The organism is Pseudomonas sp. A39 (assembly GCF_058145955.1).
In genome coordinates this window covers 111,498-225,465 of the sequence record NZ_JBYVMD010000002.1, presented here as the reverse complement: position 1 = coordinate 225,465, position 113,968 = coordinate 111,498, and the positions used below count along the sequence as shown (strand labels likewise).

Genomic DNA, 113,968 nt, shown 5'->3' with positions numbered 1-113,968 from the left:
AATCCGGCTCCCGCAACCAAACATCAAAAAAGGCTACTCGAAAGAGTGGCCTTTTTTGTATCCGGTAAAAAAGTTCTTCTGAAACAATGGCATGGCATCTTTCATGAAACCCCACGCGGGTTGTAGAGTCCATGTCATTGCAAGCTATGCTGAATGCTCAAGCACTACCCTCTACGACCAATGGCCGCTGTCGCCGACCCCGGTGATACGCGTTAATATTTGTAATTATTTTGTCCATAGGGATTGGTAACTTGGCTGGATACCTCCATCCTGTCGCGCACAATCCACGAGGTGATTGATGCGCGCCAACTCGTCTGAACCACAAGACACCGTCACAGCAGAACAACCGATCCCGCCAACGCGTTTGCGTTGGCTGGACCTGGTGAGCAAGTACCGGCAACCCATCGGGCTGGCCGTCACGTTGCTGCTGTTCGCCATCGCCTTGATCGCTTGCCGACACCTGCTGTTGGAGCTGGACCTTTACGCCCTCCACGACTCGATCCTGGAAGTGCCCAAGCCCGCCCTGCTCGGCGCATTTGCCGCGGCCGTCGCCGGCTTTGTGATTCTATTGGGCTACGAGTTTTCCGGTGCGCGCTATGCAGGGGTGAAGCTACCCGCCAAGACCCTGGCCCTGGGCGGCTTTACCGCGTTTGCCATTGGCAATGCGATTGGCCTGTCGATGCTCTCGGGCGGCTCGGTGCGTTACCGTTTATATGCACGCCATGGTATCGGGGCGTCGGAAGTTGCCCACATGACGGTGTTCGCCAGCCTGGCCCTGGGCTGCGCACTGCCGCCCCTGGCTGCACTGGCCACCTTGAGCAACCTGCCGGCGGCATCCACCTATCTGCATCTGCCGCAAAGCCTGCTTGGCGGCATCGCCGGCGCAGTGCTGCTGTTGTCGGTGGTGTTGTGCATCGGCATTTATCGCCGTCGCCTGCCGGAACAGCCCTACCCGGACAACCTGCTGGTCAAAGCCGGCCGTCGTACGCTGCGCCTGCCGGGTCGCCGCCTGACCTTCCTGCAACTGATCATCACCGCACTGGACGTCGCCGCTGCCGCCACCGTCCTTTATATGCTGCTGCCGGAAGCGCCGCCCTTCGGGCCCTTCCTGCTCGTGTACCTGCTGGCCCTGGCCGCCGGCGTGCTCAGCCATGTACCGGGCGGCGTGGGGGTATTCGAAGCGATCCTGCTGGCGGCCTTCGCCGATAAACTCGGTGCCGCGCCATTGGCTGCTGCCCTGCTGCTGTACCGCATGATCTATGTGGTGCTGCCGCTGCTGATCGCCTGCGTGTTCCTGCTGGTCAACGAAGCCCAGCGTCTGTTCCAGACCCAGCAAAGCCTGCGGGTCGCCTCGGGGCTGGCGGCGCCAGTACTGGCCGTACTGGTTTTTTTGTCCGGCGTGGTCCTGCTGTTTTCCGGCGCCACGCCCGAAATCGACTCACGCCTGGAAAACATCGGCTTCCTGATTCCCCACCGCCTGATTGACGCCTCGCACTTCGGCGCCAGCCTGATCGGCGTGCTCTGCCTGCTGCTGGCCCAGGGCCTGCGTCGACGCTTGTCAGCCGCCTGGATGCTGACCATGGTGCTGCTGCTGGTGGGCGCCCTGCTCTCGCTGCTCAAAGGCTTCGATTGGGAAGAAGCCAGCCTGATGACCATGACCGCCATCCTGCTGGCAATCTTCCGCCGCTCATTCTACCGCGCCAGCCGCCTCACCGAGCTGCCCTTCTCGCCGCTGTACCTGGTCGCCAGTGTCTGCGTGCTGGGAGCCTCGATCTGGCTGCTGCTGTTCGCTTACCAAGACGTCCCTTACAGCCACCAGCTGTGGTGGCAGTTCACCCTGGACGCCAACGCCCCACGCGGGTTGCGCTCGCTGCTGGGCGCCGCCGTGCTGCTGGTGATCGTGTCGCTCACCTGGCTGCTGCGCACCGCGCGCCCGGTGATCCACCTGCCGACCCCCGACGAACTGGAGCGCGCCAGCAAGATCCTGATGGCCTCGTCCCAGCCCGACGGCGGCCTGGCGCTGACCGGTGACAAGGCGCTGCTGTTCCATCCCAATGATGAAGCTTTCCTCATGTACGCCCGTCGCGGGCGCAGCCTGGTAGCCTTGTACGACCCAATCGGCCCGACCCAGCCACGCGCCGAAATGATCTGGCAGTTCCGCGACCTGTGCGACATCCACCACGCGCGCCCGGTGTTCTACCAGGTCCGCGCGGAGAACCTGCCGTACTACATGGACATCGGCCTCACCGCGATCAAGCTGGGCGAAGAAGCCCGCGTCGACCTGAAACGCTTTGACCTGGAAGCCAAGGGCAAAGAGATGAAGGACCTGCGCTACACCTGGAACCGCGGCACCCGGGACGGTCTGTCCCTGGAGATCTTTGAACCGGGCACGGCGCCGATGGATGAGCTCAAGGTCATCTCCGATGCCTGGCTGACCGGCAAGAACGTGCGGGAAAAAGGCTTTTCCTTGGGGCGTTTCAGCGACGACTACCTCAAGCACTTCCGCATTGCGATCATTCGCTTCGAAGGGCGCCCGGTGGCCTTCGCCAACCTGCTCGAGACCTACAACCATGACCTGGCCAGTCTCGACCTGATGCGCGCCCACCCGGACGCGCCCAAGCTGACCATGGAGTTCATGATGGTCGGCCTGATTCAACACTATAAGAGTCACGGCTACGCGCGCTTCAGCCTCGGCATGGTGCCGTTGTCGGGCCTGCAACCACGCCGCGGCGCCCCGCTGACCCAACGCCTGGGCTCGATGGTGTTCCGACGTGGCGAGCAACTGTATAACTTCCAAGGTTTGCGCCGCTTCAAAGACAAGTTCCAGCCTGACTGGGAACCCCGTTACATGGCCGTGCCCGCAGGACTTGATCCGCTGGTGGCACTGGCCGATACCGCCGCCCTGATCGCGGGCGGCTTGACTGGATTGGTGAAACGCTGATGATTCGACGTTCCTGGCGGTATGTATTGGCCTTTGTAGTGCTGCTCGCCCTGATCCTGGGTGGCGGCTATTGGTACTGGAACCGCCCTGCCCCGCAGCCGACCCTGGAGCAACTGCCCCAGGCCGACGGTTCGGTGATGACCCGCGTGACCCCGTACGGCACGCCCAAGGCCCGTGTGGCCGTGGCCGTGATGGCCGATGAAACCCTGACGGACAGCCAACTGATTGCCTTGAGCCAAGGCGGCAAGGCGCAGATTGTCCAGGTGATCCTGCCCAAGGACGATTGCAAGCTGCAGGAACAAGCCCTGCAAAGCGCCCTGGGCCAGCTCAAGGGCCCGGCGACGCTGGTCAGCGGCATCGGCCCTGGCGCAAGCCTGGCCTGGCGCTGGCTGGCGGCACAGAGCGACGACAAGGCCAACGCCATCTCCGTCGGTTTCGCCATGACCCAGCCAGGCTGCAACGACCCTTTGCCGAAAACCTCAGCCCACGGCAATTGGCTGGTGGCCTGGAACGACAACCCTGAGGATGATGCCGCCAGTTTCGTACGCGATACCCCACGTGCCACGACCAGCATCAGCGACTACGACATTCATTACCCGCAAGTGCTGAACAACGAGCTGCGCAAGCAACTGGTGGGCTCGGACAACGGCGGCCTGGCGATTCCAGTGGTTGAAGTACCGGCGGGCCAAGCCAAGGACACCGTCACCCTGTTCCTCTCCGGCGACGGCGGCTGGCGTGACCTGGACCGCGACGTGGCCGGTGAAATGGCCAAGATCGGCTACCCGGTGGTGGGCATCGACACCCTGCGCTACTACTGGCAGCACAAGAGCCCGGAACAAAGCGCCAAGGACCTCACCGAGCTGATGCAGCACTACCGGCAGAAGTGGGGCACCAAGCGCTTCGTGCTGACCGGTTACTCGTTCGGCGCCGATGTACTGCCGGCCATCTACAACCGCCTGCCGGAAAACGAGCAACAGCGCGTGGACGCGATCATCCTGCTGGCATTTGCGCGCACTGGCAGCTTCGAGATTGAAGTGGAAGGTTGGCTGGGCAACGCCGGCAAAGAAGCCGCCACCGGCCCGGAAATGGCCAAGCTGCCGCCTGAGAAAGTGGTGTGCATCTACGGTGCGGAAGAAGTCGACGAGAGCGGCTGCACGGATAAGACCGCCGTGGGTGAAGCCTTGAAGTTGCCAGGTGGGCATCACTTCGACGAGAACTACCCGGCGCTGGCCAAACGGTTGGTGGATATCATCGTGAAGCACCAGGCTAAGGACAAAGCCGAGTAATTTCTGCCATACGCAAAACCAAATGTGGGAGGGGGCTTGCTCCCGATAGCGGTGGGTCAGCCAAAGATCAGTTGGCTGGTCTACTGCCATCGGGAGCAAGCCCCCTCCCACATTGGCTTTGTGGTGTTGCTTAGATCTAGCGTGGCTCGATGTGCGCGATCATCAGTTGCACGGTTTCATTCCCGCGAAACTCGTTCACATCCAGCTTATAGGCCAGCTCCACCCAACGCACCGTCGGGTTCGGCCAGACCTCACGGTCCACCCCAAACGCAATGCCGTCGAGCTTCACCGACCCGCATTCGCTCTTGAGCACCACTTTCAGGTGCCGCTCGCCCACCACGCGCTGTTCCACCAACTGAAACACCCCGTGAAACAACGGCTCGGGAAAGTGTTGCCCCCAAGGGCCCGCGTGCCGCAATGCGCGGGCCAGTTCCAGGTGAAACTCTTCCACTGCCAGAGTACCGTCGGACAGCAGGCGCCCGGTCAGGTCTTCTTCGCGCAGCTGCCGACGCACTTCGGCATCAAAGGCCTCGGCAAACAGCGGGAAGTTTTCTTCGGGCAGCGTCAAACCGGCCGCCATGGCATGGCCGCCGTATTTGGCGATCAGGTGGGGATGCTGGCTGGCGACCACCGCCAGCGCATCGCGGATATGAAACCCCGGCACAGAGCGCCCTGAGCCCTTGAGCAGGCCATCACCGGCATCGGCGAAGGCGATGGTCGGGCGGAAATAGCGCTCTTTCATGCGCGAGGCGAGAATGCCGATCACGCCTTGGTGCCATTCCGGGTCGAACAGGCACAGCCCGTAGGGCATCGACTCCACCGGCAAGTCCTTGAGCTGGGCCAGGGCCTCGCGCTGCATGCCTTGCTCGATGGATTTACGGTCCTGGTTCATGCCGTCCAGTTGCGCGGCCATTTCACGCGCGGCGGAAACGTCGGTGGTGAGCAGGCATTCGATGCCCAGGCTCATGTCATCCAGGCGCCCGGCGGCATTCAGGCGCGGCCCGAGGATAAAGCCCAGGTCGGTGGAGGTGATATGTGCCGCGTCGCGCTTGGCCACTTCAAGGATCGCCTTGATCCCCGGCCGTGCGCGACCGGCGCGGATGCGCTCCAGGCCCTGATGCACCAGGATGCGGTTGTTGGCGTCCAAGGGCACTACGTCGGCCACACTGCCCAGGGCCACCAGGTCGAGCAGTTCGCCGATGTTGGGTTGAGGCTTATGCTCGTACCAGCCCAAGCTGCGCAGGCGCGCCCGCAGGGCCATCAGCACGTAGAAGATCACGCCCACACCGGCCAGCGCCTTGCTCGGGAACTCACAGCCCGGCTGGTTCGGGTTGACAATGGCATCCGCCGCCGGCAATTCATCGCCGGGCAAATGGTGGTCAGTTACCAACACCTTCAGCCCGGCCGCTTTCGCCGCCGCCACGCCTTCGACGCTGGAGATACCGTTGTCCACGGTGATCAGCAACTGCGGCTCGCGCTGCAGCGCGACTGCGACGATTTCCGGGGTCAGGCCGTAGCCATACTCGAAGCGGTTGGGCACCAGGTAATCGACATGGGCGGCGCCGAGCAAGCGCAGGCCCAAGGTGCCCACGGTGCTGGCAGTGGCGCCGTCGGCGTCGAAGTCGCCGACGATGAGGATACGCTGGCGCTGTTCCAACGCGGTCACCAGCAAGTCCACCGCTGCGTCGATGCCCTTGAGCTGCTGATAGGGAATCAACCGCGCCAGGCTTTTGTCCAGCTCGGCTTCGGACTGCACCCCGCGCGCGGCGTAGAGACGGGTCAACAGCGGTGGCAAGTCACCGAGAAACGGCAGGACGGCAGGCAACGGGCGAGGATCGATACGCATGGGGCGACGGGAGCTTCTCTTTGATAAAACGGTTAAACAACAAGGCTACAAACGACACAGGTCATTGTGGGAGGGGGCTTGCTCCCGATTACGGTGTATCAGTCGATGTGGTGCTGACTGAACCGCCGCGATCGGGAGCAAGCCCCCTCCCACCGTTTCAACCGCGTTCGCCGACCAGCCATTGCAGTTGGACTTCATGCTGGCCACGGTCGTCGGTGACGAAAATCGTGCCTTCACTGATCATCACGTCCCACTTGATAACGCGGGGCATGTCCTTGGCCAGCGTCTCGAGGACTTCCTGAGGCACGGCGGCGATGTGCACGTTTTTCAGGTTATTCGCCACAGGCACCACCTTGCCTTCCCACACCCGCAGGCTGCCGTAGGCCAGCAGGCTGGTGCGTTCGGTGCGGCGTGAGCACCAGGTGAGGCGGTCGGCATCCGGCTGGCCGACTTCAATCCAGTGCAAAACCCGGTCATCCAGGCTTTTTTCCCACAGGGCTGGCTCGTCTACATCTGACAGGCCACGACCGAATGCCAACTGCTCGTTGTACCAGAGGGCGTAGGCCAGCAGACGTACGGTCATGCGCTCTTCGGTTTCCGAAGGGTGGCGGGCGATGGTCTGTTTAACGCTCTCGTACACCGAGCGGTCAAGGTCGGTGAGGTTGAGTTCGAATTTGTAGGTCGTGGACGGCTGGGCCATGAACGGACTTCTAGAGACAGGGAAAGGCGGCCAGTCTAACCGATGGCGAGGCCATTCAACGAATCCTGCGCTGCATCATCCTTATCCCTGGGCCGCTCGCCTATGTTAAAAGGCATCACACCACCGCCCCGCGCAGACAAGGATCCTCATGTCGTTTAATGCCAAACCGCTTGCCGGCCTGAAAGTCATCGAACTCGGCACCCTGATCGCCGGCCCGTTCGCCTCACGTATCTGCGCGGAATTCGGCGCCGAGGTGATCAAGGTCGAATCGCCGGACGGCGGCGACCCGCTGCGCAAATGGCGCAAGCTGTACGAAGGCACGTCGCTGTGGTGGTTTGTGCAGGCGCGCAACAAGCAATCGCTGACGCTGAACCTCAAGCATCCGGACGGCCTGGCCATCCTCAAACAGCTGTTGGCCAACGCCGACATCCTGATCGAGAACTTCCGCCCCGGCGTGCTGGAGAAACTCGGCCTGAGTTGGGAAACCCTGCACGCCCTCAACCCCAAGCTGGTGATGGTGCGCCTCTCCGGCTTTGGCCAGACCGGGCCAATGAAAGACCAGCCTGGGTTTGGTGCGGTGGGTGAATCCATGGGTGGCTTGCGCTATATCACCGGGTTCGAAGACCGCCCGCCGGTGCGTACCGGCATTTCCATCGGCGATTCGATTGCCGCGTTGTGGGCGGTGATCGGCGCGCTGATGGCGCTGCGTCACCGCGAAGTCAACGGCGGCCTGGGCCAGGTGGTCGATGTGGCGCTGTATGAAGCCATCTTCGCCATGATGGAAAGCATGATCCCGGAGTTCGACGTGTTCGGCTTTATTCGCGAACGCACCGGCAACATCATGCCCGGTATTACGCCCTCCTCGATCCACACCAGCGCCGACGGCAAGCATGTGCAGATTGGCGCCAACGGGGACGCGATCTTCAAGCGCTTCATGTCAGCCATTGGCCGTGAGGACTTGGCCAACGATCCCTCGCTTGCCAGCAATGACGGACGCGACAGCCGTCGCGATGAGCTGTATGGGGTGATTGATCGCTGGGTGAACTCACTGCCGCTGGATCAGGTGGTGGAGCGGCTGAATAAAGCCGAAGTGCCTGCCAGCCGGATCTACAGTGCCGAGGACATGCTGGGCGACCCGCAATTCCTTGCCAGGGAGATGTTCCTCAAGGCCCAACTTCCCGACGGCAAGGCGTTCAAAATGCCGGGCATCGTGCCCAAGTTGTCGGACACGCCGGGCAGCTGTGAATGGGTGGGGCCACAGTTGGGTGAACATAACAGCACGGTGCTGAGCAGCCTGGGTTATGACGCGGCCGCGATTGTGCGTTTACGCGAGGACGGCGCGATCTGATGGCTCGTCGGCTTATTCAGCTAGGCCTCAGCGTCATGTTCGCCTGCGGCTGGCCCCTGCCGGCCAGCGCTGAAGACACGCTGATCTGGCTAGTGCGTGACTTGCCACCTTTGACCATTTTCGAAGGCCCGCGCAAGGGCCAGGGCGCGCTGGATCAACTATTGCCGATACTGATCGAGCGCCTGCCGGAATACCGGCATCAGGTGCTGCACGTCAACCGCGCTCGGGGCACGCAAATGTTGAGTGAACCCTCATTCACCTGCGATCCATCGCTGCTGTGGACGCCGGAACGGGCCAAGTACGTGGTGTTTTCTCGCCAGGCGTTCGTTACCCCCAGCAATGGCATCGCGATACGGCGCAGCCAACAGGACGCCATGGCGCCGTTCATCGTGGACGGCCAGTTCGACCTACAGGCTTTTCTCGACGCCCGTGGAACGCGGGTGGGTGCCACGGCGGAGCGCAGCTACGGCCCGGTTATCGATGAGCAGCTTAAACACGCCGATGCGCGCACACTGGCGCTTCATTACGGCAACGACGCCCTTGGCAGCTTGTTGCAAATGCAGCGCCGGGGACGGCTGGAAGCGGTGTTGGGGTATTGGCCGGAAATCCGCTATCACGCGCTGCAACAGAGGATTGCTTCGGACGACCTGAGCTTTTATCCGATCAAAGGCTCATTGCCCTACCAACGTACGCATATCGCCTGTTCGGATACCGCCCTGGGCCGTCATGCCATTGAACGAATCGACCAAGTGCTGCGCGACATCCCACAGAAACAGGTGCAGCAGTCCTATGCTGCTTGGCTGGATCCGGTCATGCGCGAACAATACCTGCGCGACAACCCGCGCTTTTTCCAGGACTCACCCGAACCGTGACAAATCGCAGGCAAAAAGAAACCCCGAAGGGTGGGGAGACACCTCGGGGTTAAACGTGGCCTACAAAGACCCGCACAACAAGGCACAAACACCGGAGCACAATGTTTGCTCTTGCTGTTACGAAATCTGACCGGCCACGTTGTAGGAAGTTTCCATAGTTAAACAATTCTTCATGCGACGGCGGGGCTGCGCGTCTGGGCAGCGTTGCGCAAGGCTGCAATGACCGACGGTTCCAGGCGCCCTTCGGCAATCTTGAGGTCGCGCAACAGGCAATCCACCACATCCACCAGCACGCGCTTGTCCATCAGTTGCGCACGATCGACTTCACGCTCGACCACGATAGCGCCAGCAGGATTCTTCACCGTCACCAGGCACTCGCCCTGCACACCAGAGGTGGTCAGCGTAACCTGATAAGGGCTCAGTGCTTCTTCGAGCAATAGGCTGATACTTTCCATCTCGATCACCACTCAATAGTTCGGGAACAATCGTTTCAACGGGAGCTGCATCTATCCTAAGTGACTGTTTGTGACGTAGGAAAGTTCGCTTTATCGTCTTTATGGGGCCGTCAGGGGGTGACGGATTCCAGCATGCGCTTGCAACATGACAACCAAAAAACGGCCGCACACAAGTGCTTACGCAATGGTGGGCCGTTTTGAGGTTTGCCGAAGGCTCGGACCAGAGGTGAATCCTATACTCGGTGAGCGCCGGTGGCTCCGCCACGCAGATAACGCGCAGGTCAGAAGGCCCTTGTTGATTGCGAAGGATAAAGACGATGCTGGAACACGATAAAGAGCAAGCTGCGTTAGAGAAGATTCACGCCGACATATCACGCATTTATGCGGAGCAACGCAAACTCACTGCTGAGACACACAAGATAACCCGTGAGAATTTCTGGTATCCCTTAGGGGTCGTCATGGCCATGTTTACAGCGTTCAGCACCGTATTGGCCATCGTGCAGAAACTGCTCACCTAGTCGCTTGCGCCAAGTGGGGCCTGCCAAAACAAAAAACGCCGCTGACCCAAGGAAGGGAAAGCGGCGTTTTTGTCTACGCGGTGTGCGTTACAGCGGCTTACCCCGGTTGCCGTGCTGGCTCACAAACGCCTGCACAGCCTTCAGGTCATTGGCCAATACGGTGCAACGCTCTTCACGCTCGAACAGGTTTGCCAGGTGCACCGGCAATTCCAGTGCCTTGCCAACCCCGGCCTTCTCCACCGCTTCCGGGAATTTCACCGGGTGCGCGGTGCCGAGTATCACCATCGGGATGTCCAGGCTGCGACGGCATTCGCGCGCGGCCTTCACACCGATGGCGGTGTGCGGGTCGAGCAGCTCGCCGGTCTGGGCGTAGACTTCAGCGATGGTTTCGCAGGTCTGTGCGTCGTCCACGGCCAGCGAGTCGAACAGCTTGCGGGTTTCGGTCCAGCGCTCTTCGTCAACGCTGAAACCGCCACCGCTCTTGAAGGTGTCCATCAAGCCGGCAATCGCCGCGCCGTTGCGACCGTGCATGTCGAACAGCAGGCGCTCAAAGTTCGAAGAAACCATGATGTCCATCGACGGTGACAGGGTCGCGTGCAGGGTTTCCTTGACGTACTGGTTGCCGCTCATGAAGCGGTGCAGGATGTCATTGCGGTTGGTGGCGACGATCAACTGGTTGATCGGCAGGCCCATGTTGCGCGCCAGGTAACCGGCGAAGATGTCGCCGAAGTTGCCGGTTGGCACCGAGAACGACACCGAACGCGCCGGCCCGCCCAACTGCAGGGAGGCGTGGAAGTAGTAGACGATCTGGGCCATGATCCGCGCCCAGTTGATCGAGTTCACCGCCACCAGGCGCGTGCCTTTCAGGAAGCTCTGGTCGGCGAAGCTGTTCTTGACCATTTCCTGGCAGTCATCGAAGTTGCCTTCGATGGCGATGTTGTGGATGTTCTCGCCAAAAATGGTGGTCATCTGGCGACGCTGCACTTCCGACACGCGCTTGTGCGGGTGCAGGATGAAGATGTCGACGTTTTCGCAGTGCTTGCAGCCTTCGATGGCGGCCGAACCGGTGTCACCGGAGGTGGCGCCAATGATCACCACGCGCTCACCGCGCTTCTCCAGCACATAATCCAGCAAACGACCGAGCAGTTGCAGGGCGAAGTCCTTGAACGCCAGGGTCGGACCGTGGAACAGTTCAAGCACCCACTCGTTGCCATTCAGCTGGCGCAGAGGCGCGATGGCGCTGTGGGAAAACACGCCGTAGGTCTCTTCCAGAATCTTTTTAAAGTCCGCATCGGGAATGCTGCCGGTGACGAACGGGCGCATCACCCGGAAGGCCAGCTCGTGGTACGGCAGGCCGGCCCACGAAGCGATTTCTTCCTGGGTGAAGCGTGGCAGGTTTTCCGGCACATACAGGCCGCCGTCAGTGGCAAGGCCTGCCAGCAAGACATCTTCGAAATTCAGGGCCGGTGCCTGGCCGCGGGTGCTGATATAACGCATGACTGGCTCCTCTAGAGCATTCTTGAACAAGGGCCGCCGAACCTGCGGGGCCCTTGCAGCAAAACCATTAGTTCAGGTGTTCGACGCGAATCCGCACCACCGGCCCGACGACGCCCTGCAGGGCTTCCAGCGCGGCGATAGCATCGTTGATGTGCTGTTCGAGCACGCGGTGAGTCAGCAGGATCATCGGCACCTGGCCGTTTTGCTCCTCGACTTCCTTCTGCATGATCGACTCGATGTTGATGCCGCGCTCCGACAGGATGCTGGCGACCTGGGCCAACACGCCCGGATGGTCTTGGGCCTGGATGCGCAGGTAGTAGGCGCTTTCGCAGGCTTCGATCGGCAGGATCGGGTGGGCCGACAGCGAATCCGGCTGGAAGGCCAGGTGCGGCACGCGGTTTTCCGGGTCGCTGGTCATGGCGCGGACCACGTCCACCAGGTCGGCGATCACCGACGAAGCGGTCGGCTCCATGCCGGCACCGGCGCCGTAGAACAGCGTCGAACCCGCGGCATCACCGTTGACCATCACCGCGTTCATCACGCCATTGACGTTGGCGATCAGGCGGTCGGCCGGGATCAGCGTCGGGTGTACACGCAACTCGATACCGGCCGGTGTGCTGCGCGCCACGCCCAGGTGCTTGATGCGATAACCCAAGGCTTCGGCGTAGTTCACGTCGGCGGTGGTCAGCTTGGTGATGCCCTCGGTGTAGGCCTTGTCGAACTGCAGCGGGATACCAAAGGCAATGGACGCCAGGATGGTCAGTTTGTGCGCCGCGTCGATGCCTTCCACGTCAAACGTCGGGTCGGCTTCGGCATAACCCAGGGCCTGGGCTTCGGCCAGCACGTCTTCGAAGGTACGGCCCTTCTCGCGCATTTCGGTGAGGATGAAGTTACCGGTGCCGTTGATGATGCCGGCGACCCAGTTGATACGGTTGGCGGACAGGCCTTCACGGATCGCCTTGATCACCGGGATGCCACCGGCCACGGCGGCTTCGAACGCCACGATCACGCCCTTCTCGCGCGCCTTGGCGAAGATCTCGTTACCGTGCACGGCGATCAGCGCCTTGTTGGCGGTGACCACGTGCTTGCCGTTCTCGATGGCCTTGAGCACCAGCTCGCGGGCCACGGTGTAGCCACCGACCAGCTCGATGACGATATCGATTTCAGGGTTGGTGGCAACGGCGAAGACATCGTTGGTAATCGCAATACCGGTCGTTTGGAACTGAGGCTTTGGCGAACGCGTGGCAATTTGCGCCACTTCAATCCCGCGGCCTGCGCGACGGGAAATTTCTTCAGCATTACGCTGAAGTACGTTGAAGGTGCCGCCACCGACGGTCCCTAACCCACAGATGCCTACTTTGACCGGTTTCACTGAAGAACTCCCCATGAAACGGCCGACGCTAGGTCGGCCGTGGAAAACAGCCGCACAACTGCGGCTTTCAATTAATGGCCCGTCGACTTAGCCACGGGCCATGATCGTCAAAGGTTCGACGATGCTGGTTTATTTGGCACTCAGCGCCAGTTTGGCAACTTGTGGTGCCGGCTGGTAGCCCGGAATCACCTGGCCGTCAGCCAAAACGATGGCCGGTGTACCGTTCACGCCAATGGACTGGCCCAGGGCGAACTGCTTGGAAACCGGGTTGGCGCATTTGGCCGCCTTGATTTCCTTGCCGTCGACCATCTTGTCCATGGCCGCCTTCTTGTCGGCTGAGCACCATACGGCTTGCAACTGCTCGTCACCCGGCGAACCCAGGCCCTGGCGCGGGAACGCTACATAGCGTACTTCCACGCCCAGCTTGTTCAGCGCAGGCACTTCGGCGTGAAGCTTGTGGCAGTACGGGCAGGTGGTGTCGGTGAACACGGTGATGTGCGTCTTGGTCTCGCCGATGGCCGGGTACACCACGGTTTCAGCCACCGGGATGCCGTTGATCAGCTTGGACACGCCCAGGCGCTCGGCCTTCTCGGTCAGGTTGACCGGCTTGCCGTCCTTCAACTGGAACAGGTAGCCCTGCACGATGTACTGGCCGTCGGCACTGGCGTACAGCACGCGGCTGCCCTTGAGCTTGACTTCGTACAGGCCGGCCATCGGGCTGGCGCTGATGCTTTCGATCGGCGTGTCGAGCTCCAAGTTGGCCAGGCTCTTGCGAATGGTCTGCTCGGCCGCGTCATCGGCGACAACAAAGGTGGAAACCAACGCAATGGCTGCGGCGGCAATAATCTGGGTCAAGCGCATGGGAACTCCTGAAGGCAGATGCAAGGACGGGTGCAGGTACGCCGATATGAAACCCGGGTGTGGGCCGTCCCCTTTGCTAACCGGCAAAGCCTACCACAGTTGGGCCGCAGGGCAGCCCGTGGCGGGATAAAATGGCGGTTTTCACCCCCGCGGGTGGTGCTTGGCGTGCATATCCTGCAAGCGCGCGCGCGCCACGTGGGTGTAGATCTGGGTTGTGGATAAGTCGCTGTGCCCGAGGAGCATTTGCACCACCCGCAAATCGGCGCCGTGGTTGAGCAAATGGGTGGCGAATGCATGTCGCAGGGTATGGGGCGACAGGGCCTTGCCGATCCCGGCGACCTTGGCCTGGTGCTTGATGCGATGCCAGAAGGTCTGGCGGGTCATCTGCTCGCCGCGCAAGCTGGGGAACAGCACATCACTGGGGCGCCCGCCCAGCAGTTCGCCACGCGCATCGCGCATATAGCGCTCCACCCACACAATCGCCTCCTCACCCATCGGCACCAGCCGCTCCTTGCTGCCCTTGCCCATTACTCGCAGCACGCCCTGGCGCAGGTTCACTTGCTCCAGGGTCAGGCTGATCAGCTCGGTCACCCGCAGCCCGCAGGCATACAACACTTCGAGCATGGCGCGGTCACGCTGGCCGATGGCTTCGCTCAGGTCAGGGGCGGCGAGCAAGGCATCCACGTCGGCTTCCGACAGGGACTTGGGCAATGGCCTACCGAGTTGCGGCATCTCGACTTGCAGGGTGGGGTCGAGGGCGATCAGTTTTTCTCGCAGCAGATAGCGATAAAACCCACGCACACCCGAGAGGAATCGCGCCGTGGAGCGTGGCTTGTAGTTCTGCTCCAGGCGCCAGGCCAGGTGATCGAGGATCAGCTCGCGGCCGGCGTTGATCAGTTCGAGGTTTTTCTCCTGCAACCAGCCATTGAACAGCGCCAGGTCGCTGCGATAAGCCTGGCGAGTGTTGTCCGACAGGCCTTTTTCCAGCCAGAGGGCGTCGAGGAAGCGGTCGATCAGGGGGTGGTCAATGGCGGGCATGGGGGCTCAGGCAAAATTATGTGGCGTCTGTCAGATCCTATCGCAGGCAAGCCCGCTCCCACAGTGGATCATCGTCGGTCACAACATGGGGGCAGGCAACACAGCCTGCGATAGCCGTAGGTAGATACACAACACTGTAGTGAGCGGGCTTGCCCCGCGCTGGGCTGCGAAGCAGCCCCAATAAAAGCACTGCTGCGCTCCAGATAGAGCCAATTCGCCTGGTTTGGGGCCGCTTCGCAGCCCAGCGCGGGGCAAGCCCGCTCACTACAAAGATGTGTAGCCATCCAGGCTGTGTTAGCGGCGACCCGTTAACAAATTTCAGGCACAAAAAAGCAGCCCGTAGGCTGCTTTTTTCTGCATCGGGAAGCTGGACTTAAGCCAGTTTTTCCTTGATGCGAGCTGCTTTACCGGACAGGTCACGCAGGTAGTACAGCTTGGCTTTACGTACGTCACCGCGACGCTTGACGGCCATGCTGTCGATTTGCGGGCTGTAGGTCTGGAAAGTACGCTCTACGCCAACACCGTTGGAGATTTTACGAACAGTGAAAGCACTGTTCACACCACGGTTACGCTTGGCGATTACCACGCCTTCGAACGCTTGCAGACGCGAACGGTCGCCTTCCTTCACTTTCACCTGAACGACAATAGTGTCGCCCGGGGCAAAGGTAGGGATCTCTTTGGTCATCTGCTCTGCTTCGAGTGCAAGGATGATTTTGTTAGTCATGCTGTGCTCCTAAGGTAAGTCAATGGACCTACCATCGATACGTTGTTAACTATCGTCCCGCGCGAGGATGTATTCCTCGAGCAGCTTCTTCTCTTCTCCAGAAAGCGAGCGGCTTTCCAGAAGATCGGCGCGTCGTTCATAGGTCCGACCAAGGGACTGCTGTAAACGCCAACGCCGGATGTGTGCGTGATTGCCACTTAGCAATACGTCGGGAACACGCTGATCCGCATACACCTCCGGACGGGTGTAGTGCGGGCAATCCAGCAAACCATCCGTGAAGGAATCTTCCTCCGCGGAGTCCGCATGCCCTAAAGCTCCAGGCAGCAGTCGTGTAACCGCATCTATCAGGACCATCGCCGGCAGCTCACCGCCAGACAGGACATAGTCCCCAATCGACCACTCTTCATCGACATGAGCCTCAATAAAGCGCTCGTCAATGCCTTCATAGCGACCGGCAATCAGGATCAGTGCTTCCTCATTCGCCAGTTCGCGCACCCCAGCCTGTTTCAGCTGGCGGCCTTGAGGGGACAGGTAAATTACCTTCGCCTTCTCCCCGGCGGCGGCCTTGGCCTGAGCCAACGCGTCTTCCAGGGGCTTGATCTTCATCACCATGCCCGGGCCACCGCCAAATGGGCGATCGTCCACAGTGTGATGTCGATCCGTCGTGTAGTCTCGCGGGTTCCAACAGGTAAGCTGCAACAGCCCCTGTTTCACCGCCCGACTGGTGATGCCGTACTCGCTGATGGCGGAGAACATCTCGGGAAACAAACTGATCACTTCAATGCGCAAATTAGCCACGCTTAGAAGTCCGCGTCCCATTCCACCTTCATCTCGCCTGCTTCCAGGTCGACAGCCAACACGCATTGCTTCGTATAAGGCAACAGGCGTTCGCGATCATCCAGGCTGCCAGCGCAAGGCTTGACCACCATTACATCATTGGCGCCGGTTTCCAGAAGATGATCGATTTTCCCGAACAATTGCCCGAGTTGATCAATAACCTTCAGACCTTCCAGCTGGTACCAGTAGTACTCGCCGTCGGTCAATTCAGGGAACAGGTTGCGCGGCACGCAGATCTCATAACCGGCCAGAAGACGAGCTTCTTCACGGTCATCAAGACCCTTGAGCTTTGCGACCAGGAACTTATCGCTCCCGCGTCCACTGACCAGCTCGACCTGTTTCACACTACCTTCGCGCTTGAGCGTCCAGGTCTTGTACTGCAACAGGTTTTCAGTCGGATCAGTAAAGGAATACACCTTCACTTCGCCGCGAACGCCATGAACAGAGTAAATCTTGCCGATAACGATCAAATCATCAGCAACAGCTGGCGTCGCGTTCATATTGCTCAGGCTGCGGCCTTAGCCGAGTCCTTCAACAGTTTTGCAACGCGCTCGGATGGCTGTGCACCCACGCTCAGCCAGTAGGCTACGCGCTCTTGGTTCACGGACAGACGAACTTCTTGACCACGAGCAACAGGGTTGAAGAAACCAACCTGTTCCTTGTGCGAACCGTCGCGCGGGTTGCGGCTGTCGGTTACGGTCAAGTGGTAAAACGGGCGCTTTTTGGAGCCGCCAAGGGCAAGACGGATTGTTAGCATGTGAACATCGTTCCTGTAGTCGGTGCTGCAAATCTAAATGCACAGCGGGCATAGGTGCCCGAAAGGCCGCATATTCTAAGGAATATCCGGACTTTTGCAAATGTCTTTTTCTGGCGCCTATCAGCGTGCCATTCAGATCTGCTATAGAGCCGTCGGTTAAAACGGCGAGTCAGCGCCCGCCAACGGCGGGTTTGCTGGAGATCCCACATCCCTGTGGGTCGGAGCAGGAGCTGGGCTCCCGCTCGAATACTTTACATTTTAGGCATGCCACCGCCGGGCAACATACCGCCCATGCCGCGCATCATCTTGGCCATTCCGCCTTTTGCGGAGAACTTCTTCATCATCTTCTGCATCTGCTTGTGCTGCTTGATCAAGCGACCGATGTCCTGCACTTGCGTACCGGAACCCATGGCGATCCGACGTTTGCGCGAACCGCTGATCAGCTCAGGGTCGCGGCGCTCGGCCGGGGTCATGGAGTTGATGATGGCTTCCATCTGCTTGAACTGCTTCTCTGCCGCGCCTTGGGCATTGCCCATTTGCGCCAGGTTCACACCGCCGATGTTCGGCAGTTTGTCCATCAAGCCGCCGAGGCCGCCCATGTTCTTCATTTGTTGCAGCTGGTCGCGGAAGTCTTCGAGGTCGAAGCCCTTGCCCTTCTTCAGCTTCTTGGCCAGCTTATCGGCCTTGTCCTTGTCGAGGGTCGCTTCGGCCTGTTCGATCAGGCTGAGCACGTCGCCCATGCCGAGGATGCGCGAGGCGATACGCTCCGGGTGGAACGGCTCGAGCGCGTCGCTCTTCTCGCCCATACCGATGAACTTGATCGGCTTGCCGGTGATGGCACGCACCGACAGTGCGGCACCGCCACGGGCATCGCCGTCGACCTTGGTCAGGATCACGCCGGTCAGTGGCAGTGCGTCGCCGAAGGCCTTGGCGGTGTTGGCCGCATCCTGGCCGGTCATGGCGTCGACCACGAACAGCGTCTCGACCGGGTTGATCGCGGCATGCAGCGCCTTGATCTCGCCCATCATCTCTTCGTCGATGTGCAGGCGACCGGCGGTATCGACGATGACCACGTCGATGAACTTGAGCTTGGCTTCTTTAATAGCGGCGTTGGCGATGTCGACCGGCTTCTGGCTCAGGTCGGACGGGAAGAAGGTCACGCCCACTTCGCCCGCGAGCATTTCCAACTGCTTGATGGCCGCCGGACGGTAGACGTCGGCCGACACCACCATCACGGACTTTTTCTTGCGCTCTTTAAGGAAGCGCGCCAGCTTGCCGGCGGTGGTGGTCTTACCCGCACCCTGCAGACCCGCCATCAGCACGACGGCCGGTGGCACGGCGCTGAGGTTCAAGTCTTCGTTGGCCGCGCCCATCAGGCTTTCGAGTTCGGCCTGGACGATCTTCACAAACGCCTGGCCCGGGGTCAGGCTGCGGGACACTTCGGTGCCCACTGCGCGCTCTTTGACCGAGTTGACGAAGTCCTTTACCACCGGCAAGGCGACGTCGGCTTCCAGCAACGCCATACGCACTTCGCGCAGGGTGTCTTTAATATTGTCCTCGGTCAGCTTGGCCTTGCCGGTTACGTGGCGCAGCGTCTGCGAGAGACGGTCAGTCAAGTTTTCAAACATGCGCGATCCTTTCAGGCCCTATTCATCGAAATGCATTGGTAGACCGAGGTAATGGCGGCCCAGGCTGCGGTAAATCGCTATTAAAAACAGCGCTCGGCGAGCCTGCGGCGTGGGCAGGTCGCGGATTATAGCGAAGACTGCGCCCATGCACACCCGCTGTCTGGTCCGGGAGTCTTTCGTGTTACGCAGGGGTATGCCAAACTCAGCGCCTTTCGGGCCTGCTTAACAGGATTTATGCTCCCTTTGTCACCCAGTTTGCTACCCAGCCTCGCCGCCGCCATTTTGTATGCCGCTGCGACTTTCTATCAGGGCACTCGTCTGGCCCAAGGCACCAAGGCGGACAAACGCCTGCTGGTGGGCCTTGGCGTCCTCGCCCTGCTGGCTCACGCTGCCAGTTTGTTTACCCACCTGATGACGCCCGTCGGCCTGGGCCTGGATTTTTTCAGCGCCGCCAGCCTGATTGCCGCCGCCGTCATCGCACTGACCCTGATGGCCTGCTATCGGATTCCCGTCGAGAACCTGCTGGTGCTGTTATTCCCGCTGGGCGTGCTGACGGTGCTGCTGGCGCAATTCGCGCCCACCGGCACGGTGCAGGTGATTGATGAAGAACCGGGCATCCTCGCGCACATCCTGCTGTCGATCCTGGCCTACGGCATGTTCACCATCGCGGTGTTCCAGGCCCTGCTCCTGCTGTTGCAGGACCACCAGCTCAAGCACAAGCACCCCTCCGGGCTGATCAAGAACTTCCCGCCGTTGCAAACCATGGAGAGCCTGCTGTTCGGCTTCCTGTGGGCCGGCTGGACGCTGCTGTCGCTGTCGCTGATCTCCGGCTGGCTGTTTGTCGAAAACCTGTTCGCCCAGCACCTTGTGCACAAAACCCTGCTGGCGTGCCTGGCCTGGGTGGTGTTCAGCGTCTTGCTGTGGGGGCGCAACCGCCTCGGCTGGCGCGGGCACAAGGCGATCCGCTGGACGCTGGCCGGTTTCTGCCTGCTGATGCTGGCCTATTTCGGCAGCAAGCTGGTTCGCGAATACATCCTGCATATCTGACGGGCAGCAAAAATGGACAACTTGCCCCTGGGGCCGATGCTCGCGGTAATTGCCTTGCTGCTGTTATGGGCGGCACTGTTTACCGCCATCGAGGCCGCGCAACAACACCTGCTGGCCCTGCGCCCCGGAACGCGCCAGGGTGACAAGGCCGCCGCTCGCCTGAACTTCCCGCGCCATAGCCTGATCCTGTGCAACAGCCTGTGCCGCGCGGCGGTGGTGATCCTCTGCACGCTGCTGGCGATCTACGCCTGGGCGCAGAATGGCCCGTGGCTCGGCTGGCTGATCTCCTGTGCCCTGCTGCTGATCCTCGCCGACTACTTGCCGCGCACTCTGGCCACTCGCCACCCTCAAGCGGTGCTGGGCTTTGGCAATACGCTGCTGGGCGTCCCGCTGAAAATCCTCTACCCCCTGGCCTGGCTGCTCAATGGCATCAGCCTGTTGCTGCTGCGCCCGTTCGCACGCACATCCGGCGTGGTGAAAAAGAGCGACGAACCGCAGCCCGACCACGACGATGAACCGGAACCGGAGGCCGACGAAAACCGTACCCCCGGCATGCCAGGCATCCACGCCCTGGACAACATCACGGTCAACGACATCCTGGTGCCCCGCAGCGAAGTGGACGGCATCAACCTGGATGACTCGGTCGAAGAGATCATCGAGCAACTGCGCACCTCCGAGCGCACCCGCCTGCCGGTGTTCCACAGTGATATCAACCAAGTCCAGGCCGTACTCAACACGCGGCAGATCCAGCACCTGCTGCCTGACGCCAGCCTGACCAAAGAAGCGTTGCTGGCGGCTTGCCACGAACCCTACTTCGTCCCCGAAAGCACGCCCCTGCAACTGCAATTGCTGAATTTCCACAAGCAACAGCGACGCCTGGGCATGGTGGTGGACGAGTACGGCGAAGTGCTGGGCATTGTCACCCTGGAAGATATCCTCGAAGAAATCGTCGGCGAATTCGAAAGCGAGCAGAGTGCAGACAACCCGCATATCGAAGCGCAACCGGATGGCCGCTATATCATCGACGGCGCCGCCTCGATCCGCGAACTGAACAAGAGCCTGAACTGGCACCTGCCCAGTGATGGCCCCAAGACCCTCAACGGCCTGGTCACCGAAGCCCTGGAGACCATCCCGGACTGCGCGGTGTGCCTGAAAATCGGCCGCTACCGCCTGGAAATCCTCGAGACCGAAGACAACCGGGTGAGCAAGGTGCTGATCTGGCACACCAGCAAAATGCCCGTCGCCGCTTAGTTTCCAGACAAAACACAATCAAATGTGGGAGGGGGCTTGCCCCCGATGGCCGAGTGTCAGTCACTGCATCAGGTGACTGATACTCGGCTATCGGGGGCAAGCCGAATCGTCTCACTGCTCCCCACATTTTGACTTGTTGTCTGTTCAAACCCCTTCCTATAATCCCTGCGGCTTATCCAAGCCCCGCCCGACCGCGTGCTACCCGCACCCAACGCGTCCAGGCACCGCTTCATCCTGTCTGACCGGTGTTCGCTCCCATCCCGAGCCACCCCGCGCAACCCCTGATCCATGGGTGTTCGACCAATAATAATCCGCGTCCAAACGCGCAATGACCGTCAGGGATATCGCCATGAGCACCACCTACAACGAGGCCGCGACCGCCGCCCCGACCAACTCGACTGCACGGGTCGCCACGGCGAGCATCGTCGGCACCGCCATCGAGTTCTACGATTTCTATATCTACGCCACGGCAGCTGCGCTGGTGATCGGCCCGGTGTTCTTCCCGCAGACCTCCGGCACCGCGCAGATGCTGGCGTCGTTCCTGACCTTCGGTATCGCCTTCATCGCCCGCCCATTGGGCTCGGCGCTGTTCGGCCACTTCGGTGATCGCATCGGGCGTAAATCGACGCTGGTGGCTTCGCTGCTGCTGATGGGGGTGTGTACCACGCTGATAGGCTTGCTGCCGGGTTATGACAGCATCGGGGCCTGGGCGCCGATCCTGTTATGCATACTGCGGTTTGGCCAGGGCTTGGGGCTCGGTGGGGAATGGGGCGGCGCGGCACTGCTGGCGACCGAGAATGCGCCCAAAGGCAAGCGCGCCTGGTTCGGGATGTTCCCGCAACTGGGCCCTTCGATTGGCTTCCTGGCGGCCAATGGCTTGTTCCTGATCCTGGCGATGAGCCTGAACGACGAGCAGTTCCGCAGCTGGGGCTGGCGCATCCCGTTCATCCTCAGCGCTGCGTTGGTGATGGTGGGCCTGTATGCGCGCTTGAAGCTGCATGAAACGCCAGTCTTCGCCAATGCCGTCGCCAAAGAAGCGCCGGTAAAAGTGCCGTTGGTGGAACTGTTCAGCCAGCATTGGCTGCCCGTATTGCTGGGCGCCGCGTCGATGGTGGTGTGTTATGCGTTGTTCTACATCACCACCGCGTTTTCACTGAGCTACGGCGTTTCGACCTTGGGCTATAGCCGCGAGACCTTCCTTGGCTTGTTGTGCTTTGCCGTGCTGTTCATGGGCCTGGCCACGCCGCTGGCGGCCTTGGCCAGTGACCGTTACGGGCGCAGGCCTGTGCTGATCGTCGGTGCGATCCTGGCGATCCTGTCGGGCTTTACCATGGAGCCATTACTGACCCACGGTTCGACCTGGGCGGTGGCGCTGTTCCTGGCCTTGGAGCTGTTCCTGATGGGCGTGACCTTTGCGCCCATGGGCGCCATGCTGCCGGAATTGTTCCCCACGCGTGTGCGTTATACCGGCGCGTCGGCGGCGTATAACCTGGGTGGGATCGTGGGGGCTTCAGCGGCACCGTTCTTCGCGACCAAGCTGGTGGCGATGGGTGGGCTGAGTTATGTCGGCGGGTATGTGTCGGCGGCGGCGTTGCTCAGCTTGATTGCTGTGCTGTGCCTGAAAGAGACGCGGGATAATGACCTGAACAAGGTTGCCTGATAGACCGCCTTCGCAGCGATGCGGCGACCCGACAAGCCCGCTCCCACATTTGATCGGGTTCACACATTTTGACTTGTGAACTCATTCAAGTGTGGGAGCCGGGCTTGCCCGCGATGGGCGCGACGCGGTTTAAAGCTCTACGACAACAGCCTTGGAAGCACGAGTAGCCTTCGCCCGAGCCGCTTCAATCGACTCATCCCGCGCCAGCGCCACACCCATGCGACGCTGGCCATTCACTTCCGGCTTGCCAAACAGGCGCAACGCCGTGTCCGGCTCGCTCAACGCGGCGCCCAAGTTGGCGAACGCGGTCTGGGTCGACTGCCCTTCCACCAGAATCACCGCCGAAGCCGAAGGCCCGAACTGACGGATCAACGGGATCGGCAGGCCCAGGATGGCGCGAGCGTGCAAGGCGAACTGCGACAGGTCTTGGGAAATCAGGGTCACCAGGCCGGTGTCATGCGGGCGCGGCGACACTTCACTGAACCACACCTGATCACCCTTGATGAACAGCTCCACGCCAAACAGGCCACGACCGCCCAGGGCCTCGGTCACCGCTTTGGCAACGCGCTCGGACTCGGCCAGGGCAATCGGGCTCATGGCCTGCGGCTGCCAGGATTCCTGGTAGTCGCCCTTCTCCTGACGGTGACCGACTGGCGCGCAGAAGGTGGTGCCACCGATGTGACGCACGGTCAGCAGGGTGATTTCGTAGTCGAAGTCGATAAAGCCTTCGATGATCACACGCCCTTTACCGGCACGACCGCCCTCCTGAGCGTAGTCCCAGGCTTTCTGCACATCGTCTGTGCTGCGCAGCAGGCTCTGGCCCTTGCCCGACGAACTCATCACCGGCTTGACCACGCACGGGAAGCCCAGGTCCTGGACGGCCTGGCTGTAGTCTTCGAAGGTATCGGCGAAGTGGTACGGCGAGGTCGGCAGGTCCAGCTCTTCGGCGGCCAGGCGGCGGATGCCTTCGCGGTTCATGGTCAGCGAGGTAGCACGCGCGGTCGGGATCACGGTGAAGCCTTCAGCTTCCAGTTCCACCAGGGTGGCGGTGGCGATGGCTTCGATTTCCGGCACGATGAAGTGCGGTTTTTCCGCCTCGATCACCGCACGCAGGGCGGCGCCGTCGAGCATGTTGATCACGTGGCTACGGTGCGCCACCTGCATGGCCGGCGCGTTGGCGTAGCGATCCACGGCAATCACTTCAACGCCCAGGCGTTGCAGTTCGATTACCACTTCCTTGCCCAGCTCACCGCAGCCACACAGCAAAACGCGGGTCGCGGTTGGCGACAATGGAGTTCCGATTCGGGTCATCTCAGGTCCTCAGGGGAGCGGATCATGGGGAGAAAGGCGGGCATTTTACATGAACTGTAAAAATTGGCCTCAGTTGGCGACGGCCCGCTTGCGGATTCGCCAAGCCATGATCAGCCACACCACCGTGACCCCGGCGAATTTCGATACCAGCGCGGTGCCCGCCACGGCCGGGGTGAGCGCGCCGATCAGGCCGAAGAAGATAAACGTGTCGAGGGGAATGCTCAGTGCTGAACTTATCCACAGGCGATCGTGCAGCGGGCGCTTGGTGATACTGAACACCAGCCAGTCGATGCACTCGGACACTGCGAACGCCGTGGCGCTGGCCAGGGCAATGGCCGGGTCGGACGTGACATACGACAGCACCAGCGCCGCCAGCATGGCAATGATTGCACCGTGGCCGAAGCGGGTTTGCACCATGTCGCGCAAGATAAAGACCAGGCCACCCCAGGCGGACCAGATGACGTCCAGGTGCGGGGCGGTGGAGAAGGCGAAGTTGATCAGCACGACGCTGCTGATGTAGGCGATCAGGAAGAGCATGGAGGACGGACCTGTGGGTGATGCCGCACAGGGTACTTCACAGCAACCCTTGTAGCGAGCGGACCTCTTGTGGTGAACGGGCTTGCTGTGGTGAGCGGGCTTCTTGTGGTGAGCAGGCTTCTTGTGGTGAGCGGGCTTCTTGTGGTGAGCAGGCTTCTTGTGGTGAGCGGGCTTCTTGTGGTGAGCGGGCTTGCCCCGCGCTGGGTGGCGAAGCCGCCCCATTTCAGGCACTGAGTTTTCCCAGTTAGAACTGAGTGCCTGGGTTTGGGGCGGCTTCGCCACCCAGCGCGGGGCAAGCCCGCTCACTACAAATCAGGCACCGGATTCCCCGGAAACCATAAACACCAACCCACTCGCCACCGCCCGCTCATGGCACAACCCTAACACCACCCGGCGCTCGGCATTGTCCATGCGGCTCCAACGCGTGATCTCATCCACCGTACGCTGGCAGCCGGTGCACATGTCGTCATCGTCCAGCGCGCAAATGCTCACGCACGGCGAGGCGACGGGGCGTTCAATGGGGTTCATGCTTCCTGCTCAACCAGGTCACGCGCATAACGCTGCGAGTTTTGCACGTAGTGCGCAGCGCTGGCTTCGAGCATGCGTTTTTGCGCGTCGGTCAGTTCACGCACCACCTTGCCCGGCGAGCCCATCACCAGCGAACCATCCGGGATTTCCTTGCCTTCGCCGATCAGCGAGTTGGCGCCGATGATGCAATGTTTGCCGATCTTCGCGCCGTTGAGGATCACAGCATTAATGCCGATCAGGCTGTAATCGTCGACAGTGCAACCATGCAACATGGCGTTATGACCAATGGTCACGCCAGTGCCCAGGGTCAGCGGGTAGCCCATGTCGGTGTGCATGACGCTACCGTCCTGCACGTTACTGTTCTTGCCGATCAGGATCAGTTCGTTGTCGCCACGCAGCACCGCGTTGAACCAGACGTTGGCGCCCTCCTCCAGCTTGACCTTGCCCACCAGTGTGGCATTCGGTGCCACCCAGCTCTGTGGATGAGTCTCGACACGGGCGTCGCCCAGGCGGTATTTCATGGTTTTCCCTCACGGCATTGCCATTCAAGCGATGGCTTAGGTATTGATGAAGCTCTTGGGCGGCTGATGCAGGCTGATCTGAGCGTCGTCATAGAGCAGATTGATCAGCTCGACGATCATGATTGCCGTCAGCCCCCAAATCTTGTATTCGCCGAACCGATAGCTGGGCACGTACCAACTGCGGCCCTGGTAATCAATCCGATGGGTATGTTCGCGCGGGTCCTGTCGGAAGAAGTCCAACGGCACGCTGAAAACGGCGGCAATCTCGGCATCGTTGGCCAGGTATTCGACGTAATCGGGGATAACGCCCACATACGGCGTGACGCGAATGCCATGCAGGGAGATCAACGGGCTCAGGGGGCCGATCACTTCGACCAGCCCAGGCGGCAGGCCAATTTCTTCTTCGGCCTCGCGCAGCGCGGTGAAGATCAGGTCCGGGTCTTCAGGGTCGCGGCGCCCGCCGGGGAAGGCCACTTCGCCACCATGGGTCGACAGGCCGCTGGCGCGCAGGGTCAGGATCAGCTCAGGTTCGTCACTGCGGGTAATCGGCACCAATACAGCGGCCTCGGGGAAACGTCCGTCCGTTTCCAGCGTATGCGGCGTGTGATTGCTTACCCGGCGAAGTAGCTCGTCCAGCATGAGTCATCTCGGTCTGTTGGCTACCTTGCATCATGCACCAAAGCGTGCGGGTGCCCAACCCCAAAACCCGCGCAGTGTCGCTAAACGACAACTTGCAGCGCCCTGCCCGTCACGCCAAGATAGACGCACTTTCCAGGAACCCCAGCATGAATTTCTGCAGCCAGTGCGGTAAACCGGTTACCCAACGCATCCCCGAAGGCGACGGCCGCCTGCGCTTTGTGTGTGATCACTGCTCGACCATCCACTACCAGAACCCCAATATCGTCGCCGGCACCGTACCGGTGTGGGGCGATAAAGTGCTGCTGTGCCGCCGCGCCATCGAGCCGCGCCTGGGTTACTGGACCCTGCCAGCAGGGTTTATGGAGAACGGCGAGACGGTGCAACAGGCCGCCGCCCGCGAAACCCTGGAAGAAGCCTGCGCCCGTGTGCACAACCTGAGCCTCTACACGCTGATCGACGTGCCGCACATCAACCAAGTGCATATCTTCTACCGCGCCGAGCTGGTGGACCTGGACTATGCCGCCGGCCCCGAAAGCCTTGAAGTGCAGTTGTTCGACGAAGCCGACATCCCTTGGTCCGAGCTGGCTTTCCGCACCGTGGGCCGTACCCTAGAATACTTTTTCGCTGACCGTCGGCAACAGTCGTTCCCCGTGCGCAGCGAGGCCGTGCCGCCAATGGGCAAGCCCACCCAATAACACTCCGGCAGATGGCCTTTAAAGGGATACCGTTTCAATGCGTTGGTTGCTTGCTCTTATCTGCCTGTCGTTCGTTACCCTGTCATCGGCCTCCACCGTGGAAACCCTGGGCGGTAAAACCGTCGAAAAAGTCCTGGTGCTCAAGTCCGCCCACCAGCTGCAGTTGATCAACGACGGCAAGCCCTTCAAGACCTACCGTATTTCCCTGGGCAAAAACCCCAAGGGCCACAAGTTGATCGAGGGCGACCGCCGCACGCCGGAGGGCCTGTACTGGATCGACTGGCGCAAGACCAGCGAGCGCTTCAACCTGGCCATGCACATCTCCTACCCGAATATCAGCGACGCCGCCCGCGCCCGCCGCGAAGGCGTGAAGCCGGGAAGCATGATCATGATCCACGGCACCCCCGACACCGAGGATTACCCGGAGCAGTGGTTCCACACCCTGGACTGGACCGACGGCTGCATCGGCATGCGCAATGTGGATATGCGTGAAGTCTGGACCCTGGTCAAAGACGGCACCCTGATCGAGATTCGGCCGTAATCTCGTACCGTTCGTAAAATAATCTGAAAATAATTCCTGCCCCTGGCAGCGCCTGCCGGTGAATACCAGTTCACCGTGCGGGCTGCGCACTTCTGCGCGCGATAAAGACCTCTCTAATACCACTTGATACCAGGCACCAATAGAGCGCCCTAAAACCGGTGCTTGCACCGTTTTGGCAGCATTGACATGGTATTTAAGTGGTATTAATTTCCGGCCCATACCGGGCGACAACACTCCAATAACCGCATCGGAAACCTCACAGATGAACCCCATCCTGACGCTGCGTCCCGACGACAAACAATCCACGCCGCTGTACCTGCAACTGGCGCGCAACCTCGAAGCGGCGATCCATGCCGGCCAGTGGAAATCCGAACAGGCACTGCCGTCGGAGCGCGCCCTCAGCGAGCAGTTGAGTATTTCGCGAGTGACTGCGCGTAAAGCGCTGGAAGTGCTGTTTGCCCAAGGCCTCATCCGCCGCAGCCAAGGCTCCGGCACGTTTATCACGCCGCGCCTGGAACAACCGCTGTCACGCCTGTCGGGCTTCAGCGAGATGCTGCGGCTGAAGGGTTTTGTCCCCACCTCCCAGTGGCTGGAGCGCGATATCACCCCGCCGACCCACGAAGAGCTGATCCGCCTGGGCCTGTCGCCCACCGACAAAGTGGCGCGCCTCAAACGCCTGCGCAAAGCCGATGACACGGTCATGGCGATTGAAATGACCGCCATGCCCGCCTCCGTGCTGCCCCACCCGCAAGCCATCGGCAATTCGCTGTACGAATACCTGGAAAGCATCGGTAAGCCTGTCGTGCGTGCCCTGCAGCACATCCAGGCCATTAATGCCTCGGATGAGTTCGCCAAGCTGGTAGGCATTGCTCCCGGCACCGCCATGCTGCTGATGACCCGGGTCGGCTACACCGCCGACAACACGCCAATTGAAATCACCGACACCTACTGCCGCAACGACTACTACGACTTCGTCGCAGAACTGCGCCGCCATGACTATTCCGCTGAACTGCGAATTTAGAGAACTGCCCATGTCCGAAGACAACATCCTCACGCCCAGCGGCTGGATTCGCGGCCGCCTGGTGCACGAGCACGGCAAGGTCGTCGCCATCGAAGGCACGCCGTGCGACCCGGCTGACAACGACTTGCCCTACTTGCTGCCCGGTTTTATCGACTTGCATGTGCACGGCGGTGGCGGCAAGGACATCATGGAAGGCGTTGAGGCCTTCGAGACCATCACCCGCACCCATGTGCGTTTCGGCACCACCTCGCTGCTGGCCACCACCATGACGGCACCGGTGGATGAAATCTCCCGCGTGCTCGGCCAGCTCGGCAACTTCTGCGAGCAACGTCCTACAGGCAGCGCCCGTGTGCTCGGCGTGCACTTGGAAGGTCCCTACATCAATCCAGGCAAACTCGGCGCCCAACCTAACTTCGCCCACACCGCGTTGATGGCCGAAGTGGAAGCCTACCTGCGCCTGGCGCCGATCCGGGTGATCACCATCGCGCCGGAAATCGCCGGCCACGATGCGCTGATCCGCGCCCTCAGCGAACGCGGCGTGCGCATGCAGATCGGCCACACCCTGGGCAGCTATGAAGAAGGCGTCGCCGCCCTCGCCGCCGGTGCCACCAGCTTCACGCATTTGTACAACGCCATGAGCCCGCTGCATCACCGCGAGCCCGGCATCGTCGGCGCCGCGCTGGCGCACGCCCAGTACGCCGAATTGATCCCCGACCTGCTGCACGTCCACCCCGGCGCCATGCGCGTGGCACTGCGCGCGATCCCCTGCCTGTACTGCGTCACCGACTCCACCGCCGCCGCCGGCATGCCCGATGGCGAATATAAGCTGGGCAGCCACACCGTGACCAAATGCCTGGGCGGGGTGCGCCTGGCCGACGGCACCCTGGCCGGCAGCACGCTGACCATGGACCAGGCGCTGCGCAACCTGGTGAAGATCGGCCTGCCCATCAGCGAAGCCTCACAACGCCTGTCGCAATTTCCTGCGGACTACCTGGGCCTGGAAGAACGCGGCCGCCTGCAACCCGGCAGTTTTGCCGACTGCGTGCGCCTGGACCGCTCCCTGACACTCACAGACGTAATGGTCGAAGGAGAAACCATTGACTTCAAAAATGCTTGAAGAGGCCCTGGCCTCCTGCGACGCCGTCGCGGCGCAGCTGCAACGCCTGGACCCGTTGCTGGAGGAAGTCGCCGGCCGCCTGCGCCGCCAGCCGCCGCAAGTGGCGATGACCATCGCCCGTGGCAGCTCGGACCATGCCGCCAGCTACTTCGCGTACTTGGCCATGCAACATGTGGGCATTCCGGTCGCGTCATTGCCCATGTCCGTGGTGACCTTGTTGCAAGCGCCGATGAAAGTCAGCGGCCAGGTGGCATTTGGGTTCTCCCAATCGGGCCAGAGCCCGGACCTGGTCAACAGCCTGCGCCTGCTGCGTAAACGTGGCGCCTTGAGCGTTTCGCTGGTCAACGCCGAAGATTCGCCCTTGGAAGCCGCCTGCGAGTTTCATATACCGCTGTGCGCCGGGCCGGAACACAGCGTGGCCGCCACCAAAAGCTTTATCGCCACCCTCAGCGCCAGCGCGTTGTTGATCGGTCACTGGAACCAGGAAGCCGATTTGCTCGAAGCCTGCCGCGCCCTGCCCGACGAGCTGCGTACAGCCGCCAAGCAGGATTGGACCACTGCCATCGACGCCCTGCGCGATTGCCAGCAATTGATGGTCATCGGCCGAGGCGCCGGCTTTGCCATCGCCCAGGAAGCCGCGCTCAAGCTCAAGGAAACCTCGGCGATCCAGGCCGAAGCGTTCAGCAGCGCCGAAGTGCGCCACGGGCCGATGGCGTTGATTGGCGATAACTATCCATTGCTGGTCTTCGCCCCACGCGGCGCCGAGCAAGCCGGCCTGCTGAGCCTGGCCGCCGACATGCGCCAACGCGGCGCCCGCGTGTTGCTGGCCGCGCCGGACGATATCGCCGAACGCGACCTGACTTTGAGCCGCGCCGAACACCCGAGCCTGGACCCGATCCTGGCGATCCAGAGTTTCTACGTGATGGCCGCAGGCCTGGCGGTCGCCCGGGGCATGGACCCGGACCAACCGCGCCACCTGAGCAAAGTCACTCGTACTCACTGAGTCGAGTGCCGTGTTTTCCTGATGAGTACCGTGCCCATGTCCAACAACAATAATGATCTGACCCTCTGCGCGCCCCTCAGCGGGCCGGTACTGACCCTGGGCAATGTTCCCGACGACGTGTTCGCCAGTGGCGCCATGGGCGACGGCATTGCCATCGACCCGCTGAATGATTGCCTGCACGCGCCGTTTGACGGGGAAATCATCCACGTCGCGCGCACCGGGCACGCCCTGACGATCCGCGCCAGGAACGGTGCCGAGGTGTTGATGCATGTGGGCATCGATACGGTGGAACTGAATGGCGAGGGGTTTGCCTTGCTGGTGAAGAACGGCGCGCGGGTGAGCCAGGGCCAAGCCCTGGTTCAGTTTGACCTGGACCGGATTGCGCGCCAGTGCAAGAGCCTGGTCAGCCTGATCATCCTGACCAATGGCGAGCGCTTCGAATTGCGTGCGCTTGCCGGGCGAACGGTCAAGGTCGGCGAGCCGTTGTTGCAGATCGTGGCGCGTTCGGCGGCGTCGGCTGAAACGCCTGTGGATAACTCGGCAGGTGAAGCCAGCGCCAGCGTACGCATTACCCATCGGGGCGGATTGCATGCGCGTCCGGCGGCATTAGTGCGCAAGGCCGCGCAGGGTTTCAGCAGCCAGGCGCAACTGCATTTTGGCGACAAGTCGGCGTCGTGCGACAGCCTGATTGGCTTGATGGGCCTGGGCATTGGTGAAGGTGATGAGGTCCGCGTGAGCTGTCGTGGCAAGGACGCTGAGGCGGCGCTGCAGGCGTTGGTCGCGGCCTTGTCCGCCGTCATTAAAGAAGAACACCACGCCCCCGCCGCAGCCGCCGCGCCGCGCCGGGCGAATACCGAAGTCGGTGTGTTGCAAGGCGTGTGTGCTGCGCCGGGCCTGGTGTGCGGGCCGCTGTTCCGCCTGACCGGCATCGAACTGCCTGCCGACACCGGCAACCACTCTGCCGATGAGCAACTGCAACGTCTGGACGCGGCCCTGGAGCAAGTGCGCAGCGAAATCAGCAGCACCCTCGACCACGCCCGCCAGCGCAAGAACGCCGAGGAAGAGGACATCTTCGCCGCCCACCTCGCGCTGCTGGAAGACCCTAATTTGCTCGAAGCTGCGACCGGCTCGATTGAACAAGGCAGCGCGGCTACCCACGCCTGGCGCGATGCAATCCAGGCGCAATGCGCAGTGCTGCTGGCCCTGGGCAAACCGCTGTTCGCCGAGCGCGCCAATGACCTGCGTGACCTGCAACAACGGGTACTGCGCGCATTACTGGGTGAAGGCTGGCACTTCGAATTGCCGGCCGGGGCGATTGTCAGCGCCCATGAACTGACGCCGTCTGACCTGCTGCAACTGAGTGCGCAACACGCCGTCGGCCTCTGCATGGCCGAAGGCGGCGCCACTTCTCACGTAGCCATTTTGGCTCGGGGTAAAGGCCTGCCTTGCGTAGTGGCGTTGGGCGCCGACGTACTCGACGTGCCCCAGGGCCAACGCGTGGTGCTGGACGCCGCCAACGGTCGCCTGGAACTGGCCCCCAGCGATGCGCGCCACGCTGAAGTGCACCAGATTCGCGACGCGCAAAAGTTGCGGCGCCAGCAGCAACAGGCGCAAGCCCAACAACCCGCTCACACCACCGACGGTGTGAGCATCGAGATCGCCGCGAATGTCGCCTCCAGCGCCGAAGCCCAGGTGGCGTTCGAAAACGGTGCCGATGGCGTCGGCCTGCTGCGCACCGAATTTCTCTTCGTCGACCGCCGCACCGCGCCCGATGAACAGGAACAACGCCACGCCTACCAAGCCGTGCTGGATGCCATGGGTGACAAGTCAGTGATCATCCGCACCATTGACGTGGGTGGCGACAAGCAACTCGACTACCTGCCGTTGCCCGTCGAAGCTAACCCGGTGCTGGGCCTGCGTGGGATTCGCCTGGCCCAGGTGCGCCCTGACGTGCTCGACCAGCAACTGCGTGCCCTGCTGCAAGTCAGTCCGCTGGCGCGCTGCCGGATCCTGCTGCCGATGGTCAGCGAGGTCGATGAACTGCTGCACATCCGCCAACGCCTGGATGAGCTGTGCGTGGAGTTGGAACTGACCCAGCGCCCAGAACTGGGCGTGATGATCGAAGTGCCCGCCGCTGCACTGATGGCCGAGCAGCTTGCGCGGTATGCAGACTTCCTGTCCATCGGCACCAATGACCTGTCCCAGTACACCCTGGCGATGGACCGCGACCACGCCGGCCTCGCCGCCCGCGTCGATGCGTTGCACCCGGCGCTGCTGCGGCTGATCGCCCAAACCTGCGCGGGCGCTGCGAAACACGGGCGTTGGGTCGGCGTGTGTGGCGCCCTGGCATCCGACCCGCTGGCCACACCGGTGCTGGTCGGCCTGGGGGTCAGCGAGCTGTCCGTCAGCCCGCTGCAGATCGGCGAAATCAAGGACCGCGTCCGCCACCTGGATGCGGCGCAATGCCGGCAACTGAGCCAGGGCCTGCTCCACCTGAGCAGCGCCAAGGCCGTTCGCCAAGCCTGTCAACACCACTGGCCGCTGAGCTGACAACAACAAGAAAAAAGGAGACACGCCATGTACCAACATTTTATTGAAGGCCTGCAACGCCTCGGCCGCGCGCTGATGCTGCCGATCGCAATCCTGCCGATCGCCGGCCTGCTGCTGCGCCTGGGCGACACCGACCTGCTGAACATCGCGGTGATGCACGATGCCGGGCAGGCAATCTTCGCCAACCTGGCGCTGATCTTCGCCATCGGCATTGCCGTGGGCTTTGCCCGCGACAACAACGGCACGGCCGGACTGGCCGGGGCCATTGGTTACCTGGTGATGGTCTCCACGCTCAAGGTGATGGACACCACCATCAACATGGGCATGCTCGCCGGGATCGCCAGCGGCTTGATGGCAGGCGGGCTGTATAACCGCTTCAAGGACATCAAACTGCCGGAGTACCTGGCGTTCTTTGGTGGGCGGCGTTTTGTGCCGATTGTCACCGGGTTTTCGGCAGTTGGGCTGGGCGTGATCTTTGGTTTGATCTGGCCGCCGATCCAGCATGGCATCAACAGCTTCGGCGTCTTGCTGATGGAAAGCGGCAGCCTGGGGGCGTTTGTGTTTGGCGTGTTCAACCGCCTGCTGATCGTTACCGGCCTGCACCATATCCTCAACAACATGGCGTGGTTTGTGTTTGGCACATTTACCGACCCGGTGACCGGGGCGGTCGTGACCGGTGACCTGACCCGCTACTTTGCTGGCGACCCCAAAGGCGGCCAGTTCATGACCGGCATGTTCCCAGTGATGCTGTTTGGCCTGCCGGCCGCGTGTTTGGCGATGTACCGCAATGCATTGCCGGAACGACGCAAGGTGATGGGTGGGATTTTCCTGTCGATGGCGCTGACCTCGTTTTTGACTGGGGTGACGGAGCCGATTGAATTTGCGTTTATGTTCCTTGCGCCGTTTTTGTACCTGATTCACGCCGTGCTGACGGGCCTGTCGATGGCTGTCACCAATATGCTGAATATCCACCTGGGCTTTACCTTCTCCGGTGGGTTTATCGACATGGTGCTGGGTTGGGGCAAGTCCACCAATGGCTGGCTGGTGTTCCCGGTGGGGTTGGCCTACGCGCTGGTCTACTACAGCGTGTTCAACTACTGCATTCGTCGGTTCAACCTCAAGACGCCGGGCCGTGAAGATATTCCGGTGATGCAGGCTGAGGTGATGACGGATAACCAGCGGGCCACGGCATACATCCAAGCCCTGGGCGGCGCGGAGAACCTGCTGAGCGTTGGCGCCTGCACCACACGCCTGCGGTTGGACATGGTGGATCGCAACAAGGCGGTGGATGCGGAGCTGAAAGCACTGGGTGCCATGGCTGTGGTTCGACCGGGGAACGGCGGGAGCTTGCAGGTGGTGGTTGGGCCGATGGCGGATAGCATTGCTGATGAGATTCGCTTGGCCATGCCGTCGTTTGTTGCCAGCACACCTATGACGGTTGCGCTTGTGGATAAGCCGCTGGCAGTGAATGTGCAGGAAGCCGAGAAATGGCTGAGCGCCTTGGGTGGCCGTGGGAATGTGCGGCAGCTGGAAGCCGTGGCGATGACCCGGTTGCGGGTGGAGTTGGGGGATGATTCGGGGTTGTCTGAAGCTGATCTCACTGCACTGGGTTGCCAAGGTGTCAGCCAGCTGGAAAGCGGTGCTTGGCACCTGTTGATTGGTGACAAGGCCTCCGGGTTGAGTGAGGCGCTGGAGCGGTTGGTTACCCACCCAATCAACGCCTGATCCCCCTGTGGCGAGGGAGCTTGCTCCCGCTGGGCTGCGTAGCAGCCCCTTGTTCAGAACACCCCTTTTTTCAGACAGAACGCTGTGGCAGGTTTTGGGGGCGCTTCGCACCCCAACGGGAGCAAGCTCCCTCGCCACAGGGTGTGGTGTATTCAGTTGCTGATCGGCACTTCCTGTAGGTCCAACACCCGATCGACCATCAACTGGATACCTTCCACCATTCGATGAATCCCCAGCACCGCATCACGCTGGGGGCCGTCGACGTCAAACGCCAGATTGCCCGCCAGTGCCTGGACTGATGCCAGGTCTTGGGAAGCATTGGCGAGCAGGGTTTCGCTGTTCAAGTTGGGTAGTACAGTGAAGAGTTGGTCGGCGGGCTGAGAATCAGATGGAGGATTTGGACTGTTTTTGATCATGGTAAAACTCCTAACAAAAAGTGGGAGCTACCGACATCACTTGCAGATGATGGGTGGCAGCTGTGTACGGGTCTGCAAGACCGAGTTGTTAGGAACCTCGGCAGACCCGAGGGTCTCCCGCACACAGCCACCATGAATCAATAACCGCTTTATGAAAGCGGCATGATTATAGGTGCGCTGTTCAGCACTAACAAATTATCGGCGGGCTTGCAGTCCCGGTCACTGAATTGGCAGCGACGGGAAAAGGTTAGTGAGGTGAGTTCCGAGGGACAACCTGAAAGGCTTGTAGGAAATCTCTGAGGCGCCAGTACCGACGCCATCGCAGGCAACGAAAACCCGGCCAAAGCCGGGCGCTTTAATCTCGGTTACTCAATCCGAGCAAACCGCTCAATAACAGGCTGTTCTCTATGCTCTGCCTGCCACAGGTCATAACTGCTCTGCATTGAGAGCCACATCTGGGCCTTGCTGATGCCCGCGCGCTCAAGCCGCACAGCTAGATCAGGGCTAACAGGCGCATGCCCATGAAGAATTCTTGAAAAGGTTTCCCTAGCGAAACCCAGACGTCGAGCAACTTCAGTGATCGTCATTCCCAGCCCGGGAATGACATCCTCAAGCAGTATTTCCCCTGGGTGAGGAGGATTGTGCATACCCATAAACAGACCCCTTCTCAGTGGTAATCCAGATAGTCGACCAGCTCGACTTGATCGTCATACATGCGAAAAATGATGCGCCAGTTACCACTGATGCTCACTGACCAGTAGTCGACAAGATCGCCCTTCAGGCGATGGAAGCGCCAACCTGGCAGTTCCAGATCGCTCCAATGAATCGCGCTGTCTAAAATCAGCAAGACACGGCGCAAGCGATTCACGTGGTTGGCATTGATCCCTTTCGTTGAGCCCGTTTCATAAAAGATGCGAAGGCCTTTATGTTTCCAACTAACGATCATGGCGCGATTGTGATGTGATACATCACGCCATGCAATAGCCGCATATCAGTTCTGGTCGTCAGACTCATAACATTCCACCACTGAGAAAATGCAAAGCAGGGAGGCTAGGGAGATGGGTTCCGAGGGACAACCTGAAAGGCCTGTGGGAAAGATCTGACGCGCCTGTCCCAACGCCTTCGCGAGCAAGCCCGCTCCCACATTCGACTGCATTCCTTCAGGATAAACGCGGTCGAATGTGGGAGCTGGCTTGCCTGCGATTGGCCCTTACAGCCAACAAAAAACCCGCTGACCAAACTGGCCCAGCGGGTTTCTTGTTTCTACAGCCAACAGATCAAAAATCCGCCAACTGCCACACCTCATACGCCGGTGTCTCATACGGATGGCTGAGTTTGAGTGCAGCCACGACAGCCACGATCAACTCATCCGCCACCACCAGCTCAACCTTCCATTCCTCAACCACTTCAACCTGGCCCACCTGCCCAATAAACGGCTGGCTGCCGTCCAACGCGCGGAATTGGCCCTGGCCCAGCACTTGCCAGGCGCAGCTGTCGTAGTTGCCGATGCGCCCGCCGCCAGCTGCGAAGACGGCGGTTTTCACCGTCTCCACGTGGCTGTCGGGCACGAAGAAGCTGAGCTTGTACACGGCCTTAGTTCACCCACACGCGGGCGTTGCGGAACATGCGCATCCAGGCGCCGTCCTCGTCCCACTCTTCCGGGCGCCACGAGTTCTGCACGGCGCGGAATACACGCTCCGGGTGCGGCATCATGATGGTCACGCGGCCGTCGCGGCTGGTGAGGCCAGTGATCCCGCGCGGCGAGCCGTTCGGGTTGGCCGGGTAGGTCTCGGTGACCTTGCCGTGGTTGTCGACGAAACGCAGGGCAACGGTACCGGACAGGTCAGCCTCAAGCAGGGCTTCTTCGCTGGCGAACTCGGCATGGCCTTCACCGTGGGCGATGGCGATTGGCATGCGCGAACCGGCCATGCCTTGCAGGAAGATCGAGTTGGACTCCTGCACCTGCACCATGGCGACACGGGCTTCGAACTGCTCGGAACGGTTGCGCACAAAGTGCGGCCAGAACTCGCTGCCTGGGATCAGTTCGCTAAGGTTGGACATCATCTGGCAACCGTTGCACACACCCAGGGTGAAGCTGTCGTTGCGTTCGAAGAAACCCTGGAACGCATCACGGGCACGGCTGTTGAACAGGGCCGATTTGGCCCAGCCTTCACCGGCACCCAGCACGTCGCCGTAGGAGAAACCGCCGCAGGCGACGAGGCCTTTGAACTCATTGAGGTCAACGCGACCGGCGAGGATGTCGCTCATGTGCACGTCGATCGCATTGAAGCCGGCGCGGTCGAACGCGGCCGCCATTTCCACCTGGCCATTGACGCCCTGCTCACGCAGTACGGCAACTTGTGGGCGAATGCCTTTCTTGATGTAAGGCGCGGCGATGTCCTGGTTGACGTCGAAGCTGAGCTTGGTGCTCAGGCCCGGGTTGTCTTCTTCCAGGATCACGTCGAATTCCTGCTCGGCGCAGTCGGCGTTGTCGCGCAGGCGTTGGATCTGGTAGCTGGTCTCGGCCCACTGGCGTTGCAGCAAGCGGCGCTGGCCGGCAAACACGGTGTCGCCGTTGAACGAGATGTTGATCTCGCCGTTGTTGATCGGCTGGCCGATCACCGCGACGCAGTCGTCCAGGCCGGCGGCGCTGAATTGTGCAAGCACGTCCGGGGTGGCGTCCTGGCGAACCTGGATCACTGCGCCCAACTCTTCGTTGAACAGGATGCCGTTGATTTCGGAGGCATCCTCGGCAACGCTGTCGAGCACGATGTTCAGGCCGCAGTGACCGGCGAAGGCCATCTCGACGACGCTGGTCAGCAAGCCGCCATCGGAACGGTCGTGGTAGGCCAGCAAGTGACCGTCGGCGTTGAGGCCTTGGATCACGGCGAAGAAGGCTTTGAGGTCTTCGGCGTCATCGACGTCCGGCGCGTGTTTGCCGAGCTTGCCATGGGTCTGTGCCAGGATCGAGGCGCCCATGCGGTTCTGGCCACGGCCCAGGTCGATCAGGATCAGGTCGGTAGTGCCCTTGTCCATGCGCAATTGCGGGGTCAGGGTCTGGCGGATGTCGGTGACCGGTGCGAAACCGGTGACGATCAGCGACAGCGGCGAAGTGACGCTCTTGTCGGTGCCGTCTTCGTTCCAACGGGTGGCCATGGACATGGAGTCCTTGCCCACCGGAATGGTGATACCCAGCTCAGGGCACAATTCCATGCCGACCGCTTTGACGGTGTCATACAGGCGTGCATCTTCGCCTGGGTGACCGGCTGCCGACATCCAGTTGGCCGACAGTTTGATGTCGGACAATTTACCAATGCGCGACGCGGCGATGTTGGTGAGGGTTTCACCAATGGCCATCCGGCCCGACGCCGGAGCGTCCAGCAGGGCCAGCGGCGTGCGCTCGCCCATGGCCATGGCTTCACCGGTGTAGACGTCGAAGCTAGTGGCGGTGACGGCAACGTCAGCCACGGGAACCTGCCACGGGCCGACCATTTGGTCACGGGCCACCAGGCCGGTGATGGTGCGGTCGCCGATGGTGATCAGGAAGCTTTTGCTCGCCACGGCCGGGTGGTGCAGCACACGTTCGATGCTGTCGGCCAATTCCAGCGTGCTTGGGTCGAAGTCATCGCCCAGTTCGGCTTCACGTACCGCCGAACGGTGCATGCGTGGGGCTTTGCCCAGCAGCACTTCGAGCGGCATGTCCACCGGGCTGTTGCCGAAGTGGCTGTCGGTAACGGTCAACTGCGGCTCGGCAGTGGCTTCGCCGACCACGGCAAACGGGCAGCGCTCGCGTTCGCAGATGGCCTGGAAGCGCGCGAAGTCTTCAGGGCCGACGGCCAGTACGTAGCGTTCCTGGGATTCGTTGCTCCAGATTTCGTGCGGGGCCATGCCCGGCTCGTCGTTTGGAATGTTGCGCAGTTCGAAACGGCCACCACGGTCGCCATCGTTGACCAGTTCCGGGAAGGCGTTGGACAAACCACCGGCGCCGACGTCGTGGATGAAGCTGATCGGGTTCTTGTCACCCAACTGCCAGCAGCGGTCGATGACTTCCTGGCAGCGACGCTCCATCTCAGGGTTTTCGCGCTGTACGGACGCGAAGTCCAGGTCTGCCGAGCTGGTGCCGGTGGCCATGGAGGAAGCTGCGCCGCCGCCCAGGCCGATCAACATCGCCGGGCCGCCGAGTACGATCAGCTTGGAGCCGACCAGGATCTCGCCTTTCTTGACGTGTTCTTCACGGATGTTGCCCATGCCGCCGGCCAACATGATTGGCTTGTGGTAGCCGCGCACTTCATCGCCACGCGGGGTGGTGATGGACTGTTCGAAGGTACGGAAGTAACCGGTCAGCGCCGGACGCCCGAACTCGTTGTTGAACGCGGCGCCGCCCAGTGGGCCTTCGATCATGATGTCCAGCGCGGTCACAATGCGCTCAGGCTTGCCGTACGGCACCTCCCACGGCTGTTCGAAGCCTGGGATCTGCAGGTTGGACACGGTGAAACCGGTGAGGCCCGCCTTGGGCTTGGCGCCACGGCCGGTTGCACCTTCGTCACGGATTTCGCCGCCGGAACCGGTGGCTGCGCCTGGGAATGGGGCAATCGCGGTCGGGTGGTTGTGGGTTTCAACCTTCATCAGGATGTGCACCGGCTCCTGCACCGCGCCGTACTGGCGGGTTTCAGGGTCCGGGAAGAAACGGCCGGCGACGGAGCCGACGATCACCGAAGCGTTGTCCTTATAAGCAGACAGAACGCCTTCGCTGTGCATCACGTAGGTGTTCTTGATCATGCCGAACAGGCTTTTTTCCTGGCTTTCGCCGTCGATGTCCCAACTGGCGTTGAAGATCTTGTGACGGCAGTGCTCGGAGTTGGCCTGGGCAAACATCATCAGTTCGATGTCGTGCGGGTTGCGCTTCAAGCCGTTAAAGGCGTTGACCAGGTAGTCGATCTCGTCTTCGGCCAAGGCCAGGCCCAGCTCGGTGTTGGCCTTCTCGAGGGCGGCGCGGCCACCGCCGAGCACGTCAATCGCGGTCAGCGGCTTGGGCTCGGCGTGGCTGAACAGGCCGGCAGCCTGTTCCAACTGGCTGACGATGATCTGGGTCATGCGGTCGTGCAGGCTGCTGGCGATCAGCTCGGCTTCGGCATCGCTGAACTGGCCGGCGACGTAGAAAGCGATACCACGCTCCAGGCGCTGGATTTTGTCCAGGCCGCAGTTGCGGGCGATATCGCTGGCCTTGCTCGACCAGGGCGAGATGGTGCCGAACCGCGGCAATACCAGGAACAAGCGGCCGTTAGGCTCTTGAACCGGAACGCTTGGGCCGTACTTCAGAAGGCGCGCCAGCACTTGCTGTTCGTCGGCGGTCAACACGCCGGTAACGTCGGCGAAGTGAGCAAATTCAGCATACAGGCCTGTAACCGCTGGAACCTTCTGGCTCAGTTGCTCAAGGAGTTTGCTGTGGCGAAAGGCAGAAAGGGCAGGAGCGCCGCGCAGGATCAACATCTTCGGGACAGCCTCGGGAAGGGGGTGTGCTTTGAGGCCGTGCATTCTAGCGTAAACCGTCGCCAACGGCACCCGAAACGCTACCGGTGGCTGGCGCCGAACGTCAGTTGGCCGGATTACAGCCCTTTCGAGGGGTCATAGTGGGCATTCGGCGCAGTTATTTTAACCGTCACAATCCCCTGCCAAGCCACGTTTCTGCGGGCTACAGCACAGTTTTGCGGGCGCTAGCAGACAAGTCCCGCGCTGTCGAGATATGGCGCCGTGGGCCGTTTGCGTATACTGCGCAGATGTTCTCCCCAACTGCTTTGCGCCCGCGATGCGCCAAATGGCTCATCGCAACCGGACTCTTCCTGATGCTCAGCGCCTGTGTTGATAAGCCCAGCACGCTCGAGCGAATCAAGGAGGATGGCGTATTGCGGGTGGTTACCCGGAACAGCCCGGCGACTTATTTCCAGGACCGCAACGGTGAAACCGGTTTCGAATACGAACTGGTCAAGCGCTTTGCCGACGACCTGGGCGTGAAGCTGGAGATCGAGACCGCCGACAACCTCGACGATCTGTTCGGCCAGTTGGGCAAGCCCAACGGCCCGGTCCTCGCGGCGGCCGGCTTGGTCAGCAGTGAACAGCGCCAGGCGCAGGTACGTTTCTCCCACCCTTACCTTGAAGTCACCCCGCAGATCATCTATCGCAATGGCCAGTCCCGCCCGACCAATGCGGCGGACCTGGTGGGCAAGAAGATCATGGTGCTCAAGGGCAGCACCCACGCCGAGCAACTGGCGGCGCTTAAAAAGCAGAACCCTGCCATTGAATACGAAGAATCAGACGCCGTTGAGGTCGTCGACTTGCTGCGCATGGTGGACGAGGGCCAAATCGACCTGACCCTGGTGGACTCCAACGAAGTGGCGATGAACCAGGTGTACTTCCCCAACGTGCGCGTGGCGTTCGACCTCGGCAATGCCAGCAACCAGAGCTGGGCCGTCGCCGCCGGTGACGACAACAGCCTGCTCAACGAGATCAACAGTTACCTGGATAAAGTCGAGAAAAACGGCACGTTGCAGCGTCTGAAAGACCGCTACTACGGGCATGTCGACGTGCTCGGCTATGTGGGCGCCTACACCTTCGCCCAACATCTGCAGCAGCGTTTGCCCAAGTACGAAAAACACTTCCGCGCCTACGCCAAGGAAGAAAAGGTCGATTGGCGCCTGTTGGCAGCCATTGGCTATCAGGAATCGCTGTGGCAGCCGGCCGTTACGTCCAAGACCGGCGTGCGCGGCCTGATGATGCTGACCCAGAACACTGCCCAGGCGATGGGCGTGTCCAACCGCCTGGACCCCAAGCAAAGCATCATGGGCGGTGCCAAGTACCTGGCCAAGATCAAGGATGAACTGGACGACAGCATCGCCGAGCCGGATCGCACCTGGTTCGCCCTCGCCGCCTACAACGTCGGCACCGGCCACTTGGAAGATGCCCGCACCTTGGCCAAGCGCGAAGGCCTGAACCCGAACAAGTGGCTGGACGTGAAGAAGATGCTGCCGCGCCTGTCGCAGAAGCAGTGGTACAGCAAGACCCGCTACGGGTATGCGCGCGGTGGGGAGCCGGTGCATTTTGTGGCGAACATCCGGCGTTACTACGACATCCTCACCTGGGTGACCCAGCCGCAGTTGGAAGGCAACCAGGTGGTCGAAGGCAACTTGCATGTGCCGGGCGTGGACAAGACCAAGCCGCCGGAAGATAACCCGCAGTTGTAAGAACACAGCAAAACCCATGTGGGAGGAGGCTTGTCCCCTCCCACATTTGGATCTCCACCTGGCTTAGAGGCCGGTGAGCAGATGCACTACGCCGCCCGCCAACACCATCACCCCAGACACACCTGCCGCCCTCAACGCCGCCTCATCCACCCGCCCCGCATCCTGCAACTGCACCCGCACCCGCGTCAGCGCCACACGCTGCTGCGACTTGAGATTATCCGCGCCACCCAATGCCCTCAGCATGTCGGCCGACAACAGACTTTGCTTTGGCGCAGTGACGGTCTCGGCAATCAAATCCGGCGTCAGCGCCTTCCAGAACGCCCGCTGTAATTTCTCGAACATGCTCAGTGCTCCACGACAGGTGAGGTTTCAACGGTAGCCGCGTGATATTGGCGCAGGGCCTCACGCACTTGGGAGGCTTCTTCCAGGCCCAACACCTGGCGGGCGATGATCTGGCAGTCAGCCAGGTCCAGCTCGCGCACGGTGGCCTTGATGGTGGGGATCAACGGCACGCTGACCGACAACTCGTCCACACCCAGCCCGATCAGCACCGGCACCGCCAGCGCTTCGGACGCCAACGCGCCGCACACGCCCACCCATTTGCCATGGGCGTGGGCGGCCTTGACCGTGGTGGCGATCAGGCGCAGCACCGCCGGGTGGAAGCTGTCGGCCTGGCTGGCCAATCGCGGGTGGTCGCGGTCCATGGCCAGCGTGTATTGGGTCAGGTCATTGGTGCCGATGGAGAAGAAGTCCACATGGGGGGCGAACACGTCCGCCATCAGCGCCGCCGATGGCACTTCAATCATGATGCCCAGCTTCGGCAACTCGGTGAGCTTCAGCGCCAGCGCTTCCTCTTCAAGGATCTTGCGCGCCAGGTGCAGCTCCGACAGCAGGCTGACCATCGGCAACATGATGTGCAGCCGCGCAAACCCGGCACTGGCGAGGATCGCGCGGAACTGTTCGCGCAGCAGCTCAGGACGTTCCAGGCACAGGCGAATGCCGCGCAGGCCAAGAAAGGGATTGGTCTCAGCGTCCATGGGCACATAGGCCAACGGTTTGTCGCCGCCAACATCCAGGGTGCGCACTACCAGGTTGCGCTCGGAGCCCAGGGCGCGGGCGATCGCGGTGTAGGTGCCGGCTTGCTCCTCGGGGCTCGGCGCGCGGTGGCGATCCAGGTAGAGGAACTCCGAACGCAACAGGCCGACACCTTCGCCGCCGAGGGTCAGGGCGTGCTCCACTTCTTGCAACGAGGCCACGTTGGCGGTGACTTCGACGTGATGGCCGTCGCGGGTGGTGGCCGGTAACGACGCCTGCGCCACGTCGCGCTGATGGCGCAGCGCCTGCTGTTTGCGCGCGGCCTCCAGGTGTTCGATCTCGGCCAGGTTCGGCTCCAGGTGCAGCTCGCCTTTGTCGGCGTCGAGCAGCACCTGTTTGCCATTGGCCAACCCCAGCACGTCGGCCGAAACACCGCAAATGGCCGGCAGGCCAAGGGCACGGGCGAGGATCGCGACATGGCTGGTCGCGCCGCCGCCGACGGTGACGAACCCCAGCACTTTGCGGGTATCCAGGCTGGCAGTCTGCGAAGGCGTCAGTTGTTCGGCGATCAGGATTGCACGTTCCGGCAAGTCCCAGGCACTGTCCTGAATCCTCAGGATCAGCTTCAGTACACGCTGGCCGACGTCCGCCAAGTCTGCCGCACGTTCGGCCAGCAGGGCATTGCCTGCCCCCTGGAACAGCTTGGCTGTGGCGAGCGTGGCACGGTTCCAGGCAAAGGCGGCGCTCTTGCCGTCAGCCAGCAGACTGTGGGCTTGTTCGAGCAAGGTCGGGTCCTCGAGCAATTCCTGATGAGCGCGGAGAATCTCCGCCTGGGCACTGCCGCAAGCCTTGTCTTGCAACGTTCGCAGGGCCTCGGTGGCAGCCAGCAAGCCACGCGCCAGGGCGGCACGCTCCGTCGCTTCATCCGTACCGTGTTCAGGAATGGCCAGTTCGGGCTCGATCACCTGAACCACCTGGCCAAATGCCGAACCCGGTGAGGCGCACACGCCTTTAAGCAACGTCGCCGACAATACCGTCGCGGCCGGTTCGGCAACGGTCGCCACCGCCTCGCCACAGCCTTGCGCCAACAAGGCCACCAGTGCCTTGATCGCCGCCTCGGCATCCTCGCCCGCCGCGCTCACTTGCAGGGTGTCGCCCTTCACCGTTTGCAACGCCATGATCGCCACCAACGACTTGGCGTTGGCGCTCTGGGTTTGCTTGTGCAGGTAGATGCTGGCCTTGAAACCCTTCGCCGCCTGGGCGAATACCGCCGCTGGGCGAGCGTGCAGGCCGTTGGCGTTGGGTAAGGTCAGCGGCTTGGAAAACAGTGCCTCGCCCTCCTCTTCGTCCGCTGCTTTCACGGCCTCACCTGAGGATAACTGCAACAGCGGCTGGCCCGTTTCCACCAGGCCGTCCGCCAACAGGCTGAAGGGCTCGCCGCTGACCACCAGCATCAAGGTCAGCAAACTGCGTGCGTTGAGTGCCACGTAGTCGGCATCGAATTCGATCAACGGCTGACCGGCCTCCACCCGCTGGCCTTCCTGCACCAGCCGGGTGAAGCCCTGGCCTGCCAGGTTCACGGTGTCCAGGCCGATATGCATCAGCACCTGAATGCCGTTGTCATCGGTGACACTGACCGCATGCCCACTGTCCTGGATGTTGCTGATCACCCCAGCCAGCGGCGCGCACAGCGTCTGCGACGTGGGGTCGATGCACAGGCCATCGCCGATCAGGCGGCTGGAGAATACCGGGTCGGGGACCTTGTCCAGTGCCAGCAGCACACCGGACAGGGGCGCCAGCAGTTCCAGGGATTTAGATGGGGTCATGACTTCACCTGCTGTTTTGTTCTGTAAAAATCATTGGGTGATGCAACCCCAAGATGACGACGATCCAATGTGGGAGCTGGCTTGCCTGCGATAGCATCGCCTCGGTTTTACTGAAAGACCGAGTCGCCCGCATCGCAGGCAAGCCAGCTCCCACACAAAGCGCATTCACATGAGTTCGCGCTATTTCCACCAGTATTCGACTTGCACACCCACGTTCGACCCATGCCGCGCCGTGCCATAGGAACCGGTATCAGATAACGCCGACCCCGCCGCCAATTCATTCGCCGCGCGCTTGGCCGCCTCGTTCCAGGTTGCATAGGTGTAGTACAAGCGCACCTCCGGCCGCGCCCAGAATTCCGGGCCTTTGGGGGACCAGGTCGGGGCGAAGGTGAATTTGCTCAGTTTGCGGGTGCCGCCAGTGGCGTCGACCTGATCATGCCCAAGCTCGGTGACCAGTTTGAACTGCTCGCTGATCGCATACGCCGGGCGCACACCGATGGACATCCAGGTCTGGTCCTGGCTGCCGGGACGAATATCCTTCTGGTACACCGCCTCGACCTGTCCACCAAAACGCGGGGTCACCTGCCAGTCGAAAAACTCCACGGCGCGGTAACTTTTGCTGCTGTTGTCCAGGAAGGTATTGCCGGTGTAGCCCAGGCCGGTGCCGGGCCCTTCGCCGTACTGCAAGGCGAACTTGTTCTTGCCACCCAGGAAAGGTTTTTGCACATGCTGCGCAGTGATCGCCCAGCCGCTGTTGGTGTCACGCCCGCCAGCTTTTTCGATGTAGCTCAGGCCCAGTTCCAGCTCGCCGCCGGGGTTGGTCTTGAAGCCCGCGACGTTGAAGTCGTGACGGGTGGCGTATGCCTTCTGGTACAGGTTGTCCTTGCGCGAAATGGCGTAGCTGTATTTGAGGTCGCCGATCAGCACGTCCTCAATCCCGCCGCCCGTGGCGCTCTGGTTCCAGTAGTAGAAGTCGGAGATATGGATGTCGTTACGTTTGTAGTAACGCCGACCGGCCCACAGCGAGCCACCATTGAGGCTGGGCAGGTTGGACCATTGTGCATACAGCTGCGGCATGCGCGCGGTGCCGTTGTTTTCGCCCTGGAATTTCAGCTCACGATCGTACTTGTTGTAGAGCGAAGCCATTGCATCGACGCTGAGCACCGAGCCGTCATCAAGGGTGAGCAGGTCCTGGCGCAGTTCCAGCTCGGCGTATTGCTCGCATTCGTTACCCAGACGGTACTTGGTTTGTGCCCCCGGCAGTTGGAAACATTGCTGTGGGCCGCTGCCCGTTGAAGTGCCCGCGCCGCTGCGCAAGTAACCGGCGAATTCCAACGCCTGAGCGCCAAACGGCAGGCTCAGACAAGACGCAACGAGGCCCAGCTTTATTGTTGTTTTCATGCAGCACTCCGATATTTTTATTATGTTTTTTCCAAGCGCCCCGTGCTCCCACACGGGGTTACAACGGGCCTCAGTCCTTGAGGTGCAACACAAACGATTCGTACGGGCGAAGCGTTACCGTGCCCGTACGCACCGGGCAGTCCGGGTGGTTGCTGATCAGCAGGCGTTGTTCGCTGGCCGGGTTGATGACGCCGTCCGGCAGTTGGATTTCGCAGGGCGTGACGTAAAAGTTGTTCAGCACCAGCAGCCGCTCGCCATGGCCTTCGCGCAGGTAAGCCCAGACCTGCAGATGGTCTTGCAGCAGCTGGCGATAAACACCGGCCTGGATCAGCGGCTCGTGACGGCGCAAGGCGATCAGCGCACGGTAGTGATGCAGCACTGAATCCGGGTCATCCAGCTGGCGCTCGACGTTGATCTGCGCCGCATTGGCCGGGATGCCGATCCACGGCTCGCCGCTGCTGAAACCGGCGTTCGCCTGGGCATTCCACTGCATCGGCGTGCGGCCGTTGTCGCGGGACTTCTGCATGATCGCGGCCATGCTCGACGCCTCGGACTCGCCCGCATCGCGCTTGAGCCGGAAGATGTTGAGGGTCTCCACATCGCGGTACTGCTCGATCCTGTCGAAGCCCGGATTGGTCATGCCCAGCTCTTCGCCCTGGTACACAAATGGCGTGCCTTGAAGGAAGTGCAGCGCGGTCGCCAGCATCTTGGCCGAGACCACACGGTGCTCACCGTCATGGCCGAACCGCGAGACCACCCGTGGCTGGTCGTGGTTACACCAGAACAGCGCGTTCCAGCCGCCACCGGCCTGCATGCCCAGTTGCCAATCCGAGAGGATCTGCTTGAGCTGCAGGAAGTCGAAGTCGGCCTTCACCCACTTCTGAAGGTTCGGGTAATCGACTTTCAGGTGATGAAAGTTGAAGGTCATCGACAGCTCTTTCGACTCTGGCCGTGAGTAGCGGATGCAGTGTTCGAGGCTGGTGGACGACATCTCGCCGACGTTGATCAGGTCGTGCCCTTCGAAGACTTCGCGGTGCATTTCCTGCAGGTAGTCGTGCACGTTCGGGCCGTCGGTGTAGAAGCGACGGCCGTCGCTGCTGTCTTCGGGGAAATCGGCGGGCTTGGAGATCAGGTTGATCACGTCCAGGCGGAAACCGCCCACGCCTTTGTCGCGCCAGAAGCGCATCAGCTTGAACACCTCGGCGCGCACCTTGGGGTTTTCCCAATTCAGGTCGGCCTGGGTGTGGTCAAACAAGTGCAGGAAGTACTGCCCGGTTTGCGCCTCGTATTCCCAGGCCGAGCCACCGAACTTGGATTCCCAGTTGTTCGGCTGGTCGCGCCAGATGTAGAAGTCGCGGTACGGGTTGTCGAGGCTGCTGCGCGCCTGCTGGAACCACTCGTGTTCGATGGACGTGTGGTTGACCACGATATCGAGCATCAGCTTGATGCCACGCTTGGCCGCTTCGCTGATCAGCAGGTCGCAGTCGGCCATGGTCCCGTAGCTGGGGTCGATGGCGTAGTAGTCGCTGATGTCGTAGCCGTTGTCGCGCTGTGGCGAGCGCAGGAACGGGGTGATCCACAGGCAGTCGACACCCAGCCATTTGAGGTAGTCGAGTTTGTCCACGATGCCCAGCAGGTCACCGGTGGCGTTACCCGCGTGGCTGTGGAAGCTTTTGGGGTAGATCTGGTAGATCACCGAGTGTTGCCAGTTTTGCATGGTGGGTTCCTTCAGTTGATTTTTGTGCAGGCCTTTCGGGCCTCATCGGGGGCAAGCCCCCTCCCACATTTGAAATGCGTTTCAATGTGGGAGGGGGCTTGCCCCCGATTGCGGTAGATCAAGCAACCCTGTACCCAGGCCGAACAATCTTCATGCTCAACGCACAGGTCAGTACAAACGGCACGACCATCGCGATGACCATGCCGATCACAAACACCGCGATGGATTGCGGCACGATCGAAATAAACCCAGGCAAGCCCCCCACGCCGATGGCCGACGCCTGCACCTTGTTCAGCGACAGGAAAATGCTGCCCAGCGCCGAGCCCACCAGGGCCGCATAAAACGGAAACTTGAAGCGCAGGTTCACCCCGAACATCGCCGGTTCAGTGATGCCGAAGTACGCGGAAATCGCCGAGGTCGACGCCATGCTTTTGTCCCGCGCATTGCGGGTGGTGTAGAACACCGCGAGCGCGGCGCTGCCTTGGGCCAGGTTGGACATGACGATCATCGGCCAGATAAAGGTGCCGCCCTGGGTGGAGATAAGCTGCAGGTCCACGGCGAGGAACATGTGGTGCATGCCGGTGATCACCAGCGGCGCATACAGCAGGCCGAAAATCGCCCCGCCGACCATCGGCGCCAGGTCAAACAGGGTGACCACGCCTTCGGTGATCAGGATGCCGAGGTGACGGGTCACCGGGCCGATGATGGCCAGGGCCAGCACACCGGTCACGACGATGGTGGTGATCGGCACGACGAGGAGTTGAATTGCATTGGGCACCCGCGCACGTAGCCATTTCTCGATCACACTCATCACATAAGCCGCCATCAGGATCGGCAGGATCTGCCCTTGGTAGCCCACCTTCTCGATCTGGAACCAACCGAAAATATCGAAGTACGGCAGGCTTTGACCGTCGAGCCCGGCCACTGCCTTGCCATAGTTCCAGGCGTTGAGCAGGTCCGGGTGCACCAGCATCAGGCCGAGCACGATGCCAAGGATTTCACTGCCGCCAAAGCGCTTGGCCGCCGACCAACCGACCAACGCCGGCAGGAACACGAACGAGGTGTTGGCCATCAGGTTGATCAGGCTCCACAGGCCATCCAGGTTTGGATACGCCTCCAGCAGCGTCTTGCCCTCGATGAACATGCCCTTGGCGCCCATCAGGTTATTCACGCCCATCAACAGGCCCGCGATGATCAGTGCGGGTAGGATCGGCATGAACACATCGGAGAACACCCTTACCAGGCGCTGCATGGCATTCGTCTTGTCGGCGCCCTTCTTCTTCACATCGGCGATGGTGGCGGCGGCGAGGCCGGTCTGTTCGCGCAGGGCGGCGTAGACCTTTTCCACTTCGCCGGGGCCGATCACCACTTGGAACAGGCCACCGGTAAAGAACGAACCCTTGACCAGATCGACCTGGTTCAGCGCGCTGCTGTTGACCAGGCTCGGGTCCTTGAGCGCCAGGCGCAGACGGGTCACACAGTGGGCAGCTTGCTCAAGGTTGTCGCTGCCCCCGAGGTTTTCGAGGATCTCGCGGACAATGTTCGAATAGTCGTGGCTCATGCTTGTTTTCCACTTTGATTTTTTTATTTGAGGGGCAGTCATTGGCAGCACGCCGAGGGCAAAAGTACTCGTCTGTACGAGTTAAAGCAACAACTCGTCTGTACGAGTTTAATTTTGTTTATTTCCTGTAGGCCGCCGCATCGCTGCAAGCCGCATAAATCCAAGGGTCTAATGGACAAACCCCCTCTCTGCCACTAAGGTTCCTGCCTTGACCGCAACCCCGGCAAAGAGCCATCCCCATGAGCAAATACAACCAGATCTATACGGATCTGCTTGCCAGCATCACCACTGAACGCCTGCAGCGCGGCACGCGCCTTCCCTCCGAAACCGAATTGATGGACAGCTACCAGGCCAGCCGAGGCACCGTGCGTCGGGCCATCGAGCAGCTGCAGGAGCGTGGGTTTGCGCAAAAGATCCACGGCAAGGGCACCTTCGTGTTGTCGCCCAACCCGATCGAGTTCCAACTGGGCGGCATCGTCAGCTTCCACGAAACCCACGCCGACCTGGGCGATGACGTACGCACCGAAGTGGTCGAATTCACCCAGTTCCCACTGGAAGGTTCACTGCTGCAACACATCGAAGCCGAACCGGGCGCCCTGATCACCCGCATCAAACGGGTACGGCGCATCGGCGGCAAACGGGTGATCCTCGACATCAACCACTTCGTGGCCGACGTGATCCCCGGCCTGGACCGCGCGATTGCCGAGCAGTCGATCTACGCGTTTATCGAACAGACGCTGCAGCTGCAAATTGCCTATGCCCAACGCACCATCGAGGCCCTGCCGCGCGGCAAAGACGACCAGACGCACCTCGACCTCGAAGGCCAAAGTCACGTGATCGTGGTGAGCAACCAGACGTTTTTGCAGGACGGGCGGCAGTTCGAGTACACCGAGTCGCGGCATACGTTGGATAAGTTTTACTTTTCGGATATTGCGCGGCGTTGAGCATAAGTTGGGAAGATCATTGCACTGTGATGCTCTTCGCCAGTCCTGCTGCCCAGGCAGCGGTCATCTTCTCTCCTACCGCCGCGAACTCTGGGTAAGTGCTTCGCCGATATACAACCGATCCCTTTGACTAATCATGGAAGCTCACTGATTTCAATTCATCGAGGGTTTTGCGCCGACGTTTTGGTATGGCGGTCAATTCGTACCCCAAGCCATCGAGGATCGCTGCGACTTTGCGAGTTCCCACTTCGGAGATCGTGTTGTTCTCGATCCCCGAAATGGTGGAGCGGCTCATGCCATGACGGTGCGCAAGCTGACTTTGTGAAAGGCCAGCTGTTTTACGGAGGCTACGGATCAATTTGCCTAACTCTTCCATATCAAAATGCACCCCATACACTGCATGAATAGATAAATCTGAATTTATGCACCCTATACGATGCATTCCATTCTGAATATTGTTTATCTGATACAGTTTTTGACCAAAAGCTTACATGCCATAAACACAAAACCCCGGCACATGGCCGGGGTTTTGTTATTCAGCACTCACCTGCTACCGCAGGATCACTCCCACTCAATCGTCGCCGGCGGCTTGCTCGACACGTCATACGTCACGCGCGAAATACCTTCGATCTCGTTGATGATACGGCCGCTGACAGTCTCCAGCAGTTCGTACGGCAGGTGTGCCCAGCGGGCGGTCATGAAGTCGATGGTTTCTACGGCACGCAGGGCCACAACCCATGCGTAACGACGGCCATCGCCTACTACGCCAACCGACTTAACTGGCTGGAAGACCACGAACGCCTGGCTGACTTTGTGGTACCAGTCGGCCTTGCGCAGTTCCTCGATGAAGATGTGGTCGGCGCGACGCAGCAGGTCGGCGTATTCCTTTTTCACTTCACCGAGGATGCGTACGCCCAGGCCTGGGCCTGGGAATGGGTGGCGGTAGACCATGTCGTACGGCAGGCCGAGTTCCAGGCCCAGACGGCGGACTTCGTCCTTGAACAGTTCGCGCAGCGGTTCTACCAGCTTGAGGTTCATTTCCTCAGGCAGGCCACCCACGTTGTGGTGGGACTTGATCACGTGGGCCTTGCCGCTCTTGGCGCCGGCCGACTCGATCACGTCGGGGTAGATGGTGCCTTGGGCGAGGTACTTGATGTTGTCCAGTTTGTTGGACTGGGCATCGAAGACGTCGATGAAGGTGCGACCGATGATCTTGCGCTTCTTCTCGGGGTCGGACTCGCCGGCCAGGTTGTTGAGGAACTGGTCCTCGGCGTTGGCGCGGATCACTTTGACGCCCATGTTCTCGGCGAACATGGCCATCACTTGCTCGCCTTCGTGCAGGCGCAGCAGGCCGTTGTCGACGAAGACGCAGGTCAGTTGGTCGCCGATGGCTTTGTGCAGCAGCGCGGCGACCACGGAGGAGTCAACGCCGCCGGACAGGCCGAGCAATACGTTGTCGGTGCCGACCTGGGCACGAACCTGGGCGATGGCGTCTTCAGCGATTTTCGACGGGGTCCACAGGGCTTCACACTCGCAGATGTCGAGAATGAAGCGCGACAGGATGCGGCCGCCTTGTTTGGTGTGGGTCACTTCCGGGTGGAACTGCACGCCGTAGTAGCGACGCTCGTCGCTGAACATGCCGGCGATCGGGCAGCTCGGGGTGCTGGCCAGGATGTGGAAGTCTTCCGGCATCTTGGTGACTTTGTCACCGTGGCTCATCCACACGTCGAGGCCGAACAGGCCGTCGGCGTCGATGTGGTCTTCGATACCGTCCAGCAGGCGGCTCTTGCCGACCACGTCCACACGGGCATAACCGAATTCACGCAGCTCGGAACCTTCAACCTTGCCGCCCAGTTGCTCGGCCATGGTCTGCATGCCGTAGCAAATGCCGAAGACCGGTACGCCCAGGTCGAATACGGCTTGCGGGCAGCGCGGGCTGTTGGCTTCGTGCACGGACTCGGGGCCACCGGCGAGGATGACGCCTTTCGGTGCGAATTCGCGGATCGCTTCGTCATCCATGTCGAACGGGTGCAGTTCGCAGTACACGCCGATTTCACGCACGCGGCGTGCAATCAGCTGGGTGTACTGGGAACCGAAGTCGAGGATCAGGATGCGGTGGGCGTGAATGTCGAGGGCCATGAAGTCAGTCTCGTCTAATGAATCAGAAACAACTCGGGGCTGAAGAACAGCCCCGGTTACTTAACATTTTGCTGGAAGCCTCAACCTACGCGGTAGTTTGGCGCTTCCTTGGTGATCTGCACGTCGTGGACATGGGATTCAGCCATGCCGGCGCCGGTGATCCGTACGAACTCTGGCTTGGTGCGCATTTCTTCGATGTCGGCGCTGCCGGTGTAGCCCATCGAGGAACGCAGGCCGCCCATCAGTTGATGGATGATCGCGCTCAGGGTGCCTTTGTACGGCACACGGCCTTCGATGCCTTCCGGGACGAGCTTCTCGGCGCCTGCCGAGGAGTCCTGGAAGTAACGGTCGGAAGAGCCTTGCGCCTGGGACATGGCGCCCAGCGAACCCATGCCACGGTAAGCCTTGTAGGAACGGCCCTGGAACAGTTCGATCTCGCCTGGCGCTTCTTCAGTACCGGCGAACATCGAGCCCATCATCACGCAGGAAGCACCGGCCACGATGGCCTTGGACAGGTCACCGGAGAAACGGATACCGCCGTCGGCGATCAACGGGACGCCAGTGCCTTCAAGGGCAGCGGCGACGTTGGCGATGGCGCTGATTTGCGGCACGCCGACACCGGCGACGATACGCGTGGTGCAGATCGAGCCAGGGCCGATACCGACCTTGACCGCGTCAGCGCCGGCTTCGGCAAGCGCCTTGGCCGCTGCGCCGGTGGCGATGTTGCCGCCGATCACTTGTACGTCAGGGAAATTCTGTTTGACCCAGCGCACACGGTCGATCACGCCTTTGGAGTGACCGTGGGCAGTGTCGACCACCACCACGTCAACACCGGCAGCAACCAGCGCCGAAACGCGGTCGCCGGTGTCTTTACCGGTACCGACTGCAGCGCCGACGCGCAGACGACCTTGGTCATCCTTGCTGGCCAGCGGGTAAGCCTTGGCTTTTTCGATGTCGTTGACGGTCATCATGCCTTTGAGGGCGAATTTGTCGTCGACGATCAGCACGCGCTCGATGCGGTGCTTGTGCAGCAGTTCGCGCACATCGTTCTTGTCGGCGCCTTCCTTGACCGTGACCAGACGCTCTTTAGGCGTCATCACTTCGCGGACGGTGACTTCAAGACGGTTCTCAAAACGCACGTCACGGGAAGTGACGATGCCGACCAGGTCGCCATCGTGCAGCACCGGAACGCCGGAGATGTTGTGCAGGCGGGTCAGTTCGAACAGGTCACGCACGGTGGCGTCGGCTTCGATAGTGATTGGATCTTTCACCACACCGGCTTCGTAACGCTTGACCTTGCGCACTTCGGCAGCTTGCTGCTCGATGGTCATGTTCTTGTGGATGATGCCGATGCCGCCTTCCTGAGCCATGGCAATTGCCAAACGGGCTTCGGTGACGGTGTCCATGGCAGCGGAAACCAGGGGAATATTCAGCTCGATGCCACGGGTTAGGCGGGTCTTGAGACTGACTTCGTTAGGAAGCACCTCGGAATAACCGGGCACTAGGAGAATGTCGTCGAATGTCAGAGCTTCTTGGCTGATACGCAGCATCGCGGGGGCTCCCGAGCGGGAAAATGGAAGCGCGCCATTATATACATGCACCCTGCCGGGCTCAATGTAAAACTCTGACAAACTTGGTAATACTGATAGATGGGTTAAAGCTCGACTTTGACCCAACTCATCTTCTGGTCCAGCCAATCGGCGAATTCGTCGATAAAGCTCTGCTTGAACCCCGCCTCCGCCCAGTTGTTGAAGATGAATCCCAGGTTGGAAAAACCGCATTCCTGCAGGAACAGGAACCCGTTGATGTCGTCTTCATGCCCACACAGCGGGCAGGTGAAGTTGTCGGTGTGGCCGGGCATCCAGTCTTCCAGGCTTTCGAACAGGGCTTCGCCGACTTCCTTGAGGCATTCCGGGCAACCGGCTTCCTCGAGAAAGCCTTTGGCCGGGGTGTAGATGCAGCGTTTGTAGATGATTTCCAGCCCGTTGATGGGCTCGTTGAACGGCAACGCCTCGGGGTGCAGTACCACTGCGCGGGCGCCATCGGCCAGGGCGTAGGCCATGCGGTTGCCGGTGCGACCGCAGGTGGTCAGCTCTTCCTTGATGATGTTCTTGCGCACCAGCCAACGCACGATCGCCCGGGCGCGGGGTTCGTGGACGGGCAAGGTGGAGATTTTCGGGACAAGGATGCTTTGGGAATTCATGGGAGTCCTGCGGTGTGGCGTCTGACGTCATCGGGGGCAAGCCCCCTCCCACATTTTTGAAGGGTGAATACCTTCAAAGGTGGGGGGTTTGCCCGCGAAGAGGCCCTGAAGGCTGGCAGCTTAATCCCTGCCCCACACAGGTCAAGTACTCAAATACCGTCCAATCAACGCAATTCCACTGGCGAGCACCAACCATGTCACCAACCGCACAAACGCCTCACGCGACATCCGCATCGTCAACCTGCGCCCACACCACAGCCCGAGCGCCATCGCTGGCAACAGGCACAGCGCCAACATCAGCAACGGCAGATCCGCATACACCCCGGCAATCAAAAACAGGCTCAAGCGCACCACCGTGCTGCAACTGATCAACGCACTCTGGGTGGCACGCGCCGCGTCCTTGGGCAGGCGGCTGTTCAAGTAGATCGCATATAAAAAGCCGCCACTGCCAAACAACGCGCCGAATAAGCCGCCCACCGTCCCCATTGGAATCGACCACCCCGCCGCCAGCTGCGCGGGCCGCGCCTTGACCATCAGGCTGTAGAGCGCATAGGCGCTGATAAACAGGCCCATCAACAGCAGCAACACGTCGGAATGCAGATTGAGCAAAAACACCACACCCAGCGTGCAACCGATGGCCATGCATGGCAGCAATCGCAGCAGCTCCGGCGTGTTCACGTCCCGCCGCGCTTGCAGCAAGTTGCCAAACGCCGCGACAAAGTCCAACAGCACCAGCAACGGGATGATTTTCGACAGCGGCATAAATAGAATCAGGATCGGGCCCGCGACCAGCGCAGTGCCGAAACCCGCAATGCCAAACACGATGTAGGCCACCACCACACCCACGCCGATCAGCAGCCAATCCGCACCACCAAACGACCACTGACTCATCAGCTCAACCGGGCTCATGGGGAATTCCTTGTTAGAGACAGTCATCACTTTAGCCATCGGCGAGCGATGCGACTAATATCTTCAAAGCCCTCCACTCATCTCGAAAAGGCATGACGCGTGATTTCCACCCGCCAACTGCGCTACTTCGTCGAAATCGCTGACAGCGGCAGTTTCAGTGCCGCCGCCGAGCGCCTGTTCGTCGCGCAATCGGCCCTGAGTCGACAGATCAAAGCGCTGGAGACCCAGCTGCACACCCCGCTGTTCGAACGCACCGCACGCCAACCGCGACTCACGGCTGCGGGTGAGGCCTTCTATCCGCGTGCACGCAACCTGCTGAGTGAATTACTCAAGGCCAGCGAGATGGCAACCCAAGTGGGCAATGGCGAACTCGGCACGCTGCGCCTGAGCCATTCGAGCACCGTGCCGATCAGCGGCCCGCTGCTGCAAGGTATCAGCACCTGGCTGGAGCGCTGCCCTGGGGTGTCGATGGATATCGTCAAACTGTCCTCCGAAGCGCAGCTGGAAGAAATCGCCGACGGTCGCCTGGAAGTCGGCGTGCTGCGCTTGCCCGTGCTGCGCCAGCGTGAGGGGGTGCGGGTGGTGCCTTTATACAGCGAACAACTGCTGCTGGCGGTGCCGCCCAATCATGCGCTGGCGCGCAGTCCTGCGCCCATCGAGCTGGAGCAATTGCGGGACGAAGCGTTTATCTCGATCCCCCACCCACAACGCGGCGGCCTGAGTTATCTGTCAGCCGAGTTGTGTATGCGCGCGGGATTTTTTCCCAAGGCCGCGCGAGTGATGTCGCGCAAGACCACCCAGCTGCAGCTGATCCAGGCCGGCTTCGGCATTGCCTTGTTACCAAAATCCATGCAGGACATTGCCCCGGCCAACGTGCATTTTTTGCCCCTGGCCGACCCGGACTGCCTCAGCACCGTGGCGCTGGCCTGCGCACAGACGCCGAGCGCGCTGGTGGAGCAATTCTGCCAAACCTTGCGCGAATGCCTATAAACTGCCGCCCATGATTAAAGATCGCTCCTCATGATTAAAGACCCGTTTGCCCGACTGGGCCTGGACCGCGAAGTCCTGACTGTCAGCCAGCTCAACGGCCGCGCGCGGGTGTTGCTGGAAGACGTGTTCACCAATATCTGGGTAGAAGGCGAGATCTCCAACCTCGCCCGCCCGGCCTCCGGCCACGTGTATTTCACCCTCAAGGACAGTGGCGCCCAAGTGCGTTGCGCGCTGTTCCGCAATAACGCTGCACGGGTGCGCCAGGCATTGAAAGATGGCCTGGCCGTGAAAGTGCGCGGCAAGGTGTCGCTGTTCGAGGGCCGGGGTGATTACCAGTTGATCCTCGATACCGTCGAGCCAGCCGGTGATGGGGCGTTGCGCCTGGCGTTCGATGCGTTGAAGGAAAAGCTCAGCGCCGAAGGCTTGTTCAGTGCCGAGCGCAAGGTACCGTTGCCTGCGCACCCTCGGCGCATTGGTATTATCAGCTCGCCGACTGGCGCGGTCATTCGCGACATCATCAGCGTGTTCCGCCGTCGGGCGCCGAACATTGAATTGACGCTGATCCCCACCGCCGTGCAAGGCCGCGAAGCCATCCCTCAGATTGTGCGCGCGTTGAAACTGGCGGATACCCGTGGCTTCGACGCGCTGATCCTGGCCCGTGGCGGCGGCTCACTGGAAGACCTCTGGTGCTTCAACGAGGAAGCGGTGGCCCGTGCCGTGGACGCCTGTATCACGCCCATCGTCAGCGCTGTCGGGCATGAGACAGATGTGTCCATCAGCGATTTCGTGGCGGACGTGCGCGCCCCTACCCCCTCCGCCGCGGCTGAACTGCTCGCGCCAGACGCCAGCCACCTGGTGCGCCAGGTCGAAAACCTGCACCGCCGCCTGGTGATGTTGATGCGCAACCGCCTGAGCCATGACCGCCTGCGCCTGGAAGGCATGGCCCGGCGCCTGCGTCACCCCGGCGAACGCCTGCGCCAACAGGCCCAGCGCCTCGACGACCTGGACATGCGCCTGCGTCGCGCGTTTGAGCGCAGCCTCAATACCCGGCGCGAACGGCTGATCCGCCTGGAAACCCGCCTCGCCGGCCAACACCCGGGGCGTCAACTGGCCCTGCTGCGCCAACGCCTGGAGAGCCTCGCCGAACGCCTGCCTCGCGCCATGCGCGAAGGCCTCAAGGCGCGGCGCCTGCAGCTGCAAAGCCAGGTGCAGACGCTGCACGTGGTCAGCCCGCTGGCGACGCTGGGCCGTGGCTACAGCATCCTGCTGGACGAGCGTGGCCAGGCCATTCGCACTGCCGCGCAAACCCACACCGGCCAGCGCCTGACCGCACGTCTCGGTAAAGGCCAATTGCAAGTGCGGGTGGAAGACAACCACCTGACACCCGTCACCCTTTCGTTATTGGATTGATTGATGCCACGTCTATTTAGCCTGTTGATGCTGCTGTGCCTCACGTTTAACGCCCATGCCGACAGCTACATCACCCGCACCCTGAACAAACCGGTGCCAGGGGGTGTGGCCGTGGTCGAGCTGGGCCCTTCGGCCGCCGCACCGAAAGCCACGTACCAAGGCAAGCCGGTGCTGGTGGTGAAAGAGGCGGACAACTGGCTGGCGATTGTCGGCATCCCTCTGACCGTCAAGCCGGGCAACGAGCGCATCAGCAGTGGTGGGCGCAGCCTGCCGTTTATCGTCGGCTACAAGCAGTACCCGGAACAACGCATCACCCTGAAAAACAAAAGCCAGGTGAACCCCGACCCGGCGCAGCTCAAACGCATCGAGGCGGAGCTGGCAGTGCAGATCAAGGCCTACCGCAGCTTCAGCCCGAACCTGCCGAGCAACCTGGTACTGGACAAACCGGTGAACGGGCCGCTGTCGAGCAAGTTTGGCGTGCGTCGTTTCTTCAACGGTGAAGAGCGAAACCCCCACTCGGGCCTGGACTTTGCCGTGCCCGCCGGTACGCCGATCAAGACGCCGGCGAACGGTAAAGTGATTCTGGTGGGCAACTACTTCTTCAACGGCAACACGGTGTTCGTCGACCATGGCCAGGGCTTTATCAGCATGTTCTGCCACATGTCGAAGATCGACGTGAAAGTCGGCCAGCAACTGGCACGCGGCGCAGTGGTGGGCAAGGTCGGTTCGACGGGCCGCGCGACGGGGCCGCACATGCACTGGAATGTCAGCCTGAACGACGCACGGGTTGACCCGGCGATCTTTATCGGCGCGTTCCAACCCTGAAACGCTCAATTGCGCGCCCGATAATGGGCGCGCAATTAAAACCAGCCTGCCACTCATCCCCAAGCATAAAATCTCGTTTCCTACGCAGATAGAAGAACTTCTCTCAATTTTTAGCGACTGCTTGCCATCTTTCACCCCGGCGGTTAGGGTTGAGCTTATGAAAACCTCTCACACCCTCATTCAGCTCCGCCAGCACCGCAGCCTGTGCCTTGTCAGCGCACGACTGCCAGGCTGAATCGATCTGCCTCGTCCTTACGTTTTATCCCTAAAAACAGTTCTACGGCAGGCCGCCTTTTCTCGGCCCCTACTACAAAGGATTTCCCGATGAGCATGCTCAAAGACCCGTCTTCGAAGTACCGCGCGTTCCCGACCATCGATATCCCGGACCGCACCTGGCCATCGAAGACCATCACAGAAGCGCCGATCTGGTGCAGCTCCGACCTGCGTGATGGCAACCAGTCGTTGATCGAGCCGATGGATGCCGTGAAAAAGCTGCGGTTCTGGAAGACCCTGGTCGCCGTTGGCGTGAAGGAAATCGAAGCGTCGTTCCCGGCCGCCTCGCAAACCGACTTCGACTTCGTACGCACCCTGATCGAAGACAACCACATCCCCGAGGACACCACCATCCAGGTGCTGACCCAAGGCCGTGAAGACTTGATCGCACGGACCTTCGAATCCCTGCGCGGTGCCAAGAAAGCCATCGTGCACTTGTACAACGCCACGTCGCCGTCGTTCCGCCGCATCGTATTCAACCAGGATAAGGAAGGCATCAAGGCCATTGCGGTCAACGCGGCCAAGCTGTTCGTCAAATACGCCGCCCAGCAGCCGGAAACCCAGTGGACCTTCGAATACTCCCCGGAAACCTTCAGCGCCACCGAGCTGGAATTTGCCAAGGAAGTCTGTGACGCGGTGATCGAGGTGTGGAACCCGACGCCTGAGCACAAGATGATCCTCAACCTGCCGGCCACCGTGGAATGCGCCACGCCGAACATCTATGCCGACCAGATCGAATGGTTCGGTCGCCATATCAACCGTCGTGACAGCGTGATCATCAGCCTGCACACCCACAACGACCGTGGCACCGGCGTGGCCGCCACCGAGCTGGGCCTGATGGCCGGCGCCGACCGTGTCGAAGGCTGCCTGTTCGGCAATGGCGAGCGTACCGGTAACGTCGACCTCGTCACCGTCGCGCTGAATATGTACACCCAGGGCCTCGACCCGCAACTGGACTTTTCCGACATCGATGGCGTGCGCAAAGTCGTCGAGGAGTGCAACCAGATCCAGGTTCACCCGCGTCACCCATACGTCGGTGACCTGGTGCATACCGCGTTCTCCGGTTCGCACCAGGACGCGATCCGCAAGGGCTTCACCCAGCAGAAAGACGACGCGCTGTGGGAAGTGCCGTACTTGCCGATCGACCCAGCCGACATTGGCCGCAGCTACGAAGCGGTGATTCGCGTGAACAGCCAATCGGGCAAAGGCGGCATCGCCTACCTGCTGGAGCAGGAATACGACATCAGCCTGCCGCGTCGCATGCAGATCGAGTTCAGCCAGGTGGTACAGGCCGAAACCGACCGCGTCGGCCTGGAAATGACCGCACCGCAGATCTACGCCTTGCTGCAGCGTGAATACCTGCAAGCCAACACCCCGTATGCGCTGGTCAGCCATCGCCTGCAGGAAGAGAACGGCAACAGCTTTGTCGAGGTGGAAGTTTCGGGCAAAGGCCAGGGCGAAACCAACCTGCACTGGAAAGGCAAAGGCAACGGCGCGCTGGAAGCGCTGGTGGCGGGCCTGCCGATTGGCGTGGAGATCATGGACTACAACGAACACGCAATCGGTGCCGGCACCAACGCTAAAGCGGCGGCGTACATCGAACTGCGCGTGAACGGCGAGCGCCCGGTGCATGGCGTGGGTATTGATGAAAACATCACCACGGCCAGCTTCAAGGCCCTGTTCAGTGCGCTTAACCGCTCGTTGAGCCAGCAGGAAGCCAAAGCGGCTTAAGCAGTCTGCTTAAATGTGAAAGGCCCCTGGATAGGAGTCCAGGGGCCTTTTTTTGGTTTTGTGATGTCTGTGAGGACCTCATCGGGGGCAAGCCCCCTCCCACATTTTGAATGTATTCACAGATCAACGTGTGGGAGGGGGCCTGCCCCCGATGGCGGTCTGTCAGACAAACTGGAAAGTATCGGCATCCAGGTTCGCCGGAAACCGCGTGCGATACGCCGCCAATTCCGCCGCATCCAAGTTCACCTGGAACACCCCATCCGCCTCCCCCGCACTCAGCAAGGTCTCACCCTGGAAGTCCAACACCTGACTGTCCCCGGTGTAGGCAAACCCCTTCCCGTCCGTCCCCACCCGATTCACCGCCGCCACGTAGCACAGGTTCTCGATGGCCCGCGCCGGCAGCAGGCGGTTCCAGTGCGAGCGCCGCGCTCCGGGCCAGTTGGCGGTGTATAGCAGCAAGTCAGTGTCCTGGGCATCGCGGCTCCACACCGGAAAACGCAGGTCGTAGCAAATCAACGGCCGAATGCGCCAGCCCTTCAATTCGAACTGCACCTGGCGCTCGCCGGGGGTGTAATGGTCGTGCTCGCCGGCCATGCGGAACAGGTGGCGCTTGTCGTAATGCAGCACCTCGCCATCCGGCCGCGCCCACAGCAGGCGGTTGCGGTGGCTGCCGTCGGCGGCCTGGATGATCACACTGCCGGTGATGACCGCGTTGTACTTGGCCGCCTGGTTTCGTAACCAGCGATGGGTCGGACCGTTTTCCGGCTCGGCGAGCGTCTCGGATTCCATGGAAAAACCGGTGGTGAACATCTCTGGCAGCACGATCAGGTCGGCGCCTTTGGCTTGCTCCAGCAACAATTCGAAGTGCTCAAGGTTAGCCTGGCGGTCGTGCCAGGCCAGAGTGGTCTGGACCAGGGCGATGTTCAGGTTCGGCAACGCATTCAGATCACGCATAGTTTTTCGGCTGCTTGTTGCAGCGTTTCCTCGCGTTTGGCAAAGCACAGGCGCACCAGGCGCTGGCCTTGGGGTGGGTTCTGGTAGAACACCGAGACCGGAATGGTGGCCACGCCGTGTTCACGTGTCATCCACAGCGACATGGCGACGTCGTCCAAGTCCGGACGGATCTGTGAGTAATCCACCAGTTGGAAGTAGGTGCCGGTGACGCGGGTAAAGCTGAAACGCGATGGCGCCAGCAGGTCACAGAACAGGTCGCGCTTGGCTTGGTAAAAAGCCGGCAGCTCCTCAACATGCTCCGGATGTTCGGCCATGAAGTCGGCCAACGCGTACTGCAACGGGGTGACGCCGCAGAAGTTGACGTATTGGTGCACCTTGCGCAGTTCGGCTGTCAGGGCCGGTGGCGCGACGACGTAGCCGGTTTTCCAGCCGGTGACGTGGTAGGTCTTGCCGAAGGAACTGACCACGAAGGCGCGCTGATAAAGCTCCTCATGGGCCAGTACGCTGACGTGGGGCACGCCGTCGAATACCAGGTGCTCGTAAACCTCGTCGCTGACCAGGTAGATATCGCGGTCGCGGATCAATGCCGCTAACAGATCAAGCTCGGCGCGACTGATCAGCGCGCCCGTCGGGTTGTGCGGTGTGTTGAGGATGATCATGCGCGTACGCGGCGACAGCGCCGCCTGGATCTTCTCGAAGTCGAGGGCAAAGCCATCCAGGCTCAGTTGCACGTGCACGCAACGGCCACCGGCCAGCTCGACCGAGGGCTCGTAGCTGTCGTAGCACGGGTCAAACACGATGACCTCATCGCCATGACGAATCACCGCTTGAATTGCGCAGAAGATCGCCTCGGTGGCCCCAGGGGTGATGGTCACTTCACTGTCGGCATTGACCGTGGCGCCATAACTGCGGGCGATCTTGGCGGCCACCTGCTGACGCAGCACCGGCAGGCCGGTCATGGGTGCATATTGGTTGTGACCGAGGGCGATATGCTTGCCGACCGCGTCAAGCAAACCCTGAGGGCCATTGAAGTCCGGGAAGCCTTGGGACAGGTTGAGCGCACCGGTTTCGGCGGCGAGTTGCGACATCGTGGTGAAAATCGTCGTGCCGACATTCGGCAGCTTGCTGGTGATCATCGGAGGCCCCTGCAGGTGAGCCCCAAGTTTTAAGCTGCCAGCCGCATCGGGTCAAGGCACAAACCTGCGGGCACAAAAAAGGGCTCATCAAGAGCCCTTTTTGCGAGGTCGGAATCAGCGCTTGTCGCGGCGCTTCTTGTCGGCCTTCTTGTGGTGAGTCATCAAACGACGCTTCTTGTTCACCTGACGGTCCGTCAGTGTGTTCTTGTTGCCTTCGTACGGGTTCTCGCCACCCTTGAACTCGATACGGATCGGCGTACCGACCAGTTTCAAGACACGGCGGTAGGTGTTTTCCAGGTAACGCACGTAGGACTTCGGCACCTTCTCGATCTGGTTACCGTGGATCACGATAATCGGCGGGTTGGCACCGCCCAAGTGGGCGTAACGCAGTTTGATCCGGCGGTTGTTGACCATCGGCGGCGCGTGCTCGCCAACGGCGTCTTCCAGGATCTGGGTGAGGCGGTTGGTCGGCCAGCGGGTAACCGCGGACTTGAACGAGTTCTGCACGGACGCGTAGAGGTTGCCCACGCCGGTACCATGCAGTGCCGAGATAAAGTGAATATCGGCGAACTCGACAAAAAACAGTCGGCGCTGCAGCTCGATCTTGACGAAATCGCGCTCGCTCGGCGTCATGCCGTCCCACTTGTTGATCGCGATGACCAACGCTCGACCGGCTTCCAGGGCAAAGCCCAGCAGGTTGAGGTCGTGGTCCACCACGCCTTCGCGGGCATCCATCACGAAGATCACCACGTTGGCGTCTTTGATCGCTTGCAGGGTTTTGACCACCGAGAACTTTTCAACTTCCTCGTGGATCTTGCCGCGCTTGCGCACACCGGCGGTGTCGATCAGCGTGTACTTCTCGTCGTTACGCTCGAACGGGATGTAGATGCTGTCGCGGGTAGTGCCGGGCTCGTCGTAGACGATGACCCGGTCTTCACCGAGCATGCGGTTGACCAGGGTCGACTTGCCGACGTTAGGGCGACCGATGATGGCGATCTTGATACCGTCTTTTTCACTCGGGCCAGGAATGCGCTTGGCTTCCTCACCTTCGGCGACGATCTCTTCTTCACCCTCTTCCTCCTCATCGTCATCCTTCGGGAAGGTGCTGAGGGCAATTTCCAGCATCTGGGTGATGCCGCGACCGTGGGCACCGGCGACCGGGATCGCGTCGCCCAGGCCCATCGGGCTGAATTCGGCACGGGCCTGCTCAGGATCGATGTTGTCGATCTTGTTGGCGACCAGATAGGAACGCTTGTTGCGCTTGCGCAGGTGCTCGCCGATCATCTGGTCGGCAGCGGTGTAGCCCGCACGGGCATCCACCAGGAACAACACGACATCGGCTTCTTCAATGGCCAGCAGCGACTGCTCGGCCATCTTTTCATCCATGCCATGCTCGTCACCGGAGATACCACCGGTGTCGACAATAATGTAGGAGCGCCCTTGCCACTTTGCCTCACCGTATTGGCGATCACGGGTCAGACCGGACAAGTCGCCGACGATGGCGTCGCGAGTCCTGGTCAGGCGGTTGAACAAGGTGGACTTGCCGACGTTAGGTCGGCCCACCAGGGCGATTACGGGAACCATGCGGCTCTCCACTTCGTTATTTCAGAAAATACAAAAGCCGCTGCAAGGCAGCGGCTGGTGCTCGGGGCAGCATAATCAAATGCCGCATGCCCCGCCGAAGCGGGGCCGCCTGGGTGTTACCCCAAGCATAGTTCTTACTTGATGGTCAGGGCTTCCAGCTTGCCGCTGTTGCCAAACACATAAAGCATGTTACCCACCACCAGCGGACGGGCACGCAGGCCGTCGCTGTCGATACGCTCGCGACCGACGAAGCGACCGTCCACCTGGCTCAGCAGGTGCAGGTAGCCTTCGAAGTCACCTACCGCCACATAGCTGGAGAACACTTCCGGTGCCGACAGTTGACGGCGAGCCAGGGAATCGTTGCTCCACAGTGCAGTGGTGGAACGCTCGTCGACACTTTCAACGGTGCCGGACGCCAGGCTTACGTAGACGCTGCCAAAGCCTTGGGCGACACCGGCGTAGCTGGAAGCATCACGCTGCCAGTTGACGCGGCCGCTCTGCAGGTCCAGCGCCGCAACACGGCCCTGGTAAGTCGCGACGTAGAGGGTTTCACCGGACAGCAGCAAGCCGCCGTCGATGTCCACTACGCGGTCCAGCTCGGAACGACCTTGGGGAATGGCCACACGGGTTTCCCAGGCCGGCACGCCGTTCTGGGTATCCAGGGCGACCACTTTACCGGTCGACAGGCCTGCAACGGCCAGATTATTGGTCACAATCGGACCACTGGTACCGCGCAGCGTCAGCACCGCCGGGGTGCTGTCGTACAACCAACGCTGTTCGCCAGTGCTGGCGTCGAGGCCGATCACACGGTCATCCTGGGTCTGCACCACGACGATATCGCCGTTGGTGGCAGGCGGTGCGAGGACTTCACTGGTCACGCGAGCGCGCCATTTCTCTTCACCGGTGCTGGAATCCAGGGCCACGACTTCGCCTTTCAGCGTGCCGAGCATGACCATGCCGTAACCCACGCCTACGGCGCCGGAGACTGGCAATTCGAGGTCTTTCTTCCACTTCACATCGCCGTTCATGCGATCCATGGAGATCACTACGCCGGTGACGTCAGCGGCCACAATGTTTTCACCGTCGATTGCCGGTACCAACATGTTGTAGGTGTCGCCTTGGCCGTCACCGATGGAGCGGCTCCACTGCTTTTGCAGGATCACTTCTTCCTTGAAGCTGGTCAGCTCGGCCGGAGGCAGTTCTTTTTTACTGTTGCTGCTGCAACCCGCGGCCAGAACGGCCAGAGCCAGCAATGCTGCATGTTTCCAACGGATCACGTCACGCATCCCCTTTGGCCAAGTCGTCCAGCTTGATTTGTAAGCCACCGACCGCCGCTTCATCAGACAGCGCCGCCTTGGCTTTTTGGTACGCAGCATTGGCTTCGTCGGTACGACCCAATTGGACCAACAGGTCGCCCTTGAGCTCTTCGCGAGTGGCTACAAATGCCTTGTCAGCATCGCCGTCGAGCAGTTTGAGTGCTTCGTCAGCCTTGTTCTGTGCCGCCAGTACCTGAGCCAGGCGCTGACGTGCGATTTCACCCAGGGTCGGGTTGGTCGGCTTGTCGGCGATGGCCTTCAGTTCAGCGGCTGCGTCATCCAGCTTGCCGGTGTCGACCGCGACTTTCGCGACGAACAGGCTGCCGTATTGGGCGTAGGTGCTACCGCCGAATTCGTTCTTCAGCTTGCCGGCCAGGTCTGCGACCTGCGCAGGATCAGGCTTGCCGTCCGGCGTCAGGGTGGTTTCCAGCAATTGCTGATAGAGGATCGAGGCGCCTTGGGACTGGTTGGCCTGATACTTGGTCCAGGCTTGCCAGCCGAACACCACCACTAAAGCCAGCAGGCCGCCAGTTACCAGGGGCTTGCCGTTACGCTGCCACCAGTCCTTGAACTCGGCCAGTTGCTCATCATCAGTACTCGACACCCCAATACTCCTTAATCGCTAAATTCGGCTGTTCGACAGCTTCAACCCTGCACGACGCAGGTGGCCAAGTGCGCGGCGAGCGCATCAAAGGCAATGTTCTGTTGCTCGCCCTGGCCACGCAGGGGTTTGAAACCTATCACTTGCTGGGCCAGTTCGTCTTCGCCGAGGATCAGTGCATACAGTGCACCGCTCTTGTCGGCCTTCTTGAATTGGCTCTTGAAGCTGCCGGCGCCGGCATTGATCTGCAGGCGCAGGTTCGGCAGTTGGTCGCGGACTTTTTCGCTCAGGGCCAGGGCCGCCAGTTCGGCCGCCTCGCCAAAGGCGCACAGGTACACGTCCACCTGACGGGAGATCTCTTCCGGGACCTGCTCCAGGGTTTCGAGCAGCAGGATCAGCCGCTCGATGCCCATGGCAAAACCTACGCCCGTGGTCGGCTTGCCGCCCATCTGCTCGACCAGGCCGTCATAGCGGCCACCGGCACACACGGTGCCCTGGGCGCCGAGTTTGTCGGTGACCCACTCGAACACGGTCTTGCTGTAGTAGTCGAGGCCACGCACCAATTTCGGGTTGATCACGTAGGGAATACCGGCCGCATCCAGACGAGCCTTGAGGCCCTCGAAGTGCGTACGGGATTCATCGTCCAGGTAATCGGCCATTTTTGGCGCGTTGACCAGCACGGCTTGGGTGTCGGCGTTCTTGGTATCGAGGACGCGCAACGGGTTGGTCTTCAGACGGCGCTGGCTGTCCTCGTCCAACTTGTCCAGGTGGGCGGACAGGTATTCAACCAGGGCAACGCGGTAGCGGCCCCGGGATTCGCTGGTGCCCAGGCTGTTGAGTTCAAGCTTGACCGCGTCGCGGATGCCCAACACGCCCCACAGGCGCCAGGTCAGCACGATCAGCTCGGCGTCGATGTCCGGACCGTCGAGGTTGAACACCTCCAAGCCGATCTGGTGAAACTGGCGATAACGACCTTTCTGCGGGCGCTCGTGGCGGAACATCGGACCGATGTACCACAGTTTCTGCGGCTGGCCGCCACCGGTGAGGCCATGCTCGAGCACGGCGCGCACGCACGCGGCAGTACCTTCCGGACGCAGGGTCAGGGAGTCGCCGTTACGGTCTTCAAAGGTGTACATCTCTTTTTCGACGATGTCGGTCACTTCACCGATGGAGCGTTTGAACAGCTCGGTGAACTCGACGATCGGCATGCGGATCTGCTTGTAACCGTAGTTATCCAGCAGGCGCGCGACCGTGCTCTCGAAGTAGCGCCACAGTGGCGTCTGCTCCGGCAGGATGTCGTTCATGCCACGAATGGCTTGCAGAGACTTGCTCACATCAAATCCTTAAATTCGTTCTTAGCCGCGCGCGATCAGCGCTGCGTCAGCCGCGACCTTCTGGGCCGCTTTCTCGCGGATCAGCCTTTCGAGCTCATCCACCAGATTGTCATTCGTCAACTTCTGCGACGGCTTGCCGTCGATGTAAATCAGGTTCGGTGTGCCGCCGGTCAGGCCTACGTGCGCCTCTTTGGCTTCGCCCGGCCCGTTGACCACGCAACCGATCACTGCAACATCCAATGGCACCAGCAGGTCTTCGAGGCGGACTTCCAGTTCGTTCATGGTTTTCACCACGTCGAAGTTCTGCCGCGAGCAGCTCGGGCAGGCAATGAAGTTGATGCCACGGGAACGCAAATGCAGGGATTTGAGAATGTCGTAACCGACCTTCACTTCCTCTACCGGGTCTGCCGCCAGGGAGATGCGGATAGTATCGCCAATCCCTTCGGCGAGCAGCATACCGAGACCCACCGCAGATTTCACTGTGCCTGAGCGTAAACCACCCGCTTCAGTGATACCCAGGTGCAACGGCTGCACGATTTCCTTGGCCAGCAGGCGGTAGGCTTCTACCGCCATGAACACATCGGAGGCCTTTACGCTGACCTTGAAGTCCTGGAAATTCAGGCGTTCAAGGTGTTCAACGTGGCGCAATGCCGATTCAACCAGCGCCGCCGGGGTGGGCTCGCCGTATTTCTTTTGCAGGTCTTTTTCCAGCGAACCGGCGTTGACGCCGATACGGATTGGAATGCCGCGATCACGGGCTGCATCCACCACGGCGCGCACACGGTCTTCGCGACCGATGTTGCCCGGGTTGATACGCAGGCAGTCCACACCCAGTTCGGCTACGCGCAGAGCGATCTTGTAGTCGAAGTGAATGTCGGCCACCAACGGCACCTTGACCAGTTGCTTGATGCGACCGAAGGCTTCGGCAGCGTCCATGTCCGGTACAGACACCCGCACGATGTCTACGCCGGCGGCTTCCAGACGGTTGATCTGGGCGACCGTAGCGGCGACGTCATTGGTGTCGCTGTTGGTCATGCTCTGTACCGCGATGGGGGCATCGCCACCCACAGGCACCGAGCCGACCCAGATCTTGCGCGATACGCGACGTTTGATTGGAGATTCGCCGTGCATGACTATTGTCCCAACTTCAGGCGAGCGGTCTCGCCGGTGGTGAACGGCGCCACGTCCACAGGCTGGCCGTTGTAGGCCACTTGCGCGCCACGGGCGAAGCCCAGACGCAGCGTCAAAGGAGGCTTGCCGCCCAGGTCGAGCGTATCTCCCTTACGCTTAAGGCCACTGGCCAGCACTTTGCCGTTGCCATCGGTGACTTGCGTCCAGCAGTCAGCGACGAAGGTAATCTGCACGCGCCCATCACCGGCGATCAACGCAGGGGTAGTGGGTGGCGAAATGGCCGGCGCGCTTGGCGTGGCAGTCGCAGGCGCCTGCACGGGAGCGGCCGGTGTATGCGCCTGGGCAACCGGGGCAGCCGGTGTTTGTGCGGGTGCCGCCGGGGTCGTAGGGGCGGTGGCGGAAGCGGCTGTTTCCGGCGCTGGCTGCTCGGTAGCAAGCGGCGCTTCAGGGGCGGCCTGACCTTCGACAACCGCCTGGTCTTCCGGCTCATCCAGCGGATGAATCTGCGTGGTGCCGTCGGCGCTTTCGACTTCGACGTGCTCCATGGCGTTACTGGTCAGGTCCTTGGTGCGCTGGGAGGCCTGGTCTTGCCACCAGACAAAGCCACCGCCAATGACCGCGATCAGCAGCAACAGGCTGACAATTCGCAAAATCGTGTGGGAAACCCGTACCGGTTCTTCAATACGACCCAGGCCATGGACATTACTGCCCTGGGAGTCGGTACCGGTGAACTGGTCGAACTCCTGGACCAGCACGGTCTGGTCAATGCCCAGCAACTTGGCGTAGGCGCGGATATAGCCGCGGGCGAAGGTATGCCCAGGCAGCTTATCGAACGCGCCGGCTTCCAGGTTGCCAAGGGACGTGGTGGTCAAATTGAGCTTGAGGGCCACTTCCGCCAGCGACCAACCATTGCTTTCGCGGGCCTGACGCAAGGTGTCGCCTGGGTTTACGCGATTAGCTGCTACAACTTCCGGGTGCGCCGCTTTCATCATTGCTCCGACAGGTATTGCTGATATTCCGGCGTACCGGGATAGAGTCGTTCGAGTTGCTGGCCAAAACGTGCGGCCGTGTCGCGTTCTTCATGAACCGTCGCCAGGCGCACACCGAGCAATAGACTACGTGCATTTTGCCCACTGAGCAGGCTAAAACGCTCGTAATAGTCACGTGCCGGCACATAATGCCTGTCTTCGTAGGACAACTCAGCCATTTCGAGCAATGCGCGAGGCTGGCGACCGTTCAAGTGCAGGGCTTTTTCCAGCTGTCGGCGGGCGCTGTCGCGCTGGCCGAGGCGCATCGAGGTCACCCCAAGGTTCTCGAATACCCGAGAGCGCTCAGGATAGAGGGTATCGGCGCTGGCTTGCTGGAAATAAAGGGCGGCCTGGTCATACCGTTTTTGCTCGAACAGGAAGCTGCCGTAATTGTTCAGCAGCCGCGGGTCGGCAGGACGGGAGGCCAGGGCCTTGTGAAAATACTGTTCGGCCAGCTCAGGCTCGGCCTGGGCCTGGAACACCAGGGCCAGTGCGGCATTGGCGTCGGCATCGTCGCTGTCCAGCTCAAGGGCCTTTTTCAGCGGTACCTTGGCCTGCTCGCTCATGCCTTGCCGAAGGTAACCCAAGCCCAGTTGCACATAGGCAACTCGCGCCTCATCACGGCCTTTACCGGTTTGCAAAGGGCTGTCATGGCCCGATGAAACACAACCGGCCGCAAGGCCGGTAACAAGCAACAGCAGCGCAAGGCGCAAGGGCATAGAGATCCTCTCTCAGATTCGATTCACAGCAATTTGCGGCAGATCGTCGGCGGCATTCAATTCACGCACGGCGATATAACGCTCGCTGCGGCGGGTGCGGTCCATCACCTGCCCTACCAATTGGCCACAGGCGGCGTCGATGTCTTCACCACGGGTGGTGCGTACGGTGACGTTGTAGCCGGCCTGGTGCAGTTGATCCTGGAAACGGCGGATGGCGTTGTTGCTCGGCCGCTCGTAGCCAGAATGTGGAAACGGGTTAAACGGAATCAGGTTGATCTTGCACGGGGTGTTCTTGAGCAACTCGATCATCTCGACCGCGTGTTCGACCTTGTCGTTGATGTCCTTGAGCATGGTGTACTCAATGGTCAGCACGCGTTTCTCACCCAAGGTCGCCATATAACGCTGGCAAGATTCGAGCAGCATCTTAAGCGGATACTTCTTGTTGATCGGCACCAATTGGTTACGCAATGCGTCATTGGGTGCGTGCAGCGACAACGCCAGGGAGACGTCGATGTGCTTGGCCAGCTCATCGATCATCGGTACCACGCCGGAGGTCGACAGGGTCACACGGCGCTTGGAGATGCCGTAGCCTAGGTCGTCCATCATCAGGTGCATGGCCGCAATCACGTTGTCGAAGTTCAGCAGCGGCTCACCCATGCCCATCATCACCACGTTGGTGATGGCACGGTCGACGGTCGCCGGGACGCTGCCAAAGGATTTGTTGGCAATCCACACTTGGCCGATGACTTCGGCGGCGGTGAGGTTGCTATTGAAGCCTTGCTTGCCGGTGGAGCAGAAACTGCAGTCCAGGGCACAGCCTGCCTGGGACGAAACGCACAAAGTACCGCGCTTGCCCTGGGGAATGTAGACGGTCTCGACGCAGCTGCCGGACGCCACGCGCACCACCCACTTACGGGTGCCATCGCTGGAGATGTCCTCGCTGACCACTTCAGGACCACGGACCTCAGCAATGGCCTTGAGCTTGTCGCGCAGGGCCTTGCTGACGTTCGTCATGGCGTCGAAATCGTCGACGCCAAAGTGGTGAATCCACTTCATTACCTGACCGGCACGGAAACGCTTCTCCCCGATTGAGTCGAAGAATTTCTCCATTTCCGGCTGGGTCAGACCCAGCAGGTTGGTTTTAACAGTCGATGTAGTCATGGATTCACCCTCACTCTTTAAGCCGATGCTTAGCGAGCGGTTACTTCAGTAGCGGCGAAGAAGTACGAGATTTCGCGAGCAGCAGCAGCTTCGGAGTCCGAACCGTGTACAGCGTTGGCGTCGATGGACTCAGCGAAGTCAGCACGGATGGTGCCGGCAGCGGCTTCTTTAGGGTTGGTAGCGCCCATCAGTTCGCGGTTCAAAGCGATAGCGTTTTCGCCTTCCAGAACCTGAACAACAACAGGACCGGAGATCATGAAGGCAACCAGGTCGCCGAAGAAGCCACGAGCGCTGTGCTCAGCGTAGAAGCCTTCAGCTTCAGCCTTGGACAGTTGCTTGAGTTTCGAAGCTACAACCTTCAGGCCGGCTTTTTCGAAACGAGTGGTGATCTCGCCGATGACGTTTTTTGCAACAGCGTCAGGCTTGATGATGGAGAAAGTACGTTGAACAGCCATGGTGTAACTCCAGAAACGGTAATTTACGAAAAATTAAACCCGCGAATTATACGCGGGTTATTGGGTATTGCCTAACTGCGTAAGGGAGGCGTCAGTCCTGCTCTTCTTTCCAGGCAGTCTGGATGGCCTCCAGGACCTTTTCACCGCCACGATCCCGCTCATCTTCAAACCCTGGCAACGCCATGACCATGTCACGCAAAGCTACAAAGTTCAGGGAATAAGGATCCAGACCCGGGTTGCCGTCGGCCAACAGGATAGCGATCTCTTGCACATCAACCCATTTAAGACTCATGACACTTCCTTGAATCAATGCGGCGCTTCGGCTGCATGGTTGAGGGAATATTTCGGGATTTCGACGGTGATGTCTTCAGTTCCGACCTTTGCCTGACAGCTTAGACGCGAAGTCGCTTCCAAGCCCCACGCACGGTCAAGAAAGTCCTCTTCCAGCTCATCGGCCTCTTCAAGGCTGTTGAAGCCCTCGCGAATGACGCAATGACAGGTGGTGCAGGCGCACACACCGCCGCAGGCGCTTTCGATTTCGATGTGGTTGTCATGGGCAACTTCGAGGATGGACTTGCCGGTCTCAGCCTCCACGACCATACCGTCCGGGCAATGCTCGGCGTGTGGCAGAAAAATGACCTGCGGCATTAATTATTCCTCGAGTTCATTCAGGTTGCGCCCCGCCAGGGCGGCTTTTACCGACTGGTCCATACGGCGGGCAGCAAAAGCATCGGTCACTTGCGACAGACGCTTGGTCTGTTGCTCGATGGCGTAGCCATCGGTGCCTTTTATCAGTTCGGCCAGTTCCTGCATCTGCAGGTCAATAACCATGCGCTCTTCGGCGTCCAGCAGGCGCTCGCCGTCAGCATCCAGGGCACCCTGCACAGCTTCGAGCAGGCGCTGGGCGTCGACTTGCTGCTCACGCAGTACGCGAGCGACCTTGTCGTCACCGGCGTATTGGAACGAATCCTTGAGCATCTTGGCGATTTCGCCGTCGGTAAGGCCGTAGGACGGCTTGACCTGGATGCTGGCTTCAACGCCCGAGGCCAATTCGCGCGCAGCGACACTGAGCAGGCCATCGGCGTCGACCTGGTAGGTCACGCGGATCTTCGCGGCACCGGCCACCATCGCCGGAATGCCGCGCAATTCAAAGCGCGCCAGGGAGCGGCAGTCGCTGATCAGCTCGCGCTCGCCTTGCAGCACATGAATCATCATGGCCGTCTGGCCATCTTTGTACGTGGTGAAATCCTGGGCGCGGGCGACGGGGATGGTGGTGTTGCGTGGAATCACCTTCTCCATCAAGCCACCCATGGTTTCCAGCCCCAGAGACAGCGGAATCACGTCGAGCAACAGCAGTTCGCCACCATCACGCTTGTTACCGGCCAAGGTATCGGCCTGGATGGCGGCACCGATGGCGACCACTTGATCCGGGTCGATTTCAGTCAGTGGCTGGCGACCAAAGGCCTCAGCCACGGCATCACGAACGCGCGGAACGCGGGTGGAACCGCCGACCATGACCACGGCACCGACGTCTTCCAGCTCAACACCGGAATCACGCACGGCACGGCGGCAAGCTTTCAGGCTGCGAGCGACCATCGGTTCGATCAACGCATCGAAGGCTTCGCGAGTCAGCTGGGCCGACCAGGTGCCGTAGGACACTTCAACAGTTGCAGCATCCGTCAGCGCTTCTTTGGCGGCGCAGGCGGTTTGCAGCAGATTACGCTGCGCGCCTGGGTCCAGGTCGGCCGACAAGCCGGCACTGCTGATGATCCAGCCCGCGATGGCGTGATCGAAGTCATCGCCACCCAAGGCGCTGTCACCACCGGTGGCCAGCACTTCAAAGACACCGCCGGTCAGGCGCAGGATCGAAATATCAAAGGTACCGCCGCCCAGATCGTAAATCGCGACCAGGCCTTCGGCGTGCTGGTCCAGGCCATAAGCTACTGCAGCAGCGGTCGGCTCGTTGAGCAGGCGCAACACGTTCAGGCCGGCGAGTTTCGCCGCGTCCTTGGTCGCCTGGCGCTGGGCGTCATCGAAATACGCCGGAACGGTGATCACCGCCCCCACCAATTCGCCGCCTAGGGTGGTTTCTGCACGCTGGCGCAGCACCTTGAGGATATCGGCCGACACTTCCACCGGGCTTTTCGGGCCCTGGACGGTGTCGATGAACGGCATATGGGATTCACCGCCGACAAAGCGGTACGGCAGTTGGTCGCCCAGTTGCTTGACGTCGGACAGACCACGACCCATCAAGCGCTTGACCGACAGCACGGTATTCAAAGGATCGGCAGAGGCCGCCAACTTGGCCGACTCGCCCACTTCGATGCGATCAGCGTGATAACGCACGGCAGACGGCAGAATCACTTGGCCATCAGCGTCGGGCAGCGGCTCGGACAGGCCGCTGCGCAAGGCAGCAACCAGGGAATTGGTGGTGCCCAGGTCAATCCCCACCGCCAGGCGACGCTGGTGCGGTTGAGGGCTTTGGCCGGGTTCGGCGATTTGCAGTAATGCCATGGTAATCAGGTCTTATCTGTCTATCAGGCGTGCATCACGGGCAGCACACTGGGTTAATCGTCGAGGCGCTCTTCTAGCTGGCGCACTTCGTAGGTGAGCTTGTCGAGGAACTGCATGCGCCGCATCAGGCGTTCGGCCTGTTCGCGTTGCGCTGCATCATTCCAACAAGCTGCGAAGCTTTCGTTGAGCTCATCCTGGGCCGTTTTCAGACGACGCTTGAAGACTGCGACACCCGCCACATCGGCTTCGTCCTGCAAGTCTTCGAGTTCTTCGCGCCACTGCATCTGCTGCATCAGGAAGTCCGGGTCGTGCACCGTGACTTCAATCGGCACCTCGCCACCATTCATTGCGAGCAGATAGCGCGCACGTTTGGGCGGGTTTTTCAGCGTCTGATAGGCCTCATTGAGGCTGGCCGATTTCTCCAGCGCGAGGCGTTGCTCACGCTCGGAAGCGTCAGCGAAGCGGTCCGGATGCACCCCACGCGCCAGTTCTCGGTAGCGCGTGGCAAGCTGCTCAAGGTCCAGCCGAAAGCTCGGCTGCAGCTCGAATAAAGCGAAATGACAAGGAGTACCCACGTATAGCCTCAGATGTTGAAGCTTTCGCCGCAGCCACATTCACCGCGTACGTTGGGGTTGTTGAACTTGAAGCCTTCGTTCAACCCTTCCTTGACGAAATCGAGTTCGGTGCCGTCCAGGTAGGTCAGGCTTTTAGGGTCGATGATCACTTTCTCGCCGTGACTTTCGAACACCTGATCCTCTTCAACCACCTCGTCGACAAACTCCAGCACGTAGGCAAGGCCGGAACAGCCCGTGGTGCGAACACCCAGACGAATCCCCTCACCTTTACCGCGCCCATTCAGGGAGCGGCGAATGTGCTGCGCAGCCGCTTCTGTCATGCTGATAGCCATCGTTGACTCCTTACTCGTCGCCAAATGCTTAGATCAAGCCTTTCTTCTGCTTGTAGTCGCGAACGGCCGCCTTGATGGCGTCTTCAGCGAGTACGGAGCAGTGGATTTTCACTGGCGGCAGGGCCAGTTCTTCGGCCAGCTGGGTGTTGCTGATAGTGACAGCCTCATCCAGGGTCTTGCCTTTCATCCATTCAGTCGCCAGGGAGCTGGAGGCGATGGCCGAACCGCAGCCGTAAGTCTTGAACTTGGCGTCTTCGATAACGCCAGCGTCGTTGACTTTGATCTGCAGGCGCATCACATCGCCGCACGCCGGAGCGCCGACCATGCCGGTGCCGACATCAGGGTCTTCCGCGTTCATCTTGCCGACGTTGCGCGGGTTTTCGTAGTGGTCGATGACCTTTTCGCTGTAAGCCATGGTACTGAATCCTCACTCATCAGGGCCGCTCTGGAACCCTGTAGAAACGCCTGCGTTTTCCGCCACGTTGCTACAGAGCTGGGGTGGCGGCTTCTATAGTTAGTGTGCCGCCCACTCGATCTTGGAAATGTCGACACCGTCTTTGTACATGTCCCACAGCGGCGACAGTACACGCAGTTTGTTGACGGCTTCGCAGACTTTCTGCGCGGCGTAGTCGACTTGTTCTTCGGTGGTGAAGCGGCCGAACGTAAAGCGGATCGAGCTGTGTGCCAGTTCGTCGTTGCGGCCCAGGGCACGCAGTACATACGAAGGCTCAAGGGACGCCGAGGTGCAGGCCGAACCGGACGAAACCGCCAGGTCCTTGAGCGCCATGATCAGCGACTCGCCTTCGACGTAGTTGAAGCTCAAATTCAGGTTGTGCGGTACACGGGCAGTCATGCTGCCATTGATGTACAGCTCTTCAAGGTTTTCGACCTGCTTGTAGAAGCGGTCGCTCAGGGCCTTGATGCGCACGTTTTCGGCAGCCATGTCTTCTTTGGCTACGCGGAAGGCTTCGCCCATGCCGACGATCTGGTGGGTCGCCAGGGTGCCCGAACGCATGCCGCGCTCGTGACCGCCGCCGTGCATGGTGGCTTCGATGCGCACGCGTGGCTTGCGGCTCACGTACAGGGCGCCGATGCCTTTAGGACCGTAGGTCTTGTGGGCGGAGAACGACATCAGGTCGACTTTCAGTTTCGACAGGTCGATGTCGACCTTGCCGGTGGACTGAGCAGCGTCGACGTGCAGCAGAATGCCCTTGGAACGGGTCAGTTCGCCGATGGCTGCGATGTCGTTGATGGTGCCGATTTCGTTGTTCACGTGGATCACGGACACCAGGATGGTGTCTTCACGCAGCGCGGCTTCGATCATGGCCGGAGTGACGATACCGTCGGTGGTCGGCTCGAGGTAGGTGACCTCGAAACCTTCACGCTCCAGCTGGCGCATGGTGTCGAGGACAGCCTTGTGCTCAATCTTGGTGGTGATCAGGTGCTTGCCTTTGGTCGCGTAGAAATGCGCCGCGCCCTTGATAGCCAGGTTGTCGGACTCGGTGGCACCGGAGGTCCAGACGATTTCACGCGGATCAGCGTTGACCAGGTCGGCGACCTGGCGACGAGCGTTCTCGACCGCTTCCTCGGCTTTCCAGCCGAACACGTGGGAACGGGAGGCTGGGTTGCCGAAGTTTCCGTCAACCAGCAGGCATTCGCTCATCTTTTGCGCGACACGCGGATCAACCGGGGTGGTCGCTGAGTAATCAAGGTAAATCGGCAATTTCATGGACTTTCTCCTAAATCAGGCTGGCTGGCGTGCCGTTAGCTCTTCGGCTGTCACTCGACGGCGGACGCTTCGATCTTGTCCAGACGCGGCGCCTTGGTGTTGCAACGGCGCTGGTCCTGACGCTGGGCTACTTCTTGCACCTCACGGCGAGTCACAAGATCAGCCAAGCTGATACCACTCAAAAACTCATGGATCTGCAGGCTCAGGTCACACCACAAGTGGTGCGTCAGGCAGGTGTCGCCGGCGTGGCAGTCACCCAGCCCCTGGCATTTGGTCGCGTCGACGGATTCGTTGACTGCGTCGATCACCTGGGCTACCTGGATGCCCTGCATGTCGCGGGACAGTTGATAGCCGCCGCCTGGCCCACGAACGCTGGAAACCAGATTGCTGCGGCGCAATTTGGCGAACAGCTGCTCAAGGTAGGACAGGGAAATGCCTTGGCGCTCGGAGATATCGGCCAGGGACACCGGCCCAGTTTGCGCGTGCAAAGCCAGGTCAAGCATGGCGGTCACCGCGTATCGGCCTTTTGTAGTCAGTCTCATGGACAAGTACCAAGGTGTTTCAGAATGGGAGCGAGTATGCGATTCCCGAGTATTTAAGTCAACTATAAGACCTAGTGCTTTAGTCGGGATTACCCGTAAAAAGGGCGCGCGAATCATAGCAGGATGGGGTGGGGACGAACAGCGGGAACAGGGCCAAGGCCCGATCTCAAGACCAATGGAGATCAAATGTGGGAGCTGGCTTGCCTGCGATTGCGGTGGACCAGCAGCTCAAGGGGTAGCTGGCACACCGCTATCGCAGGCAAGCCAGCTCCCACAGGAGATTTCTATCGACGGTAATATCTAGCCTGCCTTGGTGACTGATGCTTCATCCTTGATCTCGGCGAAGTCTTCTTCGCGCAACTCAGGCAGTTCCTTCGCACAGTACGGACTACCCAGGTCCTTCAGCGCGCCGCACATGCCGTCCAACTTGCCGTCCACCGCCTGCAGATGGTCGAGCAACTGGCCGATGGCGCGGGCCACCGGGTCGGGCATGTCTTCGCTGACACCATAGGCATCGAAGCCGATTTTCTCGGCCATGGCCTTGCGCTTGGCTTCTTGCTCGTCGCCGACTTCCGGCTTGACGATGATGCGACCCGGAATACCCACCACGGTTGCGCCAGGCGGCACAGCCTTGGTCACCACCGCATTCGAGCCCACCTTGGCACCGGCGCCGACGGTGAATGGGCCGAGCACCTTGGCGCCCGCCCCTACCACTACGCCATTTTCCAGCGTTGGGTGACGCTTGCCTTTGTTCCAGCTGGTGCCGCCCAGGGTCACACCCTGATAAAGCGTCACGTCATCGCCAATCTCGGCAGTCTCGCCGATCACGATGCCCATGCCATGGTCGATAAAAAAGCGACGACCGACCTTGGCCCCTGGGTGAATCTCGATCCCGGTCAACCAGCGACCAAAGTTCGACACCACGCGCGCCAGCCACTTCCAACCCATACCCCACAGGGCGCCGGACAGGCGATGGATCCAGATCGCATGCATGCCCGGGTAGCAGGTCAGCACTTCAAAGGCATTGCGCGCCGCCGGGTCACGGTGGAAAACACTTTGGATATCTTCTCGCAAACGCTCGAACATTTTTAATCCTTCCGCTTAAGAAGCTCGCCACGGGCCGCTTTCTGGGTTTCCGTGAGGATGCCACGCAATATATTCATTTCCGCCCGGCTGACCGAGCTGCGCCCGTACAGGCGGCGCAGGCGCGCCATCAAGTGCCGTGGTTTTTCCGGATCGAGGAATTCGATGGCCACCAGGGTTTGCTCCAGGTGCTCATAAAACCGCTCCAGCTCGTCCATCGTGGCCAACTCGCCACTTTTGATCGACGCCACTTCATCCTTCTCGACCTTGCTCGGCTGCCCTTCAGCGGCCAGCCAGGCCATGCGCACTTCGTAACTCAACACCTGCACCGCTGCCCCGAGGTTCAGCGAACTGAAGTCAGGGTCTGATGGAATGTGCACGTGGTAATGACATCGCTGCAGCTCTTCATTGGTGAGGCCGGAGTCTTCACGGCCGAACACCAGGGCGATTTCAGCGCCGCCGGCCGCCTCTTCCACCACTTTTGTGCCGCATTCGCGCGGATCCAGCAGCGGCCAGGGGATGCGCCGGTCGCGCGCACTGGTGCCGAGTACCAGGTTGCAGCCGACCAGGGCGTCTTCCAGGGTGGCGACGACCTGGGCTTTTTCCAGGATGTCATTGGCGCCGGACGCACGGGCATCAGCCTCGTGGTGCGGGAACAGACGCGGTTCGACCAGCACCAGGCGCGTCAGCCCCATGTTCTTCATGGCTCGCGCCACCCCGCCGATGTTGCCGGGATGACTGGTATTGACCAAGACGACACGAATGTTTTGCAGCAAGGGAGGCGCTCTCGGACACGGGAAAGGGGAGCAAATCTTACAGAACAGCCTAAGGTTATGCCATGAAAGCTAACGTCGTCCTTCACCTGAAGAAAGTTTCTGCTAGAATGCTCGGCTTTCTTTAACAACCTTAGGTGACACATCCATGCAGCCCATGCTGAATATCGCGCTGCGCGCCGCCCGCAGCGCCAGTGAATTGATCTTCCGCTCCATCGAGCGCCTGGATACCATCAAGGTCGACGAAAAAGACGCCAAGGATTACGTATCCGAGGTGGATCGCGCCGCCGAACAGAAAATCATCGACGCTCTGCGCAAGGCCTACCCTACCCACGGCATCCTCGGTGAAGAAACCGGTATGCACAAAGGCAGCGGCGAAGGCGAAGACTACCTGTGGATCATCGACCCACTGGATGGCACCACCAACTTCCTGCGCGGCATCCCGCACTTTGCCGTGAGCATCGCGTGCAAATACCGTGGCCGCCTGGAACACGCCGTTGTGCTGGACCCGGTCCGCCAGGAAGAATTTACCGCCAGCCGTGGCCGTGGCGCCCAACTCAATGGTCGCCGCCTGCGCGTCAGCGGTCGTACCAGCCTGGACGGCGCCCTGCTGGGTACCGGTTTCCCGTTCCGTGACGACCAGATGGACAACCTGGAAAACTACCTGGGCATGTTCCGCGCCCTGGTTGGCCAGACCGCCGGCATCCGTCGCGCTGGCGCGGCAAGCCTGGACCTGGCGTACGTAGCTGCCGGTCGTTTTGATGCGTTCTGGGAGTCGGGCCTGTCCGAGTGGGACATGGCTGCAGGCGCGCTGCTGATCCAGGAAGCAGGCGGTTTGGTGAGCGACTTCACCGGCGGTCACGACTTCCTTGAAAAAGGCCACGTGGTTGCCGGCAACACCAAATGCTTCAAGGCAGTACTGACGGCGATCCAGCCGCACCTGCCAGCTTCGCTGAAGCGCTAAGCGAGCAGGCACAAAAAAGCACCCCGAGGGGTGCTTTTTTTATGCCTGGGATTTGAGGTTTGCCGCGACTCCAGCAACAACACAAATCAATTGTGGGAGGGGGCTTGCCCCCGATTGCAGTGGGTCAGCACCTAACAAGCTGACTGATCCACCGCTATCGGGGGCAAGCCCCCTCCCACATTTTGAACTCACATAATTTTTTGCATCTGTACCAGGCTTGAGATTACTGCTGGTTCTGGCCCAGCACCAAGCGGCCTTCCTTGTCGACCGGAATCTGGCCGCCTGGATCACGGTCCATACGCACCGAGCCTTCCTTGCCATCCAAGGTGTAACGCACGTCATAACCGACAACCTTGTCGCTGATGTCGTTGACGGTGTTACAACGGGTTTGCGTGGTGGTGTAGGTATCGCGGTTCTGCATACCTTCCTGAACCTTGTTACCGGCATAACCGCCACCGACCGCACCGGCTACGGTAGCCAGCTTCTTACCGTTACCGCCACCGACCTGGTTACCCAATAGGCCACCGGCCAGTGCACCGACCACCGTACCGACGATCTGGTGCTGATCCTGCACGGGCTTCTGCCGAGTCACGGCGACGTCCTTGCAGACCTCACGCGGCGTTTTAATCTGGGTTTTCACCGGCTGCACCGCCAGCACTTGCGCATACTCAGGGCCGCTTTTTACCAGGCTGTAGGTGGCAACAGCACCCCCGGCAGTCACACCGACAGCACCCAATACCGCACCAACCAGTAACGACTTGTTCACGTTGAACCTCCTGACCATCACAAACGGACCGAACGATCCGCGCTATACCCAGCCTTGGAGCAAAAAAAAAGGCACGAGTTCAATCCTCGTGCCTTCTTTGTAACAGCAAGTCAACGACACCCCATCAAGGGCGGTCGTCGACCTCCTTGCCGGTAGCGGCAGGAGGGATCAAGTCTTCGCTGCTGAGGTTCAGCCAGATCAGCACCACGTTGGCGATGTAGATCGACGAGTAGGTACCCGCCAGCACGCCGATAAACAGCGCCAGGGAGAAGCCCCACAGGTTGTCGCCACCGAAGATCATCAGTGCCGCAATCGCCAGCAAGGTGGAGATCGACGTCGCCATGGTCCGCAGCAGGGTCTGGGTGGTGGAGATGTTGATGTTCTCGACCAACGTTGCCTTGCGCAGTACCCGGAAGTTCTCACGAACCCGGTCGAATACCACGATGGTGTCGTTGAGGGAGTAACCAATGATCGCCAGCACCGCCGCCAGCACGGTCAGGTCGAAGGTAATCTGGAAGTACGCCAGGATACCCACGGTCACGATCACGTCGTGGATCAGCGACACAATGGCGCCGACACCGAACTTCCACTGAAAGCGGAACGCCAGGTAGATCATGATGCCGACCAGCGCCATCAGCATGCCGAGGCCGCCTTGGTCGCGCAGCTCTTCACCGACTTGCGGGCCCACGAACTCGACGCGCTTGACCGACGCTGGGTTGTCGCCGCCGACCTTCTGCAAGGCCTCGGCAACCTGGTGACCCAGTTGCGGGTCTTCGCCAGGCATACGCACCAGCAGGTCGGTGGTGGCACCGAAGCTCTGCACCACGGCCTCGTGGTAGCCGGCCTTGACCAGCTCGCTGCGCACCAAGGTAACGTCGGCCGGCTTCTCGTAGGTCAGCTCGATGAGCGTACCGCCGGTGAAGTCCAGCCCGTAGTTCAGACCCTTATGGAACCAGCTGAACAACGCCAGAACGGTAAGGAGCACGGTGACGCCGAACGCAATGTTGCGAACGCCCATGAAGTTGATTGTACGTAACATGGCAGCCCCTTAAATCCACAACTTCTTGAAGTCACGCCCGCCAAAGATCAGGTTGACCATTGCGCGGGTCACCATGATGGCCGTGAACATCGAGGTAAAGATACCGAGGGACATGGTTACCGCAAAACCTTTGACCGGGCCGGTGCCCATGGCAAAGAGAATCCCGCCGACCAGCAATGTGGTCAGGTTGGAGTCGAGAATCGCGGTAAATGCCCGGCCGAAGCCTTCGTTGATTGCGCGCTGTACGGTCATGCCCGCAGCGATCTCTTCACGGATCCGCGAGAAGATCAGTACGTTGGCGTCCACCGCCATACCCATGGTGAGTACGATACCGGCGATGCCTGGCAGGGTCAGCGTAGCGCCCAGCAGCGACATCAAGGCCAGCAGCATCACCATGTTGCCCGCCAGGGCCACGGTGGCGATGATGCCAAAGAAGCGGTAGATGGCGATGATGAACAGCGACACAAACAGCATGCCCCACAAGGCGGCATCGACACCCTTGGTGATGTTGTCCGCACCCAGGCTCGGGCCGATGGTACGTTCTTCAGCGAAGTACATCGGCGCAGCCAGGCCGCCAGCACGCAGCAGCAAGGCCAGTTCCGAGGACTCGCCCTGGCCGTTCAGGCCAGTGATACGGAATTGAGCACCCAGCGGCGACTGGATGGTCGCCAGGCTGATGATCTTCTTCTCTTCCTTGAAGGTCTGTACCGGCACGTCTTTCTCGACGCCGTTGACCATCTGCTTGGTGTAGGTGGTCACCGGGCGTTGCTCGATGAAGATCACCGCCATGCTACGACCGACGTTGCTGCGCGTGGCGCGGCTCATCAGTTCGCCGCCATGGCCATCCAGGCGGATGTTCACTTCAGGTGTACCGTGCTCGCCGAAACCGGCCTTGGCGTCAGTTACCTGGTCACCGGTGATGATCAAGCCACGCTCGATCAACGCAGGAGGACGGTTGCCTTCACGGAACTCAAACTCTTCGGAAGTGGCGCGGGTAGCACCCGGCTCAGCCGCCAAGCGGAATTCCAGGTTGGCGGTTTTACCGAGGATACGCTTGGCTTCAGCGGTGTCCTGTACGCCCGGCAGCTCAACCACGATGCGGTTGGCGCCCTGGCGCTGCACGATCGGCTCGGCCACACCCAGCTCGTTGACGCGGTTACGGACCGTGGTCAAGTTCTGCTTGATCGAGTATTCACGGATTTCCGCGATCTTCGCCGGGCTCATCGCCAGACGCAGTACAGCCTGGCCATTGAGGTCAGCCGGGACGATATCGAAATCGTTGAAGTTCTTGCGGATCAGCGCGCGGGCCTGTTCGCGGGAAGCTTCGTCAGCGAAGCCCAGCTGGATGGCACCGTTGAGCTGCGGCAGGCTGCGATAACGCAGTTTCTCTTTACGCAGCAGGCTCTTCACGTCGCCTTCGTAGACTTTCAGGCGCGCGTCGAGGGCTTTGTCCATGTCGACTTCCAGCAGGAAGTGCACACCACCGGACAAGTCCAGACCCAGCTTCATCGGGTGCGCGCCAATGCTGCGCAGCCAGGCGGGTGTGGTCTGTGCCAGGTTGAGCGCGACCACGTAGTCGTCGCCCATGGCCTTGCGCACGACATCTTTGGCCGGCAATTGGTCTTCTTGCTTGGTCAGGCGCAACAAGCCGCCCTTCGCATCAGCTGCCAATGTTGCCGCTTTAACCTGGATACCGGCATCGGTCAGCGCTTTGCTCGCGCGTTCCAGGTCAGCCTGATTGACTTGCAGCGAAGTGCTGGCGCCCGTGATCTGGATCGCAGGGTCATCAGGATAGAGATTGGGAGCGGAATAAATAAAACCGATCGCCAGCACCGCCAGGATCAGTACGTATTTCCACAGAGGGTATTTGTTCAGCATCACGCCGCCCGCTTATAACGCGGGGCGCCTTGCGCGCCCCGTCGATTGGTAAAGGTTGTTACTTAGATCGCTTTCAGCGTGCCTTTAGGCAGCGTGGCGGCGATGGCGCCTTTCTGGAACTTCATTTCGACGGTGTCAGAGACTTCCAGCACCACGAAAGCATCGGAAACCTTGGTGATCTTGCCGGCGATGCCGCCGGTGGTTACAACTTCGTCACCTTTCTGCAGGCTGCCCAGCAGGTTTTTCTGCTCTTTGGCGCGCTTGGCCTGTGGACGCCAGATCATCAGGTAGAAGATGACCAGGAAACCGACCAGGAAAATCCACTCGAAACCACCGCCCATAGGGCCGGCAGCAGCAGGCGCAGCGGCATCAGCCATGGCGTTAGAGATAAAAAAGCTCATTTAGCACTCCAGTTGCAAATAGTGAATCTTAGGGTCGGAAAACTCAGTCCAAGGGCGGCACAGGGAGCCCGCGCTTGGCATAGAAGGCATCGACGAAGGCGGCCAATGTACCCTGTTGAATAGCCTCGCGCAAACCAGCCATCAGGACTTGGTAGTGACGCAAATTGTGGATGGTATTCAACATGCTACCCAGCATTTCCCCGCACTTGTCCAGATGGTGCAGATAAGCACGGGAGAAGTTCTGGCAGGTGTAGCAGTCACAGGTGGGATCCAGCGGCGAATCATCATGGCGATGGAACGCGTTACGGATCTTCAGCACGCCTGTATCGATGAACAGATGCCCATTGCGGGCATTACGGGTTGGCATCACGCAATCGAACATGTCCACACCGCGGCGCACACCCTCTACGAGATCTTCCGGTTTGCCAACGCCCATAAGGTAACGAGGTTTGTCAGCAGGCATCAGGCCCGGCAGGTAATCCAGCACCTTGATCATCTCGTGCTTGGGCTCGCCCACCGACAGACCGCCGATGGCCAGGCCGTCAAAACCGATTTTGTCGAGGCCCTCCAACGAGCGTTTACGCAGGCTTTCATGCATGCCGCCCTGGACGATACCGAACAGCGCCGCCGTGTTGTCGCCATGGGCATTCTTCGAACGCTGGGCCCAACGCAGGGACAACTCCATGGAAATCCGCGCGACGTCTTCGTCAGCCGGGTACGGCGTGCATTCGTCGAAAATCATCACGATGTCGGAGCCCAGGTCGCGCTGCACCTGCATCGACTCTTCCGGGCCCATGAACACCTTGGAACCGTCCACAGGCGAGGCGAAGGTCACGCCCTCCTCCTTGATCTTGCGCATGGCACCCAGGCTGAACACCTGGAAACCACCCGAGTCGGTCAGGATCGGGCCTTGCCACTTCATGAAGTCATGCAGGTCGCCATGCTTCTTGATCACTTCCGTGCCTGGGCGCAGCCACAGGTGGAAGGTGTTGCCGAGGATGATCTCGGCGCCGGTGGCGACGATGTCGCGCGGCAGCATGCCTTTGACAGTGCCGTAAGTGCCCACGGGCATGAACGCCGGGGTCTCGACGGTGCCGCGCGGGAACGTCAGGCGACCACGACGGGCTTTGCCGTCAGTGGCGAGCAATTCAAACGACATACGACTCATAGTTGTTCCTCTGGGCCGCGTGGCGCCGGATTACGGGTGATAAACATCGCATCACCGTAGCTGAAAAAACGGTACCCATTGTCGATGGCGGCTTGATAAGCGGCCATGGTCTCGGGATAACCGGCAAATGCCGACACCAGCATCAACAGCGTGGATTCCGGCAAATGGAAGTTGGTGACCAGGCAATCGACCACATGGAACGGCCGACCTGGGTAGATAAAGATATCGGTGTCGCCACTGAACGGCTTGAGCACGCCATCACGCGCCGCACTCTCCAGCGAGCGCACGCTGGTGGTACCCACGGCAATCACCCGCCCGCCGCGCGCCTTGCACGCTTCAACCGCATCCACGACGTCCTGACTGACTTCCAGCCACTCGCTGTGCATATGGTGGTCTTCGATGTTATCCACACGCACCGGCTGAAACGTGCCGGCCCCCACGTGCAGGGTCACATAGGCGGTCTCGACGCCCTTGGCCGCAATCGCATCCAGCAGCGGCTGGTCGAAATGCAGCCCGGCAGTCGGTGCGGCGACGGCACCCAGACGCTGGGAGTACACCGTCTGATAGCGCTCGCGGTCCGAGTCTTCGTCGGGGCGGTCTATATAAGGAGGCAACGGCATATGGCCGACGCGCTCCAGCAACGGCAACACCTCTTCGGCGAACTTGAGCTCGAACAGCGCATCATGCCGCGCCACCATCTCGGCTTCGCCACCGCCATCGATCAAGATCGAAGAGCCCGGTTTCGGCGACTTGCTGGAGCGCACATGGGCCAGCACACGATGGCTGTCCAGCACCCGCTCCACCAGAATTTCCAGCTTGCCGCCAGAAGCTTTCTGGCCAAACAGCCGCGCCGGAATCACCCGGGTATTGTTGAACACCATCAAGTCGCCTGGGCGCAAATGCTCAAGCAAATCAGTGAATTGACGGTGTGCGAGGGCACCGCTTACCCCGTCCAGGGTCAGCAGTCGACTGGCGCGACGCTCGGCCAAAGGGTGGCGAGCGATCAGCGAATCAGGGAGCTCAAAAGTAAAGTCAGCAACGCGCATGATGGGGTTCGTCTAGCAGGGCCGGGAAGTCTAGCGGAAATAGTCAAAATTGACCATGAAACGTGATTGACCAACGGTAATCTCATCTCTATACTTCGCCGCCATTGAGCCCTGATGGCGGAATTGGTAGACGCGGCGGATTCAAAATCCGTTTTCGAAAGGAGTGGGAGTTCGAGTCTCCCTCGGGGCACCATCTTAAAAAAAGACCTTGAAATTCAAGGTCTTTTTTTTCGCCTGTAGAAAAGTGGCACCAGCGGATTCATCCCCCACCGCCCACTTCCAACCTGAAACACAGTCCAAATGTGGGAGCTGGCTTGCCTGCGATTGCGCCAGCCCCAACACCGTCAAACCACCTGCCTATACCTCAACCGAATCCCCCTCCTCCGCCACCCCATTCGGCAACATCCCATTCGCCAAATCATCCACCACCGCCTTCGCCATCTCCCCCAAATAATGTGCCGCCCATGCATAGCGATCTGCACCTTTGTCCATGGCTGCATCCAATGCCAGCATTTTTGAACAATGGAGAAGCTCGGAGGCATGCTCAAGGGCATCGCGAATGGGTACGCCGGAATTGACGCGGAATAGGTGGTGGAGGCTGGGCTGTTTGCCGCAGCTGGAGAAGGTGATGACGCCGAGGGTTTTGTTGAGAGGTGGGTTGATCATTGGGCACCTCCCAAGTGGGCGGAGGTGTGGGTTGTGGGATTACGAGGGTACGACCTATCAGAAACGTTCATTGCTCAAGCTCCTAATGTAGAGAGCTACCACGTTCGTTTCTCATGCGAATGGGTGGCAGCTATGCGCGGGCTGAGAAACCGGGACAATAGGAACCCGGCAGACCCGAAGGTCTCCCACGCATAGCCACCATGACACAGACATGCGGGCACAAAAAAGCGCCAACAGTCTAATGGATGGTGGCGCCTATGCGCCTATTGTTTCTCGGATTCTCAAGTCCGGTCGCTGGGTTGGAAGCGACGGAGGAAAAGTAGCTCAGGAGCGGCTGGAGATGAAAGTTAGTATCTGTGGCGAGAGATTTCCGGTGGCCAGCCTGGAGGGCTGCGGGCATTAGGAAGAGGAAAGTAGTGCACTGACCCGATTACGCGATTGACCTCTACGTACCACTGCTCGTACCGTTCGGACCGATGACCATCAATGAAGATACGGTCGCTGCGAAGGCAGGTGTGTTTTCCATTGAGCAACTGATCACCGCTTGATTGCCCGCGTCGTGACTACCAGTCGTGACGCTCCCCCCTAAACCAGAGCATCACCCGCGGAACACCAAACGTGTTCCGCATTACTGGTGTTCCGGTTTATCGCATTTGGTGTTCCACCTCTGAAGCCTTTATTTACTTGGCGGCTAGCGTTTCTGGAACACGTGGAATACCGCGTTTTCGCTACCTTTGGATTTAGCGTTCCCCTAGCCCCTTTTCACGGCGTGAACCGTCAGCGCGAACGGACGCGACGGATCGCTCCAGATCCGCCGATCTGATGTGTCCGACTCCTCCCAGGCGAAGGAGTCGTACGGTCAGATTTTACCGGTCCTCCCTAAGGGGGGGCCCCTACACGGGTTATCAGACTCGCAGCTTTCCTCTAGCTGAGACTTCCGTAGAGATGTCCGTCTTTATAAAGGAGTTACTGCCACGCTGGCATGAGGTGTACCAAATCACTCAAAACGCTGCTCGCGTGTTAAATCTTGACTAGCCTCTTTTTCTCGCTGAGCCTTAATGAACTTCCCAGCAAGAATATTTTTCTCTTCCACTACAACACGCACTTCTACCATTGAAAAATCTAAAAGCGCTGAAAAAGCTTTCGCCCTCAACTCTAAAATATCAGCCAATGAATTCGTCCATGAGCCAGGGTAAATCTTTTCAAAGAACACTTCTATAATGTCGGCTTTATTAGCAGCTACCGCCAATACCGCTAGTGCATGCTCGCTAATCAAAAAACCTTTTGGAGGATCAATATTCTGGAGACTATCAGCAACCGGCAAATACACAGTTAACGCAGAAACGACAAACTGAAATTTTTGTTCATCCCTCTCACACCAACTAATTAGCCGATGGACAGGCACAGAGTTTAACGGAGAAGCCTCTCCAGAAACCCTATCTTTAAAAAACACATGAACCGCTTGTTCGACAGGCCTATCTTTTCGAAAAATTCTATCCAGCAACAATTCTGGAAAATTTCTAACAACAGTTTTGATCACATTTAAAATTTCAAAATTATATAAACGATACGACATCAACCCCTCGTATAGCACATCTATGATCTCGACAATTTTAGTAGTTATCACAGAGTCTGAAAGACAAACAGCTAACACTAAATCGATGCTATGACTGGGGAGGCCTTTAATTTCATTTCTATGCATCGTCAAAAGAACATGGAGTGAGTTAGTCCCTATAGATACCAACTCATCCGACGGAGAATAGCTATTACCCTTCTCAGCAAAAAACCTCATACCTAAGATATCCAGCGAAGTCAGAACTCCGCAATCCAACCTATTAATGGATGTTAATATGCAACATAAATCAGAGTCGGAAATATTGCTGTGAGCTTGGCCATGTCCAAGCTGTCGAAAGCGCCACGCATCTACCTCTTTACTGTCAGCTAATAAAATAAGCTTCTGGATGCCCCAATCATCTATAGGGCTGGCGCACAGCAAAAATATGAAATAAGGAGAAAGCTCAGGTGCCTCAAGTACGCATTGCAGAATGAAGCGAGCACATTCAATATCTGCGGAGTACACCTCATTAATAAAGCCTGCGAATAATCCTGGCTCTATAGTTTCCTGCTTTTGGTCTCTCATCAATTGCAGAAGATACTCAAACATTTCATACGGGTCACTACTCCCTCGCGCAAGCCCTTTACCAAACAACCGAAGTGAATCGATTTGTTTACTCCACAACTTATTTCCGATTGATTCGAGTAGCCTGTAGTCCGACGCAGCGCGGACACCTAATAAAATAACCCTCTCATGAATCGCATCCACTTGCGCGGTATAATTATCTGAAAAACTTTCCGACTGATCCCAAGTATTGGTTAGTGCATAAGCCTCAATCTCAGCATTAACTCCCATAGGAGCCGTCAATTTTTCCAGCGCTTCCAAGCGAAGTAAAAGCTTACCGCCAAAACTTTTACCACGAAATTTAATGGTCCGCTGTATGGATCTCCAAATTTCAGTCCAATTCCCTTCAGCGCCATACTTTTTAATCACTTCCTCCAATTCTTCAATGCATCCCGCGAAGGCCCACAACCCCATAAAATGCCTTGCAATTAGAGTTTTCGCGAGTGACTGTGCTTTTTTATCTGTAGATTCCAAACAAGGGTGAAGTTGCTTGATAAACCCTCTATACCAAGCCTGGACTTCACTCTGATTTGCTGGGACCCAACCATAAGTTCTAGTCCTCGCACCAAAATTAAAACTAGCTGAAGATGACCAATTAGAAACTTGAAAAGCAGAGTCAAATAAATTTTCCGCAATTTCCTGATGACGACCATTACTCGAAACTATTAGCTGCCCAGCAACTTTCTGCCGTAGCGAAGGCGGCGCATTAGTTCCTGACAAATAAAGAGAAAACAACTGATCAAGCCTACCAACAATACTATTGTTATTCTCATCAACCTTCTCAGACTCAGCAAACTTCAATATAACCTGCACAGCTCTATCAAACAGACTTTCATCATAAGCAATTTTACATAACAAATTGACAAAGCGACTGAAAAACTTATTTTCCCTAGATGCAAACCCCTTCTCATTCGACGCCAAATCAATTGCATTGAGAACCACAACAGGAAATACCGGAGCTATATATTCCAAAGTCTTCAACTGTTCGTCGTTACAAGTTGCTATATCCTGCAAAGGCCCTCCAGGCCTAACCCAAGAACTCGCCAAATCATAAGCAAGGTCAATATCGTGCAAATAACCAATTCTGTGCGCACATGACACTAATAGCCGTGAATTCTCAGGCTTAAACAGCTCAGAATTTATCTCATCTACTGAAATATCCTCCAAAGCTCGCTTTGCCAACCGATTGGCAAGAGCATGTGGAAGCACGGCACGCCAATCTCCGCGTTTTTGTGACAGTTGTCGCCTCAACAACTCTGCGTGAGATTTATATAGTTCGCGTCGCCTCGTTCCACCAATTAAAGCCAAAACCTCCAGTTCGTTATTCAATAACGCCGAGTCCACATTGAATGAATATACAAGCGATAAAATCGCAGCATGCTCCATTAAATTTTCACTGCTTTCCTTTCGCTGGGTAAACAAACGATAAAACAGTTCCTCATCAGTAAAATTTGAAAGTGTTTCACCTGCCTTTACCCGGTCAGCCAAGGCTAATGCAATACGGGCGTTACCTCCGGCAAACTCTGATACCTTATCGGCATTAGGCGGCCCCAGATTTGGAAATCGTTTCTGCACTAACTTTGAAACGTTTCCCTCACTAGATGGCTCAATATGGAACACCATAGTTTCTTCTGGGTGGTCATCAGAAATATCATACTCAATAGTTAATAAACTTAGTTTTACATCACCTTTAAAAATCAGCTTCTGCAACCTTCGATGAACATCAGGAGGACAATTATCTAGCACAACATAGGCGCAAAAATTATTAGCAATCAGATAGGAAACCAACTCTGAGGCAGAAGGAGAGATCTCATCACCCAAATCTGCATAGATCACATCGGTCGAAGGAATCACATCTTTGCCAACATTTGACTCAAATAGTGCCTGAGCAAAACGTGTTTTCCCGACTCCCGACAGGCCAGTAATACGTACTACGCTCCCAGCGGCGCGAAGCTGCTTACGTACCAAATTTATCCCATCTAGTAATGACACAGGGTCCGCCATACCAGAACTTTTATCCAGAATGCAGGGGTGTTCATCCTGTAGGAAATCATCAGAGCCAGCAGGAGCGGACGTCCATCGGCCAAATGGAAGCCAGCCTGATAATTGTTTACCTAATTTTGATCGAACCCATAAACCAACGCCAGGATGTTGCCGTAGCCAAACGGCTAAGCGATCCCTACCGTAAAAATCGACGACTAGATTATTTTTATCCCTTAAATCAACAAGTGCTGCCTTCATGCCCGCTACACGTTCAGAAAGCATTTTATCGGTGCAGTCATCTTTCCCACTTACAATTATGTAAGCGCCATTCTTGCCTGCCAAGTTATTAATAATTTCCTTTGGCTGCCCTTTATATAGCATTTCCTTCCTACATGCAGCCTTGCCCATGCTATTTTTCTTTACTTGAAACCCTGTATTATCTCGAACCACAAAACCCGGCTTCGTGAGACTTCCTGCCCCCCTAACATACACATCCAATCCACCATCCGGAGCCTCTTGAGCGCCTCCCCAAAATACACAAGAAGGCTGTATTTCTTGTCGAGACAACTCTGCTTCACACAATCTCGCCACCAACTCTCTTAGGTCGCCGTCGGTAAGATCAGATATATCAGCCGGATCGAGTTCAAAAAACTTCATGAAAGCACTCTTTTAAAGATTATTTTCGGACCCACTGCCGATGCATCCTGCGCATGGACCAGTCTACGGCTATATTTAGCTTTTTAAGCACTCTTACATGATCAATTTATAGCTTTAATAAAAGTAGACTAATAATTGGAATCGACCATCATGATTTCATTACTTTGTTCCAATCAATATCGTATCCGGTTTCTTGAAGTTCCCGGCCCAACGCCTGCTTCCAATTACCCTCCATCGATTCATAAACCACTCCAGCGTAATCAGTCGGAATTTTCAATGTCCCTCGCTTGAGCGCGTAGACTTTCCCTCGCCCAAGTCGACCAATGAAATATCCGAGCTCTAGGATCACATTTTACCGAGCACGTGGCTCGGGTGTTCCCCCACGAACGCAGCCCTCATCATCAGGAGTGAGCAGCACCACAGCAAATCCAACATCACCGTATGCCTCTACTTTCTCGATGACGGTTCTCCCCCGGTTTGCTTGCTCATGCAAAATGACGGCTTCAAAACCAATTCTTTCGAGAAAACGAGCAACCATTTCGCGTGAACCATCATCATGGCCATGAACCACGAACACGCGCCTGAGAGCGCTTCATAAACGGCCAATGTAGAAGTAGTGCCGTCGAATTCGAGCACAACGTCTGCAAGATCCTCTCTCAACGTCCGCGGGGCTTGATTTAGGAGAGCGATAGCTGTCTTGATGTGCTTCTCGATCGGCGCAATGTAATCGGGCGAGACGTCACCCGCCCAGAACCGTGGGTAGCACGTGAACTGAGCAGCACCTTGAAAATGGTTGTAGGTGGATGTGTTTCGCCAAAACATCGTACCAAGGTGTCCTTGATGGCTATCTCTAGACCTTCAAGCTCGCGCGTATTACCGCAACGAACTGTGTTCACCTCAAATGCTTCAAGCTCAGAAATTCGATCTTGGAGTCGATCGATTTCTCGCTCAATATTTTGACGGGACGGTTGAGGCTTTACAGCAGTTGCCATCGCTGGGGGCTTAGCTCGAGCCATCGAGGACATACTCCTTTAAGTGGTGAAGGCATTATTCCATAATGGGAAATGTGCCAGTATCCATCAGGCTGTATCTCTGCATGTATCCCTGACCATAAAACCTTGCTGCAAGCTAAGGTTTATATGGTGCCCTACAGGCTCCCTCGGGCACCATCTTAAAAAAGTGGGTGGTCAGTTGACTCACTGCTCAGCGCCCATTATTAAGCTCAAACACAATCCCCTGTGGGAGCTGACCTGAACTGCGACAGCGCCAGCCCCATACCCTCAAACCACCTCCCTACACACCCGCCGCGTCCCCCTCCTCCACCACCTCATCCGGCAAATATCGAAAACGGCCACGCTCCTTTCTCATGCGAACGGACAGCAGTTCTGCGCGGGCTGAGAAACCGGGACAATACGACCCCGGCAAACCCAAAGCTCTCCCACACACAGCGACAGGCCACAGACATGCGCGCACAAAAAGCGCCAACCATCGAATACCTGTGGCGAGCAATGTCCGGTGAACCGCCCGGAGCGTTACGAGCGTTCGGAGGAAGAAAATTCTCACCTCAGCCCAACATCCACCTTCACTTATGCAAGATCGCCAGATAAATATCCTCCAACGCCATGATGCGCTGAGCGGCGTTGAGCTTGATGGCTTCCTTGGGCATGCCGAACACCACGCAACTGGCTTCGTCCTGGGCGACTGTCGCGGCCCCGGCCTCAAGCATTTCTTTGAGCCCGCGTGCGCCATCGTCGCCCATGCCCGTCATGATGATGCCGGTGGCATTCCTGCCGGCGAACCGGGCCACCGAGCGAAATAGCACATCCACGGAAGGCCGGTGCCGGTTGACCAGCGGTCCATCGATAACCTGAGCGTGATAATAGGCGCCGCTGCGGGTGACCATCAGGTGCTTGCCGCCCGGTGCGATCAGGGCCAGGCCGGGCAGGATACGGTCGTTATTGCGTGCTTCGCGCACCTCGATCGCGCAGACGCTGTTGAGGCGCTCGGCGAACGAAGCGGTGAACTTCTCGGGCATGTGCTGCACGATAACCATACCTGGACACACGCGCGGCAGTGCCGTCAGCACGGCTTCCAGCGCTTGGGTGCCGCCGGTGGAGGTGCCGATGGCGACGATACGCTCGGTGGTCTGGGCCATGGCATGGCCATTGCCGGCAGGCAGGATCGCATCGGCACTGAGCTTGCTGGCCGGGGTCAATGGCGGGCTGACGCTGCGCTTTCCCAGGTTCTTGACGTTGGAGTTCGCTGCGGCCCGGATCGCTGCCACCAACTCGGCCGCCGACTCAATCAGGAAACTCTTTAAACCGGTTGAGGGCTTGGTGATGATTTCCACTGCGCCCGCCGACAGCGCCTGCAGGGAGGTTTCGGCGCCTTTCTGGGTCAGCGAGGAACAGATCACCACCGGCGTCGGCCGCTCGCTCATGATTTTCTTGAGAAACGTGATGCCGTCCATGCGCGGCATTTCGACGTCCAGCACGATCACATCCGGCCATTCTCGAGCGAGTTTGTCCATGGCGAAAATTGGGTCGGACGCGGCACCCATGACGTGGATATCCGGCGTATCGCTGAGAATCGCCAGCAGTACCTGGCGCACCACGGCCGAATCATCGACCACCAGCACACTGATTTTTTTGGTAGGCATCTTCTTGAAGTAATCCCATTGGTTGGTGCCGAACCCAGACGTTGCCGTTCCACAGGTCGAACATGATCGTGCGGTAACCGGTACTGCCCATGTCCTGGGCTGTCAGGTGCAGGTGATAGCGCTCGGCCAGGGCCAGCGCTGCGCGAATATTCAGGCTGGCCACGTCCTGCGTCGGCAGGCGGCGGTGCAGATCAGGAAACATCTCGCCGCCGCCGAACAACTTGACCTGGTAATCCCGTGCATGCGTGCCATTGACTTGCGCGTGGCGCAGCAGCAGTTCCAGGGCTTCGTCGGCATACCTGCCATCCAGGGGTTGATGCTTGCGCAGGCGCCCCGGCAGCATGAAGTGACACATGCCGCCGATCAGCCGTTGCGGATGCCAAAAGGTGATCGCCACGCAGGAGCCGAGCAAGGTACGCAGGCGCGTCGGCCGCGTCGCAAAGCTGACTTGGCCAGGCGCCAATATCACTTCGGTCGTACCCACAGGCTTTTTCATGGCTTGCGGTAAATCGACGGTGCCACCAGCTTCAAGGTGTCATTGACACCGTGGAGGCTTTCCGAGTGGCTGATGATCAAGTAACCACCGGGTTTGAGCAGCGGCAACAGACGCGCGACCACCTGGCTCTTGGTCTGCTGATCGAAATAAATCATCACGTTGCGCAGGAAGATCACCTCAAATTCCCCCAGAACCGGCAGCGCTTCGTTAAGGTTGACCTGGACAAAATTGACGCGGCTGCGCAAGGCCTTGTCGATCAGGACGGTGCCCTCCTGGCGACCAACGCCCTTGAGGCAATACTTGACCAGCAGCGGCTGGGGCAATGTCTCGATGCGTTCCATTGAGTAATGCCCTGTGCGCGCCTTGGCCAGCACTTGGGAGCTGATGTCCGAGCCGATCACTTCCCAGGGCGTGGTGCCGAGGCTTTCGGCCAGGGTCATCGCCAGGCTGTAGGGTTCTTCACCCGTGGAACTGGCCGCACTCCACACGCGAAACATCCGGCCCGGCGCGGCCTGGGGCAGCACGTGCTGACGCAGGAAGTCGAAGTGCTTGGGCTCGCGAAAAAAATAGGTTTCGTTGGTGGTCAGCAAATCCAGCGCAACCTGCAGTTCGCCCTTGCGCTGGTCATTCATGATCAGCTTGAAATACTCACCATAGCTCTGCAGCTCATAGTGCTTGAGGCGTTTGAACAGGCGACCGGCCACCAAGGCTTTCTTGGCCGGCGACAGGTTGATGCCGGCCGCGCGGTACAGCCAGGCCTGGAACTGACCGAATTCACGATCGTCGATGGAGACGGTGTCTGACATGATCGAGCCTCAACGCGGGTCGAGGTCAGGGGCTGGCGCCTGGCCGGCCTCGGCCAGGCTGGACATCTCGTCGATGGACAGCACCTTGTCCACTTCCAGCACGATCACGAATTTACCGTCGACCTTGGCCATGCCACTGATGAAATCGGCGCGAATTCGCGCACCGAAGCTGGGGGGCGGTTCGATCTGCGTGGCCGGAATCTCTTGCACGGCAGACACCGTATCGACCAGCAGCCCGATGTCCTGTGGCTGACCGTCCTCGGTACTCGCCTCGATGATGATCACGCAGGAGCGCCGGGTGATAGCTGAGTTGGCCCGACCAAAGCGTGCCGACAAGTCCACCACCGGCACCACCGCGCCGCGCAGGTTGATCACCCCGCGCACAAAAGACGGCATCATCGGCACCACGGTCAGGCTGCCGTATTCGATAATTTCCTTGATCCCCAGGATGCCGATGGCGAACATTTCGCCGCCCAGCATGAAGGTCAGGTACTGCGCATCCTCATCGACCGCCACCGCGGTCTGCCGAGTCGTCATTACTGCACCCATGTCACTACTCTCCCTTGTAGGCGCGCATCGATCGTGCGATCAGAAGCGGGTGAAGTCCGATTCGTCCGGGGCACTGGCCATGGTGTAGGCGAACGCCTTGCGCGGCGCCGTTGGTTTAGGGCGTGGCGGCTGACGGTTGGGCGTGCTGCCAGGGCTGTCCGCGCCGGCGCTTTGACCCGCGACCTTGGACGCGGAATCCAGCACGAAGAAACTCATGGCCTGTTGCAGTTGCTCGGCCTGGCTGCTCATTTCTTCGGCCGTGGCCGCCAGTTCCTCGCTGCTCGAGGCGTTTTGCTGGGTCACTTGGTTGAGCTGGGTCATCGCCGTGTTGATCTGCGCGACACCGGCGGCCTGTTCTTCGGATGCAGCGCTGATTTCCTGCACAAGGTCGGACGTCTTGTTGATGGAAGGCACCATTTCGTCGAGCAACTTGCCGGCTTTCTCGGCCATTTCCACGCTGCTGGAGGACAGTTCGCCGATTTCCTGGGCGGCTACCTGACTGCGTTCGGCCAGCTTGCGCACTTCGGCGGCCACCACGGCGAAACCCTTGCCGTGCTCGCCGGCCCGAGCGGCCTCGATGGCGGCATTGAGCGCGAGCAGATTGGTCTGGTAGGCGATGTCATCGATGATGCTGATGCGCTGGGCGATTTTCTTCATCGCCACCACCGTCTGCTGTACCGATTCGCCGCCCTCGGTGGCTTCCTTGGCCGCTTTGCTGGCCATGCCATCAGTGACCTTGGCGTTTTCGGTGTTTTGGTTGATGCTGGCGCTCATCTGCTCGACCGACGCACTGGTTTCCTCGACACTGGCGGCCTGCTCACTGGTGGCCTGGCTCATCGATTGCGCGGTGGCGCTGACCTGTTCGGAGGCGCTGGCGAGGTTATCGGCGGCGTTACGCACTTCGCCGATGATATGTGCGAGCTTGCCGACCATGTTACGCATGGCGTTGAGCACCAGGCCGGTTTCATCTTTGCCACCTGGCTCGATGTGCGCGTTAAGGTTGCCTTCGGCCAATTGCTCGGCGGCGCTGGCAGCTTGGCGCAACGGGCGGGAAATGATCCGCGCGATGAATATCGCCAGGCCCAGACCGATCAATAGGGACGCGACCAGTACCGCGATGATCGACATGCGTGAGCTTTCATACAGCACCGAGCCCTTGTCACCCGCGGCAGTCGCACCGGCGTCATTGAGCTCGACCATTTTCTGCAGGCGGCTGGTCACCTCATCGAAATGCCCTTTGGATTCTCCCCTGAGCAAACTGCGCGCCTGGGCTTCCTCGTTCTGACGGGAAAACTCCAGTACCTGCTTGCTGCTCGCAATGTAGGCGTCCCATGCGCTTTTCACGCTGAGCATGAGTTGACGATCTTCATCGTTCGACAACAATTGCTCGTAGGTCTGCATGCGGGTTTCGAACTGCTGGCGCGCCTCGATGGCTTCGCGTTCGGCCTGGACCTTTTCTTCGGCAATCTCGGTACTGATGTGGCGGTTTTCTTTCAAGCGATAGTTGGCGGCAAAAAAACGCATGCCTGCCGCTGCGCGCATGGAGGGCATCCAGTTGCCCTTGATGTCCTGGGCGGCCTGGTTGACGGCACCCAGCTGAAGGATCGCGAAGGCGCCCATGGCCCCGGTCAGCGCCAGGACCACCAGGAACGAGCTGATCAGCTTGGTGGAAATTTTAAGATCGTAGAACCATTTCATCGGGGAACCTCCATGGAATTGCAAAGACGTCAGCGGGCGACGAACGTTGGCGATTGAGGCGCCTGAGCCGTGCGGGCTTCCAGTTGTACGATTTGATTGAGCAGTGCAGGTACATCCAGGATCAGGGCCACCGCGCCGCTGCCCAGGATGGTCGAGCCACTGATACCACGCAGTGCGCCGAACAGCTTGCCCAGGGGTTTGATCACGGTCTGGAACTCGCCGTGCAGGTCATCGACCACCAGCCCGGCCTTGTGCTCGGCATAGCGCACCACCACCACGTTCTGACGGCGCGCGGCCGGGCCTTCGTGGCTGAAGTGGTCGCGCAGGTCCACCAGTGGCAGCACCTCGCCACGCAGGTCCAGATAGCCCTGGTCGCGGCTGGACTGGCGCTGGCGTTCATCCAGTTCGATGCATTCCTGGACCATGTCCAGCGGAATCACGTAGGTGGATTGGTCGATGCCGACCAAGAAGCCATTGATGATCGCCAGGGTCAGCGGCAAACGAATGCGTACCATCGTGCCCTGGCCGGGGCGGCTGTCGAGGTCCACGGTGCCGCGCAACAGTGTGATATTGCGCTTGACCACGTCCATGCCGACGCCACGCCCGGACAGGTTGGTGACGGCCTCGGCGGTCGAGAAACCCGCTTCGAAGATCAGGTTGTAGACCTCCTGATCGGTGAGCACCGCGCCGCTGGCCACCAGCCCGCGCTCCTCGGCTTTTTCCAGAATGCGGTCGCGGTTGAGACCGGCGCCGTCATCGGCGATTTCGATGACGATGCTCCCGGAGTCGTGATAAGCATTGAGGCTCAGATGCCCCTTGCTCGACTTGCCCGCCGAACGTCGCGCATCGGCGCTTTCGATACCGTGGTCCATGGCGTTGCGCAGCAGGTGCATCAGCGGGTCGCCGATCTTCTCAACCACGGTCTTGTCCAGCTCGGTTTCCGCGCCGCTGATGATCAGCTCAATGTCCTTGCCCAGTTCCTGACTGACATCGCGCACCACGCGGCGGAAGCGGTTGAACGTGTCGCCAATAGGGATCATGCGCAGGTGCAGGGCGCCATCGAGGATCTCTTCCACCAGCCCCGACACCGTCGAGGTGGCCTCCTGCAGCGGGTCGTTGTTACAGGAGCGCGCCAACAGGCTTGCGCCGGCGCTGGCGATCACCAATTCGCCGACCAGGTTGATCAACTCGTCGAGCTTGTCGGCGTTGACCCGCACATAACTGCCGTCGCGGGTTTTGGCCTCGCTGTTCGCCGGCAGGCGCTGGAGCGAGGCGGGGGCCGGACCTGGCTCGGCTTGCGCGATCAGGTCACTGCCGAGGGCGACGCTGCTTTCGGGCGTTTCGTCGACCGCGCTGATGTGCACCTCACAGTCGTCGCGCACGAAGTCGAACACTTCGTTGAGCGTGGCATGGCTGGCCGTCGAACGCAGGTCGATCTCGAAGCCCAGGTAGCAGCTTTCCGGGTCCCAGTTCTCCAGGGCGGGGATGCTGTCGGTCAGCGTGGTGACCTGCACCATTTGCCCCAGCGTATCGAGGTAGCGCAGGAACGACAGCGGGTCCATGCCATTACGGAACACGTCCACGCCGAAACGCAGAGAAATATGCCAAAGCACTTCGGCCCCCGTGTCGTCGTCCACCGCAGCGGGTACGACGTCGGCAGTGGCGCTGTGCAGCGGCTGATAGGCGCTCAGCGCCTCGCGCAAGGTCTCACCGCGCTCCAGCGCGGCCGGGGTCGGCACCTCACCGCGGCTGGCGACCACGTCGATCAGTTCAAGCATGTGGTCGCCGCACTTGAGCAGCAGCGCGATCAAGGCGGCGTCCACCGCCACACTGCCATCGCGCAGGCGGTCGAGAACGTCTTCGACGATATGCGTGAACCCCACGATCGACGCGAGGCCGAACAGTCCGGCGGATCCCTTGATGGTGTGCGCGGCGCGGAAAATCGCGCCGATTGCATCCTGGTCGCCGGGCTCGCTTTCCAGCTGCAGCAGGGATTGCTCCATGGCATGCAGCAGCTCGCGCGCCTCGACGATGAAGGTCTGCAGTGCCTGATCGAGATTGATGCTCACCTGGACTTTCCTTGTCGATCAATGGACGGGACAGTGCCGATTAAAGCGCGGCGCTGCGACACAGTTGAAGCGCCTGCATGACCGCATGGCTATGGCCGGTCACACTCAAGGCGGTGCCGGCAATGCCGGCTTCACGCTGGATGACTGCCAGCAACTGCAGGCCGGCGCCATCCATTTCCGTCACCTGGGACAGGTCCAGTTCCAGGCGCGGCGCCGCGCCCATCTGCGACAACAACGCGCCTGCCATTTCAGCGACGGTGTAGATCGTGAGTTCGCCGTCGATGCCCACATGGGCGGTGTCGTCGATGGTTTCGTGAGTGATCGGCATGTTGGCCTCCCTGGCGCCGGGTGTCAGGGCAGGATCAATTTGGAGACCGCCGCCAGCATCTGCGCCGGCTGGAACGGCTTGACCACCCACGCCTTGGCGCCCGCGGCCTGGCCTTCGGCCTTCTTCGATTCCTGAGACTCGGTGGTCAGCATGATGATCGGTGTGAACTTGTAGTTGGCCAGCTTCTTGACCTCCTTGACGAAGGTGATGCCATCCATGTTGGGCATGTTCACGTCGCTGATGATCAGGTGCACTTTTTGCCCGGTCAGCTTGTTCAGGGCGTCCTTGCCGTCACTGGCCTCGATCACGTCGTAACCGGCGCTTTTCAAGGCTATGCCGACGACTTGCCGCACACTGATGGAGTCGTCAACCACTAATACACTCTTCGCCATGATGTACTCCTAAAAGAAAGTGATGTCTTGAGCGTTCTGCTGCACCGCCGCCTCTCCATGATGGAGGCGCCGTTGCTCGTCGGTGGCATAGGTGGTTTCCATGCGCGCCAGCCATTGGCGGGCGTCGATGGCCATCGGTTGGTCCGGGGTCTGGTTGGCCTGCAGGAGATGGTCATGCAGGGCGTGCATGTTGTCGCGCACGTGACTGAGGATCTGGCTGACCCGGTCCTGGAATTGCAGGTTGACCAACACTTCGGTCATCTCATCCCGGATGCCATAGCTTTCCTGCTTGAGCAGGTCGGCGGATTCGGCCAGACGCCCAGTGATGTTCTGGAAGCGTGTGAGCACCATCTGAATACTGTTTTCGGACTCGGCCACCGAATGGCTGTCCTGGTCGGCACTGCTGGACGCGGCCTGCACCAATTGAGTAATGGCGTTATTGATGATGTCGACCTTGGCCGACATCTGCTGGCCCGTTTCACTGGATTTACTCGACAGGCTGCGCACCGCATCGGCTACCACCGCGAAGCCGCGACCGGCCTCACCGGCACGCGCCGCTTCGATGGCCGCGTTGAGGGCCAGCAGGTTGGTTTGTGCGGCAATCGCCGCCACATCAGCGGCCATGGTGCGCAGTTCGCCCGTGTAGGCGGTCAGGCTGCGCACTTGGGCCAGGGTCTGGTCACGGCTGATTTGAGTGGCCTTGAGCGAATTGATCACCTGGCTCAACTCGCTGTCACTGCGCGCCAGCACCTCAAGCGCACCGTCGGCGGCCTGTCCGTCCAGTTCGCCGGCCGCGTGCTGCGACGCTTGTACCGTTTCCTGCAAGCGTGTGGCGATCCCGGTGAAACGGTTCGCCAGGCTCACAATCGCTTCTTCGGTCTGATGGCGAGAGCTTTCCACCTGCTTGGCCCAGATGGGCATGGCGCCCAGCAATACCTCATCAAGCTGTGCCCGAGAGGCCGTGCCGTTATGCACATCCGCACTTGACTGGTCCGCCTGCGCCTGCGCAATCGCTCGCTGCAGTGCGTTGCGCTGTGAAACCGCGCTCCAGGCACAGGCACCGAGGCCGATCATCACCAGTGCCGTGCAAGCCACCAGATTGGCTGGCGAGGTTGATTGCACGAGTATCCACAAAACGGCCGGCACGACCGGGACCAAGGCGAACCAACGGAAACGAGGATAAACGGAAGGGGGCAGGCGGCTGGATGAGCGTTGGGGCATGGGTTCGGTCCTTGAACAGTGCTGCGGATGTAATCAACATAGAGTTTATCCGCCCCTAGCGCCTCAACTTTAGGACTGGTGAGTGCCTTCCGTCTGGTTTATGACCGGTGTGTGACTGAGCAGGGCGTTAAGTGTAGGTGACGCCAGCCGACACGCTCAGGCTGCTTGCAGGATCGTACAAGCGCCCTTGATACCTCGTTCGCTAACCTGACGACTCTTAACCAGCAGAGTCTCCGACATGTCTCAGTCACAGCCCCCGACAAAACCCATAAATCTCATCCAAAAAGCCGACCTGATCGACCAACCCTGGAGCCCACGCGTCGTCGCGCAGATGAACGACTACCAATTCAAAGTCGTCCGCATCGAAGGCGAGTTCATCTGGCACTCCCACCCCGAAACCGATGAGGCCTTCCTGGTACTCGACGGCACCTTGCGTATCGACCTTCCAGACGGCCCGGTCTATGTCGCACCGGGTGAGCTGTACGTGGTTCCTCGCGGCGTAGCGCACCGCACAGCCGCAGAAGGCGAGGCCAAGCTGATGATGATCGAGCCACGGGGCATTTTGAATACCGGGCATGAAGGTGGGGAGCGTACGGCTGTGAATGACCAGTGGATCTGAGGCTGGCGTCGCCTGCTCGCTCATACTGTTACGAGACACTCACGCGTCTTCCCATGTCAGCCTTGAACGGGTCGAGACGCGGCCGCCCTGGGCGAGCGGCCGGCAGGGTTATTTCAGCAAGGCAATCAGCAGGCAGGCCACCGTGATCACCAGTGCCGGCCACTGCATCGGCATGAAAAAGAAGTGGTGGCGGACGCCATCGGCGTGCGGTTGTCGGTTCAGTACAAAGCCCAGCACGGTGTTGATCGCTGATCCCGCCCCGAAGCCGAGCAACACCTGCATCAGCGATGTGTTGCCGGGTTTGACGCTGGGGTCGGGCCACAGCCACATCAATAGCAGCACCATCGCCACCGGTGTAAACAACGTCAGCCAGCCTGCGCCGCGATAGATCATCGTTTAATCCTCAGTTGTGACGCAGCAGGCTCAAGCCAGCTCGCGTGCTTGTTGTTGCGCCGCAAACACGGCATCGAGGGTATTGAGGAACAGGTCGTGGCTCAGAATGCCGGTGGCGATGGTCGACAACACGGGTTTGCCGCTTTCATCCTTGATCACCACTTTTTCCGTCCAGGCGTTGAGGTCGACGGTGCGCAGCGACGACATTGGCACTTTGCGGCCCTGGTACTCCAGGCATGTGCGGCTGACGACGATTGGCGAGGTGGTGATTTTCAGGAAGTTGCCACTCATGCGCTTGCCCCAGACCTGCCCCGAGCTGATGCAGTTGAACGTCACCGCCCCGCCCATCTCCAGCGTCGCGATCACTGCCGGCATGCGTGCGCGAACGTGCAGCTCACGCGCAAGTTGCTGGAATTCGTAAAAGCCCTTGAGGCTCTCAATCACACGATGAAACGGCTCTGACGCGTTACGGCGATAGGCCAGGTTGGTGATCATGCCGGTCATCACGGTTTGCCCGGAGCCGAACAAGTACAAGTCTTCGATATCGGCAAACGCCGTGTACTCGCGTTGCTCGTTGATGATGCGTTCGATACCGAACTCAAACACGTTGTAACGTGGGGCGCGCAGTTTTTTGTGCCAGACGTAGGCTGCAAACACGCCCACGGCGAGTACGGCCAGCAAGGCGCTGGTGGCGTAGATCAGGGTATGCGGGTTGGCAAAGTTCAAGGCCATGCCACGGGATGTCTGGAGGTTGACCGGGCCATCGTTGCCCGGTGGCAGGATCGTGCCCAGGTACAGCACAAAACCGGCGAGGGCTAGCAACACAACCCCGAATATCAAACTGAACATCAGGAAGCCCTTGCCGTGGCGGAAACTCGCGATCAGCTCGCCAGTGGCCGAAGGTGCTTGGGTGGGGGATGACTGCATGAGAGCTTGCGTCCTTGTAATGGGTTAAGCCTTGCACCCTGTCCGTCTGGTGGCCGGGTGCACTTGGCACGGCGAGTTGGAACATGGCTAATTAATATCGTTCCTTGGGCAAATGACTTCACAGGGGCGTGAGCCTGGCCGTTCGCGGTATTGGGGTCTTTTTTTTCCTGCGTAGAACAGTGATCATCGCCCTCCCCCAAGCCCTAGGAACCAAGACCATGGAGTTGACGCTGGAAGCGGTTGCGCTTTTTGCACTGAAGCTGGTGCACGAGACGGACGGCGGCAGCCCGGTTTTGCGGGACGATCCGGTGATGGATGGGTATGAGCGAGAGGTATTCGGGCTGCTGGTGCGGCAGAGGGATTTGGCGGTGATTCAATCCAAAGTCGCGGAATGTGTTGATCAAGCGCTTGAAGCACTGGGCGGGGCCGATACCGTGATGGGTCGCGAGTTGCAGCGCTTGGCGCTGGGCGTGCGCCAAGCGTCGACATTGGATGAACTCAATGCCCCGCTCAACGCACTCAAGGATTACCTGAAAGCCATTCTGTAACGCGCGGTTCAGCGCCGCCCTTCCACCGCCATCCGCACCGCCAGCCCCATCAACACCGAGCCCATCAACCAGCGCTGCACCACCTGCCAACCCGGCCGGGTGACGAAAAACACCGCGATCGACCCCGCCATGGTGGCAATGACCGCGTTGACGCTCACGCTGATAAAAATCTGCGTGAAGCCCAGCACCAGGGATTGCATCAGCACACTGCCATGGCCGTTCGGGTCGATGAACTGCGGCAGCAACGACAAATACATCACCGCCACCTTGGGGTTCAGCAGGTTGGTCACCAGGCCCATGGTGAACAGCTTGCGCGGGCTGTCCTTGGGCAAGTCCCGCACCTGGAACGGCGAGCGCCCGCCTGGCCGTATGGCCTGCCAAGCCATGTAGGCCAGGTACAACGCGCCGCCGAAACGCAGCGCGTCATAGGCAAACGGCACCGCCATGACCAAGGCCGTGATCCCCAAGGCCGCGCACAGCATGTAAACCAAAAAACCCAACGCCACGCCGCCCAGGGAAATCAGCCCGGCCGTACGGCCCTGGCAGATCGAACGGGAGATGAGGTAAATCATGTTCGGCCCGGGCGTGAGCACCATGCCGAGCGAGATCAGCGCATAGGCAAGCCAGCTGGACACTTCAGGCATTGTTTGGCTCCTTGATCGTTATTCTGTCGACGTGAAACATTTGGCCAATGTTGTAGGCTTGGACGCCATGGTAGGGCGTTCAAAATGCGCGCGTTAGATACAGATCCGCGAGCAAAACGTCATACACCCACCGCACCACTCACCCAAAGGCAGGCCCATGATCGACTTCAACAACAAAGGCTTCTTCAAGCTCAAACAAAACAACGAATACGCCGAGCGCGTATCGGCCCTGCTGCTCGACGGCGAGGAAGTGGTCGACGCCTACAAGGCCATGCGCGACGGCGTGGTGTTTACCACCAAGCGGATTATTGCGGTGAACGTGCAGGGGATTACCGGCAGCAAAAAGGACTTTACGTCGCTGCCGTATAAAAACATCGTCGCGTATTCGGTGGAGACGTCCGGGACGTTTGATCTGGATTCGGAGTTGGAAATTTACTTTTCGTCGTTGGGCAAAGTGAAATTCGAATTCACCGGCAAGACTTCCATCGTCGAAATCTCGCGGTTGATCTCCAAGCACCTGCTGACCTGATCGGCAGGCAATTGCTTATTGTCTACAAGGCTGAGACGGCTGTACCTCGATCAAAAGGTGGGAGGGGGCTTGCCCCCGAAAGGGCCTTCCCCCACACCATCAAACTACAGCCTTACACACCTACCCCTTCCCCCTCCTCCCCCCCCCCATTCGGCAACATCCCATTCGCCAGATCATCCACCACCGCCTTCGCCATCTCCCCCAAATAATGCGCCGCCCAGGCAAAACGATCCGCGCCCGTGTCCATGGCTGCGTCCAACGCGAGCATTTTGGAACAGTGCAGCAACTCGGAGGCATGCTCCAGGGCATCGCGAATGGGTACACCTGAATTGACGCGGAATAGACGGTGGCGGTTGGGCTGCTTGCCGCAGGTGGAGAAGGTGATGACGCCGAGGGTTTTGTTGAGGGGTGGGTTGATCATTGGGCACCTCCGGAATGCGTGGAGGTGTTGAGGATGGTGTTGTGAGGGTACGGCCTGTCAGAAATGCTCATTGGCTTGACTCCTAATGTAGTGAGCCGCCACGTTCGTTTCTCATGCGAATGGGTGGCAGCTATGCGCGGGCTGAGAAACCGGGACAATAGGAACCCGGCAGACCCGAAGGTCTCCCACGCATAGCCACCATGACACAGACATGCGGGCACAAAAAAGCGCCAACAGTCTAATGGATGGTGGCGCCTATGCGCCTATTGTTTCTCGGATTCTCAAGTCCGGTCGCTGGAGTGTCAGCGACGAGTCAAACTAACAATCTTGGCGAAGTGTTGATAGTCGCGATGTGTGGCGACGTGTGTAGGAAACACATGTCTGAAAAGCTTGCCCTCATTGAGGCACAGGTTGCGGCCCTATTTTAGCCATTTGGTCGTATATGCTTGCTAGCGGAGCATGAAAGCTAGACACCATGATGCCAAAATAGTAGCTTTCTGACATGCCGTATGAGCAGTGCCCTAACGTGTATTTTCAAATTATTTCTTTGCATTGAAAGTTTTTTTGACTCAATCGACACACCGGCTTAATAGCCTAAAAATTACAGCCACCATAAATTCATATGACGCACAGAGCCGTAAAAAACAGAACAAAATACAATCATTAAAAATGGCAACTATCAAAACAGTCAAGGAGGACAACGATGAACATTATTGAAAGCATTTATATTAAAGGTTTTTGGGGGGATCACGAAGTAGGTTTCAAAGCACATGACTCCTACAACTTTATCATCGGACCAAATGGATCTGGAAAATCAACGGCTTTAAAATTGATAGCAGGCGTTTTACTCGCCGACAGAGGCTATTTATCCTCCTTAGACTTCGAATATATAAAAATAACTTTAAAGGAGCCAGGCTCTCGCAAAAAACCATATATAGAAGTTACAAGAAGCCGAGAAACTCCGTTTTTTCACTGCGACTATAAAATATTTGAGACCTCGTCTGAAAAACCATATGCATACGTACTCAGTGAAACTGACGGTTATGACAACGCACTTAGAGCAAACTATTTTCTACGCATGCAGTTAGCAGGCAAAGCTGCCGCCGGCAAGTCATTGGTCTCTCATCTTAAAGAAATGGTATCTTTAACTTGGCTATCAGTACAAAGAATTAACAAAATTGATGGAGAAAACTCTTCTGACCCATTAGATGTTAGATTAGAAGACTTCTCAAATCGACTTGTTCGCTACCTCTCTGCACTTAGCAAGAAAGTAAACCTACTACACGAAAACTTTCAGGAACAGGTTTTCTTATCTTTACTAGTTAAAGACGAAGACAAAAAGCTGCCAATACCTGTAGAAAGCAGATTAGAAAGTGAAAAATCTGCGCTCGTACAGATATTTTCTGAATTCCACGTAGACAAAAAAAATTATGTAAAAAAAGTTCAGGCTCACTTTGGAATTCTAGAGAGACTGAGAAAAAAAATGGAAGGTAATGATGCTCTTACAAACACAGAAATCATGGCTCTATTTTCTCTTCACCGAATAGAAAGCACAGTTGACTTCTGGGAGGACATCACATCAAATAAAAAGTCACTACTGGCTCCAAGGGATCGTTTCCTTGAGCTTTTGAATACTTTAATGCAACGCAAAACACTAACAATCAATGAGAGAAATGAGATTGTAATCACGACCTTTTCGGGAAAACATCTAAAGCCCAACCAATTATCATCTGGCGAAAAGCAAATACTGATTATTCTTGGGGAAGCCCTGCTTCAGGAAGGCAGAACATTTATATATATGGCAGACGAGCCAGAAATCTCATTACATGTAGCATGGCAAGAATCATTAGCAAAGAACATTACAAGCCTTAACCCCTCCGCTCAAATAATTTTCGCAACGCACTCTCCGGACGTCGTCGGAGAGCATCAAGAAAGCTTGATAAACATGGAGCGTTGCATAAAATGAATTTTTCTAGGACAAACTCTGGACTATCAAACTTTCACGCTTTTTTTGATGTTGAATATATTGTTTATACAGAGGGTGGAGACCTGACAAAGTCGGAAAGCGATGACAGTGAGGTATGGTCAATCGATTCTATTTTCTGGAGAAGTGCCTTTCGAAAATTCTTACCAAACACAAAAATAAAAATAAAATCATTGGGATCTAAAGAGTGCGTAAAACCATATGCTGAAAAAATTCTTTCGAACTCAATATCTAACTCAATAGCCGTATTTGATAGAGACTATGACATCTATAGAGGGGAATTAATGAAGCATGCTCGTATTTTATATACGCATGGCTATAGCTGGGAAAACGATGTTTGCCGCCCCGAATTACTGATTTCCATTCTAGGGGGAGTTCATCCTGACGGAAAGATCTCCGACGAGTGCATTACTGAAATAAATTTAAGGTATGCAAACTTCCTTAGGCGTATAGGCCGGATAGTATTCGTAGACCTGCTCTGCGGCATGGTAAAAATCAAAGGTGTAGATCGTGAAAAATTTTGGGCATTAATTGATACATCAAATGCTCGTGACTACAAAGTCAAAAAAGATAAATTTAAGAATCTAATCATCGATATCAAAGCCCGGCGAACAAAACCTCTGAGGTATTTTGGAAACACCCGTATAGCACCCGATTCCGACTGCTATGGAAAAATGGTATCTATGTTCTGCTACTCTATATTTTGTGAATATTATAGAACTATTACCGGCTGTAAAAATATACCCCGGCATTTCTCTGACAAAATATTCGCAGAGTCAATATTCACTTCGGATTTGACTGGCATACCGCATGTAAAAGCACATTATGAGACTATGATGGCTCGTGCTGTCGCTTAGGCATTTGCTGAATACGAAACGGGGTTAACCCCGTTTCCTTATTTTGCTCACGACATAATCTCATAAGGTCCCAACAACTTACTCGCCTGCCCCCTGCCTCATCAACATCCCAAGATAATTCCCCGCCTCCATCGGAGGCCGCTTCAACACCGACTCTGCTTCTGCGCCGCTCCCAACACCGCCGCCTGATCCAGATCCCAGAGATCCGAAATAAAGTCATCCGGATGCATCGGCTCAATGTCGTAGGCAGCCAGTATATGCGGCGGGAAGTCTTTCAAATTGAAGGTCACGATAACCTCAGCTTTACTCCGAATCGCCGCCGCCAGCACGTGACGATCATCAGGATCGGGCAGATCCAAGCTCGAACACAGATCCTCATATCCCGTAACCAAAGCGTCAGGTATCGCCTTGTCCATCATCGCTGACGTGCAATTCACTTGCTCAGCCGTGAGATCGGGTCGGTTCTTGAGTACGTTGCGCTTCCACTCCTCATGAATCTGGCTAGTCCATCTCGCTCGATACAACCCTGACAAGCCAAGCCACATCAGCAAATCCCTGAGGGCCGCCGGGTAGAGAACGCAGGCATCATATACCGCGGTAAAAGGCGAACACCTCATCCGTCATACCCCATTCCCAACTCCTGGGCCTGTTGCGCCAGCGCTTCCATTGCTTCCTGGCTTTCCTCATCTCGCCGCTGCTTGAACGCCATCAAATCCGAAAACCGGATGCGCCGATGCCGACCGGTTTTTGTAAAGGGAATGGCGCCTTCCTCCAGCATCTTGACCAAGTGCGGTCGTGAAACGTTAAGCAGGTCGGCGGCCTCCTGCGAGGTGAGTTCGGCATGCACCGGGACGACCTTGACGGCATTGCCGATCGCCAACTCGCCCAGGATATCGACCAATAAGCGCAGTGCTGAGGTTGGGAGTACGAGCGTGTGGGGTTTGTCTTCTTTGTCGAAAATGTCGATGCGCTGGGTTTCAAACTTGGTCGACAGCAGCGAGGCCAGTTCGCGTTGGCCTTGCACGGCGGCTTCGACTTCCTTTTCCAGCGGAAGGATCGTTTTGGGAAGGTGGTTGGTGATCATGATGCAACTCCGGCGACGCTTAATTCAGTTACGATCAACGCTAAACGAAACAAACGAAAATCGCAATATTCGAAACGGAAATACCGACTGAAGCCCTGTCCACTTTTCCCACACCAACCGCCGAATTAAGCCGATATCAGATTCTGATTACCCCTCGTAGGCTCACTCCCTCGCACAAGGAAGTGAGCCTTCATGTCAGAACGCTTGTACCCACCCACCGAAGAGGACTTACGCAAACGACGGATCCTGACCCCGCAGCCGTCGCGTGTGCCGTATTCGCCGTCTGTTGATTTTTTCGAGCCATCCCCTGCCCCGACACCCACGCTAACCAAACCTCCCGGCTGCGTTTTCATCAAGCCCTGCCAACTGCCTGACGGCATCACCCATTACTTCAACCCGGCCGGGTATGTACCGCTGGAGCTGATTAAGGAGTACGGCCATTTAAGCTTGCTGGGTGGGCGTGAGGTGGATAGCAGGGGCGCGGTTGCCCTGCGCAAGATCGGCGGCAGCGCATTGCCCGCAGGTTTGGGGCAGTTGGCATTGCGTTCGGCGGTTTGGGAGTCGGCGGCCACTGCCGTCGGGTCCGTCGCCGGTGGCCTGTTGACGGGTTTGGTGGCGCTGGCTTGGCCGTCGGAGCTGGGCGATAGCGCGCTCTACAGCGAGGAGCAGTTGCGTTCGATGCAACGGGCGCGCTCGCAGATGCGGTTGCATATCGAGCAACGCGAGGACGGCACGCTCAAGGGGTATGGTTTTTACACGGGCAACCATGCCGACTGGCAGATGATTGATGTGGTGCAGTTTCAAAGCCGTGGCGATCAGTTTGTAGCGGATTTGGACGAGGGCGTGGAACTGATCTGGACGCCCGCCGTTGATCCCAGTGACACGCTGGGTATTCCGGCCTTGGAGGCTGCGCCGCAGGCGCCGGTGATCTGGATTTATCCGCCGACGGAGAAAGCAGCGCAAATTCTGGTGAACCCGATTTATCCGCCGGAGTATCGGGATTTTATTCTGGTGTTCCCGGTTGAGTCGGGGGTTCGGCCGCTGTATGTGGTGGTAAACCAGCCAAGGAAAGGGCTTAGAAACCCAGACCATGATTACTTTTCTCCACCCGAAACCGAAGACATAACAGGCTTCCCGGGTCTGATTCCCCAAAAGCCTGTGACACCAAGAAAAGGCGGAGCCGGCTTACGTGAACGTTGGATAGACGCAAAAGGAAGAAAAATATTTGAGTGGGACTCCAAAAAAGGCGAGCTGGAAGTCTATCGAAACAGCGATTTGGCACACCTCGGCGCATTTGATCCTTATACCGCCGAGCGTCGAGGACCGGCGGACCCGAAACGTCGTATTTACAGATAAAAAGGAACTCGGAAAATGCTGATGAAAATCAGACTGCGATGGTACGAAAAACACAGTAATGACTTGAAGGCGGATGAGTACTCAGCCGATATCGCAGATCCAGACAATATTTTTGAAGCATTGGGTTTAGGCGAAGAAACCGCGATATACGCCGACGTATTCAACGTTCAGCCTAACTGGATTACGATTATTCAGCCGTACTTCCAGCACATGATCGAACCCGACCATCACGACTACCAACTGTCCTTCCGCTACCAAGGCGCCTGGCCACCACCCCCAAAGCAACCCAAAAAGGCGTCCTAATGCAATGAAACCCGCACTGCAAAAGCCCCTCCTCTACCGCTCAGTCAACACCCGAACCCATGGCGTGCGCCACGGCAGTTGTCGCGCCTACCGGTATGAGCGGCACACCAAAAGCGAAAAAGACAAACAATCAAATCGCGGTTCGATGCATAGCCATCAACGGCATGGTTTTGACTACACCCCACTGTTCCGGTTTCTCCTGTCCAAAGTCGGCCACCCATGGGATCAGGTGTTCAGCGAAGCCAAGGCCCGCCTGGATCGTCCAGATCCGGTATTCTGGATGGTCGCGCAACATGAAAGCGACAAGCAGGATTGCGTGAGAACGGATGAAAACAGGTACTACAGCGGCTTGTATATCGACGAAGGCGGCCTGCTGCAAAAGGTCAACCCACAGCTGACGCCCGAGCAGATGAAACCCTGCTGCAACTGCTGCACCCACACCTTCAACGGTGTGGTATGCCCACAGGGTCTACCCCACAATGGCTAACCCTCAACCCGACTTAACTCCACTCCCCGCCTCCGCCACCGGTACCCGATTCGCCGGGTCCGTCACGTCATACACATGCTGCTCACACCCCGAACCCTTGAATTGGAATTCCACCAGGTACACTTTTGCCCTCTCCGGGCGGAACGTATTCATCGCCGGCCCGCAGGTGTAGTAGTAACCCGTGCGGGTGTCGTTCGCGTAACCCGATACCGTGAGTTTCTTGCCGGGGTCGGCCTGGATTTCCAGTTGTGGAAAACGCTTGAACGTGGCGCTGGCAACGGTTTGGTTGAGCTTGGCGATCCAGTTGAAGACCTTGCCTTCGCCGGTGTCCATCACCGTGCCGAGGGCTTCCATGCGTGGGTCGGGGTCGCCTTCGCGGCTGATCGAGAAGTCGACGGCAGGAGTGCCGCCACTGGACTTCATGATGACCTTGGCGTGTT

The 113,968-nt window shown here is 59.3% G+C and carries 106 protein-coding genes, 2 tRNA genes and 2 pseudogenes (2 of these 110 only partly in view); 32 read left to right on the top strand and 78 right to left on the bottom strand.

Annotated elements, in window-relative coordinates; genetic code table 11:
* The 3 genes from AC3ZU9_RS02675 to AC3ZU9_RS02665 all read left to right on the top strand — a co-directional run.
* Positions 1-19, top strand: a tRNA-Met gene (locus tag AC3ZU9_RS02675); it begins 58 nt to the left of the window's first position.
* Between the two features lie 279 nt (positions 20-298).
* Entirely contained in the window at positions 299-2,941 is a 2,643-nt protein-coding gene (gene mprF / locus AC3ZU9_RS02670) for a bifunctional lysylphosphatidylglycerol flippase/synthetase MprF (protein WP_015885688.1), read from the top strand.
* Complete coding sequence (locus AC3ZU9_RS02665; RefSeq protein ID WP_046035253.1) at positions 2,941-4,227, top strand: virulence factor family protein; 1,287 nt, start codon at positions 2,941-2,943, stop codon at positions 4,225-4,227. The genes mprF and AC3ZU9_RS02665 overlap by 1 nt, the downstream gene beginning before the upstream one ends.
* 136 nt (positions 4,228-4,363) lie before the next feature.
* On the opposite strand, the gene recJ is transcribed toward AC3ZU9_RS02665, so the two are convergent.
* Entirely contained in the window at positions 4,364-6,073 is a 1,710-nt protein-coding gene (recJ, locus tag AC3ZU9_RS02660; protein ID WP_490090284.1) for a single-stranded-DNA-specific exonuclease RecJ, read from the bottom strand.
* A 157-nt stretch (positions 6,074-6,230) separates the two neighbouring features.
* Positions 6,231-6,773, bottom strand: coding sequence for a YaeQ family protein (locus tag AC3ZU9_RS02655; protein WP_003193952.1), 543 nt, complete (start codon positions 6,771-6,773; stop codon positions 6,231-6,233).
* A gap of 148 nt (positions 6,774-6,921) precedes the next feature.
* Between AC3ZU9_RS02655 and AC3ZU9_RS02650 the strand changes: the two genes are divergently transcribed.
* Positions 6,922-8,121, top strand: coding sequence for a CaiB/BaiF CoA transferase family protein (locus tag AC3ZU9_RS02650; protein WP_490090283.1), 1,200 nt, complete (start codon positions 6,922-6,924; stop codon positions 8,119-8,121).
* Positions 8,121-8,993: a TIGR02285 family protein gene (locus AC3ZU9_RS02645; protein ID WP_490090282.1), complete on the top strand. Its 873-nt coding sequence runs from the start codon at positions 8,121-8,123 to the stop codon at positions 8,991-8,993. Before AC3ZU9_RS02650 ends, AC3ZU9_RS02645 begins: the two co-directional genes overlap by 1 nt.
* A 170-nt stretch (positions 8,994-9,163) precedes the next feature.
* Here AC3ZU9_RS02645 and AC3ZU9_RS02640 read toward each other — a convergent pair whose 3' ends face one another.
* Positions 9,164-9,448 carry a DUF3509 domain-containing protein gene (locus AC3ZU9_RS02640; protein ID WP_043205838.1) on the bottom strand — a complete coding sequence of 95 codons (285 nt, stop codon included), beginning with the start codon at positions 9,446-9,448 and terminating at the stop codon, positions 9,164-9,166.
* 317 nt (positions 9,449-9,765) lie between these two features.
* On the opposite strand from AC3ZU9_RS02640, the gene AC3ZU9_RS02635 reads away from it, so the two are divergent.
* Positions 9,766-9,966 carry a hypothetical protein gene (locus AC3ZU9_RS02635; RefSeq protein WP_043205840.1) on the top strand — a complete coding sequence of 67 codons (201 nt, stop codon included), beginning with the start codon at positions 9,766-9,768 and terminating at the stop codon, positions 9,964-9,966.
* A gap of 87 nt (positions 9,967-10,053) precedes the next feature.
* Here AC3ZU9_RS02635 and thrC read toward each other — a convergent pair whose 3' ends face one another.
* From thrC to ffh, 9 genes are all read right to left on the bottom strand, one after another.
* Positions 10,054-11,463, bottom strand: coding sequence for a threonine synthase (gene thrC / locus AC3ZU9_RS02630; RefSeq protein ID WP_046035251.1), 1,410 nt, complete (start codon positions 11,461-11,463; stop codon positions 10,054-10,056).
* Between the two features lie 67 nt (positions 11,464-11,530).
* Positions 11,531-12,835, bottom strand: a complete 1,305-nt coding sequence (locus AC3ZU9_RS02625) for a homoserine dehydrogenase (RefSeq protein ID WP_025854832.1) — start codon at positions 12,833-12,835, stop codon at positions 11,531-11,533.
* A gap of 129 nt (positions 12,836-12,964) precedes the next feature.
* Positions 12,965-13,696: a thioredoxin fold domain-containing protein gene (locus AC3ZU9_RS02620; RefSeq protein WP_015885696.1), complete on the bottom strand. Its 732-nt coding sequence runs from the start codon at positions 13,694-13,696 to the stop codon at positions 12,965-12,967.
* 141 nt (positions 13,697-13,837) lie between these two features.
* Positions 13,838-14,734: a site-specific tyrosine recombinase XerD gene (gene xerD / locus AC3ZU9_RS02615; RefSeq protein WP_015885697.1), complete on the bottom strand. Its 897-nt coding sequence runs from the start codon at positions 14,732-14,734 to the stop codon at positions 13,838-13,840.
* A gap of 373 nt (positions 14,735-15,107) precedes the next feature.
* The gene (gene rplS, locus AC3ZU9_RS02610) at positions 15,108-15,458 is read right to left on the bottom strand and encodes a 50S ribosomal protein L19 (protein ID WP_003175895.1); all 351 of its coding nucleotides are present in this window, start codon (positions 15,456-15,458) and stop codon (positions 15,108-15,110) included.
* Between the two features lie 45 nt (positions 15,459-15,503).
* A complete protein-coding gene (gene trmD, locus AC3ZU9_RS02605) occupies positions 15,504-16,277 on the bottom strand; it encodes a tRNA (guanosine(37)-N1)-methyltransferase TrmD (RefSeq protein ID WP_173390389.1) in 774 nt (257 codons plus the stop codon).
* On the bottom strand, positions 16,259-16,795 hold the full coding sequence (gene rimM, locus AC3ZU9_RS02600) for a ribosome maturation factor RimM (RefSeq protein WP_015885699.1): 537 nt from the start codon (positions 16,793-16,795) through the stop codon (positions 16,259-16,261). The genes trmD and rimM overlap by 19 nt, the downstream gene beginning before the upstream one ends.
* Before the next feature lie 5 nt (positions 16,796-16,800).
* Positions 16,801-17,052, bottom strand: coding sequence for a 30S ribosomal protein S16 (gene rpsP / locus AC3ZU9_RS02595; protein ID WP_003175899.1), 252 nt, complete (start codon positions 17,050-17,052; stop codon positions 16,801-16,803).
* Positions 17,053-17,303: 251 nt separating this feature from the next.
* Entirely contained in the window at positions 17,304-18,680 is a 1,377-nt protein-coding gene (gene ffh / locus AC3ZU9_RS02590; protein ID WP_010207982.1) for a signal recognition particle protein, read from the bottom strand.
* 234 nt (positions 18,681-18,914) lie between these two features.
* Between ffh and AC3ZU9_RS02585 the strand changes: the two genes are divergently transcribed.
* The 3 genes from AC3ZU9_RS02585 to AC3ZU9_RS02575 all read left to right on the top strand — a co-directional run bounded on the left by AC3ZU9_RS02585 (position 18,915) and on the right by AC3ZU9_RS02575 (position 22,638).
* The gene (locus AC3ZU9_RS02585) at positions 18,915-19,727 is read left to right on the top strand and encodes a cytochrome C assembly family protein (protein ID WP_015885700.1); all 813 of its coding nucleotides are present in this window, start codon (positions 18,915-18,917) and stop codon (positions 19,725-19,727) included.
* 12 nt (positions 19,728-19,739) lie between these two features.
* On the top strand, positions 19,740-20,978 hold the full coding sequence (locus AC3ZU9_RS02580; protein WP_015885701.1) for a transporter associated domain-containing protein: 1,239 nt from the start codon (positions 19,740-19,742) through the stop codon (positions 20,976-20,978).
* 349 nt (positions 20,979-21,327) lie between these two features.
* Entirely contained in the window at positions 21,328-22,638 is a 1,311-nt protein-coding gene (locus AC3ZU9_RS02575) for an MFS transporter (RefSeq protein ID WP_015885702.1), read from the top strand.
* 129 nt (positions 22,639-22,767) lie between these two features.
* On the opposite strand, the gene purT is transcribed toward AC3ZU9_RS02575, so the two are convergent.
* From purT to AC3ZU9_RS02550, 5 genes are all read right to left on the bottom strand, one after another.
* Positions 22,768-23,949, bottom strand: coding sequence for a formate-dependent phosphoribosylglycinamide formyltransferase (purT, locus tag AC3ZU9_RS02570; RefSeq protein WP_490090281.1), 1,182 nt, complete (start codon positions 23,947-23,949; stop codon positions 22,768-22,770).
* Positions 23,950-24,018: 69 nt separating this feature from the next.
* The gene (locus tag AC3ZU9_RS02565) at positions 24,019-24,486 is read right to left on the bottom strand and encodes a VUT family protein (protein WP_015885703.1); all 468 of its coding nucleotides are present in this window, start codon (positions 24,484-24,486) and stop codon (positions 24,019-24,021) included.
* Positions 24,487-24,798: 312 nt separating this feature from the next.
* Positions 24,799-25,014 carry a DUF1289 domain-containing protein gene (locus AC3ZU9_RS02560; protein ID WP_046035249.1) on the bottom strand — a complete coding sequence of 72 codons (216 nt, stop codon included), beginning with the start codon at positions 25,012-25,014 and terminating at the stop codon, positions 24,799-24,801.
* Positions 25,011-25,535 (bottom strand): gamma carbonic anhydrase family protein, encoded by a 525-nt coding sequence (locus AC3ZU9_RS02555; protein ID WP_490090280.1) that lies wholly within the window; start codon positions 25,533-25,535, stop codon positions 25,011-25,013. Before AC3ZU9_RS02555 ends, AC3ZU9_RS02560 begins: the two co-directional genes overlap by 4 nt.
* A 36-nt stretch (positions 25,536-25,571) precedes the next feature.
* Positions 25,572-26,174 carry a CoA pyrophosphatase gene (locus tag AC3ZU9_RS02550; protein ID WP_015885706.1) on the bottom strand — a complete coding sequence of 201 codons (603 nt, stop codon included), beginning with the start codon at positions 26,172-26,174 and terminating at the stop codon, positions 25,572-25,574.
* A 146-nt stretch (positions 26,175-26,320) separates the two neighbouring features.
* On the opposite strand from AC3ZU9_RS02550, the gene AC3ZU9_RS02545 reads away from it, so the two are divergent.
* From AC3ZU9_RS02545 to nagE, 7 genes are all read left to right on the top strand, one after another.
* A complete protein-coding gene (locus AC3ZU9_RS02545) occupies positions 26,321-26,869 on the top strand; it encodes an NUDIX hydrolase (RefSeq protein WP_231809406.1) in 549 nt (182 codons plus the stop codon).
* Positions 26,870-26,906: 37 nt separating this feature from the next.
* Complete coding sequence (locus tag AC3ZU9_RS02540; RefSeq protein WP_015885708.1) at positions 26,907-27,410, top strand: L,D-transpeptidase family protein; 504 nt, start codon at positions 26,907-26,909, stop codon at positions 27,408-27,410.
* Positions 27,411-27,672: 262 nt separating this feature from the next.
* Positions 27,673-28,431, top strand: a complete 759-nt coding sequence (locus AC3ZU9_RS02535) for a GntR family transcriptional regulator (RefSeq protein ID WP_015885709.1) — start codon at positions 27,673-27,675, stop codon at positions 28,429-28,431.
* A gap of 10 nt (positions 28,432-28,441) precedes the next feature.
* Complete coding sequence (nagA, locus tag AC3ZU9_RS02530) at positions 28,442-29,548, top strand: N-acetylglucosamine-6-phosphate deacetylase (RefSeq protein WP_122811899.1); 1,107 nt, start codon at positions 28,442-28,444, stop codon at positions 29,546-29,548.
* Positions 29,541-30,551 (top strand): SIS domain-containing protein, encoded by a 1,011-nt coding sequence (locus AC3ZU9_RS02525; RefSeq protein WP_015885711.1) that lies wholly within the window; start codon positions 29,541-29,543, stop codon positions 30,549-30,551. The genes nagA and AC3ZU9_RS02525 overlap by 8 nt, the downstream gene beginning before the upstream one ends.
* A 36-nt stretch (positions 30,552-30,587) precedes the next feature.
* Positions 30,588-33,101 (top strand): phosphoenolpyruvate--protein phosphotransferase, encoded by a 2,514-nt coding sequence (gene ptsP / locus AC3ZU9_RS02520; RefSeq protein WP_490090279.1) that lies wholly within the window; start codon positions 30,588-30,590, stop codon positions 33,099-33,101.
* A 27-nt stretch (positions 33,102-33,128) separates the two neighbouring features.
* Positions 33,129-34,826, top strand: coding sequence for an N-acetylglucosamine-specific PTS transporter subunit IIBC (nagE, locus tag AC3ZU9_RS02515; RefSeq protein WP_490090278.1), 1,698 nt, complete (start codon positions 33,129-33,131; stop codon positions 34,824-34,826).
* A gap of 152 nt (positions 34,827-34,978) precedes the next feature.
* On the opposite strand, the gene AC3ZU9_RS02510 is transcribed toward nagE, so the two are convergent.
* The 5 genes from AC3ZU9_RS02510 to purL form a co-directional block, all read right to left on the bottom strand.
* Positions 34,979-35,242 carry a DUF6124 family protein gene (locus tag AC3ZU9_RS02510; protein WP_015885714.1) on the bottom strand — a complete coding sequence of 88 codons (264 nt, stop codon included), beginning with the start codon at positions 35,240-35,242 and terminating at the stop codon, positions 34,979-34,981.
* A gap of 365 nt (positions 35,243-35,607) precedes the next feature.
* Positions 35,608-35,895, bottom strand: coding sequence for a HigA family addiction module antitoxin (locus AC3ZU9_RS02505; RefSeq protein WP_010207958.1), 288 nt, complete (start codon positions 35,893-35,895; stop codon positions 35,608-35,610).
* A 14-nt stretch (positions 35,896-35,909) separates the two neighbouring features.
* A complete protein-coding gene (locus AC3ZU9_RS02500) occupies positions 35,910-36,188 on the bottom strand; it encodes a type II toxin-antitoxin system RelE/ParE family toxin (RefSeq protein WP_015885715.1) in 279 nt (92 codons plus the stop codon).
* Positions 36,189-36,519: 331 nt separating this feature from the next.
* Positions 36,520-36,831: a YqfO family protein gene (locus AC3ZU9_RS02495; RefSeq protein ID WP_015885716.1), complete on the bottom strand. Its 312-nt coding sequence runs from the start codon at positions 36,829-36,831 to the stop codon at positions 36,520-36,522.
* 4 nt (positions 36,832-36,835) lie between these two features.
* A complete protein-coding gene (purL, locus tag AC3ZU9_RS02490; RefSeq protein WP_015885717.1) occupies positions 36,836-40,732 on the bottom strand; it encodes a phosphoribosylformylglycinamidine synthase in 3,897 nt (1,298 codons plus the stop codon).
* 287 nt (positions 40,733-41,019) lie between these two features.
* Between purL and mltF the strand changes: the two genes are divergently transcribed.
* Positions 41,020-42,480, top strand: a complete 1,461-nt coding sequence (mltF, locus tag AC3ZU9_RS02485) for a membrane-bound lytic murein transglycosylase MltF (RefSeq protein WP_015885718.1) — start codon at positions 41,020-41,022, stop codon at positions 42,478-42,480.
* Between the two features lie 63 nt (positions 42,481-42,543).
* Here the strand turns inward: mltF and AC3ZU9_RS02480 are convergent, their stop codons facing one another.
* The 5 genes from AC3ZU9_RS02480 to treP all read right to left on the bottom strand — a co-directional run bounded on the left by AC3ZU9_RS02480 (position 42,544) and on the right by treP (position 50,020).
* Positions 42,544-42,822: a PTS sugar transporter subunit IIB gene (locus AC3ZU9_RS02480; RefSeq protein ID WP_043205847.1), complete on the bottom strand. Its 279-nt coding sequence runs from the start codon at positions 42,820-42,822 to the stop codon at positions 42,544-42,546.
* A gap of 2 nt (positions 42,823-42,824) precedes the next feature.
* Complete coding sequence (ptsP, locus tag AC3ZU9_RS02475) at positions 42,825-45,341, bottom strand: phosphoenolpyruvate--protein phosphotransferase (protein ID WP_490090277.1); 2,517 nt, start codon at positions 45,339-45,341, stop codon at positions 42,825-42,827.
* Positions 45,342-45,521: 180 nt separating this feature from the next.
* The gene (locus AC3ZU9_RS02470; RefSeq protein WP_046035244.1) at positions 45,522-46,742 is read right to left on the bottom strand and encodes a maltoporin; all 1,221 of its coding nucleotides are present in this window, start codon (positions 46,740-46,742) and stop codon (positions 45,522-45,524) included.
* Positions 46,743-46,812: 70 nt separating this feature from the next.
* Positions 46,813-48,459 carry an alpha,alpha-phosphotrehalase gene (gene treC / locus AC3ZU9_RS02465; RefSeq protein WP_490090276.1) on the bottom strand — a complete coding sequence of 549 codons (1,647 nt, stop codon included), beginning with the start codon at positions 48,457-48,459 and terminating at the stop codon, positions 46,813-46,815.
* A 118-nt stretch (positions 48,460-48,577) separates the two neighbouring features.
* A complete protein-coding gene (gene treP, locus AC3ZU9_RS02460; protein WP_490090275.1) occupies positions 48,578-50,020 on the bottom strand; it encodes a PTS system trehalose-specific EIIBC component in 1,443 nt (480 codons plus the stop codon).
* Between the two features lie 239 nt (positions 50,021-50,259).
* Here treP and treR point away from each other — a divergent pair, with 239 nt between their 5' ends.
* A complete protein-coding gene (gene treR, locus AC3ZU9_RS02455) occupies positions 50,260-50,964 on the top strand; it encodes a trehalose operon repressor (RefSeq protein ID WP_015885723.1) in 705 nt (234 codons plus the stop codon).
* Between the two features lie 130 nt (positions 50,965-51,094).
* On the opposite strand, the gene AC3ZU9_RS02450 is transcribed toward treR, so the two are convergent.
* The 5 genes from AC3ZU9_RS02450 to AC3ZU9_RS02430 form a co-directional block, all read right to left on the bottom strand.
* Positions 51,095-51,340, bottom strand: a complete 246-nt coding sequence (locus AC3ZU9_RS02450) for a helix-turn-helix domain-containing protein (RefSeq protein ID WP_490090274.1) — start codon at positions 51,338-51,340, stop codon at positions 51,095-51,097.
* A gap of 185 nt (positions 51,341-51,525) precedes the next feature.
* On the bottom strand, positions 51,526-53,103 hold the full coding sequence (gene guaA / locus AC3ZU9_RS02445) for a glutamine-hydrolyzing GMP synthase (protein WP_015885725.1): 1,578 nt from the start codon (positions 53,101-53,103) through the stop codon (positions 51,526-51,528).
* Positions 53,104-53,183: 80 nt separating this feature from the next.
* Positions 53,184-54,653, bottom strand: coding sequence for an IMP dehydrogenase (gene guaB, locus AC3ZU9_RS02440; protein ID WP_015885726.1), 1,470 nt, complete (start codon positions 54,651-54,653; stop codon positions 53,184-53,186).
* A 104-nt stretch (positions 54,654-54,757) separates the two neighbouring features.
* Complete coding sequence (locus AC3ZU9_RS02435) at positions 54,758-55,306, bottom strand: hypothetical protein (RefSeq protein ID WP_015885727.1); 549 nt, start codon at positions 55,304-55,306, stop codon at positions 54,758-54,760.
* A 141-nt stretch (positions 55,307-55,447) separates the two neighbouring features.
* Complete coding sequence (locus tag AC3ZU9_RS02430; RefSeq protein ID WP_490090273.1) at positions 55,448-56,215, bottom strand: sulfite exporter TauE/SafE family protein; 768 nt, start codon at positions 56,213-56,215, stop codon at positions 55,448-55,450.
* Between the two features lie 99 nt (positions 56,216-56,314).
* Here AC3ZU9_RS02430 and AC3ZU9_RS02425 point away from each other — a divergent pair, with 99 nt between their 5' ends.
* The 4 genes from AC3ZU9_RS02425 to leuA all read left to right on the top strand — a co-directional run bounded on the left by AC3ZU9_RS02425 (position 56,315) and on the right by leuA (position 61,444).
* The gene (locus AC3ZU9_RS02425; protein ID WP_102060857.1) at positions 56,315-57,205 is read left to right on the top strand and encodes a LysR family transcriptional regulator; all 891 of its coding nucleotides are present in this window, start codon (positions 56,315-56,317) and stop codon (positions 57,203-57,205) included.
* Between the two features lie 30 nt (positions 57,206-57,235).
* Positions 57,236-58,615: an exodeoxyribonuclease VII large subunit gene (gene xseA, locus AC3ZU9_RS02420; protein ID WP_490090272.1), complete on the top strand. Its 1,380-nt coding sequence runs from the start codon at positions 57,236-57,238 to the stop codon at positions 58,613-58,615.
* A gap of 3 nt (positions 58,616-58,618) precedes the next feature.
* A complete protein-coding gene (locus AC3ZU9_RS02415) occupies positions 58,619-59,440 on the top strand; it encodes a M23 family metallopeptidase (RefSeq protein WP_015885731.1) in 822 nt (273 codons plus the stop codon).
* Positions 59,441-59,764: 324 nt separating this feature from the next.
* Positions 59,765-61,444 carry a 2-isopropylmalate synthase gene (gene leuA, locus AC3ZU9_RS02410; protein WP_015885732.1) on the top strand — a complete coding sequence of 560 codons (1,680 nt, stop codon included), beginning with the start codon at positions 59,765-59,767 and terminating at the stop codon, positions 61,442-61,444.
* A 162-nt stretch (positions 61,445-61,606) separates the two neighbouring features.
* Here the strand turns inward: leuA and AC3ZU9_RS02405 are convergent, their stop codons facing one another.
* The 21 genes from AC3ZU9_RS02405 to trmJ all read right to left on the bottom strand — a co-directional run bounded on the left by AC3ZU9_RS02405 (position 61,607) and on the right by trmJ (position 80,414).
* The gene (locus AC3ZU9_RS02405) at positions 61,607-62,398 is read right to left on the bottom strand and encodes an amidohydrolase (RefSeq protein WP_093543283.1); all 792 of its coding nucleotides are present in this window, start codon (positions 62,396-62,398) and stop codon (positions 61,607-61,609) included.
* Positions 62,386-63,534, bottom strand: a complete 1,149-nt coding sequence (locus AC3ZU9_RS02400) for a pyridoxal phosphate-dependent aminotransferase (RefSeq protein WP_405121461.1) — start codon at positions 63,532-63,534, stop codon at positions 62,386-62,388. Before AC3ZU9_RS02400 ends, AC3ZU9_RS02405 begins: the two co-directional genes overlap by 13 nt.
* Before the next feature lie 114 nt (positions 63,535-63,648).
* Entirely contained in the window at positions 63,649-65,118 is a 1,470-nt protein-coding gene (der, locus tag AC3ZU9_RS02395) for a ribosome biogenesis GTPase Der (RefSeq protein ID WP_043205850.1), read from the bottom strand.
* A 134-nt stretch (positions 65,119-65,252) separates the two neighbouring features.
* Entirely contained in the window at positions 65,253-66,404 is a 1,152-nt protein-coding gene (gene bamB, locus AC3ZU9_RS02390; protein WP_064053760.1) for an outer membrane protein assembly factor BamB, read from the bottom strand.
* Positions 66,397-67,038 (bottom strand): YfgM family protein, encoded by a 642-nt coding sequence (locus AC3ZU9_RS02385; protein ID WP_015885737.1) that lies wholly within the window; start codon positions 67,036-67,038, stop codon positions 66,397-66,399. The genes bamB and AC3ZU9_RS02385 overlap by 8 nt, the downstream gene beginning before the upstream one ends.
* A gap of 41 nt (positions 67,039-67,079) precedes the next feature.
* Complete coding sequence (gene hisS, locus AC3ZU9_RS02380) at positions 67,080-68,369, bottom strand: histidine--tRNA ligase (protein WP_046035235.1); 1,290 nt, start codon at positions 68,367-68,369, stop codon at positions 67,080-67,082.
* Between the two features lie 21 nt (positions 68,370-68,390).
* Positions 68,391-69,500 (bottom strand): flavodoxin-dependent (E)-4-hydroxy-3-methylbut-2-enyl-diphosphate synthase, encoded by a 1,110-nt coding sequence (gene ispG / locus AC3ZU9_RS02375; protein ID WP_015885739.1) that lies wholly within the window; start codon positions 69,498-69,500, stop codon positions 68,391-68,393.
* A 2-nt stretch (positions 69,501-69,502) separates the two neighbouring features.
* Complete coding sequence (locus tag AC3ZU9_RS02370) at positions 69,503-70,489, bottom strand: RodZ domain-containing protein (protein ID WP_093543288.1); 987 nt, start codon at positions 70,487-70,489, stop codon at positions 69,503-69,505.
* The gene (gene pilW / locus AC3ZU9_RS02365) at positions 70,489-71,247 is read right to left on the bottom strand and encodes a type IV pilus biogenesis/stability protein PilW (protein WP_015885741.1); all 759 of its coding nucleotides are present in this window, start codon (positions 71,245-71,247) and stop codon (positions 70,489-70,491) included. The genes AC3ZU9_RS02370 and pilW overlap by 1 nt, the downstream gene beginning before the upstream one ends.
* 12 nt (positions 71,248-71,259) lie before the next feature.
* Complete coding sequence (rlmN, locus tag AC3ZU9_RS02360; RefSeq protein WP_003238464.1) at positions 71,260-72,408, bottom strand: dual-specificity RNA methyltransferase RlmN; 1,149 nt, start codon at positions 72,406-72,408, stop codon at positions 71,260-71,262.
* A gap of 29 nt (positions 72,409-72,437) precedes the next feature.
* Positions 72,438-72,863 (bottom strand): nucleoside-diphosphate kinase, encoded by a 426-nt coding sequence (gene ndk, locus AC3ZU9_RS02355; protein ID WP_003175956.1) that lies wholly within the window; start codon positions 72,861-72,863, stop codon positions 72,438-72,440.
* A 91-nt stretch (positions 72,864-72,954) separates the two neighbouring features.
* Positions 72,955-73,155, bottom strand: a complete 201-nt coding sequence (gene iscX, locus AC3ZU9_RS02350; RefSeq protein WP_043205852.1) for a Fe-S cluster assembly protein IscX — start codon at positions 73,153-73,155, stop codon at positions 72,955-72,957.
* 14 nt (positions 73,156-73,169) lie between these two features.
* Positions 73,170-73,511, bottom strand: coding sequence for an ISC system 2Fe-2S type ferredoxin (gene fdx / locus AC3ZU9_RS02345; RefSeq protein ID WP_015885743.1), 342 nt, complete (start codon positions 73,509-73,511; stop codon positions 73,170-73,172).
* Between the two features lie 3 nt (positions 73,512-73,514).
* A complete protein-coding gene (gene hscA / locus AC3ZU9_RS02340) occupies positions 73,515-75,377 on the bottom strand; it encodes a Fe-S protein assembly chaperone HscA (RefSeq protein WP_490090271.1) in 1,863 nt (620 codons plus the stop codon).
* Between the two features lie 53 nt (positions 75,378-75,430).
* The gene (gene hscB, locus AC3ZU9_RS02335; RefSeq protein ID WP_046035232.1) at positions 75,431-75,952 is read right to left on the bottom strand and encodes a co-chaperone HscB; all 522 of its coding nucleotides are present in this window, start codon (positions 75,950-75,952) and stop codon (positions 75,431-75,433) included.
* A gap of 8 nt (positions 75,953-75,960) precedes the next feature.
* The gene (gene iscA / locus AC3ZU9_RS02330; RefSeq protein ID WP_003209680.1) at positions 75,961-76,284 is read right to left on the bottom strand and encodes an iron-sulfur cluster assembly protein IscA; all 324 of its coding nucleotides are present in this window, start codon (positions 76,282-76,284) and stop codon (positions 75,961-75,963) included.
* A gap of 28 nt (positions 76,285-76,312) precedes the next feature.
* Positions 76,313-76,699, bottom strand: coding sequence for a Fe-S cluster assembly scaffold IscU (gene iscU / locus AC3ZU9_RS02325; protein ID WP_003175965.1), 387 nt, complete (start codon positions 76,697-76,699; stop codon positions 76,313-76,315).
* Between the two features lie 99 nt (positions 76,700-76,798).
* Positions 76,799-78,013 carry an IscS subfamily cysteine desulfurase gene (locus AC3ZU9_RS02320; protein WP_010207898.1) on the bottom strand — a complete coding sequence of 405 codons (1,215 nt, stop codon included), beginning with the start codon at positions 78,011-78,013 and terminating at the stop codon, positions 76,799-76,801.
* A gap of 50 nt (positions 78,014-78,063) precedes the next feature.
* Positions 78,064-78,555: a Fe-S cluster assembly transcriptional regulator IscR gene (iscR, locus tag AC3ZU9_RS02315; protein WP_003194020.1), complete on the bottom strand. Its 492-nt coding sequence runs from the start codon at positions 78,553-78,555 to the stop codon at positions 78,064-78,066.
* 300 nt (positions 78,556-78,855) lie between these two features.
* Positions 78,856-79,641: a serine O-acetyltransferase gene (cysE, locus tag AC3ZU9_RS02310; RefSeq protein WP_231808741.1), complete on the bottom strand. Its 786-nt coding sequence runs from the start codon at positions 79,639-79,641 to the stop codon at positions 78,856-78,858.
* A 2-nt stretch (positions 79,642-79,643) separates the two neighbouring features.
* Positions 79,644-80,414 carry a tRNA (cytosine(32)/uridine(32)-2'-O)-methyltransferase TrmJ gene (gene trmJ, locus AC3ZU9_RS02305; RefSeq protein ID WP_015885748.1) on the bottom strand — a complete coding sequence of 257 codons (771 nt, stop codon included), beginning with the start codon at positions 80,412-80,414 and terminating at the stop codon, positions 79,644-79,646.
* A 145-nt stretch (positions 80,415-80,559) separates the two neighbouring features.
* Here trmJ and suhB point away from each other — a divergent pair, with 145 nt between their 5' ends.
* The gene (gene suhB / locus AC3ZU9_RS02300; protein WP_015885749.1) at positions 80,560-81,375 is read left to right on the top strand and encodes a type III secretion system regulator SuhB; all 816 of its coding nucleotides are present in this window, start codon (positions 80,560-80,562) and stop codon (positions 81,373-81,375) included.
* 223 nt (positions 81,376-81,598) lie between these two features.
* Here suhB and AC3ZU9_RS02295 read toward each other — a convergent pair whose 3' ends face one another.
* The 6 genes from AC3ZU9_RS02295 to queA form a co-directional block, all read right to left on the bottom strand.
* Positions 81,599-82,141 carry a glycine zipper 2TM domain-containing protein gene (locus tag AC3ZU9_RS02295; protein ID WP_015885750.1) on the bottom strand — a complete coding sequence of 181 codons (543 nt, stop codon included), beginning with the start codon at positions 82,139-82,141 and terminating at the stop codon, positions 81,599-81,601.
* A gap of 124 nt (positions 82,142-82,265) precedes the next feature.
* Complete coding sequence (gene secF, locus AC3ZU9_RS02290) at positions 82,266-83,180, bottom strand: protein translocase subunit SecF (protein WP_064053767.1); 915 nt, start codon at positions 83,178-83,180, stop codon at positions 82,266-82,268.
* Positions 83,181-83,189: 9 nt separating this feature from the next.
* Positions 83,190-85,058: a protein translocase subunit SecD gene (gene secD, locus AC3ZU9_RS02285; protein WP_043205853.1), complete on the bottom strand. Its 1,869-nt coding sequence runs from the start codon at positions 85,056-85,058 to the stop codon at positions 83,190-83,192.
* Positions 85,059-85,120: 62 nt separating this feature from the next.
* On the bottom strand, positions 85,121-85,459 hold the full coding sequence (gene yajC / locus AC3ZU9_RS02280) for a preprotein translocase subunit YajC (protein ID WP_003175975.1): 339 nt from the start codon (positions 85,457-85,459) through the stop codon (positions 85,121-85,123).
* Between the two features lie 43 nt (positions 85,460-85,502).
* On the bottom strand, positions 85,503-86,618 hold the full coding sequence (gene tgt, locus AC3ZU9_RS02275) for a tRNA guanosine(34) transglycosylase Tgt (protein ID WP_003175976.1): 1,116 nt from the start codon (positions 86,616-86,618) through the stop codon (positions 85,503-85,505).
* Positions 86,619-86,623: 5 nt separating this feature from the next.
* Entirely contained in the window at positions 86,624-87,673 is a 1,050-nt protein-coding gene (gene queA, locus AC3ZU9_RS02270; protein WP_015885754.1) for a tRNA preQ1(34) S-adenosylmethionine ribosyltransferase-isomerase QueA, read from the bottom strand.
* Positions 87,674-87,781: 108 nt separating this feature from the next.
* On the opposite strand from queA, the gene AC3ZU9_RS02265 reads away from it, so the two are divergent.
* Positions 87,782-87,866 (top strand) — tRNA-Leu (locus tag AC3ZU9_RS02265).
* A 164-nt stretch (positions 87,867-88,030) separates the two neighbouring features.
* Here the strand turns inward: AC3ZU9_RS02265 and AC3ZU9_RS02260 are convergent.
* The 12 genes and pseudogenes from AC3ZU9_RS02260 to AC3ZU9_RS02205 all read right to left on the bottom strand — a co-directional run bounded on the left by AC3ZU9_RS02260 (position 88,031) and on the right by AC3ZU9_RS02205 (position 103,076).
* Positions 88,031-88,339, bottom strand: a complete 309-nt coding sequence (locus AC3ZU9_RS02260) for a DUF3077 domain-containing protein (RefSeq protein ID WP_250947282.1) — start codon at positions 88,337-88,339, stop codon at positions 88,031-88,033.
* Positions 88,340-89,336: 997 nt separating this feature from the next.
* On the bottom strand, positions 89,337-93,158 hold the full coding sequence (locus tag AC3ZU9_RS02255) for a hypothetical protein (protein WP_490090270.1): 3,822 nt from the start codon (positions 93,156-93,158) through the stop codon (positions 89,337-89,339).
* A gap of 148 nt (positions 93,159-93,306) precedes the next feature.
* A pseudogene (locus AC3ZU9_RS02250) lies at positions 93,307-93,696 on the bottom strand (TIR domain-containing protein).
* 1,044 nt (positions 93,697-94,740) lie between these two features.
* Positions 94,741-95,817 carry a protein-glutamate methylesterase/protein-glutamine glutaminase gene (locus AC3ZU9_RS02245; protein WP_046035228.1) on the bottom strand — a complete coding sequence of 359 codons (1,077 nt, stop codon included), beginning with the start codon at positions 95,815-95,817 and terminating at the stop codon, positions 94,741-94,743.
* Positions 95,780-96,313: a chemoreceptor glutamine deamidase CheD gene (gene cheD, locus AC3ZU9_RS02240; RefSeq protein ID WP_015885767.1), complete on the bottom strand. Its 534-nt coding sequence runs from the start codon at positions 96,311-96,313 to the stop codon at positions 95,780-95,782. Before cheD ends, AC3ZU9_RS02245 begins: the two co-directional genes overlap by 38 nt.
* On the bottom strand, positions 96,310-97,119 hold the full coding sequence (locus AC3ZU9_RS02235; RefSeq protein WP_490090269.1) for a CheR family methyltransferase: 810 nt from the start codon (positions 97,117-97,119) through the stop codon (positions 96,310-96,312). Before AC3ZU9_RS02235 ends, cheD begins: the two co-directional genes overlap by 4 nt.
* A gap of 9 nt (positions 97,120-97,128) precedes the next feature.
* Entirely contained in the window at positions 97,129-97,668 is a 540-nt protein-coding gene (locus AC3ZU9_RS02230; protein ID WP_046035226.1) for a chemotaxis protein CheW, read from the bottom strand.
* Positions 97,669-97,707: 39 nt separating this feature from the next.
* On the bottom strand, positions 97,708-99,366 hold the full coding sequence (locus AC3ZU9_RS02225; RefSeq protein WP_046035225.1) for a methyl-accepting chemotaxis protein: 1,659 nt from the start codon (positions 99,364-99,366) through the stop codon (positions 97,708-97,710).
* A 29-nt stretch (positions 99,367-99,395) separates the two neighbouring features.
* Positions 99,396-101,435, bottom strand: a complete 2,040-nt coding sequence (locus AC3ZU9_RS02220; protein WP_490090268.1) for a chemotaxis protein CheA — start codon at positions 101,433-101,435, stop codon at positions 99,396-99,398.
* Between the two features lie 40 nt (positions 101,436-101,475).
* Entirely contained in the window at positions 101,476-101,763 is a 288-nt protein-coding gene (locus tag AC3ZU9_RS02215; protein ID WP_490090267.1) for an STAS domain-containing protein, read from the bottom strand.
* Positions 101,764-101,786: 23 nt separating this feature from the next.
* Complete coding sequence (locus tag AC3ZU9_RS02210) at positions 101,787-102,155, bottom strand: response regulator (protein WP_015885773.1); 369 nt, start codon at positions 102,153-102,155, stop codon at positions 101,787-101,789.
* Between the two features lie 9 nt (positions 102,156-102,164).
* Positions 102,165-103,076: a methyl-accepting chemotaxis protein gene (locus tag AC3ZU9_RS02205; protein WP_370636472.1), complete on the bottom strand. Its 912-nt coding sequence runs from the start codon at positions 103,074-103,076 to the stop codon at positions 102,165-102,167.
* Between the two features lie 538 nt (positions 103,077-103,614).
* Between AC3ZU9_RS02205 and AC3ZU9_RS02200 the strand changes: the two genes are divergently transcribed.
* The gene (locus AC3ZU9_RS02200; RefSeq protein ID WP_015885775.1) at positions 103,615-103,995 is read left to right on the top strand and encodes a cupin domain-containing protein; all 381 of its coding nucleotides are present in this window, start codon (positions 103,615-103,617) and stop codon (positions 103,993-103,995) included.
* Positions 103,996-104,103: 108 nt separating this feature from the next.
* On the opposite strand, the gene AC3ZU9_RS02195 is transcribed toward AC3ZU9_RS02200, so the two are convergent.
* Complete coding sequence (locus AC3ZU9_RS02195) at positions 104,104-104,388, bottom strand: hypothetical protein (protein WP_015885776.1); 285 nt, start codon at positions 104,386-104,388, stop codon at positions 104,104-104,106.
* A 30-nt stretch (positions 104,389-104,418) separates the two neighbouring features.
* Entirely contained in the window at positions 104,419-105,315 is an 897-nt protein-coding gene (locus AC3ZU9_RS02190) for a hypothetical protein (protein ID WP_490090266.1), read from the bottom strand.
* A gap of 218 nt (positions 105,316-105,533) precedes the next feature.
* On the opposite strand from AC3ZU9_RS02190, the gene AC3ZU9_RS02185 reads away from it, so the two are divergent.
* Complete coding sequence (locus tag AC3ZU9_RS02185) at positions 105,534-105,863, top strand: hypothetical protein (protein ID WP_064052067.1); 330 nt, start codon at positions 105,534-105,536, stop codon at positions 105,861-105,863.
* Between the two features lie 8 nt (positions 105,864-105,871).
* Here the strand turns inward: AC3ZU9_RS02185 and AC3ZU9_RS02180 are convergent, their stop codons facing one another.
* Entirely contained in the window at positions 105,872-106,507 is a 636-nt protein-coding gene (locus AC3ZU9_RS02180) for a LysE family translocator (RefSeq protein WP_015885779.1), read from the bottom strand.
* A gap of 157 nt (positions 106,508-106,664) precedes the next feature.
* Between AC3ZU9_RS02180 and AC3ZU9_RS02175 the strand changes: the two genes are divergently transcribed.
* Positions 106,665-107,036 carry a PH domain-containing protein gene (locus AC3ZU9_RS02175; protein ID WP_015885780.1) on the top strand — a complete coding sequence of 124 codons (372 nt, stop codon included), beginning with the start codon at positions 106,665-106,667 and terminating at the stop codon, positions 107,034-107,036.
* Positions 107,037-107,148: 112 nt separating this feature from the next.
* Here the strand turns inward: AC3ZU9_RS02175 and AC3ZU9_RS02170 are convergent, their stop codons facing one another.
* Positions 107,149-107,457, bottom strand: coding sequence for a DUF3077 domain-containing protein (locus tag AC3ZU9_RS02170; protein WP_490090265.1), 309 nt, complete (start codon positions 107,455-107,457; stop codon positions 107,149-107,151).
* A gap of 703 nt (positions 107,458-108,160) precedes the next feature.
* On the opposite strand from AC3ZU9_RS02170, the gene AC3ZU9_RS02165 reads away from it, so the two are divergent.
* Together AC3ZU9_RS02165 and AC3ZU9_RS02160 are read left to right on the top strand one after the other, a co-directional pair.
* On the top strand, positions 108,161-109,423 hold the full coding sequence (locus AC3ZU9_RS02165; RefSeq protein WP_490090264.1) for an AAA family ATPase: 1,263 nt from the start codon (positions 108,161-108,163) through the stop codon (positions 109,421-109,423).
* The gene (locus tag AC3ZU9_RS02160; RefSeq protein WP_490090263.1) at positions 109,420-110,298 is read left to right on the top strand and encodes a DUF4435 domain-containing protein; all 879 of its coding nucleotides are present in this window, start codon (positions 109,420-109,422) and stop codon (positions 110,296-110,298) included. The genes AC3ZU9_RS02165 and AC3ZU9_RS02160 overlap by 4 nt, the downstream gene beginning before the upstream one ends.
* Before the next feature lie 47 nt (positions 110,299-110,345).
* Here AC3ZU9_RS02160 and AC3ZU9_RS02155 read toward each other — a convergent pair.
* Positions 110,346-110,915, bottom strand: a pseudogene (locus tag AC3ZU9_RS02155) (VapC50 family PIN domain-containing toxin).
* Complete coding sequence (locus tag AC3ZU9_RS02150; RefSeq protein WP_015885783.1) at positions 110,912-111,382, bottom strand: helix-turn-helix domain-containing protein; 471 nt, start codon at positions 111,380-111,382, stop codon at positions 110,912-110,914. The pseudogene AC3ZU9_RS02155 and the gene AC3ZU9_RS02150 overlap by 4 nt, the downstream one beginning before the upstream one ends.
* 192 nt (positions 111,383-111,574) lie before the next feature.
* Here AC3ZU9_RS02150 and AC3ZU9_RS02145 point away from each other — a divergent pair, with 192 nt between their 5' ends.
* Genes AC3ZU9_RS02145 through AC3ZU9_RS02135 form a run of 3 tightly spaced genes read left to right on the top strand, consistent with a single transcriptional unit; the run spans position 111,575 to position 113,528 of the window.
* Positions 111,575-112,738 (top strand): S-type pyocin domain-containing protein, encoded by a 1,164-nt coding sequence (locus AC3ZU9_RS02145; protein ID WP_490090262.1) that lies wholly within the window; start codon positions 111,575-111,577, stop codon positions 112,736-112,738.
* 15 nt (positions 112,739-112,753) lie between these two features.
* Positions 112,754-113,041 carry a colicin E3-like toxin immunity protein gene (locus AC3ZU9_RS02140; protein WP_490090261.1) on the top strand — a complete coding sequence of 96 codons (288 nt, stop codon included), beginning with the start codon at positions 112,754-112,756 and terminating at the stop codon, positions 113,039-113,041.
* A 4-nt stretch (positions 113,042-113,045) separates the two neighbouring features.
* Positions 113,046-113,528 carry a hypothetical protein gene (locus AC3ZU9_RS02135; RefSeq protein WP_490090260.1) on the top strand — a complete coding sequence of 161 codons (483 nt, stop codon included), beginning with the start codon at positions 113,046-113,048 and terminating at the stop codon, positions 113,526-113,528.
* Between the two features lie 3 nt (positions 113,529-113,531).
* On the opposite strand, the gene AC3ZU9_RS02130 is transcribed toward AC3ZU9_RS02135, so the two are convergent.
* Positions 113,532-113,968, bottom strand: partial view of a hypothetical protein gene (locus AC3ZU9_RS02130; RefSeq protein WP_015885787.1) — the 3' portion only. The gene runs 130 nt beyond the window's last position; only the last 437 of its 567 coding nucleotides appear in the window; its start codon lies beyond the right edge, outside the window — the gene reads right to left on this strand; it ends in the stop codon at positions 113,532-113,534.

Bases quoted from the DNA above. Each gene is read 5' to 3' on its own strand.
- rplS (WP_003175895.1), bottom strand. From the start codon at position 15,458: ATGACTAACAAAATCATCCTTGCACTCGAAGCAGAGCAGATGACCAAA.
- AC3ZU9_RS02400 (WP_405121461.1), bottom strand. From the start codon at position 63,534: ATGATCACCAGCAAGCTGCCGAATGTCGGCACGACGATTTTCACCACG.
- AC3ZU9_RS02225 (WP_046035225.1), bottom strand. From the start codon at position 99,366: ATGAAATGGTTCTACGATCTTAAAATTTCCACCAAGCTGATCAGCTCG.
- AC3ZU9_RS02545 (WP_231809406.1), top strand. From the start codon at position 26,321: ATGAATTTCTGCAGCCAGTGCGGTAAACCGGTTACCCAACGCATCCCC.
- AC3ZU9_RS02160 (WP_490090263.1), top strand. From the start codon at position 109,420: ATGAATTTTTCTAGGACAAACTCTGGACTATCAAACTTTCACGCTTTT.
- purL (WP_015885717.1), bottom strand. From the start codon at position 40,732: ATGTTGATCCTGCGCGGCGCTCCTGCCCTTTCTGCCTTTCGCCACAGC.
- rlmN (WP_003238464.1), bottom strand. From the start codon at position 72,408: ATGACTACATCGACTGTTAAAACCAACCTGCTGGGTCTGACCCAGCCG.
- AC3ZU9_RS02540 (WP_015885708.1), top strand. From the start codon at position 26,907: ATGCGTTGGTTGCTTGCTCTTATCTGCCTGTCGTTCGTTACCCTGTCA.
- cheD (WP_015885767.1), bottom strand. From the start codon at position 96,313: ATGAAAAAGCCTGTGGGTACGACCGAAGTGATATTGGCGCCTGGCCAA.
- AC3ZU9_RS02635 (WP_043205840.1), top strand. From the start codon at position 9,766: ATGCTGGAACACGATAAAGAGCAAGCTGCGTTAGAGAAGATTCACGCC.
- AC3ZU9_RS02235 (WP_490090269.1), bottom strand. From the start codon at position 97,119: ATGTCAGACACCGTCTCCATCGACGATCGTGAATTCGGTCAGTTCCAG.
- AC3ZU9_RS02320 (WP_010207898.1), bottom strand. From the start codon at position 78,013: ATGAAATTGCCGATTTACCTTGATTACTCAGCGACCACCCCGGTTGAT.
- AC3ZU9_RS02560 (WP_046035249.1), bottom strand. From the start codon at position 25,014: ATGAACCCCATTGAACGCCCCGTCGCCTCGCCGTGCGTGAGCATTTGC.
- AC3ZU9_RS02175 (WP_015885780.1), top strand. From the start codon at position 106,665: ATGATCGACTTCAACAACAAAGGCTTCTTCAAGCTCAAACAAAACAAC.
- AC3ZU9_RS02645 (WP_490090282.1), top strand. From the start codon at position 8,121: ATGGCTCGTCGGCTTATTCAGCTAGGCCTCAGCGTCATGTTCGCCTGC.
- ptsP (WP_490090279.1), top strand. From the start codon at position 30,588: ATGTCCAACAACAATAATGATCTGACCCTCTGCGCGCCCCTCAGCGGG.
- fdx (WP_015885743.1), bottom strand. From the start codon at position 73,511: ATGCCGCAGGTCATTTTTCTGCCACACGCCGAGCATTGCCCGGACGGT.
- ispG (WP_015885739.1), bottom strand. From the start codon at position 69,500: ATGCACGGCGAATCTCCAATCAAACGTCGCGTATCGCGCAAGATCTGG.
- AC3ZU9_RS02200 (WP_015885775.1), top strand. From the start codon at position 103,615: ATGTCTCAGTCACAGCCCCCGACAAAACCCATAAATCTCATCCAAAAA.
- AC3ZU9_RS02150 (WP_015885783.1), bottom strand. From the start codon at position 111,382: ATGATCACCAACCACCTTCCCAAAACGATCCTTCCGCTGGAAAAGGAA.
- AC3ZU9_RS02525 (WP_015885711.1), top strand. From the start codon at position 29,541: ATGCTTGAAGAGGCCCTGGCCTCCTGCGACGCCGTCGCGGCGCAGCTG.
- treR (WP_015885723.1), top strand. From the start codon at position 50,260: ATGAGCAAATACAACCAGATCTATACGGATCTGCTTGCCAGCATCACC.
- iscA (WP_003209680.1), bottom strand. From the start codon at position 76,284: ATGGCTATCAGCATGACAGAAGCGGCTGCGCAGCACATTCGCCGCTCC.
- AC3ZU9_RS02650 (WP_490090283.1), top strand. From the start codon at position 6,922: ATGTCGTTTAATGCCAAACCGCTTGCCGGCCTGAAAGTCATCGAACTC.
- AC3ZU9_RS02505 (WP_010207958.1), bottom strand. From the start codon at position 35,895: ATGGGTATGCACAATCCTCCTCACCCAGGGGAAATACTGCTTGAGGAT.
- AC3ZU9_RS02255 (WP_490090270.1), bottom strand. From the start codon at position 93,158: ATGAAGTTTTTTGAACTCGATCCGGCTGATATATCTGATCTTACCGAC.
- ndk (WP_003175956.1), bottom strand. From the start codon at position 72,863: ATGGCTGTTCAACGTACTTTCTCCATCATCAAGCCTGACGCTGTTGCA.
- AC3ZU9_RS02210 (WP_015885773.1), bottom strand. From the start codon at position 102,155: ATGGCGAAGAGTGTATTAGTGGTTGACGACTCCATCAGTGTGCGGCAA.
- nagE (WP_490090278.1), top strand. From the start codon at position 33,129: ATGTACCAACATTTTATTGAAGGCCTGCAACGCCTCGGCCGCGCGCTG.
- AC3ZU9_RS02245 (WP_046035228.1), bottom strand. From the start codon at position 95,817: ATGCCTACCAAAAAAATCAGTGTGCTGGTGGTCGATGATTCGGCCGTG.
- AC3ZU9_RS02585 (WP_015885700.1), top strand. From the start codon at position 18,915: ATGCTCCCTTTGTCACCCAGTTTGCTACCCAGCCTCGCCGCCGCCATT.
- xseA (WP_490090272.1), top strand. From the start codon at position 57,236: ATGATTAAAGACCCGTTTGCCCGACTGGGCCTGGACCGCGAAGTCCTG.
- AC3ZU9_RS02435 (WP_015885727.1), bottom strand. From the start codon at position 55,306: ATGAATTCCCAAAGCATCCTTGTCCCGAAAATCTCCACCTTGCCCGTC.
- AC3ZU9_RS02665 (WP_046035253.1), top strand. From the start codon at position 2,941: ATGATTCGACGTTCCTGGCGGTATGTATTGGCCTTTGTAGTGCTGCTC.
- tgt (WP_003175976.1), bottom strand. From the start codon at position 86,618: ATGTCGTTTGAATTGCTCGCCACTGACGGCAAAGCCCGTCGTGGTCGC.
- purT (WP_490090281.1), bottom strand. From the start codon at position 23,949: ATGACCCGAATCGGAACTCCATTGTCGCCAACCGCGACCCGCGTTTTG.
- recJ (WP_490090284.1), bottom strand. From the start codon at position 6,073: ATGCGTATCGATCCTCGCCCGTTGCCTGCCGTCCTGCCGTTTCTCGGT.
- AC3ZU9_RS02405 (WP_093543283.1), bottom strand. From the start codon at position 62,398: ATGCGTGATCTGAATGCGTTGCCGAACCTGAACATCGCCCTGGTCCAG.
- thrC (WP_046035251.1), bottom strand. From the start codon at position 11,463: ATGCGTTATATCAGCACCCGCGGCCAGGCACCGGCCCTGAATTTCGAA.
- nagA (WP_122811899.1), top strand. From the start codon at position 28,442: ATGTCCGAAGACAACATCCTCACGCCCAGCGGCTGGATTCGCGGCCGC.
- guaA (WP_015885725.1), bottom strand. From the start codon at position 53,103: ATGGCCCTCGACATTCACGCCCACCGCATCCTGATCCTCGACTTCGGT.
- AC3ZU9_RS02135 (WP_490090260.1), top strand. From the start codon at position 113,046: ATGAAACCCGCACTGCAAAAGCCCCTCCTCTACCGCTCAGTCAACACC.
- AC3ZU9_RS02370 (WP_093543288.1), bottom strand. From the start codon at position 70,489: ATGAAAGCGGCGCACCCGGAAGTTGTAGCAGCTAATCGCGTAAACCCA.
- iscX (WP_043205852.1), bottom strand. From the start codon at position 73,155: ATGAGTCTTAAATGGGTTGATGTGCAAGAGATCGCTATCCTGTTGGCC.
- bamB (WP_064053760.1), bottom strand. From the start codon at position 66,404: ATGCGTGACGTGATCCGTTGGAAACATGCAGCATTGCTGGCTCTGGCC.
- AC3ZU9_RS02510 (WP_015885714.1), bottom strand. From the start codon at position 35,242: ATGATCAAAAACAGTCCAAATCCTCCATCTGATTCTCAGCCCGCCGAC.
- mltF (WP_015885718.1), top strand. From the start codon at position 41,020: ATGTTCTCCCCAACTGCTTTGCGCCCGCGATGCGCCAAATGGCTCATC.
- treP (WP_490090275.1), bottom strand. From the start codon at position 50,020: ATGAGCCACGACTATTCGAACATTGTCCGCGAGATCCTCGAAAACCTC.
- guaB (WP_015885726.1), bottom strand. From the start codon at position 54,653: ATGCTGCGTATCAGCCAAGAAGCTCTGACATTCGACGACATTCTCCTA.
- queA (WP_015885754.1), bottom strand. From the start codon at position 87,673: ATGCGCGTTGCTGACTTTACTTTTGAGCTCCCTGATTCGCTGATCGCT.
- xerD (WP_015885697.1), bottom strand. From the start codon at position 14,734: ATGCCCGCCATTGACCACCCCCTGATCGACCGCTTCCTCGACGCCCTC.
- AC3ZU9_RS02470 (WP_046035244.1), bottom strand. From the start codon at position 46,742: ATGAAAACAACAATAAAGCTGGGCCTCGTTGCGTCTTGTCTGAGCCTG.
- AC3ZU9_RS02565 (WP_015885703.1), bottom strand. From the start codon at position 24,486: ATGCTCTTCCTGATCGCCTACATCAGCAGCGTCGTGCTGATCAACTTC.
- AC3ZU9_RS02195 (WP_015885776.1), bottom strand. From the start codon at position 104,388: ATGATCTATCGCGGCGCAGGCTGGCTGACGTTGTTTACACCGGTGGCG.
- AC3ZU9_RS02640 (WP_043205838.1), bottom strand. From the start codon at position 9,448: ATGGAAAGTATCAGCCTATTGCTCGAAGAAGCACTGAGCCCTTATCAG.
- AC3ZU9_RS02205 (WP_370636472.1), bottom strand. From the start codon at position 103,076: ATGCCCATCTGGGCCAAGCAGGTGGAAAGCTCTCGCCATCAGACCGAA.
- hscA (WP_490090271.1), bottom strand. From the start codon at position 75,377: ATGGCATTACTGCAAATCGCCGAACCCGGCCAAAGCCCTCAACCGCAC.
- AC3ZU9_RS02145 (WP_490090262.1), top strand. From the start codon at position 111,575: ATGTCAGAACGCTTGTACCCACCCACCGAAGAGGACTTACGCAAACGA.
- iscR (WP_003194020.1), bottom strand. From the start codon at position 78,555: ATGAGACTGACTACAAAAGGCCGATACGCGGTGACCGCCATGCTTGAC.
- AC3ZU9_RS02230 (WP_046035226.1), bottom strand. From the start codon at position 97,668: ATGGGTGCAGTAATGACGACTCGGCAGACCGCGGTGGCGGTCGATGAG.
- secF (WP_064053767.1), bottom strand. From the start codon at position 83,180: ATGTTACGTACAATCAACTTCATGGGCGTTCGCAACATTGCGTTCGGC.
- AC3ZU9_RS02260 (WP_250947282.1), bottom strand. From the start codon at position 88,339: ATGATCAACCCACCTCTCAACAAAACCCTCGGCGTCATCACCTTCTCC.
- AC3ZU9_RS02535 (WP_015885709.1), top strand. From the start codon at position 27,673: ATGAACCCCATCCTGACGCTGCGTCCCGACGACAAACAATCCACGCCG.
- ptsP (WP_490090277.1), bottom strand. From the start codon at position 45,341: ATGACCCCATCTAAATCCCTGGAACTGCTGGCGCCCCTGTCCGGTGTG.
- AC3ZU9_RS02580 (WP_015885701.1), top strand. From the start codon at position 19,740: ATGGACAACTTGCCCCTGGGGCCGATGCTCGCGGTAATTGCCTTGCTG.
- AC3ZU9_RS02430 (WP_490090273.1), bottom strand. From the start codon at position 56,215: ATGAGCCCGGTTGAGCTGATGAGTCAGTGGTCGTTTGGTGGTGCGGAT.
- AC3ZU9_RS02575 (WP_015885702.1), top strand. From the start codon at position 21,328: ATGAGCACCACCTACAACGAGGCCGCGACCGCCGCCCCGACCAACTCG.
- rpsP (WP_003175899.1), bottom strand. From the start codon at position 17,052: ATGCTAACAATCCGTCTTGCCCTTGGCGGCTCCAAAAAGCGCCCGTTT.
- AC3ZU9_RS02655 (WP_003193952.1), bottom strand. From the start codon at position 6,773: ATGGCCCAGCCGTCCACGACCTACAAATTCGAACTCAACCTCACCGAC.
- trmD (WP_173390389.1), bottom strand. From the start codon at position 16,277: ATGGGACGCGGACTTCTAAGCGTGGCTAATTTGCGCATTGAAGTGATC.
- leuA (WP_015885732.1), top strand. From the start codon at position 59,765: ATGAGCATGCTCAAAGACCCGTCTTCGAAGTACCGCGCGTTCCCGACC.
- yajC (WP_003175975.1), bottom strand. From the start codon at position 85,459: ATGAGCTTTTTTATCTCTAACGCCATGGCTGATGCCGCTGCGCCTGCT.
- iscU (WP_003175965.1), bottom strand. From the start codon at position 76,699: ATGGCTTACAGCGAAAAGGTCATCGACCACTACGAAAACCCGCGCAAC.
- treC (WP_490090276.1), bottom strand. From the start codon at position 48,459: ATGCAAAACTGGCAACACTCGGTGATCTACCAGATCTACCCCAAAAGC.
- mprF (WP_015885688.1), top strand. From the start codon at position 299: ATGCGCGCCAACTCGTCTGAACCACAAGACACCGTCACAGCAGAACAA.
- AC3ZU9_RS02215 (WP_490090267.1), bottom strand. From the start codon at position 101,763: ATGCCGATCACTCACGAAACCATCGACGACACCGCCCATGTGGGCATC.
- AC3ZU9_RS02480 (WP_043205847.1), bottom strand. From the start codon at position 42,822: ATGTTCGAGAAATTACAGCGGGCGTTCTGGAAGGCGCTGACGCCGGAT.
- AC3ZU9_RS02450 (WP_490090274.1), bottom strand. From the start codon at position 51,340: ATGGAAGAGTTAGGCAAATTGATCCGTAGCCTCCGTAAAACAGCTGGC.
- AC3ZU9_RS02190 (WP_490090266.1), bottom strand. From the start codon at position 105,315: ATGCAGTCATCCCCCACCCAAGCACCTTCGGCCACTGGCGAGCTGATC.
- AC3ZU9_RS02180 (WP_015885779.1), bottom strand. From the start codon at position 106,507: ATGCCTGAAGTGTCCAGCTGGCTTGCCTATGCGCTGATCTCGCTCGGC.
- AC3ZU9_RS02185 (WP_064052067.1), top strand. From the start codon at position 105,534: ATGGAGTTGACGCTGGAAGCGGTTGCGCTTTTTGCACTGAAGCTGGTG.
- AC3ZU9_RS02500 (WP_015885715.1), bottom strand. From the start codon at position 36,188: ATGATCGTTAGTTGGAAACATAAAGGCCTTCGCATCTTTTATGAAACG.
- AC3ZU9_RS02165 (WP_490090264.1), top strand. From the start codon at position 108,161: ATGAACATTATTGAAAGCATTTATATTAAAGGTTTTTGGGGGGATCAC.
- AC3ZU9_RS02555 (WP_490090280.1), bottom strand. From the start codon at position 25,535: ATGAAATACCGCCTGGGCGACGCCCGTGTCGAGACTCATCCACAGAGC.
- der (WP_043205850.1), bottom strand. From the start codon at position 65,118: ATGGTTCCCGTAATCGCCCTGGTGGGCCGACCTAACGTCGGCAAGTCC.
- AC3ZU9_RS02170 (WP_490090265.1), bottom strand. From the start codon at position 107,457: ATGATCAACCCACCCCTCAACAAAACCCTCGGCGTCATCACCTTCTCC.
- AC3ZU9_RS02140 (WP_490090261.1), top strand. From the start codon at position 112,754: ATGCTGATGAAAATCAGACTGCGATGGTACGAAAAACACAGTAATGAC.
- AC3ZU9_RS02620 (WP_015885696.1), bottom strand. From the start codon at position 13,696: ATGCGCTTGACCCAGATTATTGCCGCCGCAGCCATTGCGTTGGTTTCC.
- suhB (WP_015885749.1), top strand. From the start codon at position 80,560: ATGCAGCCCATGCTGAATATCGCGCTGCGCGCCGCCCGCAGCGCCAGT.
- rimM (WP_015885699.1), bottom strand. From the start codon at position 16,795: ATGAACGCGACGCCAGCTGTTGCTGATGATTTGATCGTTATCGGCAAG.
- cysE (WP_231808741.1), bottom strand. From the start codon at position 79,641: ATGTTCGAGCGTTTGCGAGAAGATATCCAAAGTGTTTTCCACCGTGAC.
- ffh (WP_010207982.1), bottom strand. From the start codon at position 18,680: ATGTTTGAAAACTTGACTGACCGTCTCTCGCAGACGCTGCGCCACGTA.
- secD (WP_043205853.1), bottom strand. From the start codon at position 85,058: ATGCTGAACAAATACCCTCTGTGGAAATACGTACTGATCCTGGCGGTG.
- pilW (WP_015885741.1), bottom strand. From the start codon at position 71,247: ATGCCCTTGCGCCTTGCGCTGCTGTTGCTTGTTACCGGCCTTGCGGCC.
- AC3ZU9_RS02415 (WP_015885731.1), top strand. From the start codon at position 58,619: ATGCCACGTCTATTTAGCCTGTTGATGCTGCTGTGCCTCACGTTTAAC.
- AC3ZU9_RS02550 (WP_015885706.1), bottom strand. From the start codon at position 26,174: ATGCTGGACGAGCTACTTCGCCGGGTAAGCAATCACACGCCGCATACG.